The organism is Treponema primitia ZAS-1 (genome assembly GCF_000297095.1).
GTDB classification, from domain to species: domain Bacteria; phylum Spirochaetota; class Spirochaetia; order Treponematales; family Breznakiellaceae; genus Termitinema; species Termitinema primitia_A.
In genome coordinates this window covers 115344-203547 of sequence record NZ_AEEA01000050.1, presented here as the reverse complement: position 1 = coordinate 203547, position 88204 = coordinate 115344, and the positions used below count along the sequence as shown (strand labels likewise).

Annotated in this window: 78 protein-coding genes and 1 tRNA gene (1 of these 79 running past the window's edge); 27 read left to right on the top strand and 52 right to left on the bottom strand. The window is 52.2% G+C overall.

Going from position 1 to position 88204, the window contains the following annotated elements; translation table 11 throughout:
* Positions 1-5 precede the first annotated feature (5 nt).
* From TPRIMZ1_RS0109145 to TPRIMZ1_RS0109110, 8 genes are all read right to left on the bottom strand, one after another.
* Complete coding sequence (locus TPRIMZ1_RS0109145) at positions 6-2684, bottom strand: DUF6273 domain-containing protein (RefSeq protein ID WP_010258116.1); 2679 nt, start codon at positions 2682-2684, stop codon at positions 6-8.
* Complete coding sequence (locus TPRIMZ1_RS0109140) at positions 2675-3331, bottom strand: FecR family protein (RefSeq protein WP_038078338.1); 657 nt, start codon at positions 3329-3331, stop codon at positions 2675-2677. Before TPRIMZ1_RS0109140 ends, TPRIMZ1_RS0109145 begins: the two co-directional genes overlap by 10 nt.
* Positions 3332-3361: 30 nt before the next feature.
* Positions 3362-4582, bottom strand: coding sequence for a hypothetical protein (locus TPRIMZ1_RS0109135; protein ID WP_010258112.1), 1221 nt, complete (start codon positions 4580-4582; stop codon positions 3362-3364).
* 9 nt (positions 4583-4591) lie between these two features.
* Positions 4592-5176: a hypothetical protein gene (locus TPRIMZ1_RS18730; RefSeq protein WP_010258111.1), complete on the bottom strand. Its 585-nt coding sequence runs from the start codon at positions 5174-5176 to the stop codon at positions 4592-4594.
* A gap of 97 nt (positions 5177-5273) precedes the next feature.
* The gene (locus TPRIMZ1_RS0109125) at positions 5274-6224 is read right to left on the bottom strand and encodes a tetratricopeptide repeat protein (protein WP_010258109.1); all 951 of its coding nucleotides are present in this window, start codon (positions 6222-6224) and stop codon (positions 5274-5276) included.
* 43 nt (positions 6225-6267) lie between these two features.
* The gene (locus TPRIMZ1_RS0109120; protein WP_010258107.1) at positions 6268-7284 is read right to left on the bottom strand and encodes a hypothetical protein; all 1017 of its coding nucleotides are present in this window, start codon (positions 7282-7284) and stop codon (positions 6268-6270) included.
* 12 nt (positions 7285-7296) lie between these two features.
* Positions 7297-7722 (bottom strand): hypothetical protein, encoded by a 426-nt coding sequence (locus TPRIMZ1_RS0109115; RefSeq protein WP_010258105.1) that lies wholly within the window; start codon positions 7720-7722, stop codon positions 7297-7299.
* A 24-nt stretch (positions 7723-7746) separates the two neighbouring features.
* Entirely contained in the window at positions 7747-8961 is a 1215-nt protein-coding gene (locus TPRIMZ1_RS0109110; RefSeq protein WP_010258102.1) for a hypothetical protein, read from the bottom strand.
* Positions 8962-9313: 352 nt separating this feature from the next.
* Here TPRIMZ1_RS0109110 and TPRIMZ1_RS19740 point away from each other — a divergent pair, with 352 nt between their 5' ends.
* Entirely contained in the window at positions 9314-10141 is an 828-nt protein-coding gene (locus TPRIMZ1_RS19740) for a hypothetical protein (protein WP_010258101.1), read from the top strand.
* A 38-nt stretch (positions 10142-10179) separates the two neighbouring features.
* On the opposite strand, the gene TPRIMZ1_RS20050 is transcribed toward TPRIMZ1_RS19740, so the two are convergent.
* From TPRIMZ1_RS20050 to TPRIMZ1_RS0109075, 6 genes are all read right to left on the bottom strand, one after another.
* A complete protein-coding gene (locus TPRIMZ1_RS20050) occupies positions 10180-10299 on the bottom strand; it encodes a hypothetical protein (RefSeq protein ID WP_232616788.1) in 120 nt (39 codons plus the stop codon).
* Positions 10300-10328: 29 nt separating this feature from the next.
* Entirely contained in the window at positions 10329-10781 is a 453-nt protein-coding gene (locus TPRIMZ1_RS0109095) for a hypothetical protein (RefSeq protein WP_010258099.1), read from the bottom strand.
* Positions 10774-11070, bottom strand: a complete 297-nt coding sequence (locus TPRIMZ1_RS0109090; RefSeq protein WP_010258097.1) for a nucleotidyltransferase family protein — start codon at positions 11068-11070, stop codon at positions 10774-10776. Before TPRIMZ1_RS0109090 ends, TPRIMZ1_RS0109095 begins: the two co-directional genes overlap by 8 nt.
* A gap of 75 nt (positions 11071-11145) precedes the next feature.
* Positions 11146-12966, bottom strand: a complete 1821-nt coding sequence (lepA, locus tag TPRIMZ1_RS0109085) for a translation elongation factor 4 (protein WP_010258094.1) — start codon at positions 12964-12966, stop codon at positions 11146-11148.
* Positions 12967-13056: 90 nt separating this feature from the next.
* On the bottom strand, positions 13057-14565 hold the full coding sequence (locus tag TPRIMZ1_RS0109080) for a carbon starvation protein A (RefSeq protein WP_010258092.1): 1509 nt from the start codon (positions 14563-14565) through the stop codon (positions 13057-13059).
* A 75-nt stretch (positions 14566-14640) separates the two neighbouring features.
* Positions 14641-15669, bottom strand: a complete 1029-nt coding sequence (locus tag TPRIMZ1_RS0109075; RefSeq protein ID WP_010258089.1) for a DUF2804 domain-containing protein — start codon at positions 15667-15669, stop codon at positions 14641-14643.
* 35 nt (positions 15670-15704) lie between these two features.
* Here TPRIMZ1_RS0109075 and murD point away from each other — a divergent pair, with 35 nt between their 5' ends.
* Entirely contained in the window at positions 15705-17207 is a 1503-nt protein-coding gene (gene murD, locus TPRIMZ1_RS0109070) for a UDP-N-acetylmuramoyl-L-alanine--D-glutamate ligase (RefSeq protein WP_010258087.1), read from the top strand.
* Positions 17208-17237: 30 nt separating this feature from the next.
* Here murD and TPRIMZ1_RS0109065 read toward each other — a convergent pair whose 3' ends face one another.
* Positions 17238-18461, bottom strand: coding sequence for an ATP-binding protein (locus tag TPRIMZ1_RS0109065; protein WP_010258084.1), 1224 nt, complete (start codon positions 18459-18461; stop codon positions 17238-17240).
* A 156-nt stretch (positions 18462-18617) separates the two neighbouring features.
* On the opposite strand from TPRIMZ1_RS0109065, the gene TPRIMZ1_RS0109060 reads away from it, so the two are divergent.
* Positions 18618-19646 (top strand): EF-P lysine aminoacylase GenX, encoded by a 1029-nt coding sequence (locus tag TPRIMZ1_RS0109060; RefSeq protein WP_010258080.1) that lies wholly within the window; start codon positions 18618-18620, stop codon positions 19644-19646.
* 49 nt (positions 19647-19695) lie between these two features.
* Positions 19696-19767, top strand: a tRNA-Glu gene (locus tag TPRIMZ1_RS0109055).
* Positions 19768-19939: 172 nt separating this feature from the next.
* Here the strand turns inward: TPRIMZ1_RS0109055 and TPRIMZ1_RS0109050 are convergent.
* The gene (locus TPRIMZ1_RS0109050; protein WP_010258077.1) at positions 19940-20473 is read right to left on the bottom strand and encodes an adenine phosphoribosyltransferase; all 534 of its coding nucleotides are present in this window, start codon (positions 20471-20473) and stop codon (positions 19940-19942) included.
* Positions 20474-20629: 156 nt separating this feature from the next.
* On the opposite strand from TPRIMZ1_RS0109050, the gene TPRIMZ1_RS0109045 reads away from it, so the two are divergent.
* On the top strand, positions 20630-21538 hold the full coding sequence (locus tag TPRIMZ1_RS0109045; protein ID WP_010258074.1) for a diguanylate cyclase domain-containing protein: 909 nt from the start codon (positions 20630-20632) through the stop codon (positions 21536-21538).
* Here the strand turns inward: TPRIMZ1_RS0109045 and TPRIMZ1_RS0109040 are convergent.
* The 3 genes from TPRIMZ1_RS0109040 to TPRIMZ1_RS0109030 are packed head-to-tail and all read right to left on the bottom strand — an operon-like array spanning position 21535 to position 22951.
* A complete protein-coding gene (locus tag TPRIMZ1_RS0109040) occupies positions 21535-22002 on the bottom strand; it encodes a peptidoglycan-binding protein (protein ID WP_010258071.1) in 468 nt (155 codons plus the stop codon). The genes TPRIMZ1_RS0109045 and TPRIMZ1_RS0109040 overlap by 4 nt on opposite strands.
* Positions 21999-22616 (bottom strand): RNA polymerase sigma factor, encoded by a 618-nt coding sequence (locus tag TPRIMZ1_RS0109035; protein ID WP_010258068.1) that lies wholly within the window; start codon positions 22614-22616, stop codon positions 21999-22001. Before TPRIMZ1_RS0109035 ends, TPRIMZ1_RS0109040 begins: the two co-directional genes overlap by 4 nt.
* A complete protein-coding gene (locus TPRIMZ1_RS0109030) occupies positions 22613-22951 on the bottom strand; it encodes a DUF6249 domain-containing protein (RefSeq protein ID WP_010258065.1) in 339 nt (112 codons plus the stop codon). The genes TPRIMZ1_RS0109035 and TPRIMZ1_RS0109030 overlap by 4 nt, the downstream gene beginning before the upstream one ends.
* Positions 22952-23054: 103 nt before the next feature.
* On the opposite strand from TPRIMZ1_RS0109030, the gene TPRIMZ1_RS0109025 reads away from it, so the two are divergent.
* The 7 genes from TPRIMZ1_RS0109025 to TPRIMZ1_RS0108995 all read left to right on the top strand — a co-directional run bounded on the left by TPRIMZ1_RS0109025 (position 23055) and on the right by TPRIMZ1_RS0108995 (position 29402).
* Complete coding sequence (locus tag TPRIMZ1_RS0109025; protein WP_010258062.1) at positions 23055-24014, top strand: radical SAM protein; 960 nt, start codon at positions 23055-23057, stop codon at positions 24012-24014.
* A 53-nt stretch (positions 24015-24067) separates the two neighbouring features.
* Positions 24068-25663, top strand: coding sequence for a hypothetical protein (locus TPRIMZ1_RS0109020; protein WP_010258059.1), 1596 nt, complete (start codon positions 24068-24070; stop codon positions 25661-25663).
* Positions 25664-25803: 140 nt separating this feature from the next.
* Positions 25804-26034 (top strand): 4Fe-4S dicluster domain-containing protein, encoded by a 231-nt coding sequence (locus TPRIMZ1_RS0109015; RefSeq protein WP_010258056.1) that lies wholly within the window; start codon positions 25804-25806, stop codon positions 26032-26034.
* The gene (gene vorB / locus TPRIMZ1_RS0109010) at positions 26031-27164 is read left to right on the top strand and encodes a 3-methyl-2-oxobutanoate dehydrogenase subunit VorB (RefSeq protein ID WP_010258054.1); all 1134 of its coding nucleotides are present in this window, start codon (positions 26031-26033) and stop codon (positions 27162-27164) included. The genes TPRIMZ1_RS0109015 and vorB overlap by 4 nt, the downstream gene beginning before the upstream one ends.
* Positions 27161-27931, top strand: coding sequence for a thiamine pyrophosphate-dependent enzyme (locus tag TPRIMZ1_RS0109005; RefSeq protein WP_010258052.1), 771 nt, complete (start codon positions 27161-27163; stop codon positions 27929-27931). Before vorB ends, TPRIMZ1_RS0109005 begins: the two co-directional genes overlap by 4 nt.
* Positions 27928-28464: a 2-oxoacid:acceptor oxidoreductase family protein gene (locus tag TPRIMZ1_RS0109000; protein ID WP_010258049.1), complete on the top strand. Its 537-nt coding sequence runs from the start codon at positions 27928-27930 to the stop codon at positions 28462-28464. Before TPRIMZ1_RS0109005 ends, TPRIMZ1_RS0109000 begins: the two co-directional genes overlap by 4 nt.
* Positions 28464-29402, top strand: coding sequence for a hypothetical protein (locus TPRIMZ1_RS0108995; RefSeq protein ID WP_010258047.1), 939 nt, complete (start codon positions 28464-28466; stop codon positions 29400-29402). Before TPRIMZ1_RS0109000 ends, TPRIMZ1_RS0108995 begins: the two co-directional genes overlap by 1 nt.
* On the opposite strand, the gene TPRIMZ1_RS0108990 is transcribed toward TPRIMZ1_RS0108995, so the two are convergent.
* Positions 29387-29707: an MGMT family protein gene (locus TPRIMZ1_RS0108990; RefSeq protein WP_010258045.1), complete on the bottom strand. Its 321-nt coding sequence runs from the start codon at positions 29705-29707 to the stop codon at positions 29387-29389. The two genes, TPRIMZ1_RS0108995 and TPRIMZ1_RS0108990, sit on opposite strands and share 16 nt — an antisense overlap.
* 77 nt (positions 29708-29784) lie before the next feature.
* Between TPRIMZ1_RS0108990 and TPRIMZ1_RS0108985 the strand changes: the two genes are divergently transcribed.
* Positions 29785-30591 carry a GerMN domain-containing protein gene (locus TPRIMZ1_RS0108985; protein WP_010258043.1) on the top strand — a complete coding sequence of 269 codons (807 nt, stop codon included), beginning with the start codon at positions 29785-29787 and terminating at the stop codon, positions 30589-30591.
* Between the two features lie 11 nt (positions 30592-30602).
* On the opposite strand, the gene TPRIMZ1_RS0108980 is transcribed toward TPRIMZ1_RS0108985, so the two are convergent.
* The 8 genes from TPRIMZ1_RS0108980 to TPRIMZ1_RS0108945 form a co-directional block, all read right to left on the bottom strand.
* Positions 30603-31469: a TIGR00282 family metallophosphoesterase gene (locus TPRIMZ1_RS0108980; protein ID WP_010258041.1), complete on the bottom strand. Its 867-nt coding sequence runs from the start codon at positions 31467-31469 to the stop codon at positions 30603-30605.
* 41 nt (positions 31470-31510) lie between these two features.
* Positions 31511-33043 carry a DUF5312 family protein gene (locus tag TPRIMZ1_RS0108975; protein WP_010258039.1) on the bottom strand — a complete coding sequence of 511 codons (1533 nt, stop codon included), beginning with the start codon at positions 33041-33043 and terminating at the stop codon, positions 31511-31513.
* An 8-nt stretch (positions 33044-33051) separates the two neighbouring features.
* Entirely contained in the window at positions 33052-34581 is a 1530-nt protein-coding gene (gene rny, locus TPRIMZ1_RS0108970) for a ribonuclease Y (protein WP_026043628.1), read from the bottom strand.
* Between the two features lie 95 nt (positions 34582-34676).
* Positions 34677-36170 carry an L-fucose/L-arabinose isomerase family protein gene (locus tag TPRIMZ1_RS0108965; RefSeq protein WP_010258036.1) on the bottom strand — a complete coding sequence of 498 codons (1494 nt, stop codon included), beginning with the start codon at positions 36168-36170 and terminating at the stop codon, positions 34677-34679.
* Between the two features lie 79 nt (positions 36171-36249).
* Positions 36250-36996, bottom strand: coding sequence for an LPS export ABC transporter ATP-binding protein (gene lptB, locus TPRIMZ1_RS0108960; RefSeq protein WP_010258033.1), 747 nt, complete (start codon positions 36994-36996; stop codon positions 36250-36252).
* Positions 36996-37712, bottom strand: a complete 717-nt coding sequence (locus TPRIMZ1_RS0108955) for an LptA/OstA family protein (RefSeq protein WP_010258030.1) — start codon at positions 37710-37712, stop codon at positions 36996-36998. Before TPRIMZ1_RS0108955 ends, lptB begins: the two co-directional genes overlap by 1 nt.
* Positions 37709-38452: an LPS export ABC transporter periplasmic protein LptC gene (gene lptC, locus TPRIMZ1_RS0108950; RefSeq protein WP_010258024.1), complete on the bottom strand. Its 744-nt coding sequence runs from the start codon at positions 38450-38452 to the stop codon at positions 37709-37711. The genes TPRIMZ1_RS0108955 and lptC overlap by 4 nt, the downstream gene beginning before the upstream one ends.
* Positions 38453-38459: 7 nt before the next feature.
* A complete protein-coding gene (locus tag TPRIMZ1_RS0108945) occupies positions 38460-40094 on the bottom strand; it encodes a CTP synthase (RefSeq protein ID WP_010258021.1) in 1635 nt (544 codons plus the stop codon).
* Positions 40095-40207: 113 nt separating this feature from the next.
* Between TPRIMZ1_RS0108945 and TPRIMZ1_RS0108940 the strand changes: the two genes are divergently transcribed.
* Both TPRIMZ1_RS0108940 and cheB read left to right on the top strand, forming a co-directional pair.
* The gene (locus TPRIMZ1_RS0108940; protein WP_010258018.1) at positions 40208-41029 is read left to right on the top strand and encodes a CheR family methyltransferase; all 822 of its coding nucleotides are present in this window, start codon (positions 40208-40210) and stop codon (positions 41027-41029) included.
* Between the two features lie 73 nt (positions 41030-41102).
* Positions 41103-42197 (top strand): chemotaxis-specific protein-glutamate methyltransferase CheB, encoded by a 1095-nt coding sequence (cheB, locus tag TPRIMZ1_RS0108935; protein ID WP_051004302.1) that lies wholly within the window; start codon positions 41103-41105, stop codon positions 42195-42197.
* A 121-nt stretch (positions 42198-42318) separates the two neighbouring features.
* On the opposite strand, the gene TPRIMZ1_RS0108930 is transcribed toward cheB, so the two are convergent.
* The 13 genes from TPRIMZ1_RS0108930 to ilvN form a co-directional block, all read right to left on the bottom strand.
* Positions 42319-43083 (bottom strand): RluA family pseudouridine synthase, encoded by a 765-nt coding sequence (locus tag TPRIMZ1_RS0108930; protein WP_010258012.1) that lies wholly within the window; start codon positions 43081-43083, stop codon positions 42319-42321.
* Positions 43080-46238 carry a response regulator gene (locus TPRIMZ1_RS0108925; protein WP_010258008.1) on the bottom strand — a complete coding sequence of 1053 codons (3159 nt, stop codon included), beginning with the start codon at positions 46236-46238 and terminating at the stop codon, positions 43080-43082. Before TPRIMZ1_RS0108925 ends, TPRIMZ1_RS0108930 begins: the two co-directional genes overlap by 4 nt.
* 13 nt (positions 46239-46251) lie before the next feature.
* A complete protein-coding gene (locus tag TPRIMZ1_RS0108920; RefSeq protein WP_010258005.1) occupies positions 46252-46728 on the bottom strand; it encodes a major membrane immunogen in 477 nt (158 codons plus the stop codon).
* The gene (locus TPRIMZ1_RS0108915) at positions 46718-47800 is read right to left on the bottom strand and encodes a substrate-binding domain-containing protein (protein WP_010258002.1); all 1083 of its coding nucleotides are present in this window, start codon (positions 47798-47800) and stop codon (positions 46718-46720) included. The genes TPRIMZ1_RS0108920 and TPRIMZ1_RS0108915 overlap by 11 nt, the downstream gene beginning before the upstream one ends.
* 64 nt (positions 47801-47864) lie before the next feature.
* A complete protein-coding gene (locus tag TPRIMZ1_RS0108910) occupies positions 47865-48890 on the bottom strand; it encodes an FAD:protein FMN transferase (protein ID WP_026043626.1) in 1026 nt (341 codons plus the stop codon).
* Positions 48887-50695: a thiamine pyrophosphate-binding protein gene (locus TPRIMZ1_RS0108905; RefSeq protein WP_010257998.1), complete on the bottom strand. Its 1809-nt coding sequence runs from the start codon at positions 50693-50695 to the stop codon at positions 48887-48889. Before TPRIMZ1_RS0108905 ends, TPRIMZ1_RS0108910 begins: the two co-directional genes overlap by 4 nt.
* 10 nt (positions 50696-50705) lie before the next feature.
* Entirely contained in the window at positions 50706-52361 is a 1656-nt protein-coding gene (gene ilvD / locus TPRIMZ1_RS0108900) for a dihydroxy-acid dehydratase (protein ID WP_010257995.1), read from the bottom strand.
* Positions 52362-52377: 16 nt separating this feature from the next.
* Positions 52378-53901: a right-handed parallel beta-helix repeat-containing protein gene (locus TPRIMZ1_RS0108895; protein ID WP_010257991.1), complete on the bottom strand. Its 1524-nt coding sequence runs from the start codon at positions 53899-53901 to the stop codon at positions 52378-52380.
* Positions 53902-53911: 10 nt separating this feature from the next.
* Positions 53912-55051, bottom strand: coding sequence for a 3-isopropylmalate dehydrogenase (gene leuB / locus TPRIMZ1_RS0108890; protein WP_010257989.1), 1140 nt, complete (start codon positions 55049-55051; stop codon positions 53912-53914).
* A complete protein-coding gene (cimA, locus tag TPRIMZ1_RS0108885; protein ID WP_010257987.1) occupies positions 55044-56693 on the bottom strand; it encodes a citramalate synthase in 1650 nt (549 codons plus the stop codon). Before cimA ends, leuB begins: the two co-directional genes overlap by 8 nt.
* 8 nt (positions 56694-56701) lie before the next feature.
* Positions 56702-58279 carry a 2-isopropylmalate synthase gene (locus TPRIMZ1_RS0108880; RefSeq protein ID WP_010257985.1) on the bottom strand — a complete coding sequence of 526 codons (1578 nt, stop codon included), beginning with the start codon at positions 58277-58279 and terminating at the stop codon, positions 56702-56704.
* A 10-nt stretch (positions 58280-58289) separates the two neighbouring features.
* Positions 58290-59291, bottom strand: coding sequence for a ketol-acid reductoisomerase (gene ilvC / locus TPRIMZ1_RS0108875; protein WP_010257983.1), 1002 nt, complete (start codon positions 59289-59291; stop codon positions 58290-58292).
* A gap of 118 nt (positions 59292-59409) precedes the next feature.
* Positions 59410-59940, bottom strand: coding sequence for an acetolactate synthase small subunit (gene ilvN / locus TPRIMZ1_RS0108870; protein ID WP_010257980.1), 531 nt, complete (start codon positions 59938-59940; stop codon positions 59410-59412).
* A 157-nt stretch (positions 59941-60097) separates the two neighbouring features.
* Here ilvN and TPRIMZ1_RS0108865 point away from each other — a divergent pair, with 157 nt between their 5' ends.
* Positions 60098-60709 carry a Uma2 family endonuclease gene (locus tag TPRIMZ1_RS0108865; protein ID WP_010257976.1) on the top strand — a complete coding sequence of 204 codons (612 nt, stop codon included), beginning with the start codon at positions 60098-60100 and terminating at the stop codon, positions 60707-60709.
* Here TPRIMZ1_RS0108865 and TPRIMZ1_RS0108860 read toward each other — a convergent pair.
* Positions 60706-61047, bottom strand: a complete 342-nt coding sequence (locus TPRIMZ1_RS0108860; protein WP_010257973.1) for a phenylpyruvate tautomerase MIF-related protein — start codon at positions 61045-61047, stop codon at positions 60706-60708. The genes TPRIMZ1_RS0108865 and TPRIMZ1_RS0108860 overlap by 4 nt on opposite strands.
* A 46-nt stretch (positions 61048-61093) precedes the next feature.
* Positions 61094-62017 (bottom strand): helix-turn-helix domain-containing protein, encoded by a 924-nt coding sequence (locus TPRIMZ1_RS19735; protein ID WP_010257970.1) that lies wholly within the window; start codon positions 62015-62017, stop codon positions 61094-61096.
* A 142-nt stretch (positions 62018-62159) separates the two neighbouring features.
* On the opposite strand from TPRIMZ1_RS19735, the gene TPRIMZ1_RS0108850 reads away from it, so the two are divergent.
* From TPRIMZ1_RS0108850 to TPRIMZ1_RS0108805, 9 genes are all read left to right on the top strand, one after another.
* Positions 62160-63680, top strand: a complete 1521-nt coding sequence (locus tag TPRIMZ1_RS0108850; RefSeq protein ID WP_010257966.1) for a sugar ABC transporter ATP-binding protein — start codon at positions 62160-62162, stop codon at positions 63678-63680.
* A gap of 5 nt (positions 63681-63685) precedes the next feature.
* Positions 63686-64654: an ABC transporter permease gene (locus TPRIMZ1_RS0108845; protein ID WP_010257962.1), complete on the top strand. Its 969-nt coding sequence runs from the start codon at positions 63686-63688 to the stop codon at positions 64652-64654.
* Between the two features lie 54 nt (positions 64655-64708).
* On the top strand, positions 64709-65662 hold the full coding sequence (locus TPRIMZ1_RS0108840; RefSeq protein WP_010257958.1) for a sugar ABC transporter substrate-binding protein: 954 nt from the start codon (positions 64709-64711) through the stop codon (positions 65660-65662).
* 21 nt (positions 65663-65683) lie between these two features.
* Positions 65684-67000: a hypothetical protein gene (locus tag TPRIMZ1_RS0108835; RefSeq protein WP_010257956.1), complete on the top strand. Its 1317-nt coding sequence runs from the start codon at positions 65684-65686 to the stop codon at positions 66998-67000.
* A gap of 115 nt (positions 67001-67115) precedes the next feature.
* Positions 67116-69416 (top strand): pyruvate formate lyase family protein, encoded by a 2301-nt coding sequence (locus TPRIMZ1_RS18715; protein WP_010257954.1) that lies wholly within the window; start codon positions 67116-67118, stop codon positions 69414-69416.
* On the top strand, positions 69406-70323 hold the full coding sequence (locus TPRIMZ1_RS20045) for a glycyl-radical enzyme activating protein (RefSeq protein ID WP_038078279.1): 918 nt from the start codon (positions 69406-69408) through the stop codon (positions 70321-70323). The genes TPRIMZ1_RS18715 and TPRIMZ1_RS20045 overlap by 11 nt, the downstream gene beginning before the upstream one ends.
* Positions 70324-70606: 283 nt before the next feature.
* Complete coding sequence (locus TPRIMZ1_RS0108815) at positions 70607-70846, top strand: DUF3791 domain-containing protein (RefSeq protein ID WP_010257949.1); 240 nt, start codon at positions 70607-70609, stop codon at positions 70844-70846.
* Positions 70824-71381, top strand: coding sequence for a DUF3990 domain-containing protein (locus tag TPRIMZ1_RS0108810; protein ID WP_010257946.1), 558 nt, complete (start codon positions 70824-70826; stop codon positions 71379-71381). The genes TPRIMZ1_RS0108815 and TPRIMZ1_RS0108810 overlap by 23 nt, the downstream gene beginning before the upstream one ends.
* The gene (locus TPRIMZ1_RS0108805; RefSeq protein ID WP_010257943.1) at positions 71356-71574 is read left to right on the top strand and encodes a hypothetical protein; all 219 of its coding nucleotides are present in this window, start codon (positions 71356-71358) and stop codon (positions 71572-71574) included. Before TPRIMZ1_RS0108810 ends, TPRIMZ1_RS0108805 begins: the two co-directional genes overlap by 26 nt.
* Before the next feature lie 47 nt (positions 71575-71621).
* On the opposite strand, the gene aroF is transcribed toward TPRIMZ1_RS0108805, so the two are convergent.
* The 9 genes from aroF to TPRIMZ1_RS0108755 form a co-directional block, all read right to left on the bottom strand.
* A complete protein-coding gene (gene aroF / locus TPRIMZ1_RS0108800; RefSeq protein WP_010257940.1) occupies positions 71622-73637 on the bottom strand; it encodes a 3-deoxy-7-phosphoheptulonate synthase in 2016 nt (671 codons plus the stop codon).
* A gap of 206 nt (positions 73638-73843) precedes the next feature.
* On the bottom strand, positions 73844-74152 hold the full coding sequence (locus TPRIMZ1_RS0108795) for a helix-turn-helix domain-containing protein (RefSeq protein WP_010257936.1): 309 nt from the start codon (positions 74150-74152) through the stop codon (positions 73844-73846).
* Positions 74149-74496, bottom strand: coding sequence for a type II toxin-antitoxin system RelE/ParE family toxin (locus TPRIMZ1_RS0108790; RefSeq protein WP_010257933.1), 348 nt, complete (start codon positions 74494-74496; stop codon positions 74149-74151). The genes TPRIMZ1_RS0108795 and TPRIMZ1_RS0108790 overlap by 4 nt, the downstream gene beginning before the upstream one ends.
* A 307-nt stretch (positions 74497-74803) precedes the next feature.
* A complete protein-coding gene (locus TPRIMZ1_RS18710) occupies positions 74804-76606 on the bottom strand; it encodes a leucine-rich repeat protein (RefSeq protein ID WP_198429922.1) in 1803 nt (600 codons plus the stop codon).
* A gap of 104 nt (positions 76607-76710) precedes the next feature.
* Positions 76711-78087, bottom strand: coding sequence for a hypothetical protein (locus TPRIMZ1_RS20700; RefSeq protein WP_010257928.1), 1377 nt, complete (start codon positions 78085-78087; stop codon positions 76711-76713).
* A 154-nt stretch (positions 78088-78241) separates the two neighbouring features.
* A complete protein-coding gene (locus TPRIMZ1_RS0108770) occupies positions 78242-81466 on the bottom strand; it encodes a CHAT domain-containing tetratricopeptide repeat protein (protein ID WP_010257926.1) in 3225 nt (1074 codons plus the stop codon).
* A gap of 8 nt (positions 81467-81474) precedes the next feature.
* The gene (locus TPRIMZ1_RS0108765) at positions 81475-82299 is read right to left on the bottom strand and encodes a hypothetical protein (protein ID WP_010257925.1); all 825 of its coding nucleotides are present in this window, start codon (positions 82297-82299) and stop codon (positions 81475-81477) included.
* A 65-nt stretch (positions 82300-82364) separates the two neighbouring features.
* Entirely contained in the window at positions 82365-85916 is a 3552-nt protein-coding gene (locus TPRIMZ1_RS0108760) for a two-component regulator propeller domain-containing protein (RefSeq protein ID WP_198429921.1), read from the bottom strand.
* Between the two features lie 111 nt (positions 85917-86027).
* Complete coding sequence (locus TPRIMZ1_RS0108755) at positions 86028-86894, bottom strand: VIT1/CCC1 transporter family protein (RefSeq protein WP_010257921.1); 867 nt, start codon at positions 86892-86894, stop codon at positions 86028-86030.
* Positions 86895-87036: 142 nt separating this feature from the next.
* On the opposite strand from TPRIMZ1_RS0108755, the gene TPRIMZ1_RS0108750 reads away from it, so the two are divergent.
* Positions 87037-88095: an AAA family ATPase gene (locus tag TPRIMZ1_RS0108750; RefSeq protein ID WP_010257918.1), complete on the top strand. Its 1059-nt coding sequence runs from the start codon at positions 87037-87039 to the stop codon at positions 88093-88095.
* Positions 88052-88204, top strand: partial view of a DUF58 domain-containing protein gene (locus TPRIMZ1_RS0108745; RefSeq protein WP_232616786.1) — the beginning only. 783 nt of this gene lie beyond the right edge of the window; the window shows 153 of its 936 coding nt (coding positions 1-153); it begins with the start codon at positions 88052-88054; its stop codon lies beyond the right edge, outside the window. The genes TPRIMZ1_RS0108750 and TPRIMZ1_RS0108745 overlap by 44 nt, the downstream gene beginning before the upstream one ends.

Below are 88204 nucleotides of genomic sequence, written 5' to 3'. Positions count from 1 at the left end.
GGGGACTACTGCACACAGAAAGCGGGGGCGCAGCCACCCACTGTACCCGCATAGTGGACGTTGGCACCAATAGGGTTGGAGCTAACACAGAAATCGAAGACAGCCCCACGATGGGGGGAAGCTAACCAGTACCAGGAGACAGTATTGGTGCTGTCGTATTTTGCACGCTTCGTATTATCTACGTAGTATTCAAGCCGCGCCTGATTCGCTGCAGTTTCATACACTGTTGATGAATACGTGTTGCTGCCAAACATCTCCCTTTCGGTGGGGAGCCAGAGCTTATCCATAATCGTCTGCGTACCATCCGCACCGCTTCCTTTATTTGCCGCGTAGCGCGTGGGCGCCCAGAGTATTGTATCATCGGTAAGACCAATGGCGGTTTTCAGACCAGGAAGGAAGGAATTGGTAAGGTAGGTACGCATTTCGCTATCCTCATACCCCATTGTGTTGACATTGGAACTATGCATCCGGTGCGTAACCGGCATATTCTGGAACTGGAACACCACATGGTTGGGGGCGTTCGGGACTCCGGTATACAAACCATTGGCCTTGAATGAATTGATACCTACCACAATAAGCCGCAGAAGTTGGCCGCCGGTTACCGGCATGTCGGATATCGGAGTGCTATCAATGGTCAATGAAGGCAGGTCGATATAGTCGCCTAACTGTATAATTGAGGCAAAATTATCGCCTCCCTGTGGCGCGGCAATAAGGGAGTGCAGAGCATTAAATACCTCCGTTACACCAGCCGTGCCGGATGTTAGGATACCAAAGTATGATTTTAAATCAGGCGATGGAGTACCAAGGCTATAACCGCTGCAATATTTCCCTAAATTATCTATCCTGCCCGGAGGATCCGTGTTGTACAGGAACTTTGCATAATTAGCCGCAATATCCCCTGAACTCCCGTCGAGAAGCTGTGTTCCAAACGAAGGCGGTGTTGCTGCTGTTGCATAGATAATCTTCGCCGCAGGATTGGCGGTCAAATTTCCGCTGATGGCGATCCTATTACCGTTCATAAGAAATACTTCATTACCGGCAGCGGCATCAACTACCGCTGTACCCGACATAGTAAACGTACCTTGTACTACAAATACCCCCCCACCCTGGTCGGTAGTATTCCCAGTGATGGTACCGCCGCTCATCGCAAAGTTGCCGCCGTTAACATACACCCCACCGCCGGCGCCGGCAGTATTCCCAGTGATGGTACCGCCGCTCATTTCAAAGCTGCCTCCATAATCAACAAACACCCCGCCGCCGTCCCAAGGACCAGCATTCCCAGTGATGTCACCACCGCTCATCTTGAATATTCCGTTTACGGTAATCAGAGCTGCATTCGCAATATAGTTACTTCTATTACCGTCAATGGTAATGTATGCAGTTACAGTATCACCGGTGTCCCCCACTTCCAGCGATCCGCCGTCTTCCACCGTAATAAGACTAGGTAGACTGTCTGCGTTTCGCGTTATACTTAGCGGCGATCCGTTGTGAATAAGTTTTACATGTTTCCCGGCAGGGATTATTAGCGGCGGTTCGCTCACGTTCGGAGGCACGGGCGTTCCGCCAATAAATATAGTATTAAGCAGTGTTATAGTATCCGGGTTAGTTACGGATGCGGTATTGGAAGAATCATTTATCGCATCCTGAAGGGTGGAATAATAAAAACCGTTTCCTACTGCCCGATGCGCCACCGGGGCAGGAATGGTCATGGTAAGACCTATCCCGGTTTGTCCTTCATCCGGGATGGGGGTGGAGATACCCGATGCTGTTGCCGCACCGCTGTAAACCCAACCGATCAAGTTTTGCTCCAGCTTGAAATAGACATCGGTTACGCTAACCGGAACTTTCAGAGCCCAGCTGCCACCGCTTACCGTAACCGTGGGCGGATCGGTAATAATCGGATTATTATAGGCAGGATCGCTGAAAGCTCTTACCTTCAAGCCAGTTTCCAGGGTAAGACCGGAACTGTTCGTAATCGCCGGCGTAATCGTCCCGGTCAGCCATTTCATCGCCACAAAATCCGCGGCAGTAAAAGCAACGGTTACCCTGTATTCCCGGCTTAAACCATCCGCCGAACTGACCGTGTAGGTAACCGGATTGGTAAAGTCCCGATTACCCGCCGGGGCGTACCCTAATCCGGTATGGGTTACCACCGGATTAAGGCCGGTAATATCGGTACCGAAGGGTACCGTGACCGTAATACTGTGGGTATCTTCACTTATAACCACCAGCTCCCCGGGAATCCCAAGGCTAAACCCGGTTATAACCTTGGCGGTATATTCTTCGGTCTCCGTCATGGGGACCTTCACCGAATTTAAGCCCGCAATAACCCTATAGGATACTATACTCCCGGTTCCCACATGGATAGTTTTTTCAGCATCCATATAGGCTTCGGCGTTGATGGTCCATTCGCCCAGGCTTGCGGACACCCTGAAGGATTCCACCCCCGGCTCAAGCTCTTTCGTAATTAATTGGTCCGGTCCGGTAAAAGTAAAGGTGTACCAGAACGTACCGGTAACATCGGAGGAAAGCGCCCGGCTAAAGCCTCCGCCCACGGTAACCGTGAGATTTTCTTCCCCCACCGGTACATCCGGCCCCAGAATATAATCACAGGAGCTTAGTACGAGGAAAGCCCCAAAAAACAATCCCAAGTATTTCCAAGCTCCCTTCATGATTACTGCCATATGGTCCCCACATCAAACTCCGGCGCTGCCGGCACATTCACCGCGGAGGGAGAAGCTGCGCGGTCTATTCCCGCCGGTAAAGCCGGCGATAATACTTCCTGGGCTGCTTCCGCGGCAATGGGGGTTCTCCCGGTGGCCGTGTTCGTAATAACCTCATGCCCGGCGCTTACATACACCCCGGTACGGTCCCGGCCGGAAAGGCGTACCCGCCCTTCGGCTACCGCAAGCCGTCTTCCGTCAAACTCAAAGGAGGTTCCCCGCACCGATGCGGTGGCTATAGGGCTGCGCACGGTAAAATCGGTTTTGCCTCCCGAGGGGGGAGTTACATCCGCCCGTATCCGTCCGGTTTGCAGGTGCAGGGCGGCCCGTTCATTCCCCGTATCTTCCCGCAGTTCTTCCAGGGTTACCCGGGTTAAGGGGCGTACGGTTAACACCGAATTCCCCAGGGATATCCGGGCGGTACTTTTAAAGGTCGTGGAAATCATCGCGGTATTTTCCAGCTGCTGCCCAACCACCGCGGGAACCCATTCCGCCCCGGGCGCCTTAATTTCTACATTTCCGCTCACGTCCAGTATCACCGCCAGAGTCTGGGCCGGTAAAACCTGTAAGCCACAGACAAACAAACAGAACGCCACATATCGTTTCATACTATACCCCGTATCATATTCTTTCATACTTCAAAACGAAACCATCAGCCCCAAAGAAGTCTTCCACCTGATAGCTGCGCCGGAAACAAAGACGTCTCCCCATCCCGGAAAGAAGGCGCCCGCAAGCGCCGTTATTCTGATTACCGCATCGGGCGCCCAAACCAGGAAACCGTACATTTCCCCGCCCAGAAGCCGCCGGGAATCTGCACCGGTGTTCGGATCAAACTCCGGGTCCCCCAGGGTCTCCGTATCGGTCCTGATAAAATAACCCGCCCCCGCCGTAGCGCTCAGGGTTTTATGGGGCCGCACCGTATAGGCTGTCTTGCCATACATCAGGGCCGAGAAACGGGGGGTGAATATTTCCCCCGGGCTGATGCTGTTTATGGGGGAAAAAGCTCCCATGGTATCGTTAACCCTTCCGCTCGACCAGCGGAACTGCAAGGAAAGGGAGTCCGGTACTGCCGTGGGAAGCTCCCAATCCGCCCCCGCAGAGGCGGCCAAGCCCAGCCGCAGATCCGGATCCTCCGCCAGCCCCGTTGCCGCAGCAATACTAATGTGCAGCGGTTCCCAGGGTTCCGCTAAATAGTGGATCTCAAGATATTGGCTGTGGAGGGTATTCCCTTCCCCATCCCGGGTATTCACATCAAATTGACCTATCACATTCAGGTTCAGGGAAGACCGGAGGGTCAGATCGGGAAACTCCACCGACAGGGGAACTACCACCCGGCGGGAAGCAAAATAGTTTGCAGGATCGTCATAGCTGAATTTTTCAGTATAGTCGGATCGGTCCGGACCGGTCATGAGGATCTCCACCGTTTCCTTGTACAGCAATCCGGTATAGAAAGCCCCCAGGGAAAAACGGGCCTTCTCATAGCCCCGGGAAACACGGGCCCCGTCAAAAAGCCCCGTAGCGATAAGACCGGCGCTGTCCCAAAAACGCTGCCGCCCAAACTGCACGAGCGCGGCGGGAGCGGGCTGCCAGACCAGTTCCGTGCGGTCCAGTTCCGGCAGGAAGGGCTGCGGGTCCTCATGTTCATAGCTCAAACTCAAGGCGGCGGACACATAAAGATTTACGGTGGGACTCAAAATCGCCGAAACCCAGGGGTGTACGTTCCCGGTAAGCACAAAGCCCGGGTCCGTGGTGGAATCGTATCCCGGCGTCCCGCCGAATACCACCCCAAAGTCTGCGGCAAAGGCCACAGAAAACGGGAGGAGCATTATCAGATACAGAAACCCAATTTTTTTACACAAACCGTTCCCTCAATCCTGATTTAAAAGGGTAATCTCCACCCTTCGGTTTAAAGCCCGCCCCTCCGCCCTTGTTTCCGTCCTAATCCGCTCGGTCTCCGCTTCATAGGCCGTTTTCCCGCCGATTTCAAGGGAATGGAGTACCCGCTCCACTATCTGCAGGAACTGCACTCCATTTACCCGCATTCGGGGATCGCCGGGTTCCGGAAGGATCCGCTGGTACTGCAATTCCCGGTAACTGTAGCGGGGCCCCGGGAAAAGGGCATACAAAAGATTCCCTTTCATATTGAAGGCTTTCATGATAAGGAAGGATAGTTCCCCCAGTTTGATAGGCCTATCCGCCGATGCCCCCTTGGGAAGCCAGCCATTTGCCAGGGCAGCAGCAAAGGCAGCGGACTCACCGGACCGGGGATCAACCATTTCGGGAAGGGCCTCCGACGCGGTCAGCACAAAACGGGTCGCCTGGGAGAGATTTACCTCCGGAGTTTCGAGGATTATATCAATTTCAGCGGCATTTTGGGCATACAAGCAGGGGCTTAAAACCAGGAGGATAACACATATTAAAAAACATATTTGCGGTTTGAGTGTATTTTTCATAAAGCCACCCATAGAACCAACGGATTCTTTTTTGATTCTCACCGTATAATTATAGCATAGGGGAAATAAAAAACCAATAAAAGCAGCAATTACCGCATCAGAATTCGCTGCGAAGCTTCTCCGCCGAGGCCTTTAACTCGCGGATACGTTGAATATTAGGGTCCGGGCCTGGGTCCAGGTAGATGGTACTTTCCACTTCCCGCAGCTTGATCTCCAGGGCTTGTTTCTGCGCTTCCGACTCCGCCAGGAGCCGTTCGTACCTGGCCCTTTCGGTTTCCGGTTCCGGTATCGGCGCCGGTATCGGTTTAGCGGCGGTTTGGGCGAGCATCCCGTCAACCTGTTTCCGGTAGGCGTTGATGGTTTCGTCATAGGCCTTTTCCCGCTGCTGGTATTCCTCTACGATTCGGAGGTATTCGGCGTAGCTCCAGTTCAGCATGTCCAGGATTTCACCCTGAATTTTGTTCTGCCGGATTATAGCCAAACGGTAGGCGGCGGCCTCGTTCTTTTCGCTCCGGGGACGGGCATTGACCACCCGGGCAAACTGCACCGCCGCCAGATCCTGCTGCCCCAGGGCGTAAAGGCATTCCCCCATCCAATAGGCAAGTATCGATTTTTGAGACACCACCGCGGGGGTATTACGCTTAGAGCGGTTTATATAATCATTATAGACCCTGAACATACCCAGGGCTTCATCATAGCGGTTCAAATAGTAGAGGGCGCGGCCCTTGTAGTATAAAACAGTATCTATCCGCAGCCCCGCCGGGGCAATGCGCTGCAACTCGTTTATGTCCCGGAGTGTGGCGGCATATTCGCCCAGGGAAAATTCCGCCAGGGACAGCCAGTACAAAGACTCCGCGAGCTGCCCGCGATTGGCCGCTTCCATCTGGGACCGGCGCAGTACCGGCACCGCTTCGGACCATTGTCCCGCCCGGTAGAGGCTGATCCCCTGTTCCAGGGAAGACCGGTGAACCTGGGCTGCCCCGCGCTGGATCCCCGCCAGGGCGGTAAAAATCAAGAGGAGGAACAAAAAGCCGGCGTTTCGTTTCATACAGGATTTTCCTTACACAGTATCGGCAGAAAACCGGCGGTTCTTAAGTCTTTTCTCGTGAACGCTTTAAAAAACCAAACCGGTATCCAGCGGAGAGGGTAATAAACATCCGGTTATAGGAAAGGGGAATGGTACTCTCAGAAACAACGGTATTTCCCAGGTCCGCGGAATAGCGGAGATCGAACAATAAAACTCCTACCCCCGTCTTTACCCCAAAGTCCAGCCCCGCAAGGATGCCAACCGGCGGCGGCGTGGATGCCCCTAAAAGGGGGAAAGTCGCATATCCCCCGACATAGGGTCCCAGGGTAAAACTATCGGACAGATCAAAAATATATTTAACCGTAAACGGAACACTCAGAATAGAGGTGGAATACACAATAGATGTGGGGTTACCCGGGGAACGTTGATATTCCGCCCGGTCCAGGGCAAGGTTCAAGCCCAGTTGGAGCGCAAGAAAAGTGAGAACATGAAACTCCGGCTCAACCCCTATATCGTAGGTGATGCCGGACGTGCTGGGCATAGAGTCATCAATGGCCGTATAAAAACGGGATGAAATACCGGCCCTGGCATTCAGAAATATCCACCGGTGTTTCCATGCGTCAGGGGGGGTCCGCATTAAACGGTTCTGAAGGCTCCGGATTTTTTCCACCTGTACTATTTGGAGTTCCGTGCTTACCTCTTTTAAGGGCGCGCTGGCAAACACGGACCGCAGAACCGGCTGGAGCGTTTCATAGGTATCTTCTTTTACGGCAAAGGGTAACTCGGTGGAGACAATATCAATTTCGTCCTCCACATCAAAAAGGGTAAGCTCCAATACGCGGCCGGGGCTTCTTGCAGTAGTATTGATGGAACAGATTAGGGCATAATCCGCTTCGAGTATATCCTCAGTTATGGTATACCCCGCGGCGATAACTTCCATCCGCAGGTTCTGATCAAAGAAACGCTGCTCCTCCGCAGTCCCGCCGGCAATATCAATAAACACCGCGGCGCCTATCCTGGTCTGGGAAAAAACCAGGGCGGAAGAGAAAAACAGGATGAATGCGCAGATGATTTGTTTCACAATCCCAATGCTCTAAGGACCGGTGATGATGATTCCAATACCGGTACCGGGACCATCATTATTATAATACGCTTCTTCTTTGGCGTTTAATACGGTTATCGTATACTCCGTAGGTTCCAGGTCCGCGTAACTTACGCCAATCTCCCAGGTTCCGGGATCTTCCTCCCCAAAGCTGTAAAAATCCAGCGCCATTCCTCTTATTTTGGTAGTCACGTCCTCAATGGGAACCATGGAAAGACCGCCATCCGTTTTGTACAAAAATACGGTAAGGTCCCGTTCTTTAATAAAATTACTTTGAATACTGTATATAATGCGGGAAGGTTCCGCCTTTAAAAACCCTGGTTCATCGGGGTATAGAAATCCCGTAGAAACAGCGCCGCAGGAAGAAAGCCCTGCGACGCCAATTAATAGGATGATAAACCGTTTTAAACGATTCATACGATTCCTTGAAAAGAATAATCCTTAAAAACTGGACCCAACGTGAACTGATACCAACGTTGCCGCAGTAACCCCAGCGGCTATCAAAATACCAGCACCACTGTTATCCGCCGTTTTAGCGCCTGTATCAAGTTTAAGGTTATCAAGACCATTCCTGACATGCCAGGTAATAGCTTTTACCGTGCTGTCAGCGTTTCTATAACCAACGTCCGTTGCACTTGTACTTGTGTAGGCTAATACCGATACATCAAAACCAAGTTTTGTAACCCCGGGGGATTCTGGCACAACAAATGAAAACTCCAAATCACCACCAGCTACAGGACTAGCAGTGCTGCTAAAAGTAGGCCCGATCAGTGCAAGGGGAATCCCATCGAACTCATTGCCTGAGGCATCCTTAACCGTTGTTCCAACACTATCAACCACAATATCACCGGACGTAACTGCTCCTATGGCTGGATAGGCTCCTGCGGTACCCGTACCAGCATTATACGTATATGCTGGAAATACATTAGCTGTTGTAGTAATAAACTTAGCAGCAGCAGTTATTAACCCATCCCCGAGGTCAAAACTCCAATAAGGATACGCAGGTGAGCCGGCTATTGTTTTCTGAGTATAACCTACACCGGAACCGGTAAAAGAAAGTTTTGTGGTGGTACCCGACAATACGGTAAAGGCCCCTAACTCAAGTTCTTTTAAAGTAAAACTAATTGGAGACCCGGCTGCTACGATTGCTGCTCCGGTATTGTCTAGTGCATAAGTTTTTCCGTCACTGTCTATTTTATAAGCAGGAACACTTTGGCCAGTTAGAGCGCTACCGGCAACTTTTGAAATATCGGTGGCTAGAAGTACCGCGTTGTCCCCATCCAATTTCTTCCCGGCAAATAGAACGGCATAATAATTACCAGGCGCTATTTTGAGGATAAGCTCCTTACCTGCGCCCTTGTAGCCGGTTGCAGAATAGTAAACATTGGTAGCAGTGAATAGACCAGCTGGAAGTGTACCACTTACTTGCCGAAACACCACCTCATAGAAATCAATGTTAGCCGCTGCTACATCCTTGGTTACCGCTCTAGCCACGGCATCGTCACCCGGAAGGGCAACAGAAACTGTAACCAACCTCCGCCCCTGGGCGTCATATTCCACCGGGTCTTCATCGGCGTCAAAGATTGCCGAACAGGCGGTAACCAGGGCTGCGGCCATAATGCCCGCGGCCAGGAACTTTAAGCTCTTTTTCAACATGCTATACTCCTAAGAAACATTCTAATCACGACATACGCCGTATATTTTTTGACTATGATGGTAACGACAAACCGGAAAAGCAAAGGATGAATTATTACGCAGACAGTCTCCTTTCAGTTTAATACATTACCCAGCAATTGTCCATATTTCATAAAAAAATGGTAAAAACTCGCTATTCGTTATAGACACGCCAAAAAGTACCCCTATTTTAGCGTACCATTCCAAGGAACAACACTACGGGTAGGGGGGGGTATAGACACCGGCAGCAGCATATTTCTGAAGTTTTTCGCGGCTCACTAAAGCAAAATCCCGGGAATAGCGCATTAGGGCTCCCAAAGGGGGAGAGCCCGTGATGAGGAAAAAACGAGAACGAATTACGTGGCACACGGCTTTCTACGATGCGATCCGGCTGGAGCTGATAGACTATCGGGATGTTCTGGAGTTCACCATTGAACACCAGCTTACCCGGGAACCGCTCAGGATCGATATGGTCATCATCAAGAAAAAGCGGAACGTGGTCATAGACAAAAAAATTGCCTCCATATTCAGAGGCCGGAACCTGGTCGAATTTAAAGGTCCGGAGGATTCTCTGATGGTGGCGGCTTTTAACAAGGTGATGGCTTATGTCTACCTGTATTGTACTCCGCCGGAAAGCGGCAATATCCAGGATGTAACTATCAGCTTTGTGACATCCCAGGAACCCCGGGAGTTGAAGAAACATCTGCGGGAAGTGTATCAGTATACGTTGACGGAAAAATGGCCGGGGATTACACTAATTGAAGGCAGGCTAATGCCCATGCAGATTATCAACCAGAAAAAGCTGCCTAAGACGGAAGCCAGATGGCTAACCGGTGTGGGGCCCGGCTTGAGCATAAGCAGCACAAGGGGCATCATAGATGCGACCAAAAAAACGCCAGAGGGAGCCCCAAAAGACGCTTTTCTATACATGCTGGCTCTAGCCAACGAACGACAGGTCAAGGAGGTACTAGGTATGCAAGGCGACGCAACTATTGACAGACTTTTTACGGAACTGGGTGCCATCCCTAGATTGGAAGCCAAAATTAAGGCGGAAGAGAAGGAACAATTCCTTGCACTTATAGACCAGTGCGAGTCCCTGGAACAGCTCAAGGAAAAACTGATTGGAAAACCTAAGCGGAAACGGGCCGCCAAGAACCGCTAGCAAAATTCCGGAAACCCCACCCACAAATCAAGACGTGATTACCGGGTTCCTACGCGTCCTTGGTCTTCAGCTATCCTGAACTGCTGGCGGGTTATTTCGTCCCGGAGCCGTTCGCAGACCACCTTGGCCCTATCGTAGGCGTTGCCCTTAAAGACCAGTTGGGACAGGGCGTCTACCCCTTTGCCGTTTAATTGTTTTTTATAAACTGTTCAAAATCATCTTTTACTTTCTTCCATAATTCTTCGGAATAGTTTATTAATGGCTTTAATCGGCTCCATTCAATTTCCGAACCATAAGAATGCCTTATAAAATGTCTAAATGACAAATACTCTTCCAATTGTTCTTTATAATCATTAGTGAATATTTTTGTTCTCTTAGCATTCTGTTCGTATGTCTTTTCAAATAATGTCTTATGCCATTGAAAATCATTCGGAATAGGCTCTCCAATATTTTTTAATATAAGTAAAATAATACTTTCAATCCCATTATATAGAGAATGCAAAAACAGCGCTGCTGCGGATGCCTCAATGTAATCCGGTTCCTTGATTTTACATAAATCCACTAATGGTTTTGTCTTGTCAAATAATTTATTAATACGAGAAATCTCGTGCTCTATTTTTTCTTTAAGTACATTATTCAATTTCAACTACCTCGCCCAGTCTTTCCAAGAGATTATAGAATTCATTGTCCATATCAAAATCGACCAGATCTATTTCATTGCTCAAATTCATATATAATTTTGAATATGCCTTAAAAAAAAATTCCGGGGGAAGCCCTTTAATCCCAATATCTATATCAGAATTTTCATGAATTTTCCCGGTAACCATGGAACCAAAAAGAAAGACGGACTTACATCCTTCATTCTTGAGTAAGTTTGTGGCTTTCTTAATATCGTCCAGATATCTTTCGGGAATACTGTTAAAATTCATACACTTATTATATACTATTTTTACCTGTTTTCAATAGCCGTATTCAATAATAACGGCTTTTCGTCATACGGGTTCCTACGCGTCCTTGGTCTTCAGCACCGCCAGAAAGGCGCTCTGGGGCAGTTCTACATCCCCCACCATCTTCATGCGCTTCTTCCCTTCCTTCTGCTTCTCCAACAGTTTCCGTTTGCGGGAAATGTCCCCGCCGTAGCATTTTGCCAATACGTCCTTGCGCAGGGCGTTCACCGTTTCCCGGGCGATGATCTGGCTGCCGATGGAACCCTGGATGGCTATCTTGAACTGCTGCCGGGTTATTTCGTCCCGGAGCCGTTCGCAGACCACCTTTGCCCTATCGTAGGCGTTGCCCTTAAAGACCAGTTGAGACAGGGCGTCCACCCCTTTGCCGTTGAGCAGTATGTCCAGCTTCACTAATTCTGTGGGCTTGTAATCGGTGATATCGTAATCGAAGGAGGCGTAGCCCCGGCTGATGCTCTTAAGGCGGTCGTAGAAATCAAAGAGCACCTCCGAAAGGGGCATGTCGTAAACCATCTCTACCCGCTTTTCGTCCAGGTAGGTCATGTTGGTTTGTACGCCCCGCTTCTCCATACAGAGGGTCATGATGTTTCCCAGGTAGGATGTGGGGGTGATAATGGCGGCCCGTATGTAGGGTTCCTCCGTCCCTTCAATGCGGCCCTCGTCGGGGTATTCCGTGGGGTTATCCACCATAAGCTCCTCTCCGGGGTGGCCAATACTGCCGCGGATACGGACCCGGTACTTTACCGAAGGCGCAGTAAAGATAACCGACTGGTCGAATTCCCGTTCCAGCCGTTCCTGGATCACCTCCAGGTGGAGGAGCCCCAGGAAGCCGCAGCGGAAACCGAAACCCAGGGCAGCGGAGGAATCCTTTTCGTAGATAAGCGAAGCGTCGTTGAGCTTGAGCTTTTCCAGGCTGGTTTTGAGTTCTTCGTAGTCGTTGGAGTCCACGGGATATATCGAAGAAAAGACCACGGGCTTTACTTCCCGGAAACCCGGGAGCGGCCCTGCGCAGGGATGCTCCGCGCCGGTTACGGTGTCCCCTACCCGAACATCGCTTACGGTCTTTACCCCGGCGATAATATAACCCACCGCCCCGGCGCTTAACTCCTCCTGTTCCACCAGGGCGATCTTGAAGACCCCCAGGTTTTCCACCTCATACTCGGAATTGTTGTACATAAACCGAATCTTCATGCCCCGCTTAAGGGTTCCGTCAAAGAGGCGCAGGTGGACCACTACCCCGCGGTAGGGATCGTAGTGGCAGTCAAAGATAAGGGCGCGCAGCGGCGCTGTGGGGTCACCGCTTGGGGCGGGGACCCGCTCCACGATGGCCTCGAAAAGTTCATCCACACCGGTTCCCTGCCGGGCGGAAACCAGGAGCGCGTCTTCGGCGCTGAGCCCCAGGTCGTGTTCTATCTGTTTTTTTGTACCCGGTATATCCGCAGCAATCATGTCGATCTTGTTGATCACCGGCAGTATCTCTAAGCTGTGCTCCAGGGCCAGATACATATTGGACAAGGTCTGGGCCTGTACGCCCTGGGTGGCATCCACCAGCAGCAGGGCCCCCTCGCAGGAGTTAATAGCCCGGGATACTTCGTAGGTAAAGTCCACATGTCCGGGGGTATCTACCAGATTAAGCTCGTACTCCCGGCCATCCTTAGCGGTATAGGGAATCGTTACCGCCTGGCTTTTTATGGTGATCCCCCGTTCCCGCTCAATATCCATGTTGTCCAGGATCTGATCCTGAAAATCCCGATCCTCCACCAGATGGGCTTTTTGGATGAGCCTATCCGCCAGGGTGGATTTACCGTGATCAATATGGGCGATAATACAAAAGTTACGAATATACCGGGTGTCTGCCATAATACTCCAGAGGATACCAAAAAACCGGCAAAAAAGGAAGGGTACGGATAAGAGACAAAGGCCGCCCTTTGCGGGGACGGCCTCTGGTTTTTAGTCCTTGATACTGTTCTTCTGTTTAACCGCGATAAGGGGGATAAACAGGGCAAACAACACGATGGCAAGGGCAAGCCCAATAATAAGGCTCACGGTATACGTGGCGTCTGAGCTGCCAAGCGCTTTGGTAAGCGCCGGTCCGAGACACTCATTCGCCGCAAAGAAGTAGCTTGTCACCACCGCGGTCATGAACGTTGCCGGAATGAGCGTCAGCCAGTAGATCTTGCCGGTCTTGGCAAGGTACGCAGACACCGCCCACAACGCAATCGTTGCCAGGGTCTGGTTTGACCACGAGAAATAGCGCCAGAGAGTATTGAAGTTCGCCGCGCTCTTGATAGCAAATAACACGAGGGCAATACCAACAACGAACAACGGAATAGCAATGACGAAGCGGTTCTTAAGCGGCTTTTGGTCATACTTCAGGGAATCAGCAATGGTGAGCCGCGCACTGCGGAACGCCGTATCCCCAGAGGTAATCGGGCAGGCAACCACACCCAGCACGGCGAGCGCGCCCCCAACCCAACCCATGAGGTCGGTGGACGATTTGGTAACGATACCGGCGGCGCCGCCAAGGTCTTTCATGGCGCCCGCAAGACCGGCAATACCGTTCCAGTGCCCCATAGCAGCGGCAGCCCAAATCATGGCGATGATGCCTTCAAGTATCATGGCGCCGTAGAAAACCTTTCTGCCTTCCTTCTCGTTTCTGAGACAGCGCGCCATAAGCGGAGACTGCGTGGCATGGAAGCCGGAAATCGCTCCGCAGGCAATCGAAATAAACAGGAACGGGAATACGTGGGACATGATCGCACCCTGCGCACGGGCGGGGTTCAGGTTTTGAAACGCAAACTCCGGTACCTGCGTCATCTCTCCCCTAATGAACAGCATAACGACGATGCCCACACCCATGATGATGAGCGCGGCCCCGAAAATCGGGTAAATCCTACCGATAAGCTTGTCGATGGGCAGGATAGTCGCCAGGACATAATACGTAATGATGATCACCAAACAGAGGGTATAGACATTCGCATTCGGGTCTTTCATTCTCACCAGGGTATTGATAACCTGCGCGGGGGTGGTTACGAATACCGCGCCCACAAAAATCAACAACACCACCGAAAACACGCGCATAATATACCGCGGTGTTTTACCCAGGTACTTACCGACAATTTCAGAAATAGAAGCCCCATCATTGCGGACGGACAGCATACCAACGGTAAAGTCGTGCACCGCGCCGGCAAAAATACAGCCGAACACAATCCACATGAAAGCTGCCGGACCAAACATGGCGCCCGCAATAGCGCCGAAAATCGGCCCGGTACCGGCGATGTTGAGGAACTGGATAAGGAGCACCTTTTTCCAGTCCATCCCTACAAAGTCGACCCCATCGGCAATCGCTACGGCCGGTGTTTTTCGGTCAGCCTTGATGCCAAAAATTTTCTCAGTTATCTTGCCATAAACCAGATACCCCAATATCAATGCGATAATTGATAAAATGAAAGTAATCATATGAGCCTCCTAACCTACTTTGAGTATAGCATGCCGATGGGATTTGTCAAATAATACTTAAAAACGAAAGAAACTTTAAAAACGGGTCCTCCGGCGTTCCGCAAAGCCGGTAATATCATGAAATTCAAGCTTTGAACCATCATCAAGGACCACTTTCCCGGAAAAATACCCGCAAACCTGACGGCGCCGGAGGGAATGAAGAAGCATGGTACTCCGATCGGACCGTTCCTGGTGGGGTTTAAAGCTCATTTCAAGGCGATCATCGTTACTGGTGAAATGCCAGGGCTCAAGCCAGTCCGAAGGGGGGATATGAAAGGTCACTTGGTCCAACTTATGCATCTTTCCATCCAGAAAAAAGGCATTTTCCGTCCCCGCTCCGGAATCGGCGGTACTATACCCAACGTTAAAGCCCAACTGCCGGCCTTCGTTTAAGCCGCAGGCAGAGGCCCATATACGGGTATCCGCACGGGGTCTGAACCCGCGGTTCCAGTCGAAGATGCCCCAGGCTTTATCCTTGATAAATACCATCTCCGTACTGCTGAACTGCATCACCCCTTCGGCTACATACCAGGGGGAGCGCCGGGAATACCGGAAGGCCTTTTTTTCCCCCCGCCAGGGAGAACAGGTAAGGATAGACTGGGCCTCCGGGGGCGGAGTCAGTACCACCACTCCCCGCAAACTCCGGTGATGCCCAAACCGGGGGATATCAACCTTGATAATCCGGCTGCCCCCTTCCATGGCGGAAAAATCAATAACAAACTTTTTTCGCTGGATCCGGGCAGAACCGGTTTCACTGTCCTGCGGCAGATCAAACCCCCCCAGGGGGAAGGGGATAATAAAAGGCTGGGTGGATCGTTTTTTATCCTTTAGGGATACCACGGATATGCTGATATGTCCCAGCCAGCCATGGTCCAGGATCTCAAAAACCAGCAGATGGGTAGGGGAAAAGATGATATACCGTTCCGATTCGGTGATGCGCCCGTAGGGAGGGCCAAGCAAATCTTTATCATATTTAAAAACAGGAGATCGGGCCCAACCGAAATTCACCGGTTTGCCGAATTCGTCCAAAATAGGCCGCGGAGTGTCTATTTCAAGGGGCGCCATGTGGGATACTATACTATGAAGTCCCTCTGGGGGCAATGGTCAAGGAAAAGGAGTTTCCGGTGGAATATACGGGGATGAATGTCCTGATAATGGGTTTAGGCCTCCACGGAGGCGGTCTGGAATCCGCCCGGTATCTGGCATCCCATGGAGCGAAGCTTACCGTAACGGATTTGCGGGACGAAAAAATTTTGACCCCATCGATAGAAAAACTCAAAGCCGCCGGCATCTCCGCCCGCTATGTTTTGGGGCATCACAATATAGAAGATTTTGAAAACGCCGATATGATAATTAAAAACCCCGGGGTCCCCCCCGATTCCCCCTACCTCCGGGCGGCATCGGACCAAAGATCCGCGGATCGGGGATCTGCGCACATCGAGACGGATATCTCCCTGTTCCTGGCCGCTTCCCCTGCCCGCCTCATCGCCGTTACCGGTTCCAAGGGCAAATCCAGTACCTCATCGGCCATCCACTGGGTTCTGGACCAGGCCCGGAAGCGCTGCTTGCTTCCCGGCAAGGCGTATCTGGGTGGTAACATCACTGTTTCGCCCCTCACCTTTCTGGATACCCTCACCGCGGATGACGATGTGGTCCTGGAACTATCCAGTTGGCAGCTTGGGGACCTCAAAGGCCGGCTGCATCCCGGTTCAGCCGGAGCAAACCCCATCGCACTCCTCAAGCCCCGGGCAGCCGTACTTACCGCCATCATGCCGGACCACCTGGACCGCTACGGTACTATGGAAGCCTATGTGGCGGATAAACGGGTCATCTACCAGGGTCAGGACAAAACGGATGCCACCATCGCCGCCGATGACCGCTGGGGACAAAGCTTCCTCGCCGAAACTCCGGGCCGGCCTATGGTTTACGGGGAAAAGCCCCTGCCGGAAGGGACAGCCGGGGGCTGGGTGGAAAGCCCCGGCGGAAGAGGCCTGGCGCAACTTGCAGCGAAGCTTCCCGCGCAGCCGGCTTCCGGGGAAATTATCGAGTTAGTCCCGGCGAAACTTTTAGTTCCCGGTTCCCACCAAAAGAAAAACCTCCTCGCCGCGGGTCTCGCCCTGCTGGACCTGGGTTTGCCGGCGGACTTCATCCGGGAAAGCCTGGGAAGTTTCCCCGGCATAGAGCACCGGCTGGAGTTTTTCCACGAAAGCCGGGGTATCCGTTTCTACAACGATACTGCCGCCACCATCCCCGAAGCCGCCGCCGCTGCGGTGGAAGCCTTTGACCAGCCGGTAATATTAGTAAGCGGCGGTACGGACAAGAACCTGGACTTCAGCTGCCTGGTAAAAGCGGCAGCCAACGCTAAGGCAGTAATACTGCTGGCAGGAACGGGCAGCGAAAAACTGCGGCGCCTTCTGGACCAGGCGGCCATTCCCTACCGGGGTCCCTGGGATTCGGTGGACGGGGCGGTACACTCCGCCCTGGAAACAGCGGCGGCGGGAGATGTGGTGGTACTCTCCCCGGGCTGCGCCAGTTTCGGGATGTTCCTTAACGAATTTGACCGGGGACATAAGTGGAAGGACGCGGTGTTACGGCTGGCGTAAAGAAGCCGTCAATGGGCCTCCGGCGCCGCCCTATGGCTCCAGCATCAAAAACTCCCTCACCCCCATGCAGATGATCCCCGTGGGTGTCACCGCGGGCAGCTCGTCTTCCAGGGTCACCACATATTTTGGAAAGTTGTCCGGAATGCCCTCAAGGTTTCCAAACTCCCGCCGGCGGACTTCTTCATTGTCGATGCGCAGACTTACCTGCACATACAGTTTAGCCCCGTCTTTTTCGGCAATAAAGTCTATTTCCTTATTGCCGTCCTTTCCCACATACACGGTGAAATTCCGCTGTATCAAAAACAGATATACTGCGTTCTCCAGCAATCTCCCCATATCCAGGGCGGGGGGATTTTTTGCCAGGACATTCCGCAGGCCAAGATCCTCAAAATAGTATTTTTCGCCAATCTCAAAAATTTTCAGGCCCCCAACCTTGGCGCGGGGAACCTTATGGATGATGCAAGATTTCTCCAATGCCGCAAGGTAACTAATTACCGTTTGCACCGGAATCTGAACCTGTTGATGTTTTAAATAGTTGCTGATGTTGTTCGCGGAAAACAGGCTCCCAATAGTATCCGCCAGATATTCCGCAAGGTTTTCCAGAAAACGGATATTGCGGATATTTTCCCGGATAAGCACATCCCGCAGTACTATTGACTCGTACACATTTTTCAAATACTCACGCGCCAGATGCTCTTCCCCCGCGGGCAGGGAGGCGAGGAAGGGCATCCCCCCTATGCGGAAATATTTCCGCAGCGCCTCCGGGGAATTCTCAAGATCGTAAAAACTTAAGAATTCCCTATACCCCAGGGGATGGATCTGAAACTGGATGTAGCGCCCGGCGAGATAGGTGGCAAACTCACCGGACAAAAGGTGGGCATTGCTGCCGGCACAATAAATGTCGCAGCGTTCCTCCGCATAGAGGGATCGCACCGCCTTTTCAAAATCCGCTATATCCTGAATTTCATCTATGAACACAAAATTCTTCCGGTCCGTTGACAACCGGGACGCAACAAAATCATAGAGCTCCCCATCGGTCTTTACCTGCCGGAACTCCGCAAATTCGGTGTTGATATAGATGATATTGGCCTTGGGATCGACCTTCCGTATCTCGTCCATAAGCTGATAGAGAATATAGCTTTTCCCCGATCGCCGCTGCCCCGACAAGATTTTGATTATGTGGGAGCCGATGAAGGGTTTAACCCGCCCAAAATAGAGATTCCGGGGTATATAGTCCCATAAAGTTTCCATCATACTTGAAATTATAATATACATTCATAAATATGTCAATTATATTAGAATGTTCATTTATATTACAGTAAAGTTTCAATCATATTTGAAACTTTACATATTTTCTTCCAAAAACTCCATCCCCCTAATCTCAGGGCCCCTCCTATGCTACAATAAGCCATGGACATTGAACTTTTACAGGAACGGGCACGGATTTTCCGGGAAGTCCGGGCTTTTTTTGATAAACGGGGTTACCTGGAACTGGATACTCCCCTCCTTGCCCCGGACTTAATCCCCGAAACCTGCCTGGAGGTCTTTGAAACCGCCTATCTGGCGCCGCCAAACAGCAAAACCCGGGAAACGCAGCCCTACTGGCTCATCCCCTCCCCGGAAATCTGGATGAAAAAGATCATCGCCCGGCACCGGACCAGCGTCTATCAGATTTGCAAGTGCTTCCGGAACGGAGAATCTACGGGACATCTCCACAGTCCGGAATTTACCATGCTGGAATACTACACCATGGGCGCCGATTACCTGGACAGCCTCACCCTCACGGAGGAGCTTTTCGCAAGCCTGCTCGGGGATTCCGCAAAAACCGGCTATGCCGGGCAGACCTGCCTTCGCCCCCCTTTCCTGCGGATAACCATGGAGGAAGCCTTTAGCCGCTGGGCCGGGTTCAGCCTCTACGACGCCGCCGAAAAAGGAACCCTGGCCACCGAGGCCCGGAAACTGGGCCTAACCCCGCCGACGGAACTGGATACGCCGGCCCTCTACGACCTGATTTTCATACACGCCGTGGAACCGGCCCTGCCCAAAGACAAGGCCGTGGTCATAACCGATTACCCCGCCTTTGTTCCCTGCCTGGCGCAAAAGAGCCCGGACCACAGAACCGTGGAGCGCTGGGAACTCTATGTACGGGGAATAGAACTAGCGAACTGTTATTCCGAGGAGACGGACCCCGAGCAAGTACGCCGCTACTTTGAACGGGAAGGCGCACTGAAAAACCGGGACTCCCTGGTACCCCACCGCATCGACGGGGACTACTGGCAACACTTCCTCCCAACGTCCGGAGAAGCCTCCGGATTTCCCCAATGTTCCGGGGTAGCCCTAGGGCTGGACCGCCTAGTCATGGCCCTGACGGGACGGTCCAGCATAGATTCGGTACTCCCCTTCCCAATGCACCACATACCGGGATTTACGCGGGCTTGACAAACCCCCAATTTTCCCCATAAATATAAAGCGTAACTACCTTCCAAAAGGCCCCTTCGTCTATCGGTTAGGACATGAGATTCTCAATCTTAAAAGAGGGGTTCAATTCCCCTAGGGGCTAAGATAAAATTTTTATTTACGATAAGTTCCCCTAGGGGAATTGAAGCCTTCAGCCCGCCGACCAAAGGGAGGAAAAGGCGCCATGGATGGCGCCGTCAGGGCTGAAGGCCGGCCTGGAATGAGCAAACAGGATGTTTGCGATTGGAAGGCAATTCCCCTAGGGGCTAAGATAACTATTCCGAATCGTAGGTGATCAATGTTGTAATGGGGGTCGGCGCCAAGGCTTTTTCGTAGTGCAGGAAGGGCAGGCCCACCACCCCGAAGATCTCCGGAACCACGGCGCCGCAGTCGGTGATCAGGCTCCGGGCAGCGTTTAGGGTCCCCCCCGTGGCAATAAGGTCGTCCATGAGGAGCACCTGTTTACCCTGGGGCACATCGTCGCAGTGTATTTCGATTTCCGCTTCAGCGTATTCCAGGCTATATTTTTTAGAAAGCGTTTTTCCGGGCAGTTTACCCTTCTTCCGGATCAGAAACAGGGGGATCCCCATGCGGAAGGCGAAGGGGGCGGCGAACACAAAACCCCGGGCTTCGATGGCGGCTATAGCGTCGATGCGCTTCCCCTGATAAATCTCCGCCATGGATTCGATGCAGTACCTAAAAGCCCTGGGTTCCGTGAGGATACTGGTTATATCGTAGAAAAGCACCCCTTTCTTGGGGAAATCCGGGACTTTTCTGATATAGTCATCAAGGTTTAACGCATCGTTCATCACACCGCCTTAAGAGGGAAAACTCGTTTTGATATTCAGTTTACCTTTTAGAAGAAGCCGTGTCAATATTTTGGTATTTTTTGGAGTCATCTTGACCAGGAGAGTAAATAATGCAATCTTAGGATAATATAATTCATATTGAGGGGGTGTTGTGCTATGGAGCCTGCTCAGGAATTCCGTATTTTGGTTATTGATGACGAAAAGTCGAATCTGATGGTGCTAAACAGGATTCTGTCGACGGAATACACGGTCTTTACCGCCAAAACCGGCAAGGAAGGGCTGGAACGGGCCATTGCAGACCAGCCGGACCTCATCCTTCTGGATATTGTTATGCCCGACCTCAATGGCTTTGATGTATTGACCACCTTTAAAAAGACCCCGGAAACCATGAAGATCCCGGTGATAGTCATTACCGGGCTTAGTGACGAAACCGATGAGGAAAGGGGCTTCCTCCTGGGGGCGGTAGACTATATCACCAAGCCCTTCAAAAACCCCATCGTCCTGGCTCGGGTGCGAACCCATATCCAGATAATCCACCAGATCCGCACCATCGAACAGCTGGGGCTTATCGACGGACTCACCAATGTCCCCAACCGGCGCTGTTTTGACGACCGTGTAGCCCTGGAGTGGCGGCGGGCGGCACGGGAAAAGAACCCTATCTCCTTCTTGATGATGGATGTTGATAAATTCAAGACCTATAACGATACCTACGGACATCCCCAGGGGGATGTCCTGTTAAAAAGCATAGCCAAAATATTCAGCGCCGCGGCCATGCGCACCACCGACCTTGCGGCCCGGCTGGGTGGGGAGGAATTCGGCATACTCCTCCCGGATACGGATCTTAGCGCCGCCCTGGTTATTGCGGAGAAGATCCGCTCCGGGGTAGAGGCTATCCGTATCCCTACAGCGGACGGCAAGACCATCACCACCGCAACCATCAGCATCGGTGCGGTGTCCGCAGTCCCGGACGATAAAGCCACGGTGCAGGAGTTTCTCTCCGCAGCGGACAAGCGCCTCTATACCGCGAAAAACACCGGCCGGAACCGGGTCTGTTCGGAAAATTAGTGTAGATTAAACCTATCGCTCAGTTCCTTCAGATGGCTGCCAATAAAGAGCGCCCCGTAGGCGCTTACGATGGCGCCTACGGTAATCCCTATGGGGAGCAGAAACGATGAGCCCCAGTTATCAGCCACCTTGATAAAGTCCATCCCAAGAAAGGATGTGGACAGGGAAACCAGGACGACGAGGCCCGTAACTACCCAGCTCCGGAAGGATACCCCCGCTATTTCGGGATACTCTTCCTCAAGTTCTTCCAGGGCTATGCTCTGCATGATCCGATCTTCCAGCCCCGGGGCGGGGGGAAAGAAATTTTCCTTCATAAGACTCCGGGCGGCCGTTAGTTTTTCTATTTTTTCGGCACAGCGGGGGCAGCGGAGGGTGTGGAGCCATATGCGTAGGCGGGTAAAAAGCGGTAGCGAAGAATTTCCCTCAAATTCGTATACCCTGTCCATCACATCGTTGCAGTTCATTCAATTCCTCCTTCCGCAATCCCCTCAAGCTTTTCCCGGAGCAGTTTTTTTGCCCGGAATACATGGGACTTAATAGTATTCACCGGATACCCGGTAATAGCTTCAATCTCCTGATAGGACCGGTCGTAGAAAAAAAACAGATCCACACAGATCCGGTACCGCTCGGGCAGATCCTTCAGGGCTTCCCGTACCGCTTCTGCGGCAGCGGCTCGGAGCAAAAGCTGCTCCGGGGTTGGGGAGCTCCGCTGGAAGTTCCGGTCTAACCCATCATAGTCATCCGGTCCGGCTTCCCCGGCGAGGCTGCGGTACTCCTTCTGCCGCCGTATACTGTTCACCGCCGTATTGTAGGCAATGCGGTAGAGCCATGTTGAAAACCGGGACCGTCCCTGGAAGCTGCCCAGGCTGCGGAAACTTTTCAGAAACACTTCCTGGGTAAAGTCCGCGGCGTCATCGGAATTCCGAAAAAAACTTAAGCCCATCCCATAAACCGCCTGCTCATGGCGCTGTACCAGGATACGAAACAACTCTTTCCGGCCCGAGACAATCTGATCGACAATGAGCTGATCGTCCCCGGGGTCTTCGCCAACGCTTTTATCGTTGGCGTCAAGGGTCATGAGTTTTTATCGCGCCGTTGTATCCCGTAAAAAATTAACAGGCCGACGCCGATCGAAAGGGGTATAATTCCACCCAGAAGACCGTCACCGGCCCCCTTGGCTATGGCGAGGAATACGGTTAAGCTTATTCCCACGGATACCAAGAGAAGTCCTGCAAGCAAGCTGAAGGAAAGGAGATCAAAATCGGTCCGGGGATTCTCGCCGGCTTTGATAAGCAGCATTTTACGTTTATGATTCCAGAGAAGATAAAAAAACACCACCGCCGACCCCATGATGATCCCTACGATGGGGATAATCGCGATAATAACTTCTGCGGCGGAGGATCCTCTGTTCATAAAAAAAACGTCTCCCTTCAATCCATAACGGTATTATTGTTACTATACTCTTTCAAATTTAACTCGTCAACATTTAGACCCCGAAACGTCACAATGGTTGCACATGGCTGAGCCGGTCTATGGCCGCTGTACCCTCTGTCCCCGGCTCTGCGGGGCGGATCGCAGCGCGGGGAAACGGGGCTTTTGCGCTGAGACCGCAGATATTCGTATCGCCGCTGCATCTATCCATCGCGGGGAGGAGCCGCCCATCACCGGGAGGGGCGGTTCGGGGACAATCTTCCTTACCGGCTGTACCTTAGGCTGTGTTTTTTGCCAGAACGCTCAGATTTCCCAGGCCGGCATGGGCCGGACGGTGGATCAGCCGGAGTTTACCGCCATATGCCTGGCACTCCAGGACCGGGGAGCGGAAAATATAAACCTGGTTACCGGCAGCCACTGCGCCCCCGCCCTGGCCGCCTATCTCCGGGGCGCCCGCACCCAGGGCCTCAGCATCCCCCTACTCTGGAATTCCTCGGCCTACGAAGGTCTCAACGCCCTGGAAAGCCTGAAAGACCAGATCGATGTTTATCTTCCAGACCTGAAAACCCTGGACTCCGGTCTGGCGGGCCGCTTCTTCAAGGCCCCCAATTACCCGACGGCTGCGGAAAAGGCCATACTGCGGATGCTGGACTACCGCGGGGAACTCCGCTGGAAGGGACCGGTACTGGTTTCCGGCGTGATAATCCGTCACCTGGTTCTCCCGGGTTATGCCGAATCCACCAAGGCGGTCCTCCAATGGTTTGCCGATCACTGCCGGGGCCGCGCCCTCCTCTCCCTGATGACCCAGTACACCCCGGTGGGCGGCATACAGGACATGCCCCGCCGCTATGTGAACCAGGACGAGTACGACCAGCTCCTCCAATGGCTCACGGACCTGGCCATTGAGGACGGCTTCTGCCAGGAACTGGTTCCCGACAATAGCTGGCTCCCGGACTTTGAGCAGACTAACCCGTTTTCATCGGAGCTTTCCGTTCCGGTCTGGCATTGGAAAACCGGGCTGCTTAGGGAAGGACGCTATTCCTAGTCCCATGTTTCGTATCCTCTTAATCTTTTTCGCAATTTTGGATATACTACATAATGATGAGCAAACGCAAAATCCGGTTTTTTAATACCACCGGGCCCTGCCGCCCGGATATGCACTATATGCTCCCCCCGGAAGAACGCCTGGTAGGCGCCCAACTCCATCGGTATATTGAGGATGAGCTGTATTGGGTGCTTCATGCACCCCGGCAGACGGGAAAAACCACTTTTTTGCAAAGCTGGATGCGGGAGATAAACGCCGGGGACGAGGCGCTTTCCTGCTATGTAACAGTGGAGCGCTGCCAGGGTATCTCCGAACCGGAAAGGGCTATGCCGGGTCTGTGTAAAGCTATTCAGCAATGGGCGGGTTCCGCAGGCTTGCCGGTTCCGGAACTGAAAACTTCAGAACCCACTAGCATGTTAAACGAAATTTTGCGTAACTGGTCCGCATTGGTTGCTCCCAAACCCCTGATCGTCCTTTTTGATGAAACCGATGTACTGGTCGATGCAACCCTAATTAGCTTCCTCCGTCAACTGAGAGATGGTTTTGCTGATAAAGGAGTGGGTACCTTCCCTGTCTCAATCGCTCTGGTGGGGATGAGGGACCTAAAAGACTATATCACCGCTTCCAAGGGCGGCATCCCGCCTAATCCTGGTTCACCCTTCAATATCAAATCAGATTCGGCTTCATTGTCCAATTTTCACAAAGACGATATAGGGCGGCTTTTTGCCCAAAGGACTGCGGAAACAGGGCAGCAGATTACCCCGGAAGCCCTGGAGTATGTCTACGAACAATCAAAGGGGCAGCCCTGGATCGTTAATTCCCTGTTGCAAAGAGCGACTATGCGGGTACTGGATGCAGAAAGCGTCGAGACGGTAACCATTGACCATATCCGGGAAGCCCGTAAACAGATGATAGACGCCCGGGAAACTCACCTTGATGCCCTGGAGGAACGTCTGCGGGACCCACGGATCAGGCGGGTGATACAAACAATTCTTATCGGCGAGACAGACCTTACCATGACCAGAACCAACCGGGATGTGGAACTAGCCATGGATTTAGGCTTGGTTAATTGGGGCGCCGATACAGGATTTGTGATTTCTAATCCCATCTACGAAGAGATGATGATCCGCTTTCTGGACTCGCCCTACCATGATAATTTGCCGCCCCCCAGCACCTGGAAATGGCAAAAAAGCGATGGAACCCTGGATATGAACGCCCTGCTCCGGGAATTTCAGTCTTTCTGGCGGAACAATTCCGAAGTATGGGAGCAACAGGCTGATTATACCGAGGCCTTCCCCCATCTGCTGCTTATGGCTTTTCTTCAGCGCATAACAAATGGTTCAGGACGGATTGAGCGGGAATATGCCGCAGGCCGGGGGCGTATGGATCTGGCAGTAGAATACCACGGCGCATGGGATATTATTGAAGTAAAACTGTTCCGGGAAGGAAAATCCTTTGAAGCCCTTATGGAAGAGGGCATACGGCAAACCCTGCGGTATAGGGACAGTTTTTCTCCTCCCCTCAGTTCCCATAACGGCCTGCCGGTAAAATGTTATCTGGTTATCTTTGATCGCCGAGCCAATAAACCTGCCTGGGATGAACGGATTAAATGGCTGCCCCAAGAAGAAATTACGATCGTCTGCTGTTAAAAACCCTCGGTACGGGGCGGCAAGTGGTTGTTGATGAAAGCACCGCTCGGGCTAGCTGTCGGCGTTCCCCCTTCCCTTGCGGTAATTTCCCCTTTTCTATACAATAACCGAATCATTGCGGCGCTAAGAGAGGAGGCCCTATGGCGAGGAAGGGGAAGGTCGTTATTGACCGGGAACTGTGTAAAGGGTGTTTGTTGTGTATCCGGGCTTGTCCGGTAAAGGTGCTGGAAAAAGATACGGGGCTCAACGCTTCGGGGGTGTATCCCTCTTTTCCGGCCAATCCGGAAAAGTGTATAGCCTGCGGGAACTGCTTTGAGGTTTGTCCCGATGTGTGCATCGAGATTTTTGATTTAGAGGGGGCTTCCGCATGAGCGACGAAAACATTCAACTGATGAAGGGGAATGACGCCATCGCCGAAGCGGCGATTCGGGCGGGGTGTACCGCCTATTTCGGCTACCCCATTACCCCCCAGAGCGAGATTGCCGCCTATATGGCAAAAAATATGCTCGAAAAGAACCGGATTTTTATCCAGGCGGAAAGCGAGGTTGCGGCGATTAATATGGTCTACGGCGCTTCCACCGCCGGAGCCCGGGCTATGACCAGCTCTTCCAGCCCCGGCATCAGCTTAAAGCAGGAAGGCATGTCCTATGCCGCCGGGGCGGATATCCCCCTGGTGCTGGTTAACGTGGTCCGGGGCGGCCCGGGGTTGGGCTCCATAGCCCCCGCCCAGAGCGATTACTTCCAATCCACCCGTGGCGGCGGCCATGGGGATTACTACAACATCGTACTGGCCCCCAAGAGCGTCCAGGAATGTGCGGACCTGACCTATCTTGCCTTTGATTTAGCGGACCAATACCGTATCCCCGTAATCGTCCTGGCGGACGGTATGATAGGCCAGATGATGGAAGGGGTGGTTCTACCTCCGGAACGGCCCCTAGGGGACCTGCCCAAGCGGGACTGGACTGCCGGGCATCTGCCGGAGCGGGAAGGCAAAGCCGGGGGGCCTGCGGTGCATATCACCTCGATATTCCTGGACCCGGCGGTACTGGAAGCGCGGAACAAAAAGCGGCTGATCCGCTATGAGGAAATAAAGGCTAAGGAACTTCGTTTTGAAGCGGTGGGTTACCGTACCGCCTGTAATGCCTTTACCGGCGAGGGGCCGGATATTACCCTGGTTGCCTACGGAACCTCCGCCCGGATCGCCCTAGGCGCCAAGAAGCTTGCCGAAAAGGAGGGGATTAAAGTAGGACTGTTCCGGCCCATTACCCTTTGGCCCTTCCCCTACAAGGCTCTGGCTAGGATTGCCTCCACGGGTAAGCCCCTGCTCACCGTAGAGATGAGCGAAGGCCAGTTGATAGAGGATGTGAAACTTTCGGTTTATGAGGCGGACCCGTCAGGGCCCCGATCTCCGGTGCATCTATTGGCCCACTCCGGCGGGATCATTCCCACGGAGGAAGAGGTCTTCGAGAAAGTGAAGGAGATACTGGGAGGGAAATCATGAAACAACTCTACGGACATCCTAAAAGTTTATACAACATTTCTACAAAATATTGCGCCGGCTGCGGTCACGGGGTTATCCACCGTATCATCACCGAACTGGTGGACGAGATGGGCCTGCGAGACCGGACCATCATCACCAATCCTGTGGGCTGCGCTATCTGGGCGGATCTGTACTTTGACTTCGATACGGTACAGCCGGCCCACGGACGTACCCCCGCGGCTGCCACGGCTATCAAGCGGGTCCTGCCGGATCACCTGGTTATCTGTTACCAGGGGGACGGCGACATGGCCGCCATCGGTACTGCGGAAATGATCCACGCCGCAAACCGGGCGGAAAAGTTCACCACCATTTTTGTTAACAACGCTATTTACGGCATGACCGGCGGGCAGATGGCCCCCACCACCCTGATAGGCCAGAAGGCCGCCACCGCTCCCCTGGGCCGGGACCCGGACGCCGCGGGTATGGGCTACCCCATAAAAGTCTCGGAACTTTTAGCGCAGCTTGAGGGGACCCGCTACATAGCCCGCAGCGCGGTGAACACCCCCGCCAACACCCGGAAAACCAAACAGTATATCCGCAAGGCCCTGGAGGCCCAGCTTGCGGGGGTAGGATTTACCATGGTTGAAGTCCTCTCCTCCTGTCCCACCAACTGGGGCCTGGACCCCATACCGGCAATGGAATGGCTGGAGGAAAACATGATCCCCTTTTACCCCCTGGGTGAAATCAAGGACACCCTGAGCGCAGCTTCCAAGGGAGGCCTTAAATGACGGAAAAATCATTATTCGCCGGTTTCGGCGGCCAGGGTATTGTCTCCCTGGGACAGATCTGGGTGTACTGCGCCATGAAGGAAGGGAAAAATGTCACCTTCTTCCCCTTCTACGGCGCCGAAAAGCGGGGCGGTATCGCCAGGGCCGGGGTAATCGTCTCGGATGAAGAAATCGCCAGCCCCCTGGTTACCATCCCCGATTCCGCCCTGGTGATGAACCCGGAATCCCTCCCCCTTTGCGAGGGGATCCTCAAACAAGGGGGGATACTGCTGATCAATTCATCCCTGGTTAAGGAGGAGCCAAAGCGTACGGACCTCAAGGTAACCCGCATCGACCTCCAGGGCATAGCGGAAAAAATCGGGCATAGCCGCATCGCCAACATGGTAGCCCTGGGTGTCATGGCCAAACTTACCGGGGCGCTTTCCATTAACGCGATAGAGCCCATCCTGAAAAACTTTTTCTCCGCGGACAAGCACAAGTTTGTGCCCATGAACGTGGCGGCCATCCAGGCGGGTTTTGAAGCGGTAAAATAATGAAGCGGCTCATACCCCTTTTTATCCCGGTCCTCCTGCTTGCGGCCCTTCCCCTCAAGGCAGATTCGGAGATCCGGAATACCACGGGCTTAACGCTTCAGACATCAACCCTGCCGGAGATCAAACTGGGGATTACCCAAAATTTTATCTTCCCCCTGCTGCGGAGCGAAAGTCCTCTTACGGAGGGCAACAATCTCAGCCTGGCCCTTACTGCGGAGCTTTCCCCAGTTTCAGTAAACGGAATCGCCGAGGCGGTGTTTACTCCCATCGCTTTTCTGCAGGCCGTTGCGGGGGCGCGCATCGGTTCGGGCTGGAATATTGAACTTTTTGGTAACGATATTTACGGCATAGGGATTAACCGCCGGGTAGGCGACACCACAAAGCCCGAAGTAGACGGCAGCCCTTTTGACGGCCTCCTCTGGAGCGCCTATGGCGGGGCTGTTTTCCAGTTTGATCTGGCCGCCATCCTTCCCGGGGACTGGAACCATGTGGTGTTCCGTACCTACCACGAGGCCCGTTACAAGGGCAATACCGCAGCCTCCTCAGGCGATTCCTGGTATTTTGAAAACGACGACGGCCAGAACCGTAACGGTTTAAACTACTACGGCAATTACCTCCTGGGCTATCAGATGCCGATCTTCCTCAATACCGTGGGTCTCATGGCGGAGATGGAGCTCTACCTCTACGACACCCCGCACCGAAAAGATTGGGGGGACGACCTGGGCCGCTGGACCTTTGGGCCCCTCTTCAATTTTACTATCACCGAAAAATTCAGCGCCGCCCTGATAGTCCAGTTCCATACCCGCCGCAGTTATACTGAGGGCCGTGAGGATGATCTGGCCAAGGATGTGTTTTACCAGGACCGGCATCTCAAAACCGAGGACCCCCTCCTAAGCTTCTACCGGGCCGCCGCAATTCTGAGCTACAAGCTGTACTGAATACCGTAGCATCCCATATCCACCACCCCGGCCTTGCTCACCCGCACCCCCTCGGATCGGAGCAGGCTGATCTGGAGTTCCCGGCCGTTTCCTTCGCCCAGGGCGATGCGGCCGTCGGCTTTGATGATCCGGTGCCAGGGGAGCTTTTCCTTTTCAGCCAGGGAATGGAGTATCCGGGCTACCTGCCGGGCGCCATTGGGCAGTCCCGCCGCCAGGGCAATATTCCGGTAACTGGAAACCCGGCCCTTAGGTACCGCCTTAATGGCTGCCAAAATACGCAGGGTCGACTCATGGAACTCTTTCATGGCTGTATTTTAGTACAGGCTGACAGATAAAATATAGTCTCATTGACCCCGCGTATCATTTCCTCTATTATTGAACTGTGGCAGCCCCAAAAAACAGAAAAACCAATCCCCCGCCTCCGCCGAAAAAACGTGCGTCCTTTATCTTCTGGACCCTTTTTTTTATCATTGTGATCAGCCTTTTTTTCGTGAACCTGCAGCTTATCCGATCCAGCGTTGAAAATACGGGCCTTCTGGATCGTCTCTTCAATAAAACTGAAACCGAGGAAAACGCCCCGGACGCCAATGTCCCGGAACTTCCGTCAGCCCCGGAGCTGCCGGCTGCCACCGTTACCGCCGATGAACCCGCTGCCCCAGCGGTACTTCCAACGGAAGAACCGCCTGCCGTCGATACGGTGGAGGATACCCCCGTCGCCGTTCCGGAACCCAAGCCTGCCGCACCGCCCGTAAGCCCCCCCGCCGGGCAAAGCCGGGACCGGGCCCTCTACTTCATACGGGTTGATGGGGACGGCGCCCTCCTGCGGCAAGCGGTTACCCGCTCTGTAACATCCGCTTCTCCCCTGGCGGATACGGTACGGCTCCTCCTCCAGGGCCCCACGGCGGAAGAGCAGCGCCGGGACCCCAGGCTCAGATCCCTGATTCCTCCGGGTACCAAACTGCTCCGGGCCGAAGTACGGGGCTCCACCGCGTATATTAGTTTTAGTGAGGAGTTTCAGTTTAACACCTATGGTGTGGAAGGATATATGGGCCAGCTCTGGCAGATAATCTGGACTGCCACAGAATTCCCCAACATCTCCGATGTGCAAATCCTCATCGAAGGCAACAGGGTAGATTTTCTTGGAGAAAGAATCGGTATAGGAAGCCCCCTGAGCAGGAGCTCATTCTAGTCTCAAGAGATCTACTGGTCTCTTGAGACCCGGATCCGCCGGATCGAAATTGCTTTGCCCGTTTCCTGATCAATTTCTGTAAGTATACCCTGAAGTTCCGACGGCTGCCCGGGGGAAGGGTCGGCGCAGTTCATGCGGTACAGTACCTGGGTTCGGGCACGGTCCAGACAAACCTTGGTGTCCATGCCGATAACCCCGCCTGATACGCCGGTCATCCCCAAGTCGGTGATGTAGGCGGTTCCCTGTTTTAGTACCCGCTCGTCCGCGGTTTGCACATGGGTATGGGTACCCGCCACAACGCTGGCCCTTCCGTCCAGGTAAAAGCCCAGGGCTTCCTTTTCCTTTGTGGATTCCGCGTGGAAATCAACCACCACCACGGCGCCGTATTTCCGCAAAATGTCCGGCGTCGAACCATCGGTGTTCAGCAGGGAATGGAATTCGGTAACCAAAGCGCCCTGGCTGTCAATAATCGAATCAAAAGCCTTAAAAGGGCAGTCTATGGGGGTCATCAGTTCGCGGCCCTGGAGATTTATCACCAGCCAGGGGACATCATTTTTTCTGATCTCCCTCCAGCCCCGGCCCGCCGACTTTCCGGGATAATTCGCCGGCCGGAGTATCCGTTCATCCTGGTCCAGGACCGGCCAGAATTCCCGTTTTTCCCAAACATGGTTCCCGGTGGTGATCAGGTCCGCCCCTGCATTAAGGATACGCACTTTCTCCGCTTCGGTTATGCCAAAGCCGGCGGCGGCGTTTTCCCCGTTGACCACCACAAAATCCGCCCTCTCTTTCTCGATAAGGGCAGGCAGCAGCTTTTCCAGAACAGCAATCCCGCTTTCTCCCACCACATCGCCAATCATGATAAGTTTTAATACCGGCATGGGGGTAGTATAGACTCTAAACGCCGCTTAATCCAGAGCGCCTAATCGGAATCGGTGGAAGTCTGAACAAAGAGCCGCAGCAATTGCAGCATATTGAGCAGCTTGCTATACATTTCGGAAATCCGGCCTTCCAGGGGTTCAACGGAAAAAGAATCCAATTCCTCCCAGTTCAGAATAATTGCCGAGGGATTTTTCCGGTAATCATCAAGAATTCCCGCGAAGCCGTCTGCCAAAACAGAAAGGTTGAAGATAGCATCGCTGATGATCTGCTTCGCGTCGCCATTCAGGGTTTCCAAGTTTGTACTGATAACCCGTGTCTGGCTTTTTTCCTTTTCAACCCTCATGAGCGAATTTTTAAGCTTGTTGCCGTACATGCCAAAGTCGGAAAGGGATTCGTCCAGATGGTTAATCCTGTCGGGAAAGCTTAAAAGCAGCCGTACCGATTCCGACAGGGGCATGGACAAAACGGGGGAAACCCACTGACCGCGGATCAGGATCAGATCGTAGAAATACTGAAACTGCGGCTTTTCATCCAGGAGAAAAACTATTAAATAATTGAGCCCCCGGGCATAGGTAAAACCGGCAAAATTTTTTTTCTTGTACATATCACCGCCCCGCTCGGTATAGTTCTTGAGCCGGTTCACCTCATGGTCGCCAAAAACCGCCTTGGCGCACTCAAGAATCTGCTCATCCCGTTTAGCGGTGGTGATCCGGGTAAGATATTCAAATATTTCGATCCGGATCGTTTCCAGGTAGGCAGCGGTGATATCCACCTTGGGAACATTGGGCTCCCATCCCCAGTGCGGGTCCGTATCGATAAACCGGATCATCATTTCCAGGATACCCGATCGTTTAACATCCCGTATCCGGAGCAGCAGGCTGTTCCAGAGTTTTAGATTAAGTACCTCCGCCCCTTTGCACTCACCCAGTATCCCCAGGACTTCATTCCAATTCCGGTCCGGATCAAGGCCACCGGTGAGTTCAAGAAAATCTTTAATCTCATCGGAAACCCCTATGCCCCGGACAGGGCTGAACAGCGGTTTCTTACTAAAGCTGCGTTCACCTAACTGGCTGTCGAATTTTTTCAGCAAAAAATAAAAATCGTAATTAACAAATTTGGCCAGGATCATGATCAGGCTGTAACAAGCGTCAATGGAACTGACGAGCTCCGTATCAAAGCCCGCCGCCAGGCTGTCGAATTCACCCTGCATCTGGCGGTAAAGTTCCTTGGGGGGCGTTGTATCAGCCCTGAGCTCAATGATTTCCAGAGAAAGCTGCTCCAGTATATCCCGCTGCCGCTTATCCAGAAAATTGTAGATCACCGCCATTTTCAACTGGGTTGACTGGGCTGCATTCTGAAGAAAACCCTGAGCCGGAGCGATGACCTTATAAACATCGAAAAAGAACTGAGCTAGTTCGGGGGACGCCTCTTCAGTCTTTAGCCGGTAGAACTTCCCGTACTTATTAGCGGCCAAACTCTTGGCCATCCGTTTCAACAGCCGTTTTTTGGCTCGTACGGGATCATTCCCACCGGTAAACAGCGAAGTAATCCAGGTAAAAAACGAAAAGGCCATATGCTCCGTTACCGTGCGTATTCAGTGATCCTAGTTTCCCGGATAATCGTTACCCTGATTCTTCCGGGATAACGCAGATCGTTTTCAATCTTCTTGGCAATCTGTTTAGCCAGATCCCTGGACTGCTCATCGTTCACCGCCTCGTTGTTTACGATGATCCGCAGTTCCCGCCCTGCCTGTATGGCAAAGGCCTTTTCCACCCCGGTAAAGCCCGTGGCAATATTTTCCAGATTTTCCAGCCGCTTAACATAATTGTCCAAAGTTTCCCGGCGGGCGCCGGGCCGGGCTGCAGAAATTGCGTCGGCAATCTGGACCAGCACCGATTCGATGCAGGACGGCTCTATATCGTTGTGGTGGCTCCCAACGGCGTTGATAATCCGCGGGTCCTCCCCCATCTTCCGGGCCATGTCCATGCCGATCTCCGCGTGGTTCAGGTCCGAATCACTCTCGATCCCCTTACCGATATCGTGGAGCAGCGCCCCCCGCTTGGCTAGTTCCCGGTTGGCGCCGATCTCAGCGGCTAAGATGCCCGCAATAACCGCCACTTCCTTGGAGTGGGATAACACATTCTGGCCATAGCTGGTACGGAAATAGAGCCGTCCCAGGGCGCGGATAGCTTCCTGGTTGATATTGTGGATCCCCAGGTCGAAGAGTACCTTCTCACCCTCTTCAAAGATCTTCTGGGATATATCCTTGGTAACCTTGGTAACAATTTCTTCGATACGGGCAGGGTGGATCCGTCCGTCGGTGATGAGCCGTTCCAGGGCAATTTTAGCAATTTCCCGGCGTACCGGGTCAAAACAGGAGATAACCACCGCTTCCGGAGTATCATCAATGATGATATCCACCCCGGTCAGAGTTTCCAGGGTACGGATGTTCCGCCCTTCCCGGCCTATGATCCGCCCCTTCATCTCGTCGTTGGGAAGAGTTACGGTAGCCACGGTCACCTCACCGGTAACATCCGTAGCCAGCCGTTGAATAGCGGCAATCAACACATCCCGGGCTTTCTTTTCCGCGGAGAGGTTGGCCTCCTGCTCAATCTTATTGATAAGCCCCTGGGCATCATGTCTGGCCTCATTCTCCATATCCCGAATGATGAGAGCCTTCGCTTCGTCCACGGTAAGTCCGGAAATTCGTTCCAGTTCCGCCCGGTACCGCTCTTCTTCTTTCTCCAGAGCTCCGCTCCGGGCTTGCAGGGATTGTTCCATGTCGGCCAGAGTCTGTTCAGTCTTCTCTATCTGAGCCGTCTTCTTATCTACAGCTTCTTCTTTCTGCAAGACACGTTTTTCATATCTCTGCAGTTCACCCCTGCGTTCCCGAGTCTCCCTTTCCTGCTGGTTCCGATCGCGGATAACTTGTTCTTTTGCTTCAAGAAGAATTTCCTTCTTTTTAGCGTCAGCTTCCTTTATCGCATCCTGTTTTATACGTTCGGCGCGTTGCTCCGATGCCGTAAGTTGAAATCTGGCATACAGCCATCTTATAGTCCAGCCTAAGGTTAACCCGGCAAGAGGGAGGATAACCCACATTATCCAAGGCATTGTTGACCCCTTACCGATGAGTATTAAAGTACAGTCTATAATACATTCGGGAGACCAAATTTGTCAAGGGGGAGCGAGAAAACCCGTTACCGGTTTTAGGTGAATGGATTTTCCCGGGGATATAACAGTCCTTTTGGCCGGTTATAGTGTATCTCCGGTACCCCCAGGTAGTCAAAAACCGTGAAAAGAGCCTTGCCGTATTTACCAAAGGCCACCGCCCCATGGTGGGGGAAGCGTTTTTCGATGAGTACATGGCGATAAAACCGCCCCATATCGGGGATAGCGAATATGCCGATACCGCCAAAGGAACCGGTAGCCGCCGGAAGGACCTCCCCCTGGGCTATATAGGCCTGAAGGGCACCATCGGCGTTGGCGTGCAGCCGGTAGAAGGTGATATCCCCCGCCGCGATGTCCCCCTCCAGGGTTCCTCTGGTGATATCAGGTTTCCCGCCTTTTTCCAGGAGCCGGTTCTGGATAAGCTGGAACTTAAGGGCGGTGTTATCTTCGTTACGGAGCTTACAGCGGGGAGTATTGCCGCAGTGGAAGCCCATGAACACATCGTTGAGCCCGTAGGAATGCTTCCCCTTAATCGCCCCGTCATACAGATCCTGGGGGACGGTATTGTTGATATCCAGCAGGGTAACCGCATCATGGCTGAGGCAGGCGCCTATGTATTCGCTTAGGGAACCGTAGATATCCACCTCGCAGCTCACGGGGATGCCCCGGGCGGTCAGCCGGGAATTGACATAACAGGGTTCAAAACCAAATTCCGTGGGAAATGCGGGCCAGCATTTATTGGCGAAGGACACATAGCTCCGGGAGCCCCGGTGCTCCTCCGCCCAGTCCAGCAGGGTGAGCTCAAACTGGGCAAGCCGGGGGAGCATATCCGGATACCGGTTCCCCGCGCCAAGCTCATCCGCCATGGACTTGACCACGGCGGGAATGCGCGTATCGTCTTTATGAGCCCGGTAGGCTACCAGAAGGTCCAGCTCAGAATTCTCTTCTATTTCTACCCCAATATCGTAGAGCCCCTTAATGGGGGCATTGCAGGCAAAGAAATCCTGGGGCCGGGGACCAAAACTGATAATCTTCAGGGACGCAAGGCCCAAGATGGCCCGGGCAACGGGGACAAAATCCACCGCCATACGGGCGATATCATCCGCCGTACCCACGGGATATTCGGGGATCACCGCCTTGAGCTTCCGCAGCCCCAGGTTGTAGGAACAGTTAAGCATCCCGCAGTAGGCGTCACCCCGGCCATTGGCAAGGTCCTTGCCGGTTTCCTCGGTGGCGGCGGCGTACATCACCGGCCCGGAGAAGAACCGTGCGATAAGGGTTTCCGGAGTTTCAGGGCCAAAATTCCCTAAAAATACGATAAGGGCATTACAACCGGCACTTTTTACTTCATCCACCGCTTTGAGTGCATCTTTTTCATTTTCAACGGTAGTTTTTGCTTCGTAAACTGAAACGCCCTGTTTTGCACAGGCTTCGGCAAGGGCTTTCCGGCGATTTTCAGAAAGGGAACGTACAAAACAGTCCCTGGATACCGCGATTAATCCAAGTTTTACTTCAGGGTAATTCTGATCCATGATAACCTCTCTTGATACATGCAGAATTGGAATAGTTAAGTGTGTCCTTAGTTTTACTGTCTGTCAAGATTGATGGGCCTTACATTCTGAATTCACTGCCCAGGTAGACTTCCCGTACCATCTCGTTGGCCAGAATCACCTCCCGGTCTCCCTGGGCAACTATGGTACCGTCGGCTATGATAAAAGCCTCGGTGGTTATTTCCAGGGTATCCCGAACATTGTGGTCCGTAATGAGTATCCCTATGCCCTTTTCCGCCAGGCGGCGGATTATCTGCTTGATTTCGTAGACCGCTATGGGGTCGATACCCGCGAAAGGCTCGTCCAGAAGCAGAAACTTAGGCTCCGTTGCCAAGGCCCGGGCGATTTCAGTACGCCGCCGTTCGCCGCCGGAAAGGGTATAACCGAACTGGGTACGGATACGGGCAATGCCAAACTCGTCCAGCAGTGCTTCCAGGCGGGCTTTCTTTTGTTCCTTATCAATATCCTTACGGCTTTCCAGGATGGCCCGGATATTCTGCTCCACCGTGAGCTTGCGAAAGATGGAGGCTTCCTGGGGAAGGTAGGCAACTCCCAAGCGGGCCCGGCGGTACATGGGTTTTTCAGTGATATCATCCCCATTTAAACATACCGTTCCCTGGGTAGGCTTATAGAAGCCTACGATCATGTAAAATATGGTGGTCTTTCCCGCGCCGTTCGGCCCCAGCAGCCCCGCCACTTCTCCATTATGCATGGAAAAGTTGACCCCCCGAACCACTTCCTTGGCGCCGAACTTTTTATGAAGATCCGTAATGCTTAAGATATACGTCGTTTGGGTATCCATGAGCATTATTCCTCAACCAGTATCGGTACCGGCTCCGACTCCAACTCCGGCGCTGATTCTTCGGTTTTCGCTTCCTCTTCCTCTTCCTCTTTCTCTTTTTCCTTAATCGAACCGGAAACAGATCCTTCCATGGTCACATCGTCGGTATCAAGGTCTACCCGGATCCTATCGGCCCTGAATTCATCGCTTTTCTTAAAAACCACAGGGAATCCTGAAAGATCCAACAATTTTGCCTGCCGGCGATACACCGCATATTCGGACCGGCATACCAGTTCATCCTTAAAGAGCCGTACAGAGATTTGGAATACCGTGATCTCGTTTTGGTCGTCATACTCAATAAAGCGGCCCTTGGCGACGATCTCGTTCTCCTTGTCCTCCAGGGTGGAATTGCCCTCCAACCGGGCTATCTTAAGTTTCCGATCGTAGCGCAGGCGGTCGGTCTGAAAGAGGATGTTCTTTTCCTCCTCCATGCCCCAAACATCACCGGAACAGTCAACAAACTGATTATCATCCCCCTGAAGCTCTATTCGGTTAGCCTTGAGGACCAGATTGTCGGATCGTACTTCGGCGTTTCCCGTAAGCATGGTAATCTCTTTTCCCGCAGCCCGGCCCCCGGACATACGGTCGGCCTTAAAGGAAAAGGTATCGGCCCCAGCGGGGGAACCGGCGGAAAGGATGAGCGCCGCGGTAACCAGGACCGGGGCAGCAAATTTTATACTCACAGGATCTCTCCGGCAGTATCGCTGCCCTCTTCCATCAGTTCCGCAGGAACTTCCCCTTCAAGTTCTTCTGATATTTCCTCGGCTTCGACTTCGGTTTCCTCGTCATCTTCCGTATCGATATAGATTCCCTCTACCCCTCCGTTAAATACCCAGGTTCTTCTCCGGACATCGGCGGTGAAACCCCGGCCGGAAAAGACCGTACCATCGGAGCGCTGGATATCCACCACCGTATCCTCATTCCTGCCGGCGAGGATACGTTTTTCATCCTCCCAGGAAAGATTTTCTGTTTCTATGGTGATATCCTCGGAATTCACAGAAATAATAATACTATTCTCCAGTTGTATATTCCCCGACTCAAGTTCTACCAAAGCACTCCCCGCTCTACCGGTGGCATTTACCTCATCCCCGTGGGAATAAAACTGTTCGAAAGAAAAATTTTGCAGTTCCATGGTCTGCCGGTTTTCGTATCGTTCCGCTAATTGGGCCCGAAAACGCACCACCGGGTCCCCATCCCGAACCCGGACATATTCTACATTCCCCATGACTATATCCGGCAGATCCTCATTTTCGGAGACTTCGTCACCATAATCGAAGGTACAGGAGGCAAGAAGAAGAAGAATACAGAAAGAATAACCACAGAGGGTATAGAGATAAGAAGAGAACACCGAAAAACGGGTTTGCGGCTCCCCCCCTTTTCTTTTTCTTCCCTCTGTGTCCTTCCCTCTGTGGCTATTCTTCATTCCTTGGTCATTCCTTAGTCTCTTTTACTTTTTTCACCGCAGCAATAAAATCCCGGAACAGGGGACTGGCGGCGGTGGGCTTGGACTTAAACTCCGGGTGAAACTGGACGCCCAGGCCCCAGGGGTGGTCCGGCCACTCCACCGCTTCAACCAGGCTCTTGTCTTCGGTAAACCCCGTAAGCGCGAGTCCCGAATCGGTCATCTCCTTACGGAAGGTGTTGGCAAACTCATAGCGGTGCCGGTGGCGTTCGGAGACGATCTTCTCCTTGTAGGCTTCAAAAAACTTAGAATTCGGTTCCGGTACGGAGGCCCATTTTCCCAGGCGCATGGTGCCGCCGTAGTTCTTCACGTCCACCTGATCCTCCAAAAGGCTCACCACCGGATGCTTGGTATCCTGGTTGAATTCCGTGGAATCCGCATCTTCCCAGCCCAGGACATCCCGCGCCCACTCTATCACCATGATCTGCATCCCCAGGCATATACCAAAGTAGGGAAGCTTATGGGTCCGGGCCCAGGCGGCGGCCTTAACCATGCCGTTGATACCCCGCTGGCCAAAGCCCCCGGGTACCAGTATGCCGTCTACGCCCCCGCCTGCCGCGGAGGAACCCAAAAGCGCCTCGGCATCCTCGGTTTCTTCCAGCCGGGAGGAGTCTATCTTAACCAGCTCCACCTCAATCCGGCTTTCAAGGCCCGCATGGAACAGGGCTTCAAACACCGACTTATAGGAATCGTGGAGATCCATGTACTTGCCCACAATACCGATCCGGACCTTTCCGCTCCGGGCTTCAAAACGCTCCATCATAGAGTACCAGGGTTTCAGGTTGGCGTGCCTGCTTTCCACCCCCAGCTTCTTGAGCGCCACCTGATCCAGCTTCTGATCGAAAAAGATCAGGGGTACCTCATAAATTGTAGTGTCCACATTGTAGGAAGTAAATACCGCGTCGCTTTCTACGTTGGTAAAAAGGGCTATCTTCCTGCGCGTAGCCTCATCCAGCAATACCGGCGCCCGGCATATCAGCACATCCGGCTGAATTCCCTGCTCCTGCATAGCCTTTACGGAGTGCTGGGTGGGTTTGGTCTTGAGTTCCCCCTCCCCCACCTCGGGGATCAGGGTTAGATGCACCGAAAGAGCGTTGGCCCGGCCCATTTCATGAATAAGCTGCCGGGCTGCTTCCAGAAAGGGGATGGATTCGATATCCCCCACGGTACCCCCTATCTCCACGATTACCACATCAGTATCGGTATCTTTCTTGGAAACCGCCAAAATCCGGCTCTTTATCTCGTCGGTAATGTGGGGGATAACCTGGACACAGCGTCCCAGGTAACGACCCTCCCGCTCTTTGCGGATAACCGACTCGTAGACCTGGCCGGTGGTGATGGAATTGGCCCGGGAAAGAGGCCCGGAGGTAAAACGGGCGTAATTTCCCAGATCCAGGTCCGTCTCCCCGCCATCGTCGGTTACATAGACTTCCCCGTGCTGGTAGGGGCTCATGGTCCCGGCGTCCACGTTGATATAGGGATCGCACTTAATCATCCGGACATTAAGCCCCCGTCCTTCAAGCAAGGCTCCCAAGGAAGAGGCCGCAACCCCCTTCCCAAGGCTTGAACACACGCCTCCGGTGACAAAAATATACTTATTCATGTGGTAGTATTATCCCGATGCGGTATCCATTAGTCAACGTAAAAGGGCAGTTTTCGCGTATATTGCTAGATGAATAATTGACACTATTTCATACAACCCTTACTATGATGTATATGGCAGATGAGATTGTTTTGACGGATGCTGATTTTGAACGGTATCGCGATCTTATTTATAATGAGAGCGGTATCAACTTTACAAAAACAAACCGCTCAATCTTGGAGGGCAGACTCAAGGAACGGCTCAGGACTACCCCTGGGGTAACGCTGACGTCCTATTTCAGTACCATTTCCAAGGATAAAGAGGCGCTCAAGGGTTTTCTCGACTCGGTTACCACCAATCTAACCCGGTTCTTCCGCAATCAAGCCCATTTTGATGCCCTGGAGCACCATGTTATCCCGGAATTGATGAATATCAAGAAGCCCACGGGGAATACTACCATCAAAATCTGGAGCGCCGGCTGTTCTACCGGGGAAGAACCCTATACTATCGCCATGCTTTTAACCGAAATCCTGCCCCCACCCTGGAAATTTGAGATAGTTGCCAGCGATATCAGCCTAAAATGCCTCATGACCGGTAAGGAAGGGTTCTACGCCGACAGCCGGATAGAGGGTATCCCCGAAAATTATCTGAAAAAGTACTTTGATAAAGTTGCCGGGGGATATAAGGTCAAGGCGGAAATCATGTCTAAAATACGCTTTGACTACCACAATCTAAAAAACGATTCGGGCCAGCGTAATCTGGATATCATATTCTGCCGGAACGTGATCATCTATTTTGACGAAGTTACCCAAGCCGGAGTTGTAGGCCGGTTCTGGGATTCCATGGCATCCAAGGCCTTCCTCTTCATCGGCCATTCGGAATCCCTCTTTGGGATGAACACCAAATTTGAATTTGTAAAAACCCAGTGGGCAACCCTGTACAGGAAATGGATCTAGGGACAACGCCTCTTTATAGGAGTAGATTGTGGCTGAAGATGTTGCAGTATTAATTGTTGATGATTCGGCGCTAATGCGTAACCTCATTGGCAGGATGATAGAAGCCACACCGGGGCTGGTCATCGCCGAAAAGGCCATGAATGGCATCTTCGCCCTGCAAAAGATACCCCGGGTTAATCCGGATATTATCGTTCTGGACCTGGAAATGCCGGAAATGAACGGCATCGAATTCCTCAAGGAACGGAAAAAATTGGGGATCACCATTCCGGTGGTCATTCTTTCCTCCATTGCCGCCCGGGGCGCGGAGATAACCATGGAGGCCCTCGCTCTTGGGGCCAGTGACTTTATCCAGAAACCTTCGGGCTCGGTTTCCGAAGATATCCATACCGTAAAGGATACCCTGGTGGGGATGCTCCTGGGCTATGGCGGCCAATACCGGCGCAGCCAGGGCAGAAAGGTAGTTCCCGCCATTGATTTCACCGCGAAAACCATTACCCCCCTGACCAGCGCCAAGCCCGGTTCGGTAAGCTCCATACTGGGTGTCTCCGGAGCAGCAGCAAAGCCGCTGGTTCCGGTACGCAAACCCGCAAAGACAGAAATTGTCGCCATCGGTATCTCCACCGGCGGGCCCGATGCCCTGCGGATAGTTTTTGCAAACCTGGATAAGGACCTTACGGTACCCATCGTGGTGGTTCAGCATATGCCCCAGGGCTTTACCAACGAATTTGCCAAGAGCCTCGACCGGCTCTGCCCCCTGGATGTAAAGGAAGCCGAAGAAGGGGACGCCATACTCCCCGGCCGCATCCTCATTGCCCAGGGAAACAAGCACCTGGAAGTTGAACGCCGCGGCGGCGGGGTGGTTGCCCACCTTTCCGATGCGCCATTGGTAAGCGGACACCGGCCTTCTGCGGATGTGCTCTTCGCGTCGGTAGCCTTGGTGTATCAAAACCACGCCCTGGGGGTGATCATGACCGGTATGGGACGGGACGGCGCCCAGCAGTTGGGTACCATCTACAAGGAAGGCGGAATGACCCTGGGCCAGGATGAAACATCGGCGGTAGTTTACGGTATGCCCCGGGTGGCCTTTGAACTGGGTCATGTGCAGGAGCAGGTATCTCTGGAAAAAATGGCCAGACGGATCTGCGATGTCGCCAAGGCGCAGCGATAATAGCGCCAGCACTACAGTAGCCGTGCCAGCACTACGTTAAAAATAGTTACGATGATCTGCTCGAATACTTCGATGAACTGATTCCGCTACGCTCCATCCCCACGGAAAACCATTTTGTTTTTTATATAACGTTAGACATCAATGTTCCCGCAGCTTTCTCCATCTGCTTAATCAACGCCGTCATGTCCCGGGGCAGCGGCGCCTGTAGGGTGAGCTTGTTGTCCAAGCCGGGCGGGTATGGAAGACTCAGAGCGGCGGCGTGAAGGCCCAGGCGGTCCAGGAGGGGCTTTTCGGCCAGGGGATCGCCGCGCCAGCCTTTTTTGAACCCCGATAGGTAGACCGGCTTAGGACTGTTGCGGGAACCGTAGAGGGGGTCGCAGACCACGGGGTGGCCCAGGCTGGCCAGATGGACCCGGATTTGATGGGTACGGCCTGAGGCAGGGCGGGCTTCCACAACAGAATAGGCGCCGGCGGCAAGGAGAAGGCGGAAATGGGTGAAGGATCTTTTGCCATGGTGTTTATCGACAACGGTCCGGTGCAGCTTGTCTCCATCCGGAGCCAGCGCAAGGTCACAGTCCGTTTCCGCCCACAGAGGCCGTCCGTGAACTATGGCGCAGTAGATTTTCTCCACCTCACGGGATTCGAAGGCCTTAGAGAGGTACCGGTGGGTGTCTTCGTCCCGGGCAAAGACGATGATCCCCGATGTGTCCCGGTCAAGGCGGTGTACAATAAAGATAGGGCCGTTATAAAAACTGCCCAGCAGCTTGTCCAGCCGTTCCCGGGACTCATCCCAGCGGTCTCCGCTTACGGCAATACCCGCAGCCTTGTTTACCGCTATAATATGATCATCTTCGTGAATAATTGTGTAGGGTTGTTTCTGCTTCATGGGGTTTTGCCGGAAGATCCCTGGGGTAGATATTTTCGCAGTTTTGCTAATACTTCATCAAAGTCCAGGGGCTTTCCCACATGATCGTTCATACCGGCGGCAAGGCACCTTTCAATGTCCTGGCGAAACACATTTGCGGTCATTGCCACGATGGGAATATTTTTTGCCCTTCCCTCATCCAGGGCACGGATACGGCGGGTAGCTTCGTAACCGTCCATTTCGGGCATCTGGATATCCATAAATATCATATCGTAGCTATCCGCATTTTTTTTGAACAGCTCAACGGCTTCGGCGCCATTTTCCGCGCAGTCGATTTCAAGCTCCGTCGGCTCCAGCAGGGCCATCACGATCTCCCGGTTGATATCAATATCCTCCGCTAAAAGGAGACGAAAACCCTTGAAGTTATCCGCCATGGCGGAATTTTCACCCACATGCTCATTGCCCTGGCCCAGACAATCGTTTATGATATCCGCCACCGTGGAGGGAAACAGGGGCTTCGAAAGGAAACGATCCACCCCTGCTTTTTTCGCCTCCCCCTCAATGGTGGTCCATTCCGCTGCGGAGATCATTATTACTACCGACTTATGGGACGATGTTTCAGGATTTCCCGCCTTGATCCGGCGGGAAAGTTCGATACCGTCCAGGCCGGGCATCTTCCAATCCACAAAGTACAGATCGTAGGGGCCGTTTTTTTCTATCAGATCCAAGGCCTCATCTCCGCCGATGGCGATATCCCCCTTAAGCGAAAACTGACGCAGAAATTCTGAGAAAGAATCCCGGATATCAGGATCATCGTCCACCGCCAGGATGCGGAGATTAGTCAGGTTTACTCCGTCCTTCAACAGGCTTTGCCGGATTTCCTCTCCCCGCTTAACCTCGAATGTGAAGCCGAAGGTGGAACCCTCACCTGGCTTGGAATGTACCCAGATGCCGCCCCCCATCATCTCCACGATCCGTTTTGATATGGCAAGCCCCAGACCGGTTCCGCCAAAACGCCGGGATATGCTTGAATCGGCCTGCTGGAAAGAGCCAAAGAGCTTTGCCTTCTGTTCGTCGCTGATGCCTATCCCCGAATCGATTACCTCAATCTTTACGGTGCAGGTATCCTGCTCTTCCTTGATAAAGGAGGCGATAAGTTTAATGGTTCCCTCTTCGGGGGTAAATTTTACGGCGTTGGAAAGAAGATTAGTAATTACCTGGGCAAGCCGCTGCTCATCCCCGATAAGCGAGGGGGGTATATTCGGGTCAAGGCGTATATTAAAATCCTGATGCCGCTCGTCAACCTTAGCGTTGATTACATTTACTACACGCTGGATCATTTTTTCAAAATTAAAGTCCGTATAGGAAAGATCAAATTTATTCGCCTCGATTTTTGACATATCAAGAACATCATTGATAACCCCCAGGAGATGAATGGAGGCTCCTTCAATTTTATTGAGGCAATAATCTTTCCGTTCAATTTCATTGGACGATTTTGCCAGGGTTGTCATACCGATGATAGCATTCATGGGGGTGCGCATTTCGTGGCTCATATTGGCCAGGAAGTTGCTCTTGGCGCTGCTGGCCGCCTCTGCTTCAATCCGCGCCCGTGCAAGCATGGTAACATCGCTCAGGATCATCATCACGCAGCCGAATTGCGCGTCCGTCCCGGTACCCTCGTTACCGATACGCCTCAGGGTCATGTTGTAACTCAGGTCATCACCAACACTGTCGGTGATGACCAGTTCGGCATGGCTGGTATCCCCGACACGTGTGCCCGCCGTAAAGAGAGAAAAAGCCAGGGCTTCCAGAAATTCCGTTCCGGTCTCCTTGCCGGCTACAAGTATGGCAGAAAGCAGGGCGGGATCATTCTTATCGAAGTGATGGTGGGTAAGGATATCCTCCATGGTTTGATTGAGGTAGATACATCTGCGTTCTCCATCGAACAAAGCCAGAGCATTGGGCATGGCGTTGAGGTGGGAACAGAAGATGTCCAGCATTGAATTTATTCCGGAGATGATGAGATGGTAATCCCCCTGGTAGGAGGAAGGGTCCGCCCGATCATTCATGAAGCCCGCCCGGGCTGTATCCGCAAGGCCGCGGATATCGTGGATCGCCGAGTGGATGGTTTTGGTCATAGAAATAAAGGTGGAACCCAGGCGGCCTATTTCATCGGTCCGCTTGGTAATTTCCTTGGGCAGGGTATTGTCAAATTTTCCCAGGGCAAGATCCCGGGCGTTTTCGGTAATAAGCCGAAGGGGTGTCGTGAGTATATGCCTGAGAGCGGCGTTGTAGACTATGATGAAAAAAACGATGGCCGCCAACATGAAGATAACACTTACGATAACTGCCACCCTGAGGGGCGCTATAAAATCTATACGGGGCGCTTCGATGCCCAATGACCAAAGGGTTCCCCTGATGGGGGCGTAGCTTATAAAGATCCGCTCCTCGGCCCCGGCGATACTGGCGGATCCGGTCTGGCCCTGTTTCATCAGATCTACTATATCCTGTACTGCCTGGCCATAACCTAGGCTGCGGCTTATGTGTTCCTTGCTAAAGACCCGGCCCAGATCCCGGTGGGCAACCAAATTTCCCTCTTCATTAATAATAAATGCGGCGCCCCGGGCATTGATATTAATATTGTTCAGCACATCCCCCAGAACGTCGTAGCGGTAACTTCCCACCAGATACAAGGGCGCCGCAGTTTCGTTGATGGGGATGCCCATAGAAATTTCCAGGCCGTTGGCGCCCACGGATGTATCATCGATTACCAGATTCCGGGTTTCCCGGATCTTATCAAAAAGTACCCGGTCAGAAATACTACGGGGGGAATTCTCACTTCCCTCCTGGAGAACGCCGTCGGCCCGGTAGAGGCCAAGCCATACAAATTCAATACCCGATGTGGCATGGTCCAACACAGAACGGCGGGAAGAAAACTGTTCGGAAAATATAGCGTTACTGCGGATCATAAAAAAACGATCCGCCATGTTATGCAGGTTCCCCTCAACGCTTTCCGCCGCCGTTTTAGCGGTGGTTTGCAGCACACGGATCAGGGTTGTATCGGTGAGGGAATTCATAAAATAGACCATAACCGATACCAGGCCTACGGTAAGAATAACAACTACCAGTACCGCGGTTAAGGCTATGTTGGTGGTTATGCTTTTTTCCTGCTTCATTCCCCTGTCCCTGCTAATCTGATAATTCGACCAGGGCAACTTTTTTATCCCCCGCCCTTGCCTGATCTATAACTGCCCTAGCCAGAACCTTAAAGGATTTATAGGAATGCGTAGCCCCGGCGAGGGCGTCAATTTTGTCCGGATCCTGCCGGTTTAGCAGGGCCTGTGCATAAACCCTGGTGTATTTGGTAGGATAGTTCCCCGCTACGGCGCTCATCTGGCGCATGTATTCCATATCCCAGGATTTGAGAAAGCCGCTGGCATTTTTTGCATTGTACTCCACGGTTACTATCCGGTTATTATCGATATAAATGGTGATGCACTCCTTCCAGCCATTGGCGTCAAATTCTGCGGCCGCCGCTGTGAAATATCCATCCTGCAGTTTGTCCCCGCCGGATTCGCTTACTGAACAGGCGGATAAACCCAGCACGAGGAGAAGGCTTACAAATAGATTGAAGAGCAGCCCCTTGGCGGAAGAACTAAAAATCATAGTTATCCACATTATTGATGGTAAATTCCGTACGCGCCGGCAGGAGCACTACCCCGGAATCCACGGATGTATAGGCCGCGCTGTCCAGAACCGTATTAGGCATCACCTCGACGATGCCGATATCCGGTACGTCCACCCGGCCGCCCACCTGCAGCTGTTTCCCCGTTGCCAGATAATAGGCCAAGTAACACCCCAGGGCGCCCTGGATCTGACAATCCCAAAGGCCCCATCGCTCCAGAATACCCTCCTTGCAGTAGTCCCGCATGGAGTTAGGTGAAGCAAAGCCGGTGATAGTTATACTCCCTGCGTTAAAGCCAAGGTTCTTCGCCGCCTGGGCCTGACCCGGCAGGGAGGTAGAATCGTTACAGATGATCAAATCAATGGCGGGGTGAGTTTTCAGGATCTCCTCCCCAACAGCGATGGCCTTATCCGGGTCCTGGCCGCTGTAATAGTTATCGGGGTTTACATTCCGCCAACTGGGATAGGCGGCGCGGATGTACCGTTCCCCCGCGGCCTGCCAGGAATTTTGATCCGTTACCGTCGCCTGGGAATAATGCCAGACGTAGCTTACCGGGCCGTCCAGGTTGATACCCCGGCCGCTCAGGCTTTTCGCCCCCATTTCCACCAGCATTTTCCCCAGCTGATCCGGGGTCCCCTGGGAAACCATGATCTGCCGGGCATCGCCAGAGACATCCGAGTCCCAGGTTGTTACCTTTATACCCGCGGCCAAGGCTTTTTTCATCACCCCATCCAGGGCTTTGGCGTCCAGGGAAGAGATGGAGAGGGCCTGGGCCTTCTCCGCAATGGCCCGCTCAATGATGGCAACCTGATTTTCAATAAGCGCCTCGGGACTTCCATCGTATTTTATTTTAAAGCCGTTCTTGGCGGCGTATTCCTGGGCGCCCTTGTTGGCGGACTCAAAAAAGGCGTTACCCGTAACCTTTGGCACAAAGACCACCGTAATATCATCGGTCCCAGCGGTCTTGGTTCCCGAATTTCGTCCGGAACAGGCCGCAAGCATGGTAATAAGCAAAAGGGAAATGAATAACCCCGGGGACTTACCTTTTTTCATATCCTTTCCTCCAAACGATCTCATTAATGATATCCCCATTATACACAAATTTCTACCATTTATCTTAAAATCCACCCATTATCTTAAAATCATCATCGGTCAGGGTAAAATGTTCAAAAGCCCCGGATGTGCCCCGGACGCTCAGATCCGCAAAAACAAAAATGACCTCCGTATTATCCAGAGATTCCAGGAGGATACTGCCCTTTTCATAACCCAGGGCAAAAAGGGTTGTGGAGAGGGCGTCAGCGTCTATAGAGCTCTGGCCGATAATTGTTACCGAAAGGAGGCCCTGGTCTACCGGATACCCGTCCCGGGTAGAAAGGATGTGGTGATAGCGCTTACCATCGGACTCGAAAAATCGCTCATAGACACCGGATGTTACCAGGGTTTTGTTTTCGACCTCCGCTATACCGAAATAGGCGCCCCGCCCCTCCAGGGGATTCTGAATCCCCACCCGCCAGGGGCTGTGGTCCCGCTTGGCGCCGTAAACGAGGATGTTCCCCCCAAGGTCGATGAGCGCCCGCTTTATCCCGGCTGCCCGAACGATCCGTACAGCTTCATCCGCAGCATAGCCCTTGGCAATAGCCCCCAGATCAAGGCCCATACCCGGCTGCTTAAGAAACACCGTGGAGGCGGTCTCGTCAATAACAATATCTTTCCAATTGACCAGGGGGAGGACCCGGGCTATTTCATGTTCCGCAGGAACCCGCTCGGCGTCAGAACCAATACCCCACAGCTTTACTAAAGGACCTATACTGGGATCAAAGGCGCCATCCGATAGTTCCGCAAAGTGCACAGCACGTTTGAGTACCGTAATGGTGTCCGAATGTACCGCCACAGCTTCAATACCGGAGGCGCGGTTAATCCGCCCCAGATCAGAATTCTCTATATTGGCGCTCATCATGCTTTCTATTTCCCGCAGGCGGTCAAATATTTCCCGGTACACACTTTGCCTGCCGCGGTCATAGAGGCTGACTGAACAGACCGTACCTAATATAAATTCGGACTGGGACGGAACAGGCTTGGAGCAGCCCGGGAACAGTATCAGTATGAAGCATAGGAGACATCCGATCCTTTGTGTAGATCTCATATCAAAATCTGCTCATCAATGGGCCTGCCGCCGGGTACCATGGGGAGAACCTTTTCATCCCTATTAATACGGGCATCTATCAGGGCGCTAAGCCCGGAACTAAGATCCTTCATAGCAAAATCAAGGGCTTCAATAAAGGTCCTCTCGTTTTCCGCGTGGTAACCCCTAAGCCCGTAGGCATCCGCAAGTTTTACAAAATCCGGCGGTCTGTCCAGGATAGTCTCGGAATACCGTTCCTCGTAAAAAAGAGTCTGCCACTGCCGGACCATGCCAAGCACCGTGTTATTAATGATAACAATGAGTATGGGAATTTGATAACTGCTGAGGGTTGCCAGCTCTCCGCAATTCATCCTGAAGGAACCGTCTCCGGTGAACAGCACCGTGGGCCGCTTAGGGTTGGCAAGCTTTGCGCCAATGGCGGCCCCCAGTCCGAAGCCCATGGTTCCAAGCCCGCCTGATGTAAGAAAGGATCGGGGCCGGGTAAATGGATAGAACTGGGCTGTCCAAATCTGGTGCTGCCCCACGTCGGTGGCAACAATGGCATCGTAGCCCAGACGTTTGGCGGTTTCCTCAATGATGAACCGGGGGTGAAGGATACTGCTGCTGCTATGATGGGCCTTTGGAATTTTTTCCTTCCACTTTTCTATATTCCCTTCCCAATCGGTTTTTATATGCTGAGGAAGAACCTTCAACAGTTTTGCTATTATTTTTTTTATGTCCCCCACAACCCATGCATGGGCCCCGACATTTTTGTTTACCTCGGCCGGATCGATATCAAAATGGAGAATCTTTGCACCCTTGGCGAAATGATCCGCACTGCTGGTAACCCGGTCGGAAAAGCGGGCCCCCACAGCGATAAGGAGATCCGCCTTCTGCACCGCCTTGTTGGAGGCTACGGTTCCATGCATACCGATGAGCCCCGTATAGAGCCGGTGCTCCCTGGGGAAGGCCCCTACCCCCATGAGGCTTAAGGCCACCGGAGCATTAAGCCGCTCCGCAAGCTGGGTGAGTTCCCCGGAAGCATCGGAGATTATCACCCCGCCTCCGGCGTAGATCATCGGCCGCTTGGCTTCCCGGAACAGCGATACTGCTCGATCGATATCTTCATCAGTAAAAGTGGGACGCCGGTTTCTGGTTACCAGCCGGCGGGCCCGGGCGCTCAGGACCTCATCTTCCCCGCGTATCTCCGAAGGGTCTGCCCCTTCAGGAATGATACCGGCCGCCAGCTTATCCGCAGAAATGGACTCGATGTTTTTTATCGGCCCCTTCCCGTTGGATCTCAGGGGAATCCATTCCCCCAGCGCAGCGGTAATATCCTTGGGGATGTCGATAAGCACCGGGCCCGGCCTTCCGGACTGTGCTACGATAAAAGCTTCCCGCACCGTTTCTGCCAGGGCGTTTACATCCTTTACTATCCAATTGTGTTTAACCACGGGCATGGTTATCCCGGCGATATCCACTTCCTGAAAGCTGTCCTTGCCAAGCAGATTGGTGGACACATTCCCGGTGATCGCCACCATGGGTACCGAGTCCATAGCGGCGGTGGCAATACCGGTTACCAGGTTCGTTGCGCCGGGGCCGGAGGTGGCGATACATACCCCGACTTTTCCGCTGGACCGGGCATATCCGTCCGCCGCGTGGGCGGCATGCTGTTCATGGCCTACCAGGATATGTTGTATCCGGTCCCGGTGTTTGTACAATTCATCGTAGATAAACAGAACCGCTCCGCCGGGATATCCAAACACCGTATCCACACCCTGTTCAATCAGGGCCTCGATAAGGATCCTCGCTCCAATATACTGCATGCTGTAACTCCTACTTAAACACCGCGCCTGATGCGGCGGAACTCACCTGTTTAGCGTAGCGGGCCAGATAGCCGGTTTGTACCTTTGGGGGCAGGGGTTTCCATACCTCCCGCCGTTTGGCAAGTTCGCCTTCGCTGAGCTTTACACTAATACTGCGGGCATCTATGTCTATATCGATAATGTCTCCCTCCTGCAAAAGGCCGATAACTCCGCCGTCGGCGGCCTCCGGGGAAACGTGGCCTATGGCAGCGCCCTTGGTAGCTCCGGAAAAACGGCCGTCGGTGATGAGCGCCACCTTGTCGTCCAGGCCCATGCCGGCCAGGGCGCCTGTGGGGGCGAGCATCTCCTTCATCCCCGGACCGCCCCGGGGCCCTTCGTACCGGATGACGATCACGTCCCCGGGTTTTATCTTTGCCCCCATAATGGCGTCAAAGGCCTCTTCTTCGGCGTTGAAGATCCTGGCAGGGCCTGAATGTTTGAGCATTGACGGGGCAACGGCGCTGCGCTTTACCACCGATCCATCGGGGGCAAGGTTTCCGCGCAGCGCGGCAAGGCCGCCGGTGGCGGAATAGGGATTTTCCAGGGGCCGGATAATATTAGTATCCCTGTTCACTGCATTTTTCACCACGTCTTCCAGAATGCCGTAGACCGTTGGGGCCCTGAGATCTACCAGGGCTTTTTTACTCAGCTCCTTAAATACCGCCGGAATGCCCCCGGCTGCCTGAAGATCCTCCATGGCATCGGAACCCGCAGGGGCAAGCCTGCAGAGGTTTGGCGTAACAGCGCTCACTTTATTGAGGAGATCCAGGTCCAGCTTAAACCCCGCTTCATGGGCTATGGCGGGAAGGTGCAGGGCGGTATTGGTGGAACAGCCCAGGGCCATGTCCATGGCAAGGGCGTTCATGAAGGCCCGTTCGGTCATTATCGACCGCGGTCTGATATCCTTCTTCAATACATCCATTACCAGAAAGCCGGTCCGCTTGGCAAGCCGGAGCCGTTCACCCATCACCGCAGGGATAGTGCCGTTACCGGACAGGGCCATTCCCAGGGCTTCAGTAACGCAGTTCATAGAGTTGGCGGTGAACATCCCCGAACAGGAACCACAGCCCGGACAGGCTGCCTCTTCCAGGGCGTAGAGTTCCGCCTCATCCATCTTGCCCGCGCCTACGGCCCCTACCGCCTCGAACATGGTAGTAAGGGTAAGGGTCTTGCCGTCCTTCTTTCCCGCCAGCATGGGGCCCCCGGAAACAAAGACCCCGGGTAGATTGATCCGGGCGGCAGCCATGAGCATACCCGGAACGATCTTGTCGCAGTTTGGGATGTAAATCACCGCGTCAAAGCCGTGGGCCATGACCATACATTCGATGGAATCGGCGATAAGTTCCCGGGTTACCAGGGAATAACGCATACCTTCGTGGCCCATGGCGATACCGTCGCAGACACCGATCACGGGGAACTGTACGGGAACACCGCCGGCTTCCCGCACTCCGTCGGCAGCGGCCTTGGCTATGGTATCCAGGTGCATATGTCCCGGAACAATTTCGCTCTTGGCAACCGCAATGCCGATCAATGGCCGGTTAAATTCTTCATCTATAAAGCCCATGGCTTTAAACAGAGACCGATGGGGAGCCTTAGCCACACCCTTGTTAACAATATCACTGCGCATATTAATATCCTTGTACTTATTCGGAAGATTCCGCAAAATCATCCGGAGCATTATCCTGAAGTATTCCCTTAGTTTGGTTAAAAACGCCGCTTCTCCGGAATACGCCGCCGCCGGACTCAGCATTATTATCGGAGATGATACCCCCGGAATGTTTGAATCCGCCTCCCTCTATATAGACGCCGCCGCCGTAAACAGCTTCGTTGTTCCGTACAATGCCGCCCTTCATGATCATGAACGCATTGATACCCACGCACAGGCCGCCGCCGCCCTGTTCCGAAGAACTATTGCCCTGTACTACCGAGTTATCCTCCATGGTACTGTAAGCGCCCAATTCGGAACATACTCCACCGCCGCAGGCCGCTTCATTATCCTCAATTGAGGCGCTTTCTCCCAGGAAAAACTCCGTACCGGTAATATATATCCCGCCGCCGTCATCACCGGCGCTGTTTTCAGCGATCCGCGAAGCGCCCCGTACCGCCAGGACCGAGTCGTGGGCGTAGATTCCCCCGCCGTCGTTTTCCGCGCTGTTCCCGGTGATCTCCGCATTACCGGAAACATAAATTTCCGAGTCAACAAAATATAATCCGCCGCCATCATGAACCGCAGTATTATTACTTATCCGTGAATTTTCAAGCATGACGAATACCGACTGGATACCGCCTATGCCGCCCCCTGATTGACCGGCCGTATTTCCGGTCACCGCGGCATTTCCCCGTAAAATGACATCCGAACTTATATACAGACAGAGCCCGGCGGCTATATATTCGCAGCTATTATTGCTGATACGGGCATCCCCCTCAATGGTTACAGAGCTTCCCCAAGCAACGATCCCGCCGCCGGTGTTGCCGCTTACCTCTGCGTTATCCCCCATAAAGAAGCTGCCCGAGCGCAGCAGAATCCCCCCGGCTTCATCGGTGCTGACCGTATTATTGCGAATGGCCGCGTTGCCGCGCAGGTACAGATTCGCCGTAAGCCCATAAAGGCCGCCGCCTTCGGAAGCATGGTTGTCCCGCACCACAACACCGGTTCCCAGGGTCAGTTCCGCGCTGTTCTCAAAAAAGATGCCGCCCCCGATAGAATCCGTATTTCCCCCGGAAACGGTAATATACTCAAAACGTAATTTTGCGGGGCCATAAATTTCCAGAACCCTTTTCTCCTTGCCTCCCCGCAGTTCCGCTGCCTGCTCGCCATCTCCGGTACCGGTGATAAGGATTTCATCCGGCCCGCAATCGCCGATGGCAAAAACGCTTTCCCCGTTTCCGGCGGCCTCACTCTTGTCATCCAGAATACCAATAATGGTTATGCGTTTAGTATTACTGTTCTTGGCAGCGTCTACGGCTTTTCGCAGAGTCTTAAACGCCCGGTCTTCCCCCAACCCATCCTGGTCATCGCTTCCCCGGACCGATACGTAATAGGATCCTGTTTCGGCATCCTCCACCGGGATCGGACCCCCATTGTAATCCCGGTCCCGCATCGGTTCGGCGGCCAAGACACCGGCAAACAGACAGCAGACCGCAGTCAGGGCAAGTATTTTTTTCATGGCTCTCTCCTCATTGCTTTCCCTCCAGGGCCTTCAGTACCGCTTTCCCCATTTCCAGGGTGCCAACTATCTTTTCCTTATCCGCTGTCCCGCTTCGGCCGGCAATATCCTTGGTACGCAGCCCGGAATCCAGCACGGCGCTGACCGCGGCCTCCACAGCGGCGGCCTCCTTTTCCAGGCCGAAGGAATAACGGAGCAGCATTGCTGCGGAGAGAATTGCCGCCAGGGGATTGGCGATATCCTTGCCGGCAATATCCGGAGCGGAACCGTGGATGGGCTCGTAGATCCCCATCACCGGTTCTCCGCCCGGAACGCCCCCGGCACCGGCAAGGCTCGCCGAGGCAAGCATACCGATGGAGCCGGTAAGCACCGAAGCTTCGTCGGAAAGTATATCCCCAAAGAGGTTCGAGGTGACGATCACGTCAAACTGACCGGGGGCGCGGATCAGCTGCATGGCGCAGTTATCCACATAAAGGTAGCTCGTTTCGATATCAGGGTATTCCTTGGCAATCTCTATGCTTATTTCCCGCCACAGCCGGGAGGATTCCAGGACATTGGCCTTGTCTACCACGCAGAGTTTCTTACGGCGCAGTTTTGCTGCGGAATAGCCTACGCGAAGAACCCGTTCAATTTCGGTTTTGGAATAGGTTTCCGTATCAAAGGCGGAGTTACCGTCGGCGCTCCGGCCCCGTTCGCCGAAGTAGAGACCCCCGGTCAGTTCCCGGACGATAAGAAGATCGAAATCCGGCCTGCCCTCACTGTTACTGGCGATAAGTACCTCATCCTTGAGGGGGCATGCAAGCCTGAGCTGGGGGAGGAGCGCCGCGGGTCTGAGATTAGCGTAGACCCCCAGGCCTGAACGCAGACCCAGGAGGGCGCGCTCCGGCCGCAGATGGCCAGGCAGGGTATCCCACTTAGGCCCGCCCACCGCCCCCAGGAGCAGGGCGTCACACTGCTTGGCAGCTTCCAGGGTTTCCGCCGGCAGGGGTTCGCCGGTGGCGTCAATAGCCTTACCGCCCGCAATGAGTTCAACATAGTTAAACACATGGCCATACGCATCCCCCACCGCATCCAGAACATCCACGGCCAGGGAAACCACTTCCGGCCCTATTCCATCGCCGGGTACCAATGCTATCGAATAGTTACTCATCATTATTCTCCTTTTCCATATCCCCAATCAATTTGTATTCTATAGAATCCACCAATGCCGCGCGGCTGGCGTCGATAATATCCGCAGAAACCCCCACGGTGGTCCAAACGTTGACCCCGTCGGTGGATTCGATGAGAACCCGCACCTTTGCTGCGGTAGCCTCAATGCCGTCGATAACCCGGACCTTGTAGTCCGAAAGGCGCACCTTTTCCAGCTCCGGGTAGAACCGGGTTAAGGCGCGGCGCAGGGCGCCGTCCATGGCGTTCACCGGCCCGTCCCCTTCGGCGGCGGCAATTTCGTGCTGGCCGTCCACCAGAACCTTGACCCAGGCGTGGGAACAGGCCAGGGTCTCCCCGGTGGGGTGTTCGCTCACCACCCTATAGGCTTCGATACTGAAAAGAGGTTCGGGCAGCAATGTTGCGTGCCGCTCGGGAAACTGGGCTACAAGTTCCCTGCGTACCAGAAGTTCAAAGCTGCCATCGGCCCCTTCAAACTGCCAGCCCTCGGCTTCCAGTTTTTTCAGCTTATTCGCAAGCGCTGCGGTTACCGGATGATCCTTTGTAATAGAAGGATCTATCTTTTTTGCACGCTCGGCGATGGCAGACCGGCCCCCGACTTCGCTCATAAGGAAATGACGGTCGTTCCCCACCAGGGCGGGATCGATATGCTCAAAGGACTCACGGATCTTGATGATAGCATCGGCGTGCATCCCCGCCTTATGGGAAAAGGCATGGGCGCCGACGTAGGGCAGATTGTCGGGCACCGAAACATTGGCGATCTCCGCCACCGCCCTGGTCGTATCGCAGAGCAGTTCCAGTTTTCCCGCGGGAAGGCAGGGATAGCCAAGCTTAATCTCAATGCTGGGGATCACCGCCGCAAGGCTCGTGTTCCCGCAGCGTTCTCCAAAACCCACCAGGGTTCCCTGGATATGCCGGGCGCCGGCCTTTACCGCCGCCGCCGTATTGGCGTTGGCAAAACCCGAATCGTCATGGGCGTGGATGCCAATGAGGGCTTCACTACCCGCAGCAGCGGCCAAGGCCAGTACCGCCCTAAGACCCTCAGCAATAGTGTCGGGAAAGCAGCCGCCGTTGGTGTCACACAGGGCGATACGATCCGCCCCGGCGTCAATGGCCGCCTTTACCGTGGCGAGGGCGTAGTCCGGATTAGCGAGCCACCCGTCGAAGAAGTGTTCCGCATCGTAGATGAGCGTCTTACCCCAGGCCTTTAAAAAGGCGGCGGTCTCGGCAATCATGGCAATATTTTCTTCCGGGCTGACCCGGAGCACCTCCCGAACGTGGAGGTCCCAGCTTTTGCCAAAGATAACCACCGCGGGGGTATTGGCGGTGAGGAGGCTTTTTACCTGGGGATCCGCCTCCGGTTTAAGATCCTTCTTCCGGGTGGAACCGAAGGCACAGAGCTTTGAATTTTTAAGGCGCAGTTCCCCGGCGAGACGAAAAAATTCCATATCCTTAGGATTACTGCCGGGGTTCCCCGCTTCAATCCAGGCTACCCCCAGTTCATCCAGGGCCCGGACAACCGCAAGTTTATCCTGCACAGAAAAGCTAATCCCTTCGCCCTGGGCTCCGTCCCTGAGGGTAGTATCGAGGATTTCAACACTGTTGCTTTTCTTACCGCTGTTCAATTTGCTGTTTACACTCCGCCTTCCTGCAGGGGCTCCCGCAGGGGGCTTTTTACCGCACCTGCGGCAAGGTCCCACTCCATGGCGTTGATCGCCGAAAGGTAGGCCTTTATCGAAGATTCAAGCACGTCGGTGGAAACCCCGCGGCCGTTCCAATGCCGGCCTTCCCAGGCAATCTTCACCATGGTCTCCCCCTGGGATGTGGACCCGCCGGTGATGGCGCCTATTTCGTAGAGTTCCAGCTCCGGTCTTTTCCCGACAATTTCGTTAATCGCCGTGAAGATCGCGTCCACCGGACCGTCGCCAACCGCAACCTGTTTGTGCGCTTCCCCGCAGGTATGGAGCAGCTTGATGATAGCCGTGGCGCCCAGCGCGGAACCCGTATTTATCGCCCAATGGTCAAGCTTGTAGGTTTCCGGAACCGCCGCGGATACGCCCATGACCAGAGCTTCAATATCCCTATCGCTGACAACCTTTTTCTTATCCGCCAGGACTTTGAATTCCGCAAACACCGATTCCAATGTTTCTGCGTTCACCGTATAGCCCAGGTCGTTCAGCCTGTCTTCAAAGGCGTGGCGGCCCGAGTGTTTCCCTAAAACCATACGGTTCTTGGGTATGCCGATGGATTCGGGGGTCATGATCTCGTAGGTTTCCCGGTTGGCCATCACCCCGTGCTGGTGTATCCCCGCTTCGTGGGCAAAGGCGTTCTCCCCCACAATAGCTTTGTTGGGCTGTACCTTCACCCCGGTAACCTGGGTTACCAGACGGCTGGCGGCGTAGATTTGCGTGGCGTCGATCCTGGTGTCGGCGTTGAGGTAGTCCTTGCGGACCCGCAGCCCCATGACGATCTCCTCCAGTGAAGCGTTCCCCGCCCGCTCGCCGATACCGTTGATGGTACACTCCGCCTGTTCCGCGCCGTTTTCAATCGCAGCAAGACTGTTCGCCACCGCGAGGCCCAGATCGTTGTGGCAGTGTACGGAAAGAACCGCCTTTTCAATGCCCGGGGTATGTTCCTTGATATAACGGATACGGGCGCCAAACTCATCGGGCAGGGCATAACCCACCGTATCGGGGAAGTTCAGCGTGGTAGCCCCGGCAGCGATAACTGCGCCAAAGACCCTGCACACAAAATCAGCATCGCTGCGGAAGGCGTCCTCTGCGGAAAATTCCACATTGGAGCAGAATTTCCGGGCGTACGTAACCGCAGCCACCGCCTGCTCAAGCACCTTTTCCGGCGTCATCTTGAGCTTGTACTCCATGTGGATAGGAGAGGTAGCCAGGAATATATGTATCCGGGGATCCGCCGCGCCGGCCAGGGCTTCCCGTGCGGCGTCAATATCCTTCTCCAAGCTGCGGCACAGACCGGCCACGGTACAATTCCTGATAATCCCCGCGATGGTCTTTACCGATTCCAGATCCCCGGGGCTGGAAGCGGGAAACCCCGCCTCCATGATATCCACCCCAAGCTTTTCCAGCCGCCGTGCGACCTCCAGCTTCTCCTGAATATTCATACTGCAGCCCGGAGACTGTTCCCCGTCACGGAGGGTGGTATCAAATATTTTTACTACCCGTTTAGCGTTGTTACCCATATAAAACTCCTCAATATTTTGCAGGTTTGAGCCAGCTCATCATGGAGCGCAGTTCCTTACCTACCTTCTCGATGGGATGCGCCGCCTCAAGGGCCCGCATCCGGTTAAAGTTGGGACGGTTCACCTGGTTTTCCAGGATCCACTCCCGTGCAAATTTCCCGTTCTGGATATCCTTTAATACATTCCGCATGGCGTTCTTGGTATCCTCGGTGATGATCTTCGGCCCGGTGATATAATCCCCGTATTCAGCAGTATCCGAAATAGAATAACGCATGAAGGATAGGCCTCCGCGGTTCACCAGATCGATGATGAGCTTCATCTCGTGCATCACCTCGAAGTAGGCGCTTTCCGGCTGGTAGCCCGCTTCAAGGAGCACTTCGAAGCCGGTCTTCATCAGGGCGGAAACACCGCCGCAGAGTACCGCCTGTTCACCGAATAGGTCGGTCTCGGTTTCTTCCTTAAAAGTAGTCTCCAAAACTCCGGCCCTGGCGCCGCCGATGGCCGCCGCATAGGCCAGCCCCAAACGTTTGGCATCCCCGGTAGCATCCTGATGTACCGCAATAAGACAGGGCACCCCGGCGCCGGCCTGGTACTGTTCACGAACGGTGTGGCCCGGACCCTTGGGGGCGATCATCACCACATTGATATCCGCAGGGGGTGTAATCTGCCCAAAGTGGATATTGAAGCCGTGGGCAAATGCCAGGGTCTTCCCGGGTTTCAGCACCGGCTTGATAGATTCCTGGTAGAGCTTGGCCTGCTTTTCATCGTTGATAAGGATCATGATAAAATCCGCAGCGGCGGCGGCATCCTTGGCGGTCTTAACTTCAAAGCCCGCTTCCTCGGCTTTCTTCCAGGACTTGGATCCCTCGTAAAGCCCCACGACAACCTTCATCCCCGATTCTTTGGCGTTGAGCGCGTGGGCATGACCCTGGGAACCGTAGCCAATAACCGCGATAGTTTTTCCCTTTAGCGCCCCTAGGTCGCAATCCTTTTCATAAAACATGATAGCCATCATTTCCTCCATTGTAGTTTTTACCCTAAAAGAGGTTTAACCTCTCTTAAGGGCTTTGAGAATCCGGTAATTATCCTACGGTCGATTTCCTTAAAAGGAAGGACCGCGCAATTGCCGGTTAGTTACTAATGCTTAGTACGGGTACGGATAGCGAAGATACCGAAAGTATCGAAGGGCCCCGCTCCAGGGCTACAAGACCGGTACGGGCAAGTTCAAGAACGCCGTAGGGACGTAAAAGGAGAAGGAGGCCGTCGAGCTTTTTCGCATCGCCCGTTGCCTCAACGGTAATAGTAGTGGGGGAAACATCGACCACCCGGGACCGGAATATCCCGGTAATTTCGATAACCGCAGGACGGGTCTTTTCGTCCACGCTGATCTTGACCAGCATGATTTCCCGGCGCAGACAGGAAGTACCATCCAGTTCCCGGACCGCAATCACATCCACCAGTTTGCTGAGCTGTTTAATGATCTGTTCAAGCACCGCATCATCTCCGCTTACCGCAATGGTCATCCGGGAAATTGAGGCGTCCTCAGTCTCCCCGACGGTCAGGCTGTCGATATTAAAACCCCGGCGGCTGAAGAGGCCGGAAACCCGGCTCAGGGTCCCTGCCCGGTTTTCCACCAAGGCTGACACCACATGCTGCTTCATGACCACCTCCTATACAAAGTCGCTATAGTGTAGCAAAGAAGGAAGGAACTTTGCAAGTAGGCCGAAGGGAAAGCCGGGGGCAAAATATACTAAACAGGCGTGTGGTGCTCTTGCCAAATAGTGTACGGTATGATATGCTGTTGTTAGGAGGCTGGTCATGACCCTTACACAAGAAAAAGAGCGGTATACCTACGCTGATTATCTGGGATGGGACGAAGATTTCCGGGCGGAGATTATCGATGGGGCGCTCTACGTCTCAGAGCCTCCGGCCACGTATCATCAAGATATTTCCATGAATTTATCACTTAAAATAGGAAACTTTTTAGCCGGTAAGCCGGGTAAAGTCTACGCCGCGCCCTTTGGAGTCCGGCTTTTTCCCCAAGAGGACCACAGCGATAAGACAGTGCTGGAACCCGATCTTGTGGTGATATGCGATACGTCCAAACTGGACGAGCGGGGCTGTAACGGGGCGCCGGATATGGTCATCGAAATCCTTTCTCCCTCCACCGCCCGGAAGGATGTACTGTATAAATTCTACAAATATCTTAGGGCGGGGGTCCGGGAATATTGGGTGGTCGATCCGGATACAGAAACGGTCCAGGTCAACCTGCTGGAGCATGACCGGTACACCACCCAGACCTACCGGGGATTTGACCCCGAAACCATGGACGAAGCGGACCGCCAATACGCGCAGGAATCTATACCGGTTTTGGTGCTGCCGGGGCTCGTTATAGATTTTAAGACGATTTTTGCGGGGAAAAACTATTAATGATACGCCCCGTGGTCGCCCCATTGATCGAATTCAAGAAAAGACATGTATACATTATCTTTGTTTATTCCTAATTCCTTCTCTAAGAGAATGAACAAATTACTGATAAATTGTTTTTTTCCATTCGGATCAGCCTTGGTGTACACCCGAATATCTACATACGCGATGGGAATTGCTTTCCCGCCTTTATACATGGAATGACCATCACATATATCGACAATAGTATCTGCTTCAGTTTTTCCGGGAATAACCGTTATCAAGCGGCCGACTTCGGATTTAATTTTTTCTTTCTGGGTTTCTGAAAGTTTCTCTGATATATTAAAGGCAACATAGGGCATGGCAGACTCCTTAAAATATGATAGGGCGATATTTTATGTTTGTCAATCATTCATTTTCAAGGGCAAGTTTTTCTACGGTCACAAAATCAACCGTCTGAACATAGGTTTTGCGGTATTGTAGGGGAGACATTCCGGTACAACGCTTGAAAACCCGTGAAAAGTGGAACTGATTCTCAAATCCAAACCAATCGGCGATTTGGCTGATTGTCTTTGCTGAGGACATGAGCAGCCCCGATGCGGCTTCTACCTTGAGGCGTATAAAATATTGATGGGGACTCATCCCGGTTTCGGCACGGAAAATGCGGGAAAAGTGTTCGGTGGAAAGTGTCATAAGACGCGCAATTTCATCAACGCTGATAGACTTCCTTAGGTTGGTCTGCATGATCGCCACGGCTTTTGTGACGTGGACGCTGGATGTCTTGTTGGTTTTATAGCTTTTTGGGGCGTCGTCTTCACGGGCCATGGTTTTTGCGGCGCCCCCTTGCTGACCGGCGTATACGGTTTGCACAGCTACGTTTTGGTAGACACGATACAAAAGGCTTTGGAGCAGATATTTTGCAGAGATGCCAAGAGACGGATCGCCGCTCTTCCAAAGTTGGGCTATATCTTCGCACTGAAAACGATAGGCGCTATTCACGGTAAGCATCTTTTGGCCCTGCGTAAAAACCGATGCAACCAGATCCATAAGGTCACGGTCCCCGTCCCCCACATAGAAGAGAATTGCGTAGAAGGTGATGGGAGACTTGGCCTTTCGATTTGGAATTATTGAGTGAAACTCATGCTCGGCGCTTATGAAAAACTTGTTCGGCCCTATTGGGTAACGGTTTTTATTGCATAAAAAAACACCCGAACCGTCGAGGAAAAAAGCGATCTCATGTTCACCCTGACCATGGGTATGGTACCGTCCATGCCAAGCAATGCGTTCATCCTCAATCATATGATACACAAAGACAATATCCCGAATTTCCATAAAATGCCCTTTTTACAAAAAAATCATAAAATATTATGAAAAAAATGTCAAGATTAGATATAAATAATCAAAAATGCGCATAGTTGAAATTGATAGAGGGTGTTATACTATTTATCAGTTAGGATTATGGAGGCATTTTGTAATGTCGGGGGATGAAGATAGCTACCTGTTGCAAATGTTCAACGTAGTAAAAACGTTCCCTGGGGTAAGGGCGCTGGATGGGGTCGATCTCAAAGTGCGCCCGGGCAAAGTCCACATTATTTGCGGGGAAAACGGCGCAGGTAAGTCAACCCTGATGAAGGTGCTGAACGGAATGTATGCTGCAGATTCCGGTGAAATCATCTTCCGGGGTGAAACCTTCAAATCCCATGATATCCAGACCTCCTTAAAAATGGGGATCGCCATGATTTACCAGGAATTAAACCCTGTTCTGGATATGACTATCGGTGAAAACATCTTCCTGGGACGGGAACCAAAACAGGGATTCTTTGTCGATTTTAAAAAAATGTACAATGATACCCAGCAGCTCCTGGACAGTCTCAATATTAAGTTTAAAGCACGGCGTAAGATGCGTGCCCTGAGCATCGCGGGTCATCAATTGGTGGAAATTGCCAAGGCTATTTCCCAGGATGCGCGGGTCATCATTATGGATGAGCCGACTTCAGCAATTGCGGACACCGAGGTGGAAGTGCTCTTCGGCCAGATCGAACTGCTCAAACAAAAGGGTGTGGCAATAATTTACATTACCCACAAAATGGACGAAATTTTCAAAATAGCAGACGATATCACCATAATACGTGACGGTAAGTGGGTGGCTTCCGGAGCGAAAGAGGATTTTACACCGGAAAAGCTGGTGACATTGATGGTAGGCCGGGAGATCAATAACATTTTCCCCAAAACGGAAACCGCCAATACCGGGGATATTATTATGGAGGTAAAAAACCTCACTCAGGGGGTTGCCCAGGGCGGTCGTTTTCGGGATATTTCCTTTACTCTTCGGAAAGGTGAAATCCTGGGGTTTGCAGGCCTGGTTGGCGCGGGGCGTACGGAACTTATGCGTTCTGTTTTCGGACTCGATCCGTTTACCAGCGGAAGCATTGTTATAGACAAAAAACCGGTGGAAATTAAAAATCCATCCGAAGCGATAGCCCATGGCATCGCTATGGTTAGTGAGGATCGTAAACTGTACGGTCTGGTAGTAAACCGCAGCGCCCACGAAAATATTTCGCTTACCAATATAAAAAAATATGTTAAAAATATTTTTGTAAGCGATAAGGCGATCAATAAAGATGCACTCGATATGAAAAAAATGTTAGATATCAAGATAAGCGATTTCAAAGTACATGCGGATACCCTTTCGGGGGGCAACCAACAAAAGCTCGTTCTGGCGAAATGGCTTGTGGGGGATGTGAAGATCCTCATCATGGACGAACCCACCCGGGGGATTGATATTGGCGCCAAGGCGGAAATTCACCGCTTGATGGACAATTTTGTCAAACAGGGTATGGCAATCATTATGATTTCCTCCGAATTGCCCGAAATTGTCGGAATGAGCGATAGGGTGGTGGTAATGCACGAGGGCTGTCTGACCGGGATTTTGGATCGCAGGGATGCCACCCAAGAAGAGATTATGCGGCTGGCGATTAAGTCAGGAGGGGAATAGAAAGCATGGATACACTAAATAAAAATACAATCAGTAAATTCATCTACGATGGTTTACAAAAAAGCGGTATCCTCCTTATTTTGATTCTGCTTTTTCTTTTATCTTCAGTTTTTGTGGGCGGGTTTTTTTCGGTAGCCAACTTAACGAATGTCCTGCGTCAAATCACGGTGGTCACCATCATCGCCTTAGGCGCCACGTTTGTAATCATTTTAGGTCACATCAACGTGGCTTATGGTTCTGAAATAGCGTTGATTGGATGTATCACCTGTAAAGTAATGGTACTGTCCGGGAGCCTCACCGTGAGTCTGATTGTTGGTTTGGCACTGGGACTCGCCATCGGAGCTTTGAACGGGTATATCATCACGTGGTTTAGCATTCCGGCGTTCATCATGACCCTGGCAATTACCACCATCGCCCGGGGCTCGGTACTGCTTTTTACAAACGCCATCCCCATCACCGGAATGGCCAAACAGTTTGCGTTTTTAGGACAGGGATCCCTGGGTTTCATGCCGGTTTCTGTGCTTATTTTAATTGTACTGTTTTTCGCGACCTGGATTTTGCTTAACCGTACCGCATTCGGCAGGCATCTGTATGCCACCGGGGGCAATGAAAGCGCGGCGGTTGCATCCGGTGTAAAAACAAAAAATATAGTTCGTAAGGCTTTCTTGCTTGACGGTCTTATGACGGCGATTGCGGGAATTTTGATGATGAGCCGTATGAACTCAGGACAGCCGGCATCCGGTGTGGGTTACGAGTTTGATGCAATCACTGCGGTGGTAGTCGGCGGTACCAGCTTAGCGGGCGGATCGGGCAGCATCGTAGGGACAATCATCGGCGCCATGATTGTCGGTATTCTTAACAATATCCTGAACCTGATAAACGTTAACTCGTATTGGCAGCAGATTACCAAGGGTATCATTATTCTGATAGCGGTAATTGTGGATGTGGTGGCCAAGCGCACCCGTCGTGCTTAATTTGTAGTAAAAACACTATTGGTGTTTTTAAAATATTATATTTGGAGGAACTTTATGGAAAGCAGAATTAAGAAAGTTTTTGGTATCGCACTGGTGCTCATTTCGGTGGTCACCATCGGTGCTTTTGCCAATGGCGGAACACAGGCTTCAGGCGGGGCAAAGACATTCAAGGTTGCCTATGTCAATTCAGACGATGCAGATTTTTTCAAAAAACATCTTTTGGATACCTTTCGAGAACAGATTTCGAAGGATCCCAACTTCTCAGTGGAGTATGCAAACTCCAGTCAGGATATTACCAAACAACTGGACTATATTGATAACTACATCGCCAAAGGTGTAAATTGTATTATCATTGAACCGGTTTCTCCTGCAGGGGTTATCCCTGGTATTGAAAAGGCGAACAAAGCCGGTATTCCCGTGATCAGCATCTGTTCCAATTCCGGTGGCGGCGATTTTACCTACATTGGTATTGCCAACCTTGATACCGGTATTCTGCAGGGTGAAATCGCGGCCAAAGCACTGCCTCAAAATGCTAAGATAGTGTATATGCAGGGCATGCCCGGTTATGATCACTCCGCTCAGCGCCACTCCGGTACCCTTGACACCCTTAAAAAACTCCGCCCCGATGTACAGGTGCTTGCGGATGCTACGGCCAACTACGACCGTGCCGAGGGCATGAAGCTGATGGAAGACTGGATACAGGCTTTCCCCCAAATTGATGGGGTACTTTGCGCGAACGATCAGATGGCCCTTGGCGCAATTCAGGCGCTCAAGGCGGCGAACCGCCTCAGGGGTACTTGGGTAGCCGGCGTTGATGCCACAGATGAGGCAGTTCAGGAAGTGAACAATGGTAACCTGGGGCTTACACTTCTTCAGGATGCCGTAAAGGAAGCCCAGGGTGCTTACGATGCCCTCAACAAACTCCGTACCGGTGAAAGACTTGACAAAGAACTGGTCATCCCAATGGCTGTGATTACCAAAGAAAACGTGGCAGAGTATTTGAAGTAGGGCATCAAAGAGGAGGTTATTATGGCGCTTATTACTCAGGCTGAAGATCCTGCAACAATGCAAACTGCAGCGGGGTACCCGGAAGTTAAGTCGATGAACACGGCTTTCAAGTTTAGTTCCAGGGAAACTGAGGAACTGCGCCATCTTGCCGCTCATGTGGCTGAAATTGCCGCATGGCCTGAGATGGGGAAAAAGAAAAAGCTTTGGACCGCCCATAATGACCTCAAAACTACCGATCCCCTGGTTTTTATCGATCCTGAAAATGGTTGGAACGAAATAATTGATGCAAAGGAGCTTATTTCCCAAGACCCGCTGGCGCGGGTATGGGAAATGGCGCTGCGAAAACAGATATTCTGGGCAGAGGGGATGAAGGACGACAAAGTTATTGAGCCATATTTTAATGTACCCTACAGTTATAGTGATAATGGCTGGGGCTTGGAACTTAAAAAACGTTCCACATCCAAAGATGGTTCATACATTGTCATTCAGGCCCTCAAAGATTACGACACAGATTTTGAAAAACTTCATTATCCTGATATAATAATTGACGAAGAACAATCCCGAATCCTTATGGATCTGGCCCATGGAATATTTGACAACATACTGACGGTCCGCAGAAAGAATACCTGGTGGTGGACCCTGGGGATGTGCTGGGATTTTGTGAATATCCGGGGCCTTGAGGATTTTATGGTAGACATGGTAGCGGAACCGGAAAATTTTCACCGGGTGATGAACTTCCTTTGTGAAGGTAAGCTTAAGATGTTGGATTTTCTGGAAAAAAACAACTTGCTTGCCCTTAATACCGAGGGTACCTATGTAGGTTCCGGCGGGTTTGGATACACAGAGCAGCTTCCCCGCACTGAATTCACCGGGCAGGTAACTACTATGGATATGTGGGGTTTTGTGGATTCCCAGGAGACCGTCAGTGTTGGTCCTGAAAGATACGAGGAATTTATCCTTCCCTATCACAAACGTATCGCCGAACGTTTCGGACTTAACTGTTATGGCTGTTGTGAGGGCTATAACACCAGATGGCAGTATGTGAAACAACTGCCGCGGCTCAGGCGTGTGTCCGTAAGCCCCTGGGCCGACTGGAGCACGGTACCGGAATTCCTGGGGAAAGATTACATCGCATCGGTAAAACCGGCGCCATTTCCGCTTGCCCAGCCGGTAATGGACGAAGACGTGGTTCGAAGAGACGCAAGACGGGCTGTTGAACAAACAAAAGACGGCATATGTGAGTTTATCATGAAGGACAATCACACCCTGGGCAATAATCCGCGAAATGCGACACGATGGGTTGAAATTATGCGTGAGGAAATAGATCGAGTCTATTGAGGTTGCCGCTGTCAATAGGATGCGTCCTGAAGAATCTTAAGAAAAATTGGACGCAATCCTGGAGCTTGGAACTAAATATCTATGGGCGATTAATGTATTCAACGGGAGAGTAAAAATGACAAAGACGCCGGAAATGAGTACTGAAATCAAAACACTTTATGATAATTTTTATGGCAATTACGATGAGTCCCTTGTATGGAAGCGCAATCATGCTTTCATAGAGGCCATTCAACAGAAACCTAATGCATCAAAAGCCCTTCAACATGCTCGGGGTTTAAAAAAATTTTTATTAGAAAAAAATGTTGTAGTTCGGGATTGGGATATCCTTGCGGGGCATACCCAATACACTAATACAACCGCTTCAATCCCGATAAAGTATGTCAGCAAAACAGAACCGCATAATATTGTAGAATCCTTTGACCCAACCAATCCTTCTGATTTTGTTTGGGATTTCACCAGAGAAATAAGCAACTATAAGGAATTACGGGGGGGGAACTATACTGCTGAAGAAGAGGAACTTTTTGCATATTTTAGTAGCGGTATTGAATGCGGTTTGGGAAAGCGCTGGTCGAACGGACATTTAATCGCAGGGTATAAGTATGTAATAACCCAGGGTTATAAAGCGTTAGAAAAACAGCTTCAAAATAATTATAACAAATCCGAAGGTGATCGGAAGGAATATTTTGAGGCCATGATAACTGCAGTGCAGGCGGCAGAGCAATATATTGGACGTTATGAAGAAGCTGCAAGAGAAACACTAAAAAAAGACCTTACCCGGTCTCAAAAAAAATACATAGAAAGGATTGCGGAAGCCTGCGGAAATATTAAAACAAAAGGCGTTTCTAATTTTTTTGAAGCTGTTCAGGCTCTAATTTTACTTCATGAAATGCTTTTATTTGAAAACCATACCGGTTCCATGTCCTTAGGGCGCCTGGATCAGGTTTTTTACCCGTATTATAAAAAAGATAGGGAAGATAATAAGCTTTCATTAACTGAAACTGAAGATATAATTGAAGCTCTTTGGCTTAAATTTGCAACTGTTATTATGGGTTTTCAGAATGTTACTGTCGGAGGCTGTGATAGCTGTGGAAAATCTTTGGTTAATGATCTTACTCTGATACTTCTCCGTGCAAGCAGAAAGCTTAAGCAGGATCAGCCGCTACTTTCACTTCGTGTCACCAAAGATATGAGTGATGAATGCTGGGAAGAAGCAATAGCGCTTATAACACAAGGCGGCGGGTTTCCTGCGCTTTTTAACGATGATGTTATTATACCCTCAAAGGAAGCATTGGGTGTCAACAAGAGTGATGCATGGGACTATGGAATAGTTGGGTGTGTTGAACCAAGTATAAGTGGTAAAGAATATTCCAATACCGAAGAGCTACGGTTTAACTGGGCTAAGGTTATTGAGTTGATGCTTTCCGGTGGAAAATGTACAGTTACAGGAATTAAACTTGGGCTGGCTAATCCTAAAGACCTTGATGAAATCAAAAATTTTGACGAATTTTATTCCTGGTATAAAAAAGAATTTACCATAGCACTTCAAAAATTTATGAAAGCCTGTAATCTTCTTGATACTGTATATCCGTATTATTTTCCAAGTCCATTACTATCCGCAACCTACGATGGGTGTGTAAAAAAGGGAGAAGATGCTTCTGCCCTTGGGCCCGATTATTGTTTTTCCACTGCGAATGCATGTGGAATGGCGAATGCCGTTGATTCGCTCATTGCTATTAAACAAATAGTATTCGATAAAAAAATGGTAACATTGAAGGATTTTTCTAAAGCTCTTGCAGGTAACTTTATTGGTTTTGAGCAGCTTCAGGGTTATGCACAGAATCGCTGCCTTAAATATGGCAATGATATTCCCGAAGCAGACAAATATATGAAAGAAATTACCGATTTATACTGCGCAACTGTCAGGGATCAAAAAAATAACAGGGGCTACTCTTATCAGGCAGGTCTCTATACGGTACATGACCAGTCAGTTATGGGTAAAAAAACAGGTGCCCTTCCCGATGGCAGGGAAAAATGCATATCCCTTTCGAATGCCATATCAGCTGTCCAGGGCATGGATACGAAAGGGCCAACCGCAGCCGCACAATCGGCACTCGTGTTTGACCATAAGCAAGCAGCAAATGGCCTTGTTTTTGATTTAAAATTCAATCCTGCATTCTTTGAAAAAGAATCCCATAAGGAAATGCTTCGAACCCTTGTTGAAGGTTATTTTGAAGGCGGTGGTATGGAAGTTCAGTTTAATGTGGTAAGCCGGGAAACCCTACTGGATGCAAAACGTAATCCTCAAAAGCATCGCAATTTAGTTGTTAGAGTTTCAGGGTTCAGCGCTTATTTTGTAACATTGGATCCTGTTCTTCAAGATGAGATAATAAACCGTACGGAAAATAATGGCATATAAAGATAATTTGGGGATCATTACAAACATACAGAGATTTTCTCTTGATGATGGTCCAGGCACACGGACTACGGTATTTCTGAAAGGATGCAGTGTTGCCTGTAAATGGTGTCATAACCCGGAGACAATTTCACCGAAAAAGCAATTACAGTATTTGGAAAGATCCTGTAAAAACTGTGGCTCCTGTGTCAAAGTCTGCAAAACCGGCGCTCATTTTTTAAAAAATGGTATGCATTATCTTAACTGGAATTTATGCAACCGATGTTTTGCATGTGCAGAGACATGTTTATTTGGTGCATTATCAATTATCGGTATTGAGATAACCGCAGAGGAATTAGGCGAACAATTGCTGCGCGATCGGATTTTCTACAAAAGATCCGGCGGTGGTGTAACTGTTTCCGGAGGAGAACCCTTGTTACAGGTTGATTTCACCGCTGAAATCTTTCGGCATCTAAAGAACCATGGCATCCATACAGCACTTGATACTGCGGGCAATGTTCCCTGGTCTTCTTTTGAAAAGGTTCTTTCATGGATAGATTTAGTATTGTTTGATATTAAAATTGTTGATATTGGGAAACATCAGAAAATGACCGGAATTAAAAATCAGCTTATACTTGAGAATTTTAAAAAATTACTTAAAGAAAAGGTTCATATATGGGTTCGTACCCCACTTATAAAGGACATAAATGACGACGAAGAAGAGGCAAATGAACGTATAAAAATGTTCATGAATGCAACAAATATTCAAAAAATTGAACTTCTTCCTTTTCATCGTTATGGGATTGGAAAATATACTGCTTTAGGAATGGGTATGGAGGCACATGAATTTGAAGCCCCAAGCGAGGAAAGACTAGATGGTATAAAATCCCATATGGAAGCAGCAGGTATTACAGAAATATTTGTTTCTTAACTAGCTCGGTTCATACCAAATTACTTGTTATTACTTTATAGCACCGAATATGTCAATGCATTGTAATTTTTGCAAATTTATTGGCGCACACCGCTCCTCCTAATTATGCGGAAGTGGACATTACTTTCTCTTGGATAAGCCCGTCAATAATCCGGGCGAGCGGAAGCCTATGGCGGAGGTAGGCCATTTTTCCGACAAAACAGGGTATCCGAAAGGCTGGGTGAGTCATCTGGATATCCGGGGTTGGTTGCTTTTTATGGCTATTCTGTTATAATTTTATTATATGGAATTGGAACAAGTTATTGCAACCTGGATTAGTTTTATGACCACCGCCGTAAGGAGTGCATGCGGCCTTTCCCGTTCGCAATTTGTAATATTGGCGCAAAAATATAAGCTTATCCCCTTTTTAGCCGCCCATTATGAATTGCTGCACTATTATGATAATGACTATGTGGTGGACGATGTTATACGTTTTGTTCACGAACAGGGCGGAGCCGCAGATGAATTATCCAGAATTAGCTGATCCCTTGTTTCATGGGTCTACCGTTCAGGTCCGAAATATTGATTTATCCCTTGGGGCCTTTAAAAAGGACTTTGGACAGGGGTTTTATACTACAACGTTGCGTACTCAGGCGGAAAAATTCGTTTTGCTAAAGGCGCGTCGCGGTAACTTAGCAGGCGGATTTGTCAGTGTATTTGAATACCTTCACAATCCGGAAGTACATATCAAAAAATTTCATAAGGCTGATACGGAATGGCTGTCCTTCGTTCTTAAAAATCGCGGTTTTTCAGATGAAAAAAACCAAACCGCAAGTGGCACTGATGAGATTGATATTGTAATCGGACCGGTCGCAAACGATGCGGTAGGACTGGTACTAAACCAGCTTTTAATCGGTACTTACGGGAACCCGCAATCGCCGGAAGCGAAGGATACGGCTATTCGGTTGCTGGATTCCACAAAATTGTACAATCAGGTATTTTTTGGGACAAAACGCGCTATCGCGTGTCTGAAATTCAGGGAGGCGTATAAAGTTGGAACTGACGGAAGCGCTGATTGAAGGGGCGATTGACAGCATAACCGGATTTATTGTGGCAAAAGCCGCAACACAGCTCCATAGGCCGGTCGTGGAACTTATGGATAGGTTTCTCTTATCCAACACTTATAAGCTGCTCTGTAATAAGGATACCGGCCTTTATTGGGACAGCCTTCCGGAAACACTGGATATGTTTATGAGGGAATTACAACCATGATCTCTGTTATTACCTAATAGGTCAATACAGTGGGGGAGGCGCATAGCCTACAGGGACGCCCTATAGCTCCCCAGGAAATGGAAGTCCTCGGTCTTAGCCTTTAGTTCCTGCACCACCGCATCGAAGGTCTCCTCTGTGGGGGGCAGGGTAACATCCACGTAAAACTGATACTCCCAGGGCTTCCCCTGGATGGGCCGGGATTCCAGCTTGGAAAGGTTGATGCCCCGCTCGCTCATGATCTTAAGGCAGGCAAAGAGGCTCCCAGGTTCATCGGAAACCGAAAACACCAGGCTGGCCTTGTTCGCGGGCTCCGAACCCAGACTGGGGGGAACCGGGGCTCTGTCGCTGCCGTTCCGGCGGGCAATAATTACAAACCGGGTGTAGTTTAAGGGGTTTGTCTCAATACCTGCCCGAAGAACCTTAAGGCCATGGGCTTTGGCCGCCGCTTCCCCGGCGATGGCGGCTACCTTGGTGGCGCCTTCCCGGGCTATGGAGGCTACCGCAGTGGCAGTATCGTTACAGGCTTCAAGCTGCCAGAGGGGGTACTTGTCCAAGAAATCACGGCACTGGGCAAAACCCTGGGGATGGCTGCGGACTATGCTGATGTTTTCGATCTGCGCCTTTTCATCCCCAATAAGGCAGTGGACGATACGGAGCTTCAGTTCCCCCACCATGGCGATATCGGGATAGCGGAAGAACAGGTCGTAGTTTTCGTGGACCGATCCTGCCAGGCTATTCTCCACCGGCACCACCCCGAACCCGGCGGAACCGTCAAGCACGGCGTCGAAAACCGCCCGGAAAGACGCGGCGCCCAGACGCGGCGCTTCTTCACCAAAGGCACGCATCAGGGCCTGCTCGGCGTAGGCGCCGCTTTCACCGGAGAATGCTACCTTGTCGGACAGGACTTCGGCGGCATCGTCCCCGGCGCCGCTTCTTAGGGAAACAGTGTTACCGGCAGCAGCGGAAGCCGAGCTTCCATGGGAGGGTTGCCCTCCGTGGGAGGGCTTGGGGGTACGGAGCAGTTCCTTCCCCACCACCGGGGCCAGGGCTTCGATATCCCGCATGAGCCGCTCAAACTGTTCGGGAAACAAAGACTGGGGGCCGTCGGAAAGGGCTTCGTCCGGATGGGGATGGACCTCCACCGTAAGCCCGTCCGCTCCGGCAGCAATCGCCGCAAGGGCCGCGGGACTCACCTTGGCACGGATACCCACCGCATGGCTGGGGTCCACCAACACCGGCAGGTGGGAAAGGCCCTTTACCACCGGGATGGCGGAAATATCCAGGGTATTTCGGGTATAGGTTTCGAAGGTGCGGATGCCCCGTTCGCAGAGCACCACATCCCGGGTCCCCGCTGCCAGGAGGTACTCCGCCGAAAGGAGCCACTCCTCAATGGTCGCCGAGGGTCCCCGCTTAAGCAGTACCGGCTTCCCCAGGGCGCCGACCTTCTTGAGCAGCTCAAAGTTCTGCATATTCCGGGCGCCAATTTGGAACATATCCGTAAGATCGTTCATCTGGGCGGCGAATTCCGGGGATACCACCTCGGTAACGATGGGCATACCCGTTGCTTCACCGGCGGCCTTCATAAACTCCAGCCCCTGCATCCCCAGGCCCTGAAAGGCATAGGGACTGGACCGGGGTTTATAGGCCCCGCCGCGGAGCATCACCGCCCCGGATTCCCGGACCCGGAGCGCCGTTTCCAGGATCTGCTCCCGGCTTTCCACCGCGCAGGGCCCGGCAATCACCGTAATACGGGACCCGCCAATCTTGACCCAGGGCTGCGAAGCAGACCAGGGCTGCGAAGCAGACCCGCCAACCGTAACGATGGTATCCTCAGTTTTGGACTCCCGGGAAGCCAATTCGTAGGGCTTAGAAGTAGCCGCTACCCGCTCCACCCCGGGGAGAATCCCCAGTTCCCGGAGATCCACCACCCCCTTGCCGGTGGCGCCAATAACCTCATCCTCCCCCAGAACCTGATCCCGTATGGCAAAACCCCTATCCTTCAGATAGATGCGGACCATTTCTTTATCGTGGGTGGAGATACCTTTGGAGAGAACAACGATCATGGGAAACCTCAAAAGGGAAGATTTTAGTTCGAGGTATGGTACCAAAAACCGCTTAAATTTACAAGGGCGCCTATTCCGGACCTGGAATTCCAAATGCAACCACGGTACATCCCAAACCGATCAATTGCAGCGAGAATGTGAAAAGTATGATCCTGCATGTCAATTCCGGGGAAAATCGGCCGGAGCTTTAAGGGATTTTGCTTCAATTAAGCTTCTGCCTGAAACTGTTTTAATAATTCAGGGTTATCACGGACAAGCTCAAGAAGACGGCGGGAAGCCCCCTCCGGTTTGTTGCGGCCATTTTCCCATGCTTCAACTGTCTTGGGAGAAACACCAAGAGAACCGGCAAATACTACCTGGCTCAATCCTGTTTTCTGCCGAATGATTTTTATTTCTTCGGTATTAAAACTTTCTACCGGCTTAATTGTCATTTTCATTTTTCGGGCTTTTATCTTTCCCTGCTGATAGTCGACCGCTTCATTTAGCCCTTGGATGATACTTTCGTATACGCTCATTTTTTACCCTCTCGAATACCTTTTTCCAATATAGTAATCAGTTTCGCGATATTATTTCGTTCCTTTTTGGACAGATTATCTTTTTCGTTCTTAGGATAGACAGTAATAAGATAGATAGTTTCTTGAACCGTAAAATCCACGTATGCGACTCTACCACTACTGCTTTTGCCCTTCCCCTCAAAGGCAATCCGCATCTTGCGTAAACCCCCGGTCCCTCTTACCACAACCCCCGCTTGGGGATTTTTCAGTAAAGCATCCTGCATCTGCCGGAGTTCTTCATCACCCAAACCTATTCTATCCCACTGGCGGTCAAATTCCGGCATTATTACAAATTCACGAGTCATAAATAATTTCCTATTTTAAATATACCCTATTTAATAGGGGCTTGTCAAGTTCTCCTATATCCTGCTTAGTATATCCCTTTATATACAGTTTTTTGCGGATTTTCGTCTTTGATGGTGATAACAAATACTGTTGTTGGGGCGGGAGTAAGTGTCAATTACGAACGTGAGGCTGAAACTCCATTTTTTACAAATCTGCAATTCAATTGAGGATCTGTAAAAAATGACCTATACTTAACCTATGATACCCCGGCGCGAAACCTGAGGACTGTCGAGAAATATTGATGACTGTCACCTAGCCCAACCCCGGCTATTCCTCCCTAGCCCAGCTGTTATAACTAACCTCAGAATAAGTGCCATACAGTCTACCCCTTTGAGAATAGGCAAGCCCGAAGTATTTCCAAGCATCGTTTTCAAAAGACAAAGAAATATCAACACCGTCTCCGATCACAACACGCTTCAAGCTATTGGAGATAAACGCATCTTCCTTGATGGAAGTGACGCTATTAGGGATGGTCACCGTAGTCAACTGGTTGTATTGAAATGCATTTTCCCCGATGGAAGTGACGCTATTAGGGATAGTCACCGTAGTCAACTGGTTGTACCGAAATGCATACCCCTCGATGGAAGTGACGCCATTGGGGATGGTCACACTGGTCAATTGATTGTAACCAAATACATTACCCGCAATGGACGTGAGACTATTGGGGATGGTCACCGTGGTCAGTTTGTTATTAGCAAATGCATGTAGCTCAATGGACGTGACACTATTGGGGATGGTCACCGAGATCAGTTCATTCTCGCTAAATGCGCTGTTCCCAATGGAAATAACACTATTGGGGATGGTCACTGTGGTTAATTGATTGCCTTCAAATGCATTGTCCCCGATGGAAGTGACACTATTGGGGATAGTCACCGCAGTCAATTGATTCCAAGTAAACCCACTAAGGGAAGTGACACTATTGGGGATGTTCACAGTGGTCAATTGATTGCTGGAAAATGCCCAATCGCCAATGGAAGTGACGGTATTAGGGATGGTCACACTGGTCAATTGATTGCTGGAAAATGCCCAATCGCCAATGGAAGTGATGCCATTGGGGATAGTCATGGTCTCCAATTTATTACCGGAAAATGCCGAAGCACTAATGGAAGTGACACCGGTGACACCATTGGGGATAGTCACGCTGGTCAATTGATTGCTAGAAAATGCCCCCTTCCCGATAGAAGTGACACCACTGGGGATAGTTACGCCGGTCAATTGATTGCGAGAAAATGCCGAATCGCCAATGGAAGTGACACCGCTGGGGATAGTTACGCCGGTCAATTGATTGTTGGAAAATGCCGCCTCTCCGATAGAAGTGACACCGCTGGGGATAGTTACGCCGGTCAATTGATTGTTATTAAACCCACTAAGAGAAGTGACGCTATCGGGGATAGTTACGCTGGTCAATTTATTATAGGAAAATGCATTGTCCCCGATGGAAGTGACGCTATCAGGGATACTCACCGTGGTTAATTGGTTGCTTCCAAATGCCCCATCGCCAATGGAAGTGACACCACTGGGGATAGTCACCCCAATCAATTTATTGGAACTAAATGCCTCGGCGCCAATAGTAGTAATACTATCGGGTAAGTACACTGCGACCAAATTTTTCCCGAAAAATGCTCTGTCCCCAATTATTACGATCGGATAACCTGCCAGGGTATCGGGTAATATCAAGGTGGTTTCCGTGCCGGTATAACCGGTTATTGTGGCTTGACCTGAGGAAATCGTATATGAAAAAACCCCCCACATTGCATAGAGGGTGACATTACCGGTGATACTTATAGAATCCCAAGGCTGGTAGGTGGTTCCTAATCCATCTGCCTTGGTATTCCACCCGAGAAAAATTTCGTTCCCCTTCGCAAGATCTCCCTTAACAAGGACCGTTGCGGTGGAACCGGAGCTATAGGTTTTTGAATCCACCGGGGCTATCCCGGTGACTGCCCCATTGGCATTATAGCTTATCTTATAGGAGTCATCTCCATCCTCATCCAAAGAACAGCCTACCATCAGAAAAATACCAATTATTGAAAAAAGGCAAATAAAATTTAAAACCCCATGCTTCTTCATACCAATCTCCTTCTCCTGCATCTCAAAGTCCTGAAAGGCGCAGGGTTCTCCGGGCAGCCTGGTTAAAAACCGCCCGGAAGCTCCCCCCGCTTATGAACGAAAGGCTATTCATCATACACAATGTTCAATTCCTTCGTTAAGGTATTGGTATCCACGTTAACCCTGTATGTATAAAATGGCAATACCGGCCCAATAGACAGGGTCCTTTCAATTGTTTTAGGGGTACCATAATACACATTATTAATAGTAGCCCCCTGGCTGGTACGTACCGTGCCATACAATGGTATGTATTTTATAGAATATTCTATACCCGTATCGGTTCGCCAACTGGTGCCAGCGGTCAAATACGTCTCTTCAAATTGAAAACCGATTGCCTCTATATCATTAATTTTATAATAATATGCTGCCGGAGATGGTGAGGAATACCGTATTCCCCCAGGGTCTTTTGGATTAGAAACAGCCCACTTTCCCATTTTGGTCCCGTCTGGTTTAATCATATAGTAGGATATTTCTCCTACCGGCGCTTTTACACCGTTTGTTTGTTCAACATAACCTTTTGTATATACATATATCCTAGGTTTGTTTGTAACAAACCCCTTATATAAAGAAGGGGTACTTTCTAAACTACCGGCTTTGGCTTTAATGCTAAAATACCATCCCATGTTAGAGTTTACTATAATAGAATTAGATACCTTATAATCATAATAACATCTGTCACTGAACCCGGCTGCATTAACTGTACCAGCAAGATAACCGGAAGAAGGATATTTTGTACTTGCACGATACACCACGTATTCTGTAGCCGATGGAACAGCATCCCAAGATATGCGGTATCCACTATCATTCGCAGCATAGGTAATTTCTATGTTCTGCGGGGTACCTAAGGTGGTACCAGTGCCCGTCCCAGTACCGGTGCCCGTCCCAGTACCGGTGCCCGTCCCAGTACCGGTGCCCGTCCCAGTACCAGTGCCCGTCCCAGTACCAGTGCCCGTCCCAGTACCGGTGCCCGTGTCAGTACCAGTACCCGTGTCAGTACCAGTGCCCGTGTCAGTACCAGTGCCGGTGTCAGTACCGGTCCCAGTACCCGTGCCGCCCTTGGTGGTTAATGAACCACCGGCTCCTTTATAGTCACCCGCCGTAAGTGATATGTACAATTTCCCATCGTTCCCTATATTCACATGGCCTATCTCTGTAGAACCACTTATTAAGTATGCATAGTCAGCGTCCGTGGCTCTATAGGTGCCTGATTCGGATATGACTGCCGAGGGGATACTAAGCGTCCATGAAGTTGATGTAACGGTTATCGTACAATCGGAGTAACTTTGGGCGCCAAGTTTAATAGTTCCCGTCCAGGTTCCTTTTAAAAGAGCCCCGTAATTCTCCTCCTCATCATCATCCAAACTGCACCCTGCCAGTACCATACTGAATATCAGTATGATACCGGATATGCTCATCATAATTTTTTTGCGCTTCATCTTCATTCAAATACCTCCTGACGGATCTTAAATTTACCGATCGCTCCATAATTTATCCTCTTTTCTTCATAACACCGCTACATTACACGGGAGTTATTTTTGTACTTCTTTGTACTTTTGGGGGAATTTTGCTGTGTGGATTAGCTTTTTGTAAAGTCTGTTACTCGTACAGGGTAAAGCCTGCCCAGTAATAGGGGTGGCTGTATTGGGGCAGGGACTGAAGCTCCCGTTTAACCGCCCCATAGGCCCGGCGGAAGTCCAGGTTTTCCTTGATAAGCTTGGTGTAGAGCCGGGTCATGAATTCGACGCTGGTGTCGTCGTCGATGGGCCAGAGGCTGGCGCCCACATTGTTGGCCCCCGCAACCAGGAAGGCCCGGAGCAGGCCCACCATGCCGTCACCGTCCCGAACCCGGGTAAGGCCGGTGTCGCAGGCGGAGAGGATCAGTATCCGGGCCCTGAGATCCAGCAGGGCCGCTTCGGTGACCGTGAGGTACCCATCTTCGCCGTTATCCGGGAGCCTGCCCGATACCTCGGACAGGACTATGCCGGACATTTCCGGGATCAGGCTGTCAAAGTAGCCGTGGCAGCTTAGGTGGATCAGGGAGTAGTTTTTCAATTCACCTGTAACAGAAAGTCTTTTCAGGTTTCCTTCCCCGGCATCGGCGCCCCGGAGGAGCCGTATATCCGGGGGAAGAAAAAAGTCCCGGGCCAGGGTTTCTATTTCCCGGGCGGTTCCGGGGAGATCCACCCAGGAAAAACCCCGCTCCCGGAAATAGGCTGCTGTTCCGGCCTGCTTTACCCGGTGGTACAGGCTTGCCCGCTGGTTCGCCGTCAGGGCGCCGTATTCGGCGGCGGAATCGGCGTAGCGGCCCGGGCCATCGCCGCCCCGGAAATAGCCCCGCCCCTGGGTCTCCCCGGTTTTGCCGGGGCCGTCGTAGAGGGCCTCGCCCAGGGCTAGGGCGGGAACCAGGGAGGCGGCCCCGGGCTGGTCATGCAGGGTGGTAATAGACAGGGATGGCGAAAAACTAACCGAGTAACGGCTGCCCAGGGTAGCATTGGCCGCAGAGGGCCGCAGAAGATCGAAGGGCAGGAAGGCTAAGGGGCCGTCGGGGACGATGAGCAAATGGGAGACCTCCGCCCCAAGCCCCGCCAAAACCGGGGCGAGGAGTTTTTCGTAAAGGGCATTCCGTTCCCCCTCAAAGGTTTCCGGGCTGCGGAAGGCGCCTATGCGTTCCCGGAGGAGATTCACCGCCTCCTCATAATCAAAGCCGCCGTCCAGGGGTACCGCCGTAACCCCCGAAGGCCGGACCACAAGGCAGTACGCCCCGGGACGGATTGCCCCGCCATCTTCAGCGCCGGGGAGGAGGTACTCCAATACGGCGGTATCCGGGGGGCACCAGGCGGCGGCGCTTGCGGCATCCATGGGGCGGGGGTCCCGGAGCTCCCGGTATTTGGGGAGCCGGTTCCCTATGGCCCCATGCAGGGCTTCCAGTTCCCGCTCAGCGTCCCGCAGAAGGTTCGCCGTATTCCCGGAACCGTCTTCATACAGCAGATCTTCCCGCAATTCGGAAACACGCCGGGAAAGTTCCCGGACCCGGTCCGCTTCTTCCGGGCGTATCCCGTCAATCCTGAGGGCCGCCTCAAGCCCCGTCTGCTCCAAAAAACCCCGCTGGCGCAGCGCCTCGGAATAGCCGAAGGCCTCGGCGGGACGCTTCTGTTCTGCCGCCAAGTTTGCCGCCAGGTAATAGAAGGGCGCCGCAGCGGTAAGGTAAACGGCGCCGGCGGAGCGAATATCCTGCCTGCCCCGCTCTGCAGCATCAATGCCGGTCTCCAGGGCTTCCCTGGCAATAGCCGGAACCGCAGTATAGAACAGTTCCGCCAGTTCCCTGGATTCATCCACCGCCCTAAGATAGGCCAGTGATTGCCGCAGTAAGACAAGAGCATCCTTTGCGTAGCCCATGCTTTTTTCCCGATCCCCCATTTTCAGGTATATCGCCGCAAAGCTTTTGTAATCTGAAGCTATGTAATAATGGGAGGGGCCATAATTGATGCGGTCTATTGCAAGGGTCTGTTGGTAATAAGCCAGGGCTTGCGCATAATCTCCCTGTTGCAAATAGACATTTCCTATATTACTTAAACTACCCGCAATATTAGGATCGGATGTATCAAATATTTTTTTTTCGATTTCCAGGGATTGGATATAATTCTGCAGCGCCAGGGGGAAATTACCAAGATTTTTATAGGTAAATCCAATATTGCCGTATATCCGCGCCGTAATCGAAGAATAGTTATCAAGATGTTCCAAGGAAATTGCCAATCCCCTTTGATAATTTTCAAGGGCAAGATCATATTCACCCATATCGTCGTAAATAATTCCGATATAATTATAATCCGATGCCACCCATTCATATCTCTGCTTTCTGATATGAAGATCCATACGCAGGGCTTGCTCGGCATAAAAAAGAGCCCGGTCATATTCACCCAAGTACCCATAAAGAAGTGCTAAATTAGGATAAATATAAGCCATAAAGGGGTGATCCTGCCCCCCCAAGGCCGTGCTTATCTCCAGGGATTTTTCTAGATAATACCGAGCTTTATCTAATTCACTATCTTCAATAAAAATAGCTCCTAGATTCTCATATATCTTCGCTGCTTCCAAGCTATACTCCCCCAAGGTTTCCAATACTATGGGAAGAGCTTTTTCAGAAAAACGAGTAGCATTGCTATACTCACTGGAATCATAAAAAAGATCCCCCAGGCCCGCATAATCCCGCCCTATTTGCTGATGCCCAGCGGAAAACCAAACAAGATCCGTTTCCAGACTTTGATCATATAAGTTGTGGGCTTTTTCATATACTTCTTTTATTTGATAGGCCATTCCCAAATCAAACAATGGCAGCCGGCTTGCCAGGGAACCCTTACGGAAAACCGTCGCCAGGGTCTTTGCGGCCCTGTCAAAACGCTCTATCAACTCATCGTAACTAAAACTGTACCGAAAAGCCTTTTCATCCTCATGGGCCTCCCAGTACAGGGCCAGGACTTCTTCCAGTTCCTTTTGTTTCCCGGCGATCCTCCGCCACCAGGAACTACGACGCAGGGACGCAAAGTCCCTATCGTTTTTAATGCGATCAAAATCCGTAAAGCCCCAGAAAATAGCCCGTTCCAGTTCCCGGGCGGCCTGGGCGCTTTTCCCTGCCAGGGCATAGTCCCGGGCAAAACCCACATAAAGCGCCGGGTCTTCGCTGTACCGGCTTGTCCCCGCTTCCCGGGCGGCGTAACCCCGGTCCAGGGTATACCCTTCCTTATGTCCCCCGGCATGGAGACCTTGGGAAAGTACGAAGACCAGGGTAATAAAAAATATAGCTTTACTGCGGGGGCAGATCATTACATACCTCAGCGGGCGGTGTACCACAGCGGAACTATCCCGGTCAATTCGGCGCCCTCATAGATTACCACCGTAATTAATCCGTATAGCCCCTGGGCCGGAACAAAACACCGGTTAAACGTAACAGACTGACCCGGGGGTAGCGATGCCCTCTGCCCCAGGGAGGGCAGATCCAAGGCGCCGGAAATTTGGTTCACCCCGTTCAGGTACACCGCCGCCCGGACCGGTTTATCGCTCCGGCTTTGGACCGTTACGGAAAATTCTTCACCGGACCTCAGGGCAACCATATCCCGGCCGTCCTGACGCCGGATTGGGATGGGCTGGTTACCGGAGCCCTTCAGTTCCGGGAAAAAAGAAGCGGTATCCCCATGGGGTTCCCCCAAGAGGGCCAGGAGATCCCGGTCTTTCATAAAACGCCGTCCCGCGCTGTTTCGTAGCCCCGGTAAAAACAGGGCAATATCCGCAGCCCCGGCGCTGTTTTCAAGGTGGATATAGTCCGCCGGTCCCCGGGGCCGGGATGCACCGCCGCTGCGGCTCAGGGAAGCGTTCCTTTTTTCCAAAAGGGTCTGTAAACGAAAATCAATGTATAGAAAGAGGGCGCCCGAAGCCAAGCTGATCTCCTGCTTCCCCAGAACTTCATTTTCCAGGATGGGTGGGGTATAACCTGCGGCGCCAAGGTTTCCGATAAATTCATCCAATAAAAGTATTAATTGTACATCAAAGGAAGCGGCGCTTTCCTGGGCTTGGATAAGGGAGCTCCCGGGATAGAAGCTTAACAGGAAGAGTAGGAGGAAAAGGGGTGCTTTTTTTCCGGCAGTGGCTAGTTCATGCAAAAATTACTCCTCCTTTTTACAATTTTAATAGAGGAAATGTAGGCTTTTTTCATAAAAAATACAAGCTATGACGATTCCGTATCCAAAGAAGCGGCTTCGTCGATAAGCTTATCCCGCAATTCCTGCCGGGTACTTATCCCCAGCTTGCCAAATATTTTAGTCGCGTTGTTCCGCAGGGTCTGGTGCTGTATCCCCAGCTTTTCTGCGAAGGATTTATAGGGGGCGTTACCCATGAGCAGTATGTACTCCACAATGTCCTGTTCCTTAGGAGAAAGGTTTTTCTTTTTATAGATCCCCAGGCGGATCTCCTTACCCGGAAGCTTCCTCACCGTTCCGCCCGGATCGGCGGAGCCATCGATTAGTTCCTTTATTTCCCGGACCACCGTAGCGGCGGAAGCCCGGTTACGGCTCAGGACATTTTTTATCCGCGCCCGAAGCTCGTCAACCACAAAGGGTTTGGCAACATAATCCGCGGCGCCCTGCTCAAGGGCCGCAACAATTTCCTCCGGACTTACGGGGACCGCTAAAAAGACAACAGGGATATTGCGCGTCCGGGGATGCTCCTGTATCTTTTTCAGAAGATCATACCCGCTTCCATCGGACAGGGTTTTGTCCAGAAGAATGATATCCGGGTTTGATTCTTCCAGGTACAGGTACGCCTCCTGCACCGATGCTGTTTTGATAATATTAAAATCGCCGGAAAATCCCGAGTCCAGGGTTTCCACAAATTTCAGATCCCCCTGGACCACGAGGATCAGGGGCTTTTCCTTATCCGGATTCTTTTCAGAAGAATTTTCCGATTCCACTTCCGCTCCGGCATCATTAGGAGTCTCCGGCTGGGATACGGAAAGAATAGTATGAAGCTCTTCTTTAAATTCGTTAATGGAATTAACGGTGCTGTTCCAGCGGTTTTGGGAATCCATCCGTTCTTCCAAAGGGAGCCTTTTAATCAACTCGTATATCGAATTCTTTACTATCGAAAGGGGATTAAACACCCGCTCGGAGATATGGGAAATTAAATCCAGTTTCATCCGGTTTAGGCGCAGTAACTGTTTCTGCCGGTACAGAAGCAGGGCCGTCCCCAGGATGGCGATAAACATTGCCGCATAAACTACCCAAGCAAGCGGCCGTTTCCAGAAAACCGCCTGGACATAGAGGGGCAGCGTCAGGGTATGGAGGGAAGGGTCAAAGCTATTCCACGGGGAACGGGCACGAAGGTGGATGGTGTGTTTACCCCCGGCCATATCACCCAGGGTAAGAGTATTCCGGCTGCCCAGGGGTATCCAGCTATTTTCAGCAGTAGAAAAACTATAGTCATACTGGACATCACCGGGGTGTTCATAGTCCAGCAGGGCAAAACTGATTTCCGCCGGTCCCCTGCCCCAGGGAATAAAGAGGGGCTTTTCTCCCCGCCAGGCCGCAGGGGGCAGGAGCCTGCCCCGGAGATGTACCGCACTAATACTAAAGGGAAAGGCCGCGGGGTTGAAAATGCTCTGTTCCGGATCGAAAAAAACAATATCCCTGCGTCCTAAAAAAATGAATTTCCCCGTTCCTGTTTGTCTTCCTCCCCACTGGAGAAAATAATCCCCCTCCAAATCCTCTCCCAACGAAAGGGGGGTCAGCTCCCCTGAAGGCCGGTTCAACAGGGCCGGCCCCTTCCGGGTCAGTACCCACAGGCGGTTTTTCCGGTCCTCCAGAACCGAATAGACAATGGTATCCGGCAGCCCCTGTCCCGGACCATACCGGACCGGCGGTGTTCCTTCCGAAATAGCGATCAGACCGCCGCCGTAGGTCCCGGCCCAGAGGATCCCGCCCGTATCCCGGAACAGGCTGAGTACCGGCCCGTCGTTTTCCGCGCTGAGCCGCACCAGTTCCCCCGACGCGGAATCGTACCGAAAGGCCCCGGCTTCGGCGGCGATAAGGAGGCCGCCGGATGCATCGGGACCTATGTCCCAGACCAGGACGCCGGGGACGGGGCAGCGTTGTAAGCGGTCCGCGGCGTCGTCATAAAAAAACAGGGAAGATCCGGTACGGAACCAGACCCTGCCGCTTGTATCTTCAAGCGCCGATCCCAGGGTCATGTCATAGGGGGCGGTATAAAAAACAAACTCCCCCGGTTCGGCGGACCGGCCCACCTGCAAGCGGTACAGGCCCTCAATCCCCGCGCTTACCCAGAGCTCCCCGGAACGGGAACAGAAAAACTGTTCCGCCGGGCCATGTTCCAGGGAATAGAAATACTGCTCTCCCCGGGAAGGATTAAAACGTATAACCCCCCGGCGCATACCGGCCCACAGGGTATCTCCCCCGTCTCCCGGAACCATTTCCAGGCCGTATATGCCGCCCTCCAGAACCCGGCGGAACAGGCCCGCGCCGGAGTCAAGGCGGTACAGCCCCTGACTGGTCCCCGCCCAAAGGGAACCGCCGGTGTCCCGTACTAAGGCGGCTACCCGGAACTGCGAAAAATCCGCCGGCCCTTCAAATCCATAGGGGACCGGTTCTTTCCCCGGGAAAATATGGTAAACCTTTGCTTCCCCCGTATACACCCAAAGCCCTGTTTCGTCCTCCAGGTACCGGAGGGTTTCCAGTATTTCCGCGTCTTCCCCCAATGAATGGGGAAGAATAGTAACATATTCATTTTTACGCCGAAGTTTTACCAGGGAAGTGTCCCAGCCTCCCAGCCAGATAGTGTCCTGGGCGTCCCGAAAAAGGGTATACAGGGAATGGTTCGGCAGAATTTCCAGCGGGCTGATGGTCCGATCCTGAAAACGGTATTCATAGAGGGCGGAACTACCGCCGATAGTCCCGGTACCGCGGGAAGCTTCGCCGGAAGTACAGGCAATAAGCAGGGTTTCGTCTAAAAGCAGCAGATCCCCCACGGGCGCCAAAACGGTACAGAGCAGATCCGCCCCGTACTCCCTAATGGCGTACACCCGGTCCGGCCCCGTATCCCCGCTTCCGGTAACGGCAATAATCGTGGCGCCCCGGCTCCGTATGTGCCGGATCCCCTGGGGAATGACTCCCCCCATGGCGCGGAAGGATCCCCCTTCCATCCGGAATATCTGCCCTTCCCAGCTGCCCGCCAGGAGCATACCCCCGGAATCCTGCGCTATAGCCCCGGCGTGCCCGCCCCCGGGCAGGGAAAGCTCCTCAAAGGAAGCTCCCCCTTTCCGGTATAAACCAGCGTCGGTTAAAACCCACAATCCTGTGGTACTTCCAACAATATCCAGGATTACCTGATCCGCAAACACCTCATCCCGAAAGGAGTCTGTTTCAAAGCTCAGGGGATCAAAACGGTGAAGCCCCCGGTTTGTGCCGATCCACAGAAAACCCTGATCGTCCTCCGCCCAGGCGGTAAATTTGGCGTCCTGAAAGGAAAAGCGGGGATCGGCGCCGGGGTGATAATTAAATTGAAGGAAGGAACGGCCGTCATACCGGTAAAGCCCATTCGCGGTGAGTATCCAGAGAAAGCCCTGTCGGTCCTGGCGGATCTTATAAATATCCCGGCTGGCAAGGGAGCGGGTATCCGGTACCGGCGAAGCGTACCATTCATCCCCAAAAAGGGGCGTCAGGGCAAGAAGAATCAGGCAGGGGGTAAGACGGATCAAACGGCGGATCATAGACATACCTTCATAGAAATAGAATATATGCCCTTTCTGCAATAGTACAATCCTGGTCTATGGGTACTTTTTTGTACTTTTTAAAGGGAAAGCAAAATAGTCGTGGGAATACTACCCATCTACTCCCAGGATATTCTTCAGAACCCAGCCCACGCCGAAAGAAAGGGCCGCCACCGCAAGGCTGATAAGGGTCATCTCCCCAAAGCGCCGTTTAAAGTCCAGGTCTTTGGCGGTGGCCAGGTAGTAATTAAAAAGAAAAATGATAAACACCCCAGCGGCCAGGGTTATTCCCAGGGCGGCATATTTATTCGGGATAAGCAGGAAGGGGAGAATCAGGAGCATCACCGTGATGATATAGGCGGTCCCGGTATAGAGGGCGGATTTCATTGCCCGGGGGTCATTATCGGCCTTGCAGGAAAGGTATTCCGAGGCGGCCATGGAAAAGGCGGCGGATATCCCGGTTACCAGAGCGGCCATGCTTATGGTACGGGTTTCCCCCAGGGCCAGGGTGAACCCCGCCAGGGCGCCGGTCAGTTCCACCAGGGCATCGTTCAGCCCCAGCACGATGGAGCCGGCGTATTGCAGCCGTTCTTCGTTCAGCATGGACAGCAGTTCCCGTTCATGCTCCGCCTCTTCAAGGCTTATGGCCAAAACCTCGGGAAACTGTTCCGTCAGGGCCAGGTAGCTTTTAGAGGCGGTGCCCTCTTTTTTTTCCATTTGTTTAAGGGTAAAGGAAAGCCCCAGAATCCGGGCGGTGATGACGGTGGTAAAAACCTTAAACCGGTCCGGCTTTACCTGCACGCCGGTCCTGGACTGCCAAAAGGCGGCGTGTGTTTTTTCCGCCTCCCCAACCTTCCGGAGCACCCCGGCGTTATGGGTGTCCTTACAGATCTTTGCCAGTTGGGTATACACATGATATTCGGTCATTTCTTCACGCTGGATCGCCAGAGCGATGGCGCGAACCTCTTCCGCTTCCACTACTTTACTATTATGTATTATACGGCAATATTCAACTGCGGAAAGAGACAGATAATAGGTTTAGCAATAGACCGGTGCCTCATCCCTGGTATTATTCGCCTTGCATATTGCCCCAGCGAACACCGCAGAGTACAATAGGATCATGGCTCAACTTAATTTGGATGTATCGGATACGGAAGCCCTGTTGGCCGGGGCGCAGAAATTGTTGGATTCCTGCCGGGAGGAACTGGCCAAGCGGGTTATCGGACAGCGGGAGATGATCGACGGTCTCCTCATGGCCCTGATTGCCCGGGGACATATCCTGCTGGAAGGAGTGCCGGGGCTTGCAAAGACCCTGGCGGTGAAGAGCCTGGCGGAAATTACCGGCCTGGACTTTAAACGGATCCAGTTTACTCCGGATTTGCTCCCCGCGGATGTGACCGGGACCCTGGTGTGGGAACAGGCTACGGGAAAGTTTTCCGTACGCCGTGGGCCGGTCTTTGCCAATGTGATCCTGGCGGACGAGATTAACCGGGCCCCCGCCAAGGTACAGTCCGCCCTGCTGGAGGCCATGGAGGAGCATCAGGTTACCATCGGAGAGGAGAGCTACCCCCTGCCGGATCCCTTCTTCGTCCTGGCCACCCAGAACCCCATTGAACATGAGGGGACCTATACCCTGCCCGAAGCGGAACTGGACCGGTTCCTCCTCAAACTGCTGGTACGGTACCCAAGCCCGGAGGAGGAACTCCGTATTCTGAACCCCCATAATTCCTATGTCCCAACCCTGAAGCCGATCCTCGGACCTTCCCAACTGGAGAGCCTCCGGACTGCCGCGGAGGCGATCCGCATTGACGATAAGATAGGGGAATACATTGTTTCGGTGGTTTCGGCCACCAGGCCATCCGCAGCAAAGCCGGCAAGCGCCAGATCCCGCGGAGGATCGCGGCCTGCGGAAGGCGCCGGCAGCGGAAGGGCCGGGCGGGAGGGGCTGTACCGGTATATCTCCTTCGGCGCTTCCCCCCGGGCTTCCATCGCCCTGTACCGCTGCTGCCGTATCCTGGCCCTCTTCAACGGCCGCCTCTTCGTTACCCCCGAGGATGTAAAAACTGCGGCCCTGCCGGTACTGCGGCACCGTATTGTCCTTTCCTACGAAGCTGAAGCGGACGGGCTGGACCCGGATGCGGTGGTTTCCCGTATCCTGGCCTTTGTTCCGGTACCCTGAGACTGTGGACCGCTACGAGCTTCTTCGAAAAATCGCCACATTTCCCCTGGTTGCCCGGGGTCTTGCGGAGGATCTGCTCTCCGGGGACTTCCGCTCGGTTTTTAAGGGC

Bases quoted from the DNA above. Each gene is read 5' to 3' on its own strand.
- TPRIMZ1_RS0109145 (WP_010258116.1), bottom strand. From the start codon at position 2,684: ATGGCAGTAATCATGAAGGGAGCTTGGAAATACTTGGGATTGTTTTTT.
- TPRIMZ1_RS0109140 (WP_038078338.1), bottom strand. From the start codon at position 3,331: ATGAAACGATATGTGGCGTTCTGTTTGTTTGTCTGTGGCTTACAGGTT.
- TPRIMZ1_RS18730 (WP_010258111.1), bottom strand. From the start codon at position 5,176: ATGAAAAATACACTCAAACCGCAAATATGTTTTTTAATATGTGTTATC.
- TPRIMZ1_RS0109125 (WP_010258109.1), bottom strand. From the start codon at position 6,224: ATGAAACGAAACGCCGGCTTTTTGTTCCTCCTCTTGATTTTTACCGCC.
- TPRIMZ1_RS0109115 (WP_010258105.1), bottom strand. From the start codon at position 7,722: ATGAATCGTTTAAAACGGTTTATCATCCTATTAATTGGCGTCGCAGGG.
- TPRIMZ1_RS0109110 (WP_010258102.1), bottom strand. From the start codon at position 8,961: ATGTTGAAAAAGAGCTTAAAGTTCCTGGCCGCGGGCATTATGGCCGCA.
- TPRIMZ1_RS19740 (WP_010258101.1), top strand. From the start codon at position 9,314: ATGAGGAAAAAACGAGAACGAATTACGTGGCACACGGCTTTCTACGAT.
- TPRIMZ1_RS0109090 (WP_010258097.1), bottom strand. From the start codon at position 11,070: ATGAATTTTAACAGTATTCCCGAAAGATATCTGGACGATATTAAGAAA.
- lepA (WP_010258094.1), bottom strand. From the start codon at position 12,966: ATGGCAGACACCCGGTATATTCGTAACTTTTGTATTATCGCCCATATT.
- TPRIMZ1_RS0109080 (WP_010258092.1), bottom strand. From the start codon at position 14,565: ATGATTACTTTCATTTTATCAATTATCGCATTGATATTGGGGTATCTG.
- TPRIMZ1_RS0109075 (WP_010258089.1), bottom strand. From the start codon at position 15,669: ATGGCGCCCCTTGAAATAGACACTCCGCGGCCTATTTTGGACGAATTC.
- murD (WP_010258087.1), top strand. From the start codon at position 15,705: ATGGTCAAGGAAAAGGAGTTTCCGGTGGAATATACGGGGATGAATGTC.
- TPRIMZ1_RS0109065 (WP_010258084.1), bottom strand. From the start codon at position 18,461: ATGATGGAAACTTTATGGGACTATATACCCCGGAATCTCTATTTTGGG.
- TPRIMZ1_RS0109060 (WP_010258080.1), top strand. From the start codon at position 18,618: ATGGACATTGAACTTTTACAGGAACGGGCACGGATTTTCCGGGAAGTC.
- TPRIMZ1_RS0109050 (WP_010258077.1), bottom strand. From the start codon at position 20,473: ATGAACGATGCGTTAAACCTTGATGACTATATCAGAAAAGTCCCGGAT.
- TPRIMZ1_RS0109045 (WP_010258074.1), top strand. From the start codon at position 20,630: ATGGAGCCTGCTCAGGAATTCCGTATTTTGGTTATTGATGACGAAAAG.
- TPRIMZ1_RS0109040 (WP_010258071.1), bottom strand. From the start codon at position 22,002: ATGAACTGCAACGATGTGATGGACAGGGTATACGAATTTGAGGGAAAT.
- TPRIMZ1_RS0109035 (WP_010258068.1), bottom strand. From the start codon at position 22,616: ATGACCCTTGACGCCAACGATAAAAGCGTTGGCGAAGACCCCGGGGAC.
- TPRIMZ1_RS0109030 (WP_010258065.1), bottom strand. From the start codon at position 22,951: ATGAACAGAGGATCCTCCGCCGCAGAAGTTATTATCGCGATTATCCCC.
- TPRIMZ1_RS0109025 (WP_010258062.1), top strand. From the start codon at position 23,055: ATGGCTGAGCCGGTCTATGGCCGCTGTACCCTCTGTCCCCGGCTCTGC.
- TPRIMZ1_RS0109020 (WP_010258059.1), top strand. From the start codon at position 24,068: ATGATGAGCAAACGCAAAATCCGGTTTTTTAATACCACCGGGCCCTGC.
- TPRIMZ1_RS0109015 (WP_010258056.1), top strand. From the start codon at position 25,804: ATGGCGAGGAAGGGGAAGGTCGTTATTGACCGGGAACTGTGTAAAGGG.
- vorB (WP_010258054.1), top strand. From the start codon at position 26,031: ATGAGCGACGAAAACATTCAACTGATGAAGGGGAATGACGCCATCGCC.
- TPRIMZ1_RS0109005 (WP_010258052.1), top strand. From the start codon at position 27,161: ATGAAACAACTCTACGGACATCCTAAAAGTTTATACAACATTTCTACA.
- TPRIMZ1_RS0109000 (WP_010258049.1), top strand. From the start codon at position 27,928: ATGACGGAAAAATCATTATTCGCCGGTTTCGGCGGCCAGGGTATTGTC.
- TPRIMZ1_RS0108995 (WP_010258047.1), top strand. From the start codon at position 28,464: ATGAAGCGGCTCATACCCCTTTTTATCCCGGTCCTCCTGCTTGCGGCC.
- TPRIMZ1_RS0108990 (WP_010258045.1), bottom strand. From the start codon at position 29,707: ATGAAAGAGTTCCATGAGTCGACCCTGCGTATTTTGGCAGCCATTAAG.
- TPRIMZ1_RS0108980 (WP_010258041.1), bottom strand. From the start codon at position 31,469: ATGCCGGTATTAAAACTTATCATGATTGGCGATGTGGTGGGAGAAAGC.
- TPRIMZ1_RS0108975 (WP_010258039.1), bottom strand. From the start codon at position 33,043: ATGGCCTTTTCGTTTTTTACCTGGATTACTTCGCTGTTTACCGGTGGG.
- rny (WP_026043628.1), bottom strand. From the start codon at position 34,581: ATGCCTTGGATAATGTGGGTTATCCTCCCTCTTGCCGGGTTAACCTTA.
- TPRIMZ1_RS0108965 (WP_010258036.1), bottom strand. From the start codon at position 36,170: ATGGATCAGAATTACCCTGAAGTAAAACTTGGATTAATCGCGGTATCC.
- lptB (WP_010258033.1), bottom strand. From the start codon at position 36,996: ATGCTCATGGATACCCAAACGACGTATATCTTAAGCATTACGGATCTT.
- lptC (WP_010258024.1), bottom strand. From the start codon at position 38,452: ATGAAGAATAGCCACAGAGGGAAGGACACAGAGGGAAGAAAAAGAAAA.
- TPRIMZ1_RS0108945 (WP_010258021.1), bottom strand. From the start codon at position 40,094: ATGAATAAGTATATTTTTGTCACCGGAGGCGTGTGTTCAAGCCTTGGG.
- TPRIMZ1_RS0108940 (WP_010258018.1), top strand. From the start codon at position 40,208: ATGGCAGATGAGATTGTTTTGACGGATGCTGATTTTGAACGGTATCGC.
- cheB (WP_051004302.1), top strand. From the start codon at position 41,103: ATGCGTAACCTCATTGGCAGGATGATAGAAGCCACACCGGGGCTGGTC.
- TPRIMZ1_RS0108930 (WP_010258012.1), bottom strand. From the start codon at position 43,083: ATGAAGCAGAAACAACCCTACACAATTATTCACGAAGATGATCATATT.
- TPRIMZ1_RS0108925 (WP_010258008.1), bottom strand. From the start codon at position 46,238: ATGAAGCAGGAAAAAAGCATAACCACCAACATAGCCTTAACCGCGGTA.
- TPRIMZ1_RS0108920 (WP_010258005.1), bottom strand. From the start codon at position 46,728: ATGATTTTTAGTTCTTCCGCCAAGGGGCTGCTCTTCAATCTATTTGTA.
- TPRIMZ1_RS0108915 (WP_010258002.1), bottom strand. From the start codon at position 47,800: ATGAAAAAAGGTAAGTCCCCGGGGTTATTCATTTCCCTTTTGCTTATT.
- TPRIMZ1_RS0108910 (WP_026043626.1), bottom strand. From the start codon at position 48,890: ATGAGATCTACACAAAGGATCGGATGTCTCCTATGCTTCATACTGATA.
- TPRIMZ1_RS0108905 (WP_010257998.1), bottom strand. From the start codon at position 50,695: ATGCAGTATATTGGAGCGAGGATCCTTATCGAGGCCCTGATTGAACAG.
- ilvD (WP_010257995.1), bottom strand. From the start codon at position 52,361: ATGCGCAGTGATATTGTTAACAAGGGTGTGGCTAAGGCTCCCCATCGG.
- TPRIMZ1_RS0108895 (WP_010257991.1), bottom strand. From the start codon at position 53,901: ATGAAAAAAATACTTGCCCTGACTGCGGTCTGCTGTCTGTTTGCCGGT.
- leuB (WP_010257989.1), bottom strand. From the start codon at position 55,051: ATGAGTAACTATTCGATAGCATTGGTACCCGGCGATGGAATAGGGCCG.
- TPRIMZ1_RS0108880 (WP_010257985.1), bottom strand. From the start codon at position 58,279: ATGGGTAACAACGCTAAACGGGTAGTAAAAATATTTGATACCACCCTC.
- ilvC (WP_010257983.1), bottom strand. From the start codon at position 59,291: ATGGCTATCATGTTTTATGAAAAGGATTGCGACCTAGGGGCGCTAAAG.
- ilvN (WP_010257980.1), bottom strand. From the start codon at position 59,940: ATGAAGCAGCATGTGGTGTCAGCCTTGGTGGAAAACCGGGCAGGGACC.
- TPRIMZ1_RS0108865 (WP_010257976.1), top strand. From the start codon at position 60,098: ATGACCCTTACACAAGAAAAAGAGCGGTATACCTACGCTGATTATCTG.
- TPRIMZ1_RS0108860 (WP_010257973.1), bottom strand. From the start codon at position 61,047: ATGCCCTATGTTGCCTTTAATATATCAGAGAAACTTTCAGAAACCCAG.
- TPRIMZ1_RS19735 (WP_010257970.1), bottom strand. From the start codon at position 62,017: ATGGAAATTCGGGATATTGTCTTTGTGTATCATATGATTGAGGATGAA.
- TPRIMZ1_RS0108850 (WP_010257966.1), top strand. From the start codon at position 62,160: ATGTCGGGGGATGAAGATAGCTACCTGTTGCAAATGTTCAACGTAGTA.
- TPRIMZ1_RS0108845 (WP_010257962.1), top strand. From the start codon at position 63,686: ATGGATACACTAAATAAAAATACAATCAGTAAATTCATCTACGATGGT.
- TPRIMZ1_RS0108840 (WP_010257958.1), top strand. From the start codon at position 64,709: ATGGAAAGCAGAATTAAGAAAGTTTTTGGTATCGCACTGGTGCTCATT.
- TPRIMZ1_RS0108835 (WP_010257956.1), top strand. From the start codon at position 65,684: ATGGCGCTTATTACTCAGGCTGAAGATCCTGCAACAATGCAAACTGCA.
- TPRIMZ1_RS18715 (WP_010257954.1), top strand. From the start codon at position 67,116: ATGACAAAGACGCCGGAAATGAGTACTGAAATCAAAACACTTTATGAT.
- TPRIMZ1_RS20045 (WP_038078279.1), top strand. From the start codon at position 69,406: ATGGCATATAAAGATAATTTGGGGATCATTACAAACATACAGAGATTT.
- TPRIMZ1_RS0108815 (WP_010257949.1), top strand. From the start codon at position 70,607: ATGGAATTGGAACAAGTTATTGCAACCTGGATTAGTTTTATGACCACC.
- TPRIMZ1_RS0108810 (WP_010257946.1), top strand. From the start codon at position 70,824: ATGAATTATCCAGAATTAGCTGATCCCTTGTTTCATGGGTCTACCGTT.
- aroF (WP_010257940.1), bottom strand. From the start codon at position 73,637: ATGATCGTTGTTCTCTCCAAAGGTATCTCCACCCACGATAAAGAAATG.
- TPRIMZ1_RS0108795 (WP_010257936.1), bottom strand. From the start codon at position 74,152: ATGAGCGTATACGAAAGTATCATCCAAGGGCTAAATGAAGCGGTCGAC.
- TPRIMZ1_RS0108790 (WP_010257933.1), bottom strand. From the start codon at position 74,496: ATGACTCGTGAATTTGTAATAATGCCGGAATTTGACCGCCAGTGGGAT.
- TPRIMZ1_RS18710 (WP_198429922.1), bottom strand. From the start codon at position 76,606: ATGAAGAAGCATGGGGTTTTAAATTTTATTTGCCTTTTTTCAATAATT.
- TPRIMZ1_RS20700 (WP_010257928.1), bottom strand. From the start codon at position 78,087: ATGAAGATGAAGCGCAAAAAAATTATGATGAGCATATCCGGTATCATA.
- TPRIMZ1_RS0108770 (WP_010257926.1), bottom strand. From the start codon at position 81,466: ATGATCTGCCCCCGCAGTAAAGCTATATTTTTTATTACCCTGGTCTTC.
- TPRIMZ1_RS0108760 (WP_198429921.1), bottom strand. From the start codon at position 85,916: ATGATCCGCCGTTTGATCCGTCTTACCCCCTGCCTGATTCTTCTTGCC.
- TPRIMZ1_RS0108750 (WP_010257918.1), top strand. From the start codon at position 87,037: ATGGCTCAACTTAATTTGGATGTATCGGATACGGAAGCCCTGTTGGCC.